Source organism: Methyloversatilis sp. (assembly GCF_030698125.1).
Classification (GTDB): domain Bacteria; phylum Pseudomonadota; class Gammaproteobacteria; order Burkholderiales; family Rhodocyclaceae; genus Methyloversatilis.
Genome location: NZ_JAUYNV010000058.1, coordinates 57,203 through 149,834 on the forward strand (window position 1 = coordinate 57,203; position 92,632 = coordinate 149,834).

Annotated in this window: 83 protein-coding genes, 1 tRNA gene and 1 pseudogene (1 of these 85 only partly in view); 66 read left to right on the top strand and 19 right to left on the bottom strand. The window is 65.9% G+C overall.

From position 1 onward, the window contains the following. Positions 1-835: the 5' portion of a LysR family transcriptional regulator gene (locus tag Q8Q80_RS19345; RefSeq protein WP_305634738.1), read on the bottom strand. The gene continues 80 nt to the left of window position 1, outside the view; only the first 835 of its 915 coding nucleotides appear in the window; it begins with the start codon at positions 833-835; the stop codon falls past the left edge of the window. Between the two features lie 134 nt (positions 836-969). On the opposite strand from Q8Q80_RS19345, the gene Q8Q80_RS19350 reads away from it, so the two are divergent. From Q8Q80_RS19350 to Q8Q80_RS19370, 5 genes are all read left to right on the top strand, one after another. Continuing rightward, positions 970-1,428, top strand: a complete 459-nt coding sequence (locus Q8Q80_RS19350; protein WP_069039085.1) for a (2Fe-2S)-binding protein — start codon at positions 970-972, stop codon at positions 1,426-1,428. A gap of 11 nt (positions 1,429-1,439) precedes the next feature. Continuing rightward, positions 1,440-3,656 carry a xanthine dehydrogenase family protein molybdopterin-binding subunit gene (locus tag Q8Q80_RS19355; RefSeq protein ID WP_305634743.1) on the top strand — a complete coding sequence of 739 codons (2,217 nt, stop codon included), beginning with the start codon at positions 1,440-1,442 and terminating at the stop codon, positions 3,654-3,656. Between the two features lie 186 nt (positions 3,657-3,842). Continuing rightward, the gene (locus Q8Q80_RS19360) at positions 3,843-4,871 is read left to right on the top strand and encodes an XdhC family protein (RefSeq protein ID WP_305634745.1); all 1,029 of its coding nucleotides are present in this window, start codon (positions 3,843-3,845) and stop codon (positions 4,869-4,871) included. A 130-nt stretch (positions 4,872-5,001) separates the two neighbouring features. Then, the gene (locus Q8Q80_RS19365) at positions 5,002-5,568 is read left to right on the top strand and encodes a nucleotidyltransferase family protein (RefSeq protein WP_305634747.1); all 567 of its coding nucleotides are present in this window, start codon (positions 5,002-5,004) and stop codon (positions 5,566-5,568) included. 96 nt (positions 5,569-5,664) lie between these two features. Beyond that, the gene (locus tag Q8Q80_RS19370) at positions 5,665-6,792 is read left to right on the top strand and encodes an HD-GYP domain-containing protein (RefSeq protein WP_305634749.1); all 1,128 of its coding nucleotides are present in this window, start codon (positions 5,665-5,667) and stop codon (positions 6,790-6,792) included. A 14-nt stretch (positions 6,793-6,806) separates the two neighbouring features. Here the strand turns inward: Q8Q80_RS19370 and Q8Q80_RS19375 are convergent, their stop codons facing one another. Continuing rightward, positions 6,807-7,217, bottom strand: coding sequence for a hypothetical protein (locus Q8Q80_RS19375; RefSeq protein ID WP_305634751.1), 411 nt, complete (start codon positions 7,215-7,217; stop codon positions 6,807-6,809). A gap of 348 nt (positions 7,218-7,565) precedes the next feature. Between Q8Q80_RS19375 and Q8Q80_RS19380 the strand changes: the two genes are divergently transcribed. Then, positions 7,566-8,693, top strand: a complete 1,128-nt coding sequence (locus Q8Q80_RS19380) for an HD-GYP domain-containing protein (protein WP_305634753.1) — start codon at positions 7,566-7,568, stop codon at positions 8,691-8,693. A gap of 239 nt (positions 8,694-8,932) precedes the next feature. Here Q8Q80_RS19380 and Q8Q80_RS19385 read toward each other — a convergent pair whose 3' ends face one another. Then, positions 8,933-9,763, bottom strand: coding sequence for a serine protease (locus tag Q8Q80_RS19385; RefSeq protein WP_305634755.1), 831 nt, complete (start codon positions 9,761-9,763; stop codon positions 8,933-8,935). Between the two features lie 132 nt (positions 9,764-9,895). Between Q8Q80_RS19385 and Q8Q80_RS19390 the strand changes: the two genes are divergently transcribed. The 14 genes from Q8Q80_RS19390 (at position 9,896) to Q8Q80_RS19455 (ending at position 23,671) form a co-directional block, all read left to right on the top strand. Continuing rightward, entirely contained in the window at positions 9,896-10,741 is an 846-nt protein-coding gene (locus Q8Q80_RS19390) for an urease accessory protein UreD (RefSeq protein ID WP_305634757.1), read from the top strand. 53 nt (positions 10,742-10,794) lie between these two features. After that, positions 10,795-11,097, top strand: coding sequence for an urease subunit gamma (locus tag Q8Q80_RS19395; protein ID WP_257079829.1), 303 nt, complete (start codon positions 10,795-10,797; stop codon positions 11,095-11,097). 9 nt (positions 11,098-11,106) lie between these two features. Further along, positions 11,107-11,385, top strand: coding sequence for a hypothetical protein (locus tag Q8Q80_RS19400; RefSeq protein WP_305634761.1), 279 nt, complete (start codon positions 11,107-11,109; stop codon positions 11,383-11,385). A 291-nt stretch (positions 11,386-11,676) separates the two neighbouring features. Next, complete coding sequence (locus Q8Q80_RS19405; RefSeq protein WP_305634763.1) at positions 11,677-12,003, top strand: urease subunit beta; 327 nt, start codon at positions 11,677-11,679, stop codon at positions 12,001-12,003. Then, positions 12,000-12,218: a hypothetical protein gene (locus Q8Q80_RS19410; protein WP_305634765.1), complete on the top strand. Its 219-nt coding sequence runs from the start codon at positions 12,000-12,002 to the stop codon at positions 12,216-12,218. The genes Q8Q80_RS19405 and Q8Q80_RS19410 overlap by 4 nt, the downstream gene beginning before the upstream one ends. 18 nt (positions 12,219-12,236) lie before the next feature. Beyond that, positions 12,237-13,949, top strand: a complete 1,713-nt coding sequence (gene ureC, locus Q8Q80_RS19415) for an urease subunit alpha (protein WP_305634767.1) — start codon at positions 12,237-12,239, stop codon at positions 13,947-13,949. 57 nt (positions 13,950-14,006) lie between these two features. Next, the gene (locus tag Q8Q80_RS19420; protein ID WP_305634768.1) at positions 14,007-14,858 is read left to right on the top strand and encodes a DUF3800 domain-containing protein; all 852 of its coding nucleotides are present in this window, start codon (positions 14,007-14,009) and stop codon (positions 14,856-14,858) included. A 134-nt stretch (positions 14,859-14,992) separates the two neighbouring features. Continuing rightward, positions 14,993-15,487: an urease accessory protein UreE gene (gene ureE / locus Q8Q80_RS19425; RefSeq protein ID WP_305634769.1), complete on the top strand. Its 495-nt coding sequence runs from the start codon at positions 14,993-14,995 to the stop codon at positions 15,485-15,487. Beyond that, positions 15,484-16,161 (top strand): urease accessory protein UreF, encoded by a 678-nt coding sequence (locus Q8Q80_RS19430; RefSeq protein ID WP_305634771.1) that lies wholly within the window; start codon positions 15,484-15,486, stop codon positions 16,159-16,161. Before ureE ends, Q8Q80_RS19430 begins: the two co-directional genes overlap by 4 nt. Before the next feature lie 211 nt (positions 16,162-16,372). Further along, positions 16,373-16,999 carry an urease accessory protein UreG gene (ureG, locus tag Q8Q80_RS19435; protein WP_305611153.1) on the top strand — a complete coding sequence of 209 codons (627 nt, stop codon included), beginning with the start codon at positions 16,373-16,375 and terminating at the stop codon, positions 16,997-16,999. A 103-nt stretch (positions 17,000-17,102) separates the two neighbouring features. Then, positions 17,103-18,530 (top strand): Trk system potassium transporter TrkA, encoded by a 1,428-nt coding sequence (gene trkA, locus Q8Q80_RS19440; protein ID WP_305634773.1) that lies wholly within the window; start codon positions 17,103-17,105, stop codon positions 18,528-18,530. Further along, the gene (locus tag Q8Q80_RS19445) at positions 18,530-19,978 is read left to right on the top strand and encodes a TrkH family potassium uptake protein (RefSeq protein ID WP_305634775.1); all 1,449 of its coding nucleotides are present in this window, start codon (positions 18,530-18,532) and stop codon (positions 19,976-19,978) included. Before trkA ends, Q8Q80_RS19445 begins: the two co-directional genes overlap by 1 nt. An 81-nt stretch (positions 19,979-20,059) precedes the next feature. Then, positions 20,060-21,136, top strand: coding sequence for a uroporphyrinogen decarboxylase (hemE, locus tag Q8Q80_RS19450; RefSeq protein ID WP_305634777.1), 1,077 nt, complete (start codon positions 20,060-20,062; stop codon positions 21,134-21,136). A gap of 351 nt (positions 21,137-21,487) precedes the next feature. Then, positions 21,488-23,671 carry a primosomal protein N' gene (locus Q8Q80_RS19455; RefSeq protein WP_305634779.1) on the top strand — a complete coding sequence of 728 codons (2,184 nt, stop codon included), beginning with the start codon at positions 21,488-21,490 and terminating at the stop codon, positions 23,669-23,671. Between the two features lie 264 nt (positions 23,672-23,935). Here Q8Q80_RS19455 and Q8Q80_RS19460 read toward each other — a convergent pair whose 3' ends face one another. The 5 genes from Q8Q80_RS19460 to Q8Q80_RS19480 all read right to left on the bottom strand — a co-directional run bounded on the left by Q8Q80_RS19460 (position 23,936) and on the right by Q8Q80_RS19480 (position 29,768). Then, complete coding sequence (locus Q8Q80_RS19460) at positions 23,936-25,978, bottom strand: site-specific recombinase (RefSeq protein WP_305634781.1); 2,043 nt, start codon at positions 25,976-25,978, stop codon at positions 23,936-23,938. A gap of 50 nt (positions 25,979-26,028) precedes the next feature. Beyond that, positions 26,029-26,751, bottom strand: a complete 723-nt coding sequence (locus Q8Q80_RS19465; protein ID WP_305634783.1) for an ABC transporter ATP-binding protein — start codon at positions 26,749-26,751, stop codon at positions 26,029-26,031. After that, positions 26,748-27,971, bottom strand: a complete 1,224-nt coding sequence (locus tag Q8Q80_RS19470) for an FtsX-like permease family protein (RefSeq protein WP_305634785.1) — start codon at positions 27,969-27,971, stop codon at positions 26,748-26,750. The genes Q8Q80_RS19465 and Q8Q80_RS19470 overlap by 4 nt, the downstream gene beginning before the upstream one ends. Positions 27,972-28,035: 64 nt before the next feature. Next, the gene (locus tag Q8Q80_RS19475) at positions 28,036-29,238 is read right to left on the bottom strand and encodes an efflux RND transporter periplasmic adaptor subunit (RefSeq protein ID WP_305634787.1); all 1,203 of its coding nucleotides are present in this window, start codon (positions 29,236-29,238) and stop codon (positions 28,036-28,038) included. 41 nt (positions 29,239-29,279) lie between these two features. Continuing rightward, complete coding sequence (locus Q8Q80_RS19480; protein WP_305634789.1) at positions 29,280-29,768, bottom strand: TlpA disulfide reductase family protein; 489 nt, start codon at positions 29,766-29,768, stop codon at positions 29,280-29,282. Between the two features lie 72 nt (positions 29,769-29,840). Between Q8Q80_RS19480 and Q8Q80_RS19485 the strand changes: the two genes are divergently transcribed. The 7 genes from Q8Q80_RS19485 (at position 29,841) to pqqE (ending at position 34,827) form a co-directional block, all read left to right on the top strand. After that, complete coding sequence (locus tag Q8Q80_RS19485; protein ID WP_305634791.1) at positions 29,841-30,524, top strand: DUF4197 domain-containing protein; 684 nt, start codon at positions 29,841-29,843, stop codon at positions 30,522-30,524. Positions 30,525-30,536: 12 nt separating this feature from the next. Next, on the top strand, positions 30,537-31,394 hold the full coding sequence (locus tag Q8Q80_RS19490; RefSeq protein WP_305634792.1) for a hypothetical protein: 858 nt from the start codon (positions 30,537-30,539) through the stop codon (positions 31,392-31,394). 123 nt (positions 31,395-31,517) lie between these two features. Next, entirely contained in the window at positions 31,518-31,592 is a 75-nt protein-coding gene (gene pqqA / locus Q8Q80_RS19495) for a pyrroloquinoline quinone precursor peptide PqqA (RefSeq protein ID WP_083224124.1), read from the top strand. Positions 31,593-31,741: 149 nt separating this feature from the next. Further along, the gene (gene pqqB, locus Q8Q80_RS19500) at positions 31,742-32,659 is read left to right on the top strand and encodes a pyrroloquinoline quinone biosynthesis protein PqqB (RefSeq protein WP_305634794.1); all 918 of its coding nucleotides are present in this window, start codon (positions 31,742-31,744) and stop codon (positions 32,657-32,659) included. Further along, on the top strand, positions 32,656-33,384 hold the full coding sequence (gene pqqC / locus Q8Q80_RS19505) for a pyrroloquinoline-quinone synthase PqqC (RefSeq protein ID WP_305634795.1): 729 nt from the start codon (positions 32,656-32,658) through the stop codon (positions 33,382-33,384). The genes pqqB and pqqC overlap by 4 nt, the downstream gene beginning before the upstream one ends. 16 nt (positions 33,385-33,400) lie before the next feature. Continuing rightward, positions 33,401-33,673 carry a pyrroloquinoline quinone biosynthesis peptide chaperone PqqD gene (gene pqqD / locus Q8Q80_RS19510; RefSeq protein WP_305634899.1) on the top strand — a complete coding sequence of 91 codons (273 nt, stop codon included), beginning with the start codon at positions 33,401-33,403 and terminating at the stop codon, positions 33,671-33,673. Beyond that, entirely contained in the window at positions 33,670-34,827 is a 1,158-nt protein-coding gene (pqqE, locus tag Q8Q80_RS19515; RefSeq protein WP_305634796.1) for a pyrroloquinoline quinone biosynthesis protein PqqE, read from the top strand. The genes pqqD and pqqE overlap by 4 nt, the downstream gene beginning before the upstream one ends. A 120-nt stretch (positions 34,828-34,947) precedes the next feature. Here pqqE and Q8Q80_RS19520 read toward each other — a convergent pair whose 3' ends face one another. The 5 genes from Q8Q80_RS19520 to Q8Q80_RS19540 all read right to left on the bottom strand — a co-directional run bounded on the left by Q8Q80_RS19520 (position 34,948) and on the right by Q8Q80_RS19540 (position 42,763). Further along, positions 34,948-35,718, bottom strand: coding sequence for a PEP-CTERM sorting domain-containing protein (locus tag Q8Q80_RS19520; RefSeq protein WP_305634797.1), 771 nt, complete (start codon positions 35,716-35,718; stop codon positions 34,948-34,950). A gap of 42 nt (positions 35,719-35,760) precedes the next feature. Then, positions 35,761-36,636, bottom strand: coding sequence for a PEP-CTERM sorting domain-containing protein (locus Q8Q80_RS19525; RefSeq protein WP_305634799.1), 876 nt, complete (start codon positions 36,634-36,636; stop codon positions 35,761-35,763). 121 nt (positions 36,637-36,757) lie between these two features. Then, a complete protein-coding gene (locus Q8Q80_RS19530; protein WP_305634801.1) occupies positions 36,758-39,358 on the bottom strand; it encodes a TonB-dependent receptor in 2,601 nt (866 codons plus the stop codon). 362 nt (positions 39,359-39,720) lie between these two features. After that, complete coding sequence (locus tag Q8Q80_RS19535) at positions 39,721-42,048, bottom strand: Tex family protein (RefSeq protein WP_305634803.1); 2,328 nt, start codon at positions 42,046-42,048, stop codon at positions 39,721-39,723. Between the two features lie 115 nt (positions 42,049-42,163). After that, positions 42,164-42,763, bottom strand: coding sequence for a CHRD domain-containing protein (locus Q8Q80_RS19540; RefSeq protein WP_305634805.1), 600 nt, complete (start codon positions 42,761-42,763; stop codon positions 42,164-42,166). Between the two features lie 210 nt (positions 42,764-42,973). Between Q8Q80_RS19540 and Q8Q80_RS19545 the strand changes: the two genes are divergently transcribed. Further along, the gene (locus tag Q8Q80_RS19545; RefSeq protein WP_305634807.1) at positions 42,974-44,980 is read left to right on the top strand and encodes a UvrD-helicase domain-containing protein; all 2,007 of its coding nucleotides are present in this window, start codon (positions 42,974-42,976) and stop codon (positions 44,978-44,980) included. 87 nt (positions 44,981-45,067) lie between these two features. Here the strand turns inward: Q8Q80_RS19545 and Q8Q80_RS19550 are convergent, their stop codons facing one another. Further along, positions 45,068-45,955 carry a cytochrome c5 family protein gene (locus Q8Q80_RS19550; protein ID WP_305634809.1) on the bottom strand — a complete coding sequence of 296 codons (888 nt, stop codon included), beginning with the start codon at positions 45,953-45,955 and terminating at the stop codon, positions 45,068-45,070. Positions 45,956-46,144: 189 nt separating this feature from the next. Between Q8Q80_RS19550 and Q8Q80_RS19555 the strand changes: the two genes are divergently transcribed. Next, positions 46,145-46,221, top strand: a tRNA-Arg gene (locus tag Q8Q80_RS19555). Between the two features lie 101 nt (positions 46,222-46,322). After that, positions 46,323-47,060, top strand: a complete 738-nt coding sequence (locus Q8Q80_RS19560) for a hypothetical protein (protein WP_305634811.1) — start codon at positions 46,323-46,325, stop codon at positions 47,058-47,060. Between the two features lie 26 nt (positions 47,061-47,086). Here the strand turns inward: Q8Q80_RS19560 and Q8Q80_RS19565 are convergent, their stop codons facing one another. Continuing rightward, a complete protein-coding gene (locus Q8Q80_RS19565) occupies positions 47,087-47,452 on the bottom strand; it encodes a hypothetical protein (RefSeq protein ID WP_305634813.1) in 366 nt (121 codons plus the stop codon). A gap of 252 nt (positions 47,453-47,704) precedes the next feature. On the opposite strand from Q8Q80_RS19565, the gene Q8Q80_RS19570 reads away from it, so the two are divergent. Continuing rightward, positions 47,705-48,850, top strand: coding sequence for a hypothetical protein (locus Q8Q80_RS19570; RefSeq protein ID WP_305634815.1), 1,146 nt, complete (start codon positions 47,705-47,707; stop codon positions 48,848-48,850). Positions 48,851-49,700: 850 nt separating this feature from the next. Here Q8Q80_RS19570 and Q8Q80_RS19575 read toward each other — a convergent pair. Together Q8Q80_RS19575 and Q8Q80_RS19580 are read right to left on the bottom strand one after the other, a co-directional pair. Then, positions 49,701-49,838 (bottom strand): annotated as a pseudogene (locus Q8Q80_RS19575) (pyridoxamine 5'-phosphate oxidase family protein); the annotation flags it as partial. Positions 49,839-50,657: 819 nt separating this feature from the next. Beyond that, entirely contained in the window at positions 50,658-51,698 is a 1,041-nt protein-coding gene (locus tag Q8Q80_RS19580) for an aromatic ring-hydroxylating dioxygenase subunit alpha (RefSeq protein WP_305634817.1), read from the bottom strand. Positions 51,699-51,935: 237 nt separating this feature from the next. On the opposite strand from Q8Q80_RS19580, the gene Q8Q80_RS19585 reads away from it, so the two are divergent. The 9 genes from Q8Q80_RS19585 to Q8Q80_RS19625 all read left to right on the top strand — a co-directional run bounded on the left by Q8Q80_RS19585 (position 51,936) and on the right by Q8Q80_RS19625 (position 59,977). Continuing rightward, a complete protein-coding gene (locus tag Q8Q80_RS19585; RefSeq protein WP_305634819.1) occupies positions 51,936-53,666 on the top strand; it encodes a sigma-54-dependent Fis family transcriptional regulator in 1,731 nt (576 codons plus the stop codon). 203 nt (positions 53,667-53,869) lie between these two features. Further along, positions 53,870-54,286 carry a 2Fe-2S iron-sulfur cluster binding domain-containing protein gene (locus Q8Q80_RS19590; RefSeq protein ID WP_305634821.1) on the top strand — a complete coding sequence of 139 codons (417 nt, stop codon included), beginning with the start codon at positions 53,870-53,872 and terminating at the stop codon, positions 54,284-54,286. Between the two features lie 9 nt (positions 54,287-54,295). Then, entirely contained in the window at positions 54,296-55,210 is a 915-nt protein-coding gene (locus Q8Q80_RS19595; protein WP_305634823.1) for an acetaldehyde dehydrogenase (acetylating), read from the top strand. Beyond that, the gene (gene dmpG, locus Q8Q80_RS19600) at positions 55,210-56,262 is read left to right on the top strand and encodes a 4-hydroxy-2-oxovalerate aldolase (protein WP_305634825.1); all 1,053 of its coding nucleotides are present in this window, start codon (positions 55,210-55,212) and stop codon (positions 56,260-56,262) included. The genes Q8Q80_RS19595 and dmpG overlap by 1 nt, the downstream gene beginning before the upstream one ends. Positions 56,263-56,319: 57 nt before the next feature. Next, on the top strand, positions 56,320-57,255 hold the full coding sequence (locus Q8Q80_RS19605) for a catechol 2,3-dioxygenase (protein WP_305634827.1): 936 nt from the start codon (positions 56,320-56,322) through the stop codon (positions 57,253-57,255). Between the two features lie 7 nt (positions 57,256-57,262). Next, a complete protein-coding gene (locus Q8Q80_RS19610) occupies positions 57,263-58,021 on the top strand; it encodes an SDR family NAD(P)-dependent oxidoreductase (RefSeq protein ID WP_305634829.1) in 759 nt (252 codons plus the stop codon). Positions 58,022-58,035: 14 nt separating this feature from the next. Further along, positions 58,036-58,476: a tautomerase family protein gene (locus Q8Q80_RS19615; RefSeq protein WP_305634831.1), complete on the top strand. Its 441-nt coding sequence runs from the start codon at positions 58,036-58,038 to the stop codon at positions 58,474-58,476. After that, positions 58,473-58,934 (top strand): heme-binding protein, encoded by a 462-nt coding sequence (locus Q8Q80_RS19620; RefSeq protein ID WP_305634833.1) that lies wholly within the window; start codon positions 58,473-58,475, stop codon positions 58,932-58,934. The genes Q8Q80_RS19615 and Q8Q80_RS19620 overlap by 4 nt, the downstream gene beginning before the upstream one ends. A 59-nt stretch (positions 58,935-58,993) precedes the next feature. Next, complete coding sequence (locus Q8Q80_RS19625; protein WP_305634835.1) at positions 58,994-59,977, top strand: PDR/VanB family oxidoreductase; 984 nt, start codon at positions 58,994-58,996, stop codon at positions 59,975-59,977. Between the two features lie 313 nt (positions 59,978-60,290). On the opposite strand, the gene Q8Q80_RS19630 is transcribed toward Q8Q80_RS19625, so the two are convergent. Further along, the gene (locus Q8Q80_RS19630) at positions 60,291-61,205 is read right to left on the bottom strand and encodes a LysR substrate-binding domain-containing protein (protein ID WP_305634837.1); all 915 of its coding nucleotides are present in this window, start codon (positions 61,203-61,205) and stop codon (positions 60,291-60,293) included. A gap of 177 nt (positions 61,206-61,382) precedes the next feature. Here Q8Q80_RS19630 and Q8Q80_RS19635 point away from each other — a divergent pair, with 177 nt between their 5' ends. The 3 genes from Q8Q80_RS19635 (at position 61,383) to Q8Q80_RS19645 (ending at position 65,841) form a co-directional block, all read left to right on the top strand. Then, on the top strand, positions 61,383-64,061 hold the full coding sequence (locus Q8Q80_RS19635) for a LuxR C-terminal-related transcriptional regulator (RefSeq protein ID WP_305634839.1): 2,679 nt from the start codon (positions 61,383-61,385) through the stop codon (positions 64,059-64,061). 224 nt (positions 64,062-64,285) lie between these two features. Continuing rightward, complete coding sequence (locus tag Q8Q80_RS19640; RefSeq protein WP_305634841.1) at positions 64,286-65,311, top strand: ATP-binding protein; 1,026 nt, start codon at positions 64,286-64,288, stop codon at positions 65,309-65,311. Next, the gene (locus Q8Q80_RS19645; RefSeq protein WP_305634843.1) at positions 65,308-65,841 is read left to right on the top strand and encodes a hypothetical protein; all 534 of its coding nucleotides are present in this window, start codon (positions 65,308-65,310) and stop codon (positions 65,839-65,841) included. Before Q8Q80_RS19640 ends, Q8Q80_RS19645 begins: the two co-directional genes overlap by 4 nt. Before the next feature lie 178 nt (positions 65,842-66,019). On the opposite strand, the gene Q8Q80_RS19650 is transcribed toward Q8Q80_RS19645, so the two are convergent. Further along, positions 66,020-67,075, bottom strand: coding sequence for a Rieske 2Fe-2S domain-containing protein (locus tag Q8Q80_RS19650; protein ID WP_305634845.1), 1,056 nt, complete (start codon positions 67,073-67,075; stop codon positions 66,020-66,022). A gap of 214 nt (positions 67,076-67,289) precedes the next feature. Between Q8Q80_RS19650 and Q8Q80_RS19655 the strand changes: the two genes are divergently transcribed. From Q8Q80_RS19655 to Q8Q80_RS19765, 23 genes are all read left to right on the top strand, one after another. Next, entirely contained in the window at positions 67,290-68,993 is a 1,704-nt protein-coding gene (locus Q8Q80_RS19655; protein WP_305634848.1) for a sigma-54-dependent Fis family transcriptional regulator, read from the top strand. Positions 68,994-69,234: 241 nt separating this feature from the next. After that, a complete protein-coding gene (locus tag Q8Q80_RS19660) occupies positions 69,235-69,483 on the top strand; it encodes a phenol hydroxylase subunit (protein ID WP_305634850.1) in 249 nt (82 codons plus the stop codon). Positions 69,484-69,534: 51 nt separating this feature from the next. Further along, positions 69,535-70,548: an aromatic/alkene monooxygenase hydroxylase subunit beta gene (locus tag Q8Q80_RS19665; protein ID WP_305634852.1), complete on the top strand. Its 1,014-nt coding sequence runs from the start codon at positions 69,535-69,537 to the stop codon at positions 70,546-70,548. Next, entirely contained in the window at positions 70,541-70,810 is a 270-nt protein-coding gene (locus Q8Q80_RS19670; RefSeq protein WP_305634854.1) for an MmoB/DmpM family protein, read from the top strand. Before Q8Q80_RS19665 ends, Q8Q80_RS19670 begins: the two co-directional genes overlap by 8 nt. Before the next feature lie 10 nt (positions 70,811-70,820). After that, positions 70,821-72,368: an aromatic/alkene/methane monooxygenase hydroxylase/oxygenase subunit alpha gene (locus Q8Q80_RS19675; protein WP_305634856.1), complete on the top strand. Its 1,548-nt coding sequence runs from the start codon at positions 70,821-70,823 to the stop codon at positions 72,366-72,368. A 10-nt stretch (positions 72,369-72,378) separates the two neighbouring features. Next, positions 72,379-72,735 carry a phenol hydroxylase subunit P4 gene (locus Q8Q80_RS19680; RefSeq protein WP_305634858.1) on the top strand — a complete coding sequence of 119 codons (357 nt, stop codon included), beginning with the start codon at positions 72,379-72,381 and terminating at the stop codon, positions 72,733-72,735. An 11-nt stretch (positions 72,736-72,746) separates the two neighbouring features. Further along, complete coding sequence (locus Q8Q80_RS19685) at positions 72,747-73,817, top strand: NADH:ubiquinone reductase (Na(+)-transporting) subunit F (protein WP_305634860.1); 1,071 nt, start codon at positions 72,747-72,749, stop codon at positions 73,815-73,817. Positions 73,818-73,874: 57 nt separating this feature from the next. Further along, positions 73,875-74,306, top strand: a complete 432-nt coding sequence (locus Q8Q80_RS19690) for an acyl-CoA thioesterase (protein WP_371132791.1) — start codon at positions 73,875-73,877, stop codon at positions 74,304-74,306. Between the two features lie 209 nt (positions 74,307-74,515). Next, positions 74,516-75,976 carry a 2-hydroxymuconic semialdehyde dehydrogenase gene (locus Q8Q80_RS19695; RefSeq protein ID WP_305634862.1) on the top strand — a complete coding sequence of 487 codons (1,461 nt, stop codon included), beginning with the start codon at positions 74,516-74,518 and terminating at the stop codon, positions 75,974-75,976. 25 nt (positions 75,977-76,001) lie between these two features. Continuing rightward, the gene (gene dmpE / locus Q8Q80_RS19700) at positions 76,002-76,799 is read left to right on the top strand and encodes a 2-oxopent-4-enoate hydratase (RefSeq protein ID WP_305634864.1); all 798 of its coding nucleotides are present in this window, start codon (positions 76,002-76,004) and stop codon (positions 76,797-76,799) included. Then, positions 76,796-77,611: a 2-oxo-3-hexenedioate decarboxylase gene (dmpH, locus tag Q8Q80_RS19705; protein ID WP_305634866.1), complete on the top strand. Its 816-nt coding sequence runs from the start codon at positions 76,796-76,798 to the stop codon at positions 77,609-77,611. Before dmpE ends, dmpH begins: the two co-directional genes overlap by 4 nt. 35 nt (positions 77,612-77,646) lie before the next feature. Further along, on the top strand, positions 77,647-77,862 hold the full coding sequence (locus tag Q8Q80_RS19710) for a 4-oxalocrotonate tautomerase family protein (RefSeq protein WP_371132792.1): 216 nt from the start codon (positions 77,647-77,649) through the stop codon (positions 77,860-77,862). Positions 77,863-78,285: 423 nt separating this feature from the next. Beyond that, a complete protein-coding gene (locus tag Q8Q80_RS19715; protein WP_305634868.1) occupies positions 78,286-79,968 on the top strand; it encodes a DUF1302 domain-containing protein in 1,683 nt (560 codons plus the stop codon). 25 nt (positions 79,969-79,993) lie between these two features. Beyond that, complete coding sequence (locus Q8Q80_RS19720) at positions 79,994-81,337, top strand: DUF1329 domain-containing protein (RefSeq protein ID WP_305634870.1); 1,344 nt, start codon at positions 79,994-79,996, stop codon at positions 81,335-81,337. A gap of 40 nt (positions 81,338-81,377) precedes the next feature. After that, complete coding sequence (locus tag Q8Q80_RS19725) at positions 81,378-82,436, top strand: YCF48-related protein (protein WP_305634872.1); 1,059 nt, start codon at positions 81,378-81,380, stop codon at positions 82,434-82,436. Next, complete coding sequence (locus tag Q8Q80_RS19730) at positions 82,433-84,868, top strand: RND family transporter (RefSeq protein ID WP_305634874.1); 2,436 nt, start codon at positions 82,433-82,435, stop codon at positions 84,866-84,868. The genes Q8Q80_RS19725 and Q8Q80_RS19730 overlap by 4 nt, the downstream gene beginning before the upstream one ends. A gap of 195 nt (positions 84,869-85,063) precedes the next feature. Beyond that, complete coding sequence (locus tag Q8Q80_RS19735; protein WP_305634876.1) at positions 85,064-85,246, top strand: hypothetical protein; 183 nt, start codon at positions 85,064-85,066, stop codon at positions 85,244-85,246. Next, positions 85,243-85,986 (top strand): NAD(P)H-dependent oxidoreductase, encoded by a 744-nt coding sequence (locus Q8Q80_RS19740; protein WP_305634878.1) that lies wholly within the window; start codon positions 85,243-85,245, stop codon positions 85,984-85,986. The genes Q8Q80_RS19735 and Q8Q80_RS19740 overlap by 4 nt, the downstream gene beginning before the upstream one ends. A gap of 79 nt (positions 85,987-86,065) precedes the next feature. After that, a complete protein-coding gene (locus tag Q8Q80_RS19745; RefSeq protein WP_305634881.1) occupies positions 86,066-88,468 on the top strand; it encodes a 3-hydroxyacyl-CoA dehydrogenase/enoyl-CoA hydratase family protein in 2,403 nt (800 codons plus the stop codon). 352 nt (positions 88,469-88,820) lie between these two features. Continuing rightward, positions 88,821-89,351 carry a chemotaxis protein CheW gene (locus tag Q8Q80_RS19750; RefSeq protein WP_305634883.1) on the top strand — a complete coding sequence of 177 codons (531 nt, stop codon included), beginning with the start codon at positions 88,821-88,823 and terminating at the stop codon, positions 89,349-89,351. Position 89,352: 1 nt separating this feature from the next. After that, on the top strand, positions 89,353-90,735 hold the full coding sequence (locus tag Q8Q80_RS19755) for a protein-glutamate O-methyltransferase CheR (protein ID WP_305634885.1): 1,383 nt from the start codon (positions 89,353-89,355) through the stop codon (positions 90,733-90,735). Between the two features lie 37 nt (positions 90,736-90,772). Further along, positions 90,773-91,411 (top strand): chemotaxis protein CheW, encoded by a 639-nt coding sequence (locus tag Q8Q80_RS19760; RefSeq protein ID WP_305634887.1) that lies wholly within the window; start codon positions 90,773-90,775, stop codon positions 91,409-91,411. Positions 91,412-91,446: 35 nt separating this feature from the next. Continuing rightward, positions 91,447-92,632: methyl-accepting chemotaxis protein (locus tag Q8Q80_RS19765; RefSeq protein WP_305634889.1), on the top strand; the 1,186-nt coding region annotated here is incomplete at its 3' end.

The following is a 92,632-nucleotide window of genomic DNA, read 5'->3' on the forward strand; positions in this document are numbered from 1 at the left end:
GAAAGGCGGACAGCGGCATTTCGAACGGTTCGAGCACGCGCACCAGGCGGCCACCGGCCAGATCGGCGGCGACCAGCGATTCGAGTGATTGCGCCAGCCCGAAGCCGCGGCAGGCGAGGTCGATTTCGGCCTCGGCGTCATTGACGATGAAGCGGCCGCCGACCTCGACTTCGAGCGTGCGGTCGTCGCGCTGGAACACCCAGCGCGCGGTACGCCCGCTCGACAGATAGCGGTAGCGCACGCACTCATGCGCGGCGAGGTCTTCGGGCGTGCGCGGCGCCGGGCGCCGGGCGAGGTAATCCGGCGCGGCGATGGTGATCATGCGTTGCGCGGCGCCGATGCGCACCGCCACCATGTCGGCTTCGATGCTTTCGCCCAGTCGCATGCCGGCATCGAAGCGCGCAGCGACGATGTCGGCCAGGCCGTCGTCGAGCGCGAATTCGAGCCCGACTTCGGGGTGGTGCACCGCGAAGCTGGCCAGATGCGGCGCGATCAGCAGGCCGTAGGCGACGCGCGGCATGTTGATGCGCACCGTGCCGGTGGCCTGGCCGCGCGACTGCGCCAGCAGTTCGAGCGCGCTGCCCAGTTCGTCCAGTCCGACGCGCACGCCGTCGTAGAACCGTTCGCCCTCTTCGGTCAGCGCGACGCGGCGCGTGGTGCGGGTGAGCAGGCGCACGCCGAGGCGTTGTTCGAGCCCGCGCACCGACTGCGAAAGCGCCGACGCCGACACGCCCAGTTCAGCCGCCGCACGCGAAAAACTGGCATGCCGTGCGACGCATTCGAAGGCCGTCAGCGCGGGCAGGATGGCAGCGTCAATCTTTAAGTCTGGCTTCATAGGTCTTGCAAGATTAACCAGTCGACCTAATAAAACAAAGCGGATACCGTGCAGTCCATTGCATACCGCTGCGTCATTCGCGTGCGTCTGCGGCGCAGCGTTGCGGCTGCTGCTGCCTTTACCGGAGGATTCCCATGGCAAAGATCAACCTGAATGGCCGCGACGTCGCGGTCGACCTGCCCGACGACACCCCGCTGCTGTGGGCGCTGCGTGACGGCCTGGACATGACCGGCACCAAGTACGGCTGCGGCATCGCCATGTGCGGCGCCTGTACGGTGCATGTCGATGGACAGCCCACGCGTTCCTGTGTCACGCCGCTGTCGGCCGTTGCAGGCAAGAAGATCACCACCATCGAAGCGGTCGGCGAAGCGAAGGTCGGGGCCGCCGTGCAGGCGGCCTGGCAGAAGCTGGACGTGGTGCAGTGCGGCTACTGCCAGTCGGGTCAGATCATGTCGGCCACCGCGCTGCTGGCGAGCAACCCCAAGCCCAGCGATGCCGACATCGACGCCGCGATGAGCGGCAACGTGTGTCGCTGCGCCACCTATGTCCGCATCCGTGCGGCCATCCACGAAGCCGCCAAGACACTGGCTTGAGGAGCGCACCCATGAACTTCAGGATAGAGAATGCATTCCAGACGACCCGTCGCGGTTTTCTGAAGGGCGGCGCCGGTCTGGCGCTGGCCATCGTCACGCCGGTCATGGCTGACACCCCTGCAGCAGGTCCCGGTCTGGCCGGCAGCACCATGGTCGACGGCGAATTCTCGCCCAGCGCCTTCATCCGCATCGGCACCGACGGCATGGTGACCATCGTGTCCAAGCACCTCGAAATGGGTCAGGGCGTCTACACCGGGCTGGCCACGCTGGTGGCCGAAGAGCTGGACGCCGACTGGTCGAAGGTGAAGGTCGAAGGCGCGCCGGCGGATGCCAAACGCTACAACAACCTGTTCTGGGGCCCGGCACAGGGCACCGGCGGCAGCACCGCGATCGCCAATTCGTTCGAACAGATGCGCCGCGCCGGGGCCACCGCGCGCGCCATGCTGGTGGCCGCTGCCGCCGAGCAGTGGAAGGTGCCGGCCAGCCAGATCAGCGTGAAGGCGGGCGTCGTGTCGCACGCGGCCAGCGGCAGGAAGGCCGGCTTCGGCGAACTGGCGGAAGCGGCCGGCCGGCAGGCGGTGCCGGCCGAAGTGAAGCTGAAGGACGCGAAGGACTTCACGCTGATCGGTCGCTCGGCACCGCGCGTCGACAGCGTATCCAAGACCACCGGCCGCGCCATCTTCACGCAGGACGTGAAGCTGCCCGGCATGCTGACCGCCGTGGTCGCCCACCCGCCGCGCTTCGGCGGCAAGGTTGCGTCGGTCGACGACAAGGCGGCGCGTGCCATCGCGGGTGTGACCGACGTGGTCACCATTCCGAATGGCGTGGCCGTGCTGGCGAAGGATTTCTGGAGCGCGAAGAAAGGCCGCGACGCGCTGAAGATCGAGTGGGACGAATCCGCCGCCTACCGTGGCAGCAGCGACGCCATCGTCGCCCGCTACCGCGAACTGGCGCAGACGCCGGGTCTGGCCGCGCGCAAGGACGGCGATGCCGAAGCGGCGCTGGGTGCGGCCGGCAAGGTGATCGAGGCGGAATTCGCCTTCCCCTTCCTGGCCCATGCATCGATGGAGCCGTTGAACTGCGTCATGAAGCTCGACGCCACCGGCTGCGAGGTATGGAACGGCGAACAGCTGCACACCGGCGACCAGTTTGCGCTGGCGAAGATGTTCGGCCTGAAGCTCGAGCAGGTGAAGCTCAACATGGTGTACGCGGGCGGCAGCTTCGGTCGGCGTGCCAATCCGCAGTCGGATTACCTGCTCGAAACCGCGCAGATCGTGCAGGCCATCAATGGCCGGGCACCGGTCAAGCTGGTGTGGACACGCGAAGACGACACGCGCGGCGGCTACTACCGGCCGATCTATCTGCACCGGGTGCGCGCCGCGCTCGACGCGAAAGGCATGCCGGTCGCCTGGCAGCAGCGCATCGTCGGCCAGTCGATCGCCGCCGGTTCGCCGTTCGAAGGCATGCTGGTCAAGGACGGCATCGACATGCTGTCGGTCGAGGGCGCGTCCACGCTGCCCTACGCCATTCCGAACCTGAATGTCGACCTGCACACCACCAACAGCGAAGTGAAGGTGCCGGTGCAGTGGTGGCGCTCGGTCGGTTCGACCCACACCGGTTTCGCGACCGAAGTGTTCATCGACGAACTGGCCGGCGTCGCCGGCAAGGACCCGGTCGCCTACCGCATGGCGCTGCTGGACAAGCATCCGCGCCATGCCGGCGTGCTGAAGCTGGCGGCCGAGAAGGCCGGCTGGAACAAGCCGCTGGCGCCATCGAAGGACGGCGCGAAGCGCGGCCGCGGTGTGGCGGTGCATGAATCGTTCGCCAGCTTCGTCGCCCAGGTGGTCGAGGTGACGGTGCAGAAGGACGGCACATTCAAGGTCGATCGCGTGGTGTGCGCGGTCGATTGCGGCATCGCGGTCAATCCGGACGTGATCGCCGCGCAGATGGAAGGTGGCATCGGCTACGCGCTGGCTGCCGCGCTGACCGGATCGATCACGCTGAAGGACGGTGTGGTCGAACAGTCGAATTTCAACGACTACCCGGTGCTGCGCATCAACGAAATGCCGAAGGTCGAGGTGCACATCGTGAAGTCGGCCGCCAAGCCCACCGGCGTCGGCGAGCCGGGTGTGCCGCCGCTGGCGCCGGCGCTGGTGAATGCATTGCATGCTGCAACCGGCAAACGTATCCGCACGCTGCCGATCGGCGAGCAGTTGCAGACGGCATAGTCGGGCATGTTGGGCATCGCTGCGCTCACCCCAACCTACGTTGCACTTCGCACGGTCCGGCACGTAGGTTGGGGTGAGCGCAGCGATGCCCAACATCACCCCGCACAGAAACGCGCAGGACTCGTAGGTTGGGGTGAGCGCAGCGATGCCCAACATCACCCTCTCCAGGAAAGGTACCGATAAACCATGGACAGTCTCGATCTCGAAGTTCTGACCCGCGCGCGCGACTGGCTGCGCACCGGTCACCGCGTCATGCTGGCCACCGTGGTGCGCACCTGGGGTTCGTCGCCGCGCCCGCCCGGCGCACTGCTGGCGCTGCGCGACGACGGCCGTGCGGTGGGTTCGGTGTCCGGCGGCTGCATCGAGGACGACCTCATCTTCCGGCTGCGGCGCGACGGTCTGCCGAGCGCGGCGCACGTCGTGAGCTACGGCGTCAGCGCCGACGAGGCGCGCCGTTTCGGTCTGCCGTGCGGCGGTACGCTGCAGCTGGTGCTCGAGCCACTGGCCGACGCGGCTGAACTCGACGATCTGCTGACCCGACTGGGCCGCGGCGAACTGCTGACGCGCCGGCTCGATCTGGCCAGCGGTCGCGCCACGCTCGGCGTCGGCCACGCCGACCAGGCGCTGCATTTCGACGGCCACACGCTGATCAGCGTGTTCGGCCCGCGTTACCGGCTGCTGCTGATCGGCGCCGGCCAGCTGTCGGCCAGTCTGGCGCGCATTGCGCAGTCGCTCGATTTCGCGGTCACCGTGTGCGATCCGCGCGAGGAATACAGCGACGAGTGGGCCGTGCCCGGCAGCACGCTGTCGCGTGACATGCCGGACGATCTGGTGATCGCGATGCAGCCGGATGCCCGCATGGCGGTGATCGCGCTGTCGCACGATCCGAAGCTGGATGACCTGGCGCTGATGGAGGCACTGAAGACGCCCGCCTTCTATGTCGCCGCCCTTGGCTCGCGTCGCAACAACGATGCGCGGCGCGAGCGACTGAAGGAATTCGACGTCAGCGACGCCCAGCTTGACCGTCTGCGCGGTCCGGCCGGTGTGTATATCGGCAGCCGTACGCCGGCCGAAATCGCGGTGTCGATCGCGGCCGAACTGGTGGCGATGAAGAACGGCGCTGCCGCCGACACATTGTTGAACGTGCGCGACGCCAAGTCCGCACTCGACATCGCCGCCGACACGTTGTCGTCGTGCGCGGCGGGTCGTTACTGAGTTCCGCTCCGATGGGCGCGCGCAGGCCCGGTATCCGGCCGCCCGTCGCGACGCTCTCCCCTCCGCTGCGCGTCTGGCTGGCTGACGCGCCGCGGTCTGGGCGTGCCCGTCGGACGCGGAACATCTGCTGATGCAGGGCATCCTGCTCGCCGCCGGCTACGGCCGGCGCTTCGACCCGAGCGGGCAGACCAGCAAGCTGCTGGCGCGTCTGTCCGATGGTCAGACCGTCGCCGCCCAGGCGGCGCGCACGCTGTGCGCGGCGCTGCCCGGCAGTCTTGCGGTGATCCGGCCCGGTCAGACCGAGCTGGCCGCGCAGCTGCGCGAGGCCGGCTGTCACATTCTCGAAAGCAGTGAAGCCGAAGCCGGCATGGGCAGCGCGCTGGCACATGCGGTTCGCGCTACGGCAACGGCCGAAGGCTGGCTGCTTGCGCTGGCTGACATGCCGTGGGTGCCCGTCGCCGCCATCCTTGCCGTGGCCAGTGCCATCGACACCCCGAACCGCATCGCCGCCGCCGCGTTCGACGGCCAACGCGGCCATCCGGTCGCCTTCGGCGCGCACTGGGCGCCACAACTGTCCGTCCTCAACGGCGACCGCGGCGCCCGCGACCTGCTGCGCGGCCCTGACCTGCGGCTGATCGACGCCGGCACCGCCGACGTGCTGCGCGACATCGACCTGCCCGCCGACCTTCCGCGCTGACAGCGGCCGCGCGTGACGACCGCATACGGTCGCCGCCGGCGCGCTCGAGCCTGCGAAGGTTCATAATCCGCGTACTCGTCTCGTCAGGTATGCGCGATGCCAAACGCCGATTCGTCCGAAGCCCCTGCCGTTGATCCCGGTACATCGCTGACCGAGCAGATGCGCTGGCTGCATGCACGGGTGCGCCATCATCATCCGCAGGTGCACCGCATCGCCATCGCGCTGTATGACAGCCGGCACGACATGCTGAAGACCTATGTCGACAGTGGCGACGTGCCGGACCGACTGGCCTTGTACGAGCGCCCCCTGGCCGACGTCCCTTCCCTGTTCGATCTGGCGCACAACCACTCCGCGCGGGTCATTCACGACATGGCGCGCTTGCCGCCTCCGCATGGCGAGCACACGTTGTGGCTGCTGTCGCATGGCTATCGCAGCAGCTATACGGTGCCGCTCTACCAGTCGGCGAAGCTGCTCGGCTTCCTGTTCTTCGATTCGCGCAGACCGGGCCTCTTCGACAGCCCCTTGCTGCATGCACTGCAGATGTACGTGCAGCTGTGCCGGCTGTCGGTGCTCAACATGTTCAACCTGTGGCAGGCGGTCGCGGGGATCGCCACGAACGCGGGCGCAAGGGCGCACCTGCGCGACATCGAAACCGGTCGTCACCTCGACCGCATGTCGAGCTACAGCCGCCTCATCGCGAAAGCCGTCGCGCCGCAGTTCGGGCGCGACGACGAATTCGTCGAACACGTGTATCTGTTTTCACCGCTGCACGACGTCGGCAAGGTGGGCGTCGCCGACAGCGTGCTGCTCAAGCCCGGGCCGCTGACGGTCGAAGAGCGTGCCGCCATGCAGGAACATGTGACGCTCGGCGCCTGGTTGATCGATTCGATGATGGAGGAGGGCGGCATCACGGCGACGCCGTATTTCGAGGTGCTGAACAACATCGTGCGCTGCCATCACGAATTCCTGGACGGCAGCGGCTACCCGCAACAGGTGGCGGGCGATGCGCTGCCGCTGGAAGCGCGCATCGTTGCGATCGCCGACATATTCGACGCGCTCACGTCGGTACGCCCCTACCGCACGCCGTGCAGCAATGACGAAGCGCTGACCGAACTGCAGCGCATGGCCGACGCCGGCCAGCTTGATCCGCATTGCGTGTCGGCACTCGCGTGCTCGCGTGGCAGCGTGACGGGCATCCAGCAGAAATTCGGCCTGACCGCCTGACGGGGGCGCCGACGCTAGTTCGGACCCGTCTCGATCCAGCCTTCGCAGGCGGGTCGATCCACGCTGCGCACCTGCATCCAGCGCTTGATCGCACCACCGCGCTCGCGCGGCCATCGCGTTTCGCGGAAATCGAGCACCGTGAACGCTTCCTTGTCGGCCTGACGGCCACGCAACGCCCTGATCTGTTCGCGGTTGTAGGCGCAGACCGATGACTGCATCTGCTGGATCGACCGGGTGAGGCTGTGACGTTGCTGCATCGTTTCGCTGCCGGTTTCCGGCTGCGGAAACAGCGGCAGCCTGACGGTGAGCACGCCGTCGATGCCCTCGAACGGCAGCTTCACGGTATCGCCGACGGCGGGGGGTGCGGCCTGGGCGGCTGTCATGCAGGCGAGTGCCGCGAGGGCTGGCAGAAGTTTCGGGGTCATCGGTCGTCGCGTCGGCTGGACAAGGTGGCGATGGTACCGAACATTCATCCGCCGCCCCAGCGCGCGCGGTGGCGCCGGCTTCGGCCCGGAACGGTGCCTGGTCGGGCAGGCGCGGTTTGCTGCCGGCAGCACCGACGTGTTGCGCGATATCAGACATCCGCTGGATCTGCGGCACGCGGATCGAGCCGCCATCGTGTCCGGCAGCGCTGCCCGTCAAAGCCGGCTCCGGGGCTGGCGTAACTTGTGCTTCAAGCGAATTGACCGCGCGCCACCCGACGCGGGGTAAAGTTTCCTCGATAGCGCACGTTATAAATGTTCATAAGTCCGCCCAGCATGATCATGTGTTCGATGACCCGACAGACTGCATCCGAAGGACTCGAAGAAGGGGTCGATTCATCGTTGTCTGACGAGATGATGTGGCTGCACGAACACGTGCTGCAACGCCATTCGACGGTGCATCGCATCGCGGTCGCGCTGTACGACAGTCGGCATGACCTGCTGAAGACCTATGTCAACAGCAGCGATGTGCCGAATCCGCTGTCGCTCTACCAGCAGCCGCTCGATGAGATGCCATCGCTGTCTGATCTGGCGCAGCGCCACGCGAGCCGCGTCATCAGCGATCTGGCGCAGCTGCCCGGCCCGCACGCCGAGCACACGCGCTGGCTGATCGACCAGGGTTATCGCAGCAGCTACACGGTGCCGATGTACCAGTCCGGCGGGCTGCTCGGCTTCGTATTCTTCGATTCACGGGTACCCGGCGCGTTCGACGGCGGATTGACGGCCGACCTGCAGATTTATGTCCAGCTGTGCCGCATGTCGGTGCTCAACGTGGTCAATCTGGCACACGCCGTCCAGGCCATCGTCAAGGTGGCGCGCAGTCTGACCCATCTGCGCGACATCGAAACCGGCCGCCATCTCGACCGCATGTCGAGCTACTGCCGTCTGATCGCGCGCGGCGTGGCGAAGCATTACGGCTGTGATGACGAATACATCGAACACCTCTATCTGTTCTCCCAGCTGCACGACATCGGCAAGGTGGGCATCAGCGACAGCATCCTGCTCAAGCCCGGCCGGCTGACCGACGATGAACGCCTGAACGTTCAGGGCCACGTGGTGCTTGGCGTTCAGCTGGTGGATGAGGTGATGAAAGACGCAGGGCTGGTGGAAACGCGCTATCTGTCGATGATGCGCAACGTCGTGCATTGCCACCACGAGTTCATGGACGGCAGCGGCTATCCGCGCGGGTTGGCGGGTGATGCCTTGCCGCTGGAGGGGCGCATCGGCACGATTGCCGACATTTTCGACGCGCTGACGTCGGAACGTCCTTACAAGAGGCCGTGGAGCAATGACGAGGCGCTGGGCGAGTTGGTGCGCATGAAAGACGCCGGCAAGCTCGATCCGCACTGCGTCAGCGCGTTGGTCAATGCCCGCGACGAGGTCAGGGACATCCAGCAGAAATTCGGCCTGATCGCCTGACCGGGCGGCGACCCTGATCCGGTTCCACACGGGCCGGCTCACGCAGGTCGGGCAGCCGCCGTAACGCTCCTGCAGCCATGTATCGAATGTGACATCCCCGAATGTGCCATCCCGAATGTGACACCTCATTCGTACGGGCACCGGTCTGGCGATGACCCCTGCCCGGCCGACAAGAAAGCCGGTGTTCGCAGTCATCGCGCAGCCGGTCGGTGATGTGTGGCGTCGATGCCGACGAACGGTCAGCCGCCACCGCCCTGTGCCCGCGCAAGTTCGAGCATGTCGCGCGCCTCGACCGAATCCGGCTGCGCCATCAGCCAGCCGCGGCAGTGTCGCGCCAGCTCGTCCCAGCGCCTTTCGTGTTCGAACTGCACCGCCTGCAGGAAAGGCGCGCGCGTGGCATCCGCTTCGGCCCAGAAAGGCGTCTGATCGGGCAGGCGAGGCTTGATGCCGGCCGCCAGAACCTCGGGCACCCAGTCGGCCGGGATGGCAAAGAACATGCTCTTGTCCGGACTGAGCTTGTAGAAGGTCAGGATGCCGATGAGCCGACCCTCATGGTCGAACAGCCCGCCGCCGGAGGCGCCGGCGGCAAAGGCGGCGCTGCCGCGCAGCACGCGGCTGCCATCCATCGCATACAGCTGCTTCACCTCGCCCACGTCGTAAGCGAAGCGCCCGGCGGTGAAGCCGAGGCTGAACACCACGTCGCGCTTGCTGACCTGGCTGGACGGAATCAGCGGCGCGGCGCGCGTGCCGATCTGGTCGGATTGGAGGATGCACAGGTCGCGCCGGTAATCGGCCGCGACCAGATCGACGGTCAGTGCCTCGCCGGTCTGCACCACGACGCCGTGCGTCGCCTCGCCGAGCACATGGCAGCTGGTCGCCAGCAGACCCGGGCCGACCATGACCGCCGATCCGCTCGAGGTACCGCGCGCGCTTTTCGCGTACAGCTGGAACACCGTGCGGGCCGCGCCCGGCACGCGCTCGTACAGGGCGTCGTTCGACACCGTCGCGTCATCGGCCGGGGCCGAAGCACACAGCGCGCTGAGACAGATTGCTGCCGACAATCGCTTCATGAAGCCCCCGGAAAGTCAGGTTCGGATAACACGCTGCTTGGTGTCGCCAATCGGTCAACGGTTCCGTTGCCGCCTTCGGTACGAACAGTCGTTTACCATCATCCGATGGACGCAACGCCGATGACCGCTTCGATGGCACCTCTCTTACCGCCGCATGCCCCGGCCGGCTGGCAGGCCCGCATCGCGCTCGACTACCGCCTGTCCGGCAGCCGCAGCGTGCTCGCGCGGCGCGAACACGTCGGTCCGCTGCGCGTGCAGAAGGCGCTCTATCCCGAAGGCGACGCGGTCTGCCACACCCTGCTGCTGCATCCGCCGGGCGGCATCGCAGGCGGTGACGCGCTGCAGGCGGATATCACCGCCGCCGCCGGCGCGCATGCGCTGATCACCACACCGGGCGCGACCAAGTGGTATCGCAGCGCCGGGCCGGCTGCGCAGTCCGGTCTGTCGATGCACATCGGCGCCGGCGCCTGCGTCGAATGGCTGCCGCAGGAAGCCATCGTGTTCGACGGCGCGCGGGCGCACATCGCCAGCCGCATCGAGCTGGATGCCGGCGCGCACTTCATCGGTCTGGACCTCTACTGCCTCGGCCGCACGGCCAGCGGCGAGCGCTTTTCCCGCGGCGAACTGAAGCTCGACACCCGCATCGCGCGTGCCGGCAGGACGCTGTGGCTCGAACAGGCGCGGCTGGATGGCGATTCGCCGCTGCTGCAGTCGGCCGCCGGACTGGCCGGTGCGCCGGTGTTCGGTACGCTGCTGTGCGCAGGTTTCGACGCCGATGACGCCTTGCTGGCCGCCTGCCGCGCGCTGCCCTGTGCCCGGGGCGACGGCGGCGTCACCCGCTTGCCCGGTCTGCTGGTGGCGCGTTACCGCGGGGCCTGCAGCCAGTCGGCCCGGGCATGGTTCGTGCATCTGTGGTCGCTGGTGCGACCGGCAATGACCGGGCGGGCGGCACAGCCGCCGCGGATCTGGGCGACCTGATGGTCGATGGACAAGCAGTTCGACACCCCTGAAAGCGGAAGAAAAGAACAACGATGGAACTGACGCCACGCGAAAAAGACAAGCTGCTCATCTTCACCGCGGCCCTGCTCGCCGAACGCCGGCGTGCGCGCGGTCTGAAGCTGAACTACCCGGAAGCGGTGGCGTTGATCACCGCCGCCATCATGGAAGGCGCGCGCGACGGTCGCAGCGTGGCCGAACTGATGAGCTTCGGCACCACCCTGCTCGGCCGTGACGACGTCATGGAAGGTGTGCCGGAAATGATTCCGGACATACAGGTGGAAGCCACCTTCCCCGACGGCACCAAGCTGGTAACCGTCCACCAACCCATACAGTGAGGCGATTCGGTGAGCGATGAGGAAGTCGAGCTGGCCCGTCGTCTTGCGCGCTTCAAGCTCAGCGTGCGGCGCACGCTCGGCGTGTCGGTCAATCTCGACGCGCTGCGGGTCGACCTCGATTACCGCACCCGGACCCTGTCCGAGATCGAAGAATTGACCGACGACGAAGAATTGCTGGTGAACCTGCTGCTGGTGCGTGATCTGCTGTCGAAGAAGCAGGACAGCGCAGAGGGCGAAGCAGGCACCAAGCCCGTGCGTGATTACCGTTTTGGTGCGCGCTCGGGGTGAGGCGACGGATGCGCAAGCCTTGCGTCGCCGGGTGTCGCGGCCGGCACGCCGTCGTTGTTGGGCATCGCTGCGCTCACCCCAACCTACGAAACCCGTCGCGTAAGGCGAGAACCCGTAGGTTGGGGTGAGCGCAGCGATGCCCAACATCCCACCCGGAAATCCGGAATGAAGCCAAACGTGAAACGACAGAAGATTCTCGCCAGCATCCGCAGGTTGGGGTGAGCGCAGCGATGCCCAACATCCCCACCTGCACAACCGCACGACAGATATGAAGCCAGTCAGGAACAACACATGATTCCCGGACAGATGCAGGTCGCCGACGGCGACATCGAACTCAACGCCGGCCGCGCGATGATCACGCTCGACGTGCGCAACACCGGCGACCGGCCGGTACAGGTCGGTTCGCACTACCACTTTGCCGAAACCAACGACGGGCTCGATTTCGACCGGGCCGCGGCGCGTGGTTTCCGGCTGGACATCGCAGCCGGTACCGCGGTGCGTTTCGAACCTGGCCAGCTGCGCACCGTGCAGCTGGTCGCACTGGCCGGCGACCGCCGGGTTTTCGGATTTCAGGGCCGCGTTCAGGGCCCGCTTGACCCCCTTGGAGACAGGACATGACCAGAACGACAGTGGCGCTTGTGGCGCTGTGGAGCAATGCAGCCTCGGCAGACATGGGTGACCACCACGGTAGTCTTGTGGCAAACCTGATGCATCTGGTCAGCCAGCCCGACCATGTCGCGATGATCGCCGCCGCGGCCATCCTCGGCGGCGTGGGTGCAGTGGTGATGCGCCGGCGTGCCCGCGCAGCGCGCCGCATGTTCGGCAAGCAGTGAGCCGGTGATCGCGTTCCGATGAGCACACGGATCAGCCGGCAGGCCTATGCGGAAATGTTCGGCCCGACCACCGGCGACCGCGTCCGGCTGGCCGACACCGGACTGTGGATCGAGGTCGAACGCGACTACACGATCTACGGCGAAGAGGTGAAGTTCGGCGGCGGCAAGGTGATCCGCGACGGCATGGGCCAGAGCCAGCGCCTGAGCGCCGACGTGATGGATACCGTCATCACCAACGCGCTGATCGTCGACCACTGGGGCATCGTCAAGGCCGACATCGGCCTGAAGAACGGCTTCATCGCCGCCATCGGCAAGGCCGGCAATCCGGACATCCAGCCCGGTGTCGGCATCGTCATCGGCCCGGGCACCGAAATCATCGCCGGCGAAGGCATGATCGTCACCGCTGGCGGCATCGACAGCCACATCCACTTCATCTGCCCGCAGCAGATCGAGGAGGCGCTGATGTCCGGCGTCACGACGATGCTGGGCGGCGGCACCGGACCGGCCACCGGCACCTATGCCACCACGTGCACGCCCGGTCCGTGGCACATCCACTCGATGCTGGCCGCGGCCGAAGCGTTTCCGATGAACCTCGGCTTTCTCGGCAAGGGCAATGCCTCGTTGCCCGGCCCGCTGCGCGAACAGGTTGAAGCGGGCGTGATCGGACTGAAGCTGCACGAGGACTGGGGCACCACGCCGGCCGCCATCGACAATTGCCTGTCGGTGGCCGAAGACATGGATGTGCAGGTCGCCATCCATACCGACACGCTGAACGAATCCGGCTTCGTCGAAACCACCATCGCCGCGTTCAAGGACCGCACCATCCACACCTTCCACACCGAAGGCGCGGGCGGTGGTCACGCGCCGGACATCCTGCGCGCGGCGTCGATGCCGAACGTGCTGCCGTCATCGACCAACCCGACGATGCCCTATACGGTCAACACCATCGACGAGCATCTCGATATGCTGATGGTGTGCCACCACCTCGACGCCGCCATCGCCGAAGACGTGGCCTTCGCCGAAAGCCGCATCCGGCGCGAAACGATCGCCGCCGAAGACATCCTGCATGACCTCGGCGCCTTCTCGATGATGTCGTCCGACTCGCAGGCCATGGGCCGGGTCGGCGAAGTGATCATCCGTACCTGGCAGACCGCGCACAAGATGAAGCTGCAGCGCGGCACCTTGAGCGATGCGTCCGGCACGTCGCCAGCGGCCGACAATTTCCGCGTGCGTCGCTACATCGCGAAGTACACGATCAACCCGGCCATCACGCACGGCATCGGCCACATCGTCGGCTCGATCGAAACCGGCAAGCTGGCCGATCTGGTGCTGTGGAAGCCGGCCTTCTTCGGCGTCAAGCCCAGTCTGATCCTGAAGGGCGGCATGATTGCCGCGGCCGCGATGGGCGACCCGAACGCCTCGATCCCCACGCCGCAGCCGGTGCACTACCGGCCGATGTTCGGCAGCTTCGGGGGCGGCCTGCGCACCTCGCTCACCTTCGTGTCGCAGGCGGCGCTGCACAACCCGCGCGTGGCCGCACTGGGTCTCGCCAAACGGCTCGAACCGGTGCGCAACACGCGTACGATCCGCAAGTCCGACATGGTGCTCAACAGCTGGCAGCCGCAGATCGACGTCGATCCGGAAACCTACGCCGTGCGCGCCGACGGCGAACTGCTGGTGTGCGAGCCGGCCGAGGTGCTGCCGATGGCGCAGCGCTATTTCCTGTTCTGAATGCCGCCTGCAAGCTCGTCGCGCTAACATCTGCGGCCATCAAACGAAGGAGGCCGCATGACAAACAATGGAGGGCATCCGCAGTTTGGTCTATTCGACGTTGAGGAAAGTGAGCCGTCGGCTGAGGCAGCTACAGGGAAGTTCAGCAACTACGTCGTGTACGTCGACGAAAGTGGCGATCACGGCATGCAGACCCTGGATCCCAACTACCCCCTGTTCGTACTGGCTTTTTGCGTTTTTCATAAACGTCATTACGCTGAATGGGTTGCACCAGCGCTGCAGAAGTTCAAATTCCACCACTTCGGGCACGATCTGGTCGTGCTGCATGAAACCGAAATCCGCAAGGAGACCGGGGCATTCCGTTTTGCCAACCGCCATAACAAGCAACGGTTTCTCGATGAACTGACGGACATCATCGATCAGAGCAACTTCATCCTGATCAGCTGTGTGATTGACAAGATGCAACTGCGCAGTCGCGGCGGTGTGCCCGAGAACCCCTACCACCTGGCGCTGGGCTTCTGCCTGGAGACGCTTTACGAGTTGATGCAGGAGAAAAAGCAAGACGGAGCCAAGACCCACGTGGTCGTTGAGTGCCGGGGCAAGAAGGAGGATGGAGAACTGGAGCTTGAGTTCCGTCGCATCTGCGACGGCGCCAATCGGCCGGGAATCGCGCTTCCATTCGACATCGTGTTCGCCAACAAGCAAGTGAATTCGTCCGGTCTGCAACTGGCAGATCTGGTAGCCAGGCCCATTGGTCTAAGCGTATTGCGACCGGGACAAGCCAACCGCGCCTTTGAGGCATTGCGACGCAAATTCTTCTGTAGCGGCGGGCGGAGCAAAGTGGGGGAAGGTTTCGAGAACTGGGGCCTGAAGATTTATCCGTCCCCAGAAAGCGAAAAGCCCCGGTGAACTCACCGAGGCCAGACGCCGACCGGGTTCTCCCAGTCCATTTCCGCAAATTCTAAGCCAATCTGTACAGGCGTGCAATAAACAGATGATGAACACGCGATGAATAGCGTTATACCAATACTACCTTCTGCTACATGCTGCTGATCGAATCCTTCGCGCCGGCCGACGCCGTGCCGGCCGGAACACTGACGCTTTCTTTCGAGCTGCGCGCCAAATGCCGGCTGCGCACGCACCTCGATTCGGGCGAAGAGGTCGGCCTGTTCCTGCCGCGCGGCACGATACTGCGCAGCGGCGACCGGCTGGCTGGCAACGATGGCCGCGTCGTGCAGGTCGTTGCGGCCGCCGAAACGGTGACCGAGGCGCGCAGCGCCGATGCGCTGCTCGTCGCGCGGGCGGCCTATCACCTCGGCAATCGCCATGTAGCGGTCGAAGTGCAGTCCGGCCTGCTGCGGCTGGCCGCCGACCATGTGCTGGCGCAGATGCTGGCAGGTCTGGGGCTGGAGGTGACCGAAGCCCGCGCGCCCTTCGAACCGGAGGCCGGCGCCTATGGCGGCCAGCCGGCGCACCACACGCACGCCCATGCCGAGGAAACCGGCGCGAAACTGCATCTGTTTGGTGGCGCTGCGTGACACCCCTGGCGCTTGTCCGCCTGCTGCATCTGGCCAGCCCGACGCTGCCGGTCGGTGCGTTCAGCTATTCGCAGGGGCTGGAGTGGCAGGTGGATGGCGGCGCCATCCGCACCGAAGCGGATGCCGGCGAATGGATACGGGCCGTGCTCGACGCCGGTGTCGCGCGCTTTGAACTGCCTTTGCTGGCGACGCTGATGCGCGCCTGGTCAGCGGCCGATCACAGCGCGCTCGCGGCGCTCAACGACGACTATCTGGCCAGCCGCGAGGCGGCCGAACTGCGCGCCGAAACGGTGCAGATGGGCTATTCGTGCACGCAGTTGCTCAAGGCGCTCGACGCCTGCCGCGGCGTCGCCGATGCGCTTGCGGACATCCACGAGCCGGCGTTTCCCACCGCCTGGTCCGGCGCCGCAGCGGCGCTCGATGTTCCGGTCGCACCGGCGCTGACCGCCTGGACCTGGGCCTGGGCGGAAAATCAGGTGATGGCGGCGATCAAGGCGGTGCCGCTCGGCCAGACCGCCGGCCAGCGCCTGCTGATGATGCTGGGCGAGGCCATCCCGTCGCGCGTCGACGCCGCCATCAACCTGCCGCGTGCCGACTGGAGCAACTTCGCGCCCGGTCTGGCCATCGCCAGTTGCCGACACGAAACGCAGTATTCGCGGTTGTTCAGATCATGACGGCGGCACTTGATCCGTTGTCTCGTTCGGGCGCCGATCCGGTGCGACGAGAGGTGACCAACCCGGGGCCTGTCGGTTGCTTGCAGACGGATCGCGGGCAGGGCCCGCTCCTGCGAGAACCTTGTGCGGTGCTGCCCTTCGGAGCGGGCCCTGCCCGCGATCCGTGCGTCAATTACGTGCGCAGAATGATTTCAGCCTGAAAGGACACCTCATGACTTCACCCACTCCCCGCCCGCCGCTGCGCGTGGGCATCGGCGGCCCGGTCGGTTCGGGCAAGACGGCGCTGACGCTCGCGCTGTGCCTTGCGCTGCGCAGCCGCTACAACATCGCGGCGGTGACCAACGACATCTACACCGAAGAAGACGCCCAGTTTCTGGTGCGCAACCAGGCGCTGCCGCCGGAACGCATCATCGGTGTGGAAACCGGCGGCTGCCCGCACACCGCGATCCGCGAGGACGCGTCGATCAACCTGGAAGCCGTTGCGCGGCTCAATGCGCGCTTTTCCGGGCTGGACGTGATCCTGATCGAATCCGGCGGCGACAATCTTGCGGCGACCTTCAGCCCGGAACTGTCCGACCTTACGCTGTACGTGATCGACGTGGCAGCTGGCGACAAGATTCCGCGCAAGGGCGGGCCGGGCATCTGCAAGTCCGACCTGCTCATCATCAACAAGATCGATCTCGCGCCCATGGTCGGCGCGTCGCTGGAGGTGATGGAGCGCGACGCGAAAAAGATGCGCGGCGAGCGACCGTTCGTGTTCTCGAACATGAAAACCGGCCACAACCTCGACTTCATCATCGCCTTCATCGAGCGCGAAGGCATGCTGGGCGGCGTCTGAATTCCGAGTGAAACCTGAGTGAAAGCCGGCTGAACACCGCGCTGCTGCACCGCAGCAGCCGTGTTGCCGCTACACTCGCGCAACTTTTTCGCAAGGCGGGCGCGTGAAGATCATCATCCTGGGCGCGGGTCAGGTCGGCTCGTCAGTGGCCGAAAATCTGGTGTCGGAATCGAACGACATCACTGTTGTCGATACCGACGCCGATCGTCTGCAGGCATTGCAGGACAGGCTGGACCTGCGCGTGGTGTTCGGCAACGGCGCCAGTCCGCTGGTGATGCGCCAGGCCGGCGCCGAAGATGCCGACCTGCTGATCGCGGTCACCGCGTCCGACCAGACCAATCTGTGCGCCTGTCGCATCGCGCAGACGCTGTTCAATCTGCCCACCCGCATCGCCCGGCTGCGCTCGATCGATTACGCCGACTATCCGCAGCTGCTGGACGACGACAACTTTGCGGTCGATTTCTCGATCTGTCCGGAACAGGAAGTCACCGACTACCTGAAGCGGCTGATCGCTTTTCCGGAAGCGCTGCAGGTGCTCGAATTCGGCAAGGGCCGGGTGACGATGGTGGCGGTGCGCGCGGTCGGCGGCGGGCCGCTGGTCGGCGGGCCGGTGAAGGCGCTGCGTCAGCACCTGCCGGGCATCGACGCCCGCATCGCGGCCATCTACCGGCGCAACAACGCCATCATTCCCGACGGCAATACGGTGATCGAACCGGGTGACGAGGTGTTCTGTCTGGCGGCCAGCGAACACATCCGCGCGGTCACCGCCGAACTGCGCCGGCTCGACAAGCCGATGCGCCGCATCATGATCGCCGGCGGCGGCAACATCGGCTTCCGGCTCGCCACATCGCTCGAAAAGGATTACGAGCTCAAGCTGATCGAACACTCGAGGGTGCGCGCGGAGTTCCTGTCCACCCATCTGCCGAAGACGCTGGTACTGGCCGGCGACACCACCGACGAGGTGTTGCTGGAAGCCGAGAACATCGACGACATGGACCTGTATCTCGCGCTCACCAACGACGACGAGAACAACATCATGTCCAGCCTGATGGCCAAGCGCATGGGTGCGCGTCGCGTCGTCGCGCTGATCAACCGCAAGGCCTACGTCGACCTGGTGCAGGCGGGCGCGATCGACATCGCCATTTCGCCGGCCCAGGTGTCGATCGGTTCGCTGCTCGCCCACGTACGCCGCGGTGACGTGGTTGCGGTGCACAGCCTGCGCCGCGGTGCCGCCGAGGCGCTCGAACTGGTGGTCCATGGCGACCGCAAGACGTCGAAGGTGATCGGCCGGCCGATTGAGGAAATCGGTCTGCCCGAAGGCGCCCTGATCGCCGCCATCGTGCGCCGCACGGATCGGCCGGTCACGATAGGCGTGTCCGATCAGGCGGTGCAGCAAACGCACGACGTGGTGATCATTCCGCACCACGACACGGTGATCGAACCGGAAGACCACGTGATCGTGTTCTGCTCCAGCCAGAAGCTGGTGTCGCGCGTCGAGCGGCTGTTCCAGGTCGGCTTCGGGTTTCTCTGATGCTGTCGGTCATCAATGTACTGGGCCGCCTGCTGATCGTGTTCAGCGCGGCCTACCTCGTGCCGATCGCCTGCGCACTGATCTACGACGACGGCTCGGCCATGCCTTTCGTCGACGGCATGGCGATCAGTGCGGTCAGCGGACTGCTGCTTTATCTGGGCACGCGCGGGCGCTACGCCGAACTCAAGCCGCGCGACGGCTTCATGCTGGTCAGTTCGGCCTGGCTGTGCATGGCGGTCATCGCCACGGTGCCCTTCATGCTCACACTTGAATCGTTGAGCTTCACCGATGCGCTGTTCGAGGCGATGTCGTCGCTGACCACGACCGGCGCCACCACGCTGGTCGGGCTCGACACGCTGCCGCCGGCACTGAACCTGTGGCGCCACCTGCTGCAGTGGCTGGGCGGCATGGGCATCATCGTGTTTGCGGTCGCCATCCTGCCGCTGCTCGGTGTCGGGGGCATGCAGCTGTACAAGGCTGAAATGCCCGGTCCGATGAAGGAAAACAAGCTGACAGCCCGCATCACCGATACGGCCAAGGCCCTGTATTCGATGTACATCGGCCTGACTATCCTGTGCATCCTTTCACTGAAGCTGGCTGGCATGGACTGGATAGACGCCATCTGCCACGGGTTTTCCGCGCTCGGGCTGGGTGGGTTTTCGACCCGTGACGCGAGCATCGGCGCCTTCGACTCGGTCGTCATCGAAGGGGTGCTGATCCTGTTCATGATCTTTGCGAGCATGAACTTCGCGACCCACTTCGTCGCCTTCCAGCGCCGCTCGGTCGGGCCCTACCTGCGCGATGCCGAAGCCAAATCCATCCTGCTCGTGCTGGGTAGCAGTTTTGTCGGCCTTACGCTCTACATCCATTTTCAGGACGTGCACGAAGATTTTCTGCTGACCGCGCGCCATGTGGCCTTCAACCTGGTGTCGATCGCGACCAGCAGCGGTTACGCCAGTACCGATTACGGCACCTGGCCGCTGTTTGCGCCGCTGTGGATGCTGTTTCTCGGCGCAATCACGGCAAGTTCGGGTTCGACCGGCGGCGGCATCAAGATGATGCGCACGCTGGTACTGATGGGCCAGAGCCGGCGCGAAATGGTGCGCCTCATCCACCCTGCGGCGGTGTATCCGCTGCGTGTCGGCCGCACCCCGGTGCCGGATCGCGTGGCGCAAGCGGTGCTGGGTTTCATCTTCGTGTACTTCATGAGCATCGTGCTCGTGACCTTCGTGTTGCTGCTGTCCGGCGGCGATTTCCTGACCGCCTTCACGGCCGCGTTTTCATGCATCAACAACATCGGCCCCGGCCTGCAGGAAGTCGGCCCGGCCACCAATTTTTCGTCACTGACCGACTTCCAGACCTGGGTGTGCAGCTTCGCCATGCTGCTGGGGCGTCTCGAAGTTTTTTCGCTGCTCATCCTCTTCACGCCGGGCTTCTGGCGCAAGTAGTGCCGCCTCGCCGAGGGGCGGCCGCATCGGCTATCCTTGCGGCCTGCGAAAACCGCTCGTACCAACCCTCCGGGACTCACCATGGCCGCTCCCCGCAACGACGCCTTCCTGCGCGCACTGCTGCGCCAGCCGACCGATCACACGCCGATCTGGCTGATGCGCCAGGCCGGCCGCTACCTGCCTGAGTACTGCGCGACGCGCCGTCGCGCCGGCAGCTTCCTGCAGCTGTGCAAGTCGCCGGCCATGGCCTGCGAAGTCACGCTGCAGCCGCTGGAACGTTTCCCGCTCGACGCCGCCATCCTGTTTTCCGACATCCTGACCGTGCCCGATGCGATGGGGCTGGGCCTGTACTTTGCCGAAGGCGAAGGCCCGAAGTTCGAACGTCCGGTGCGCTCGGAAGCCGCCATCCATGCACTGCGGGCGCCCGATCCGCACGCCGAATTGCGCTATGTCGTCGATGCGGTCAGCGAAATCCGCCGCGCGCTCGACAATTCGGTACCGCTGATCGGCTTCTCGGGCAGCCCGTGGACACTGGCCAGCTATATGGTCGAAGGCGGTGCATCGGATGACTACCGTCACCTGAAGACGCTGATGCTGGACCGCCCCGATCTGCTGCACCACCTGCTGGACGTCACCGCGCAGGCGGTCACCGACTACCTGAATGCGCAGATCGAAGCCGGCGCGCAGGCGGTCATGATTTTCGATTCATGGGGCGGTGCCCTGTCGGCGCACGGCTATCTCGAATTTTCGCTGGCCTACATGCAGCGCATCATTGCCGGCCTGAAGCGCGAGCACGACGGCGAGCGCGTGCCGGTCATCATGTTCACCAAGGGCGGCGGGCAGTGGCTGGAAGCGCAGGCCGAAGCCGGCGCCGATGCACTCGGGCTGGACTGGACGACCGACATCGGTCTGGCGCGCCAGCGCGTCGGTCACAAGGTCGCGCTGCAGGGCAATTTCGATCCGACCGCGCTGTTCGCGCATCCGGCGTCGATCGCCCGGGAAGCCGAGCGCATTCTCGACAGTTACGGTCCGCACCCGGGTCATGTGTTCAATCTCGGCCACGGCATTTCGCAACACACGCCCCCGGAGCACGTTTCCGCGCTGGTGGAAGCCGTACACCGCCACAGCCGGTCGATTCGCGCCGCTGCAGGCGTATGAACCGCGTCCTGCGGCGCTTTGCGCAAGGTGTACAAAAGTGCCGCAGGGGTTGACTTATGCACAGTCGGCCGCTCAGGGCGCCGGCACGCCACAGACGGACAAGCCGGTTTTTCCTTGATGGCCAAGTGATTGGTTTTAATGGATAAGTTTTTTTCTTGACGCCTGTTCAAAAATTTGGTGGAAAAAGCGTCCGGTCAAGTCACTGATTGCAACGAAGTTTCCCACAAAGTTATCCACAGCCTTTTCACGCCTCAAACCCGTGTCGCCTGAGTGGCTTGCGGCCCGGATCGATCAGTCTTCTTGAACGATATGCCGCAAGTGACTGAATCCATTGATAGCGCCCGACAGGCCTTGGATAGCGCGTCACTGCGACCACCCGGTAGCTTGTTGCGGGTGGCGCTGGCGCGGCCGATTCCGACGCTGTTCGACTATGACGCGTCGGCTTTCCCCGAGGTCGAACCGGGCTGCCGTGTCCGGGTACCGTTCGGCCGCAGTGAAGTCTGGGGCATCGCCTGGGGCTGGTGCGCCAGCGCCGACCTCGACCCGGCGCGCATCAAGTCGCTGCTCGCCGTCGACACCCGGAGCGTGCCGTTGCCGGCCAGCTGGCGCGCACTGGTCGATTTCGTCGCCCACTATTATCAGCAGCCGATCGGCGAAGTCGCCGCGATGGCCGCGCCGCCGGCGATCAGTGCCACGCGCGCGCAGAGAGCGGTGCGCCGGTTGCGCGCCACCGACGCCGGCCGCTCCGAGCTCGACGCCCTGTCGGCGCGCGACGTCGGTCGCAAACTCATCACTGCGCTGATCGACGCCGGGTCGCTGAACGAGGGCGAATTGCGCGCGCTGTCGGCGCGCGCCGGTACGGTGATGCAAACGCTGCTTGAACGCGGCCTGATCGAAATCGCGCTGGCCGATGCGCCAGCCGAAACGGGACATGCGCTCGGCACCGACCAGGCCAGCGCGCTGGCGGCGCTGCTGGAGCGCCCCGGTTACGCGGTCAGCCTGCTGCACGGCGTGACCGGCAGCGGCAAGACCGAAGTCTATCTGCGGCTGATCGAAACGCAGATCGCCGCCGGACGGCAAAGCCTGCTGCTGGTGCCGGAAATCGCGTTGACACCGCAGTTGCAGGCGCGTGTCGCGGCGCGCTTTCCGCGCGCCTGCCTGCACGTGATGCACAGTGAAATGAGCGACGGCGCGCGCGCGATGGCCTGGGCGGCCGCGCAGTCCGGCGAGGCGGACATCGTGCTCGGTACGCGGCTGGCGGTGTTCGTGCCGCTGCCGCGCCTGGGTTGCATCGTGCTCGACGAGGAGCACGACGCGTCGTTCCGGCAGACCGAAGGCGTGCGCTATTCGGCGCGCGACGTCGCGATCTGGCGCGCGCGCGCGGAAGATGTGCCGATCGTGCTGGGCAGCGCGACGCCGTCGCTGGAATCGTTGCGCCACGCCATCGAGGGCCGCTACCGCTGGCTGCGTCTCACCACGCGCGCCGGCGACGCCAGTCTGCCGACGGTCAAACTGATCGATACGCGCGTGCAGCGCGCCGAAGAAGGCCTCAGCGCACCCCTGCTCAAGGCCATCGAACAGCGGCTGGAACGGGGTGAACAGAGTCTGCTGTTCATCAACCGACGCGGTTACGCGCCGGTGCTGAGCTGTCCGGCGTGCGGCTGGGCGGCGAGCTGCACCCAGTGTTCCGCCCATCTGGTGCTGCATGCGGTGGATCGTCGGCTCCGCTGTCACCACTGTGGCGCCGAAGGCCCGGTGCCGCGCGCCTGTCCGACCTGCGGCAATCAGGACATCCAGGGCTACGGCCGCGGCACCCAGCGCCTCGAAGAAACGCTGGCCAGCCGCTTCCCGGCGGCGCGCCTGCTGCGCATCGACCGCGACAACGTGCGCGGGCGCGAACACTGGCAGCAGCAGCTCGATTTGATCCGCTCGGGCGCGGTCGATCTGGTGGTCGGCACGCAACTGCTCGCCAAGGGCCACGATTTTCCGGGCATCACGCTGGTTGGCGTGGTCGGCGCCGACGCGTCGCTGCACGCCGCCGACTTCCGCGCGCAGGAGCGGCTGTTCGCCCAGCTGATGCAGGTCGGCGGCCGTGCCGGCCGGGCCGGTACCGCCGGCGAAGTTCTGATCCAGACGGCGCAGCCCGATCACCCGTTGTTCGCCGCGCTGCGCGCGCACGACTTCGACGGCTTCGCGCGCAGCCAGCTGGCCGAACGCGCCCAGCTGGGTCTGCCGCCGCACGGCTTCCAGATCATGCTGAGCGCCGACGCGCCCGAGCTGGCACTGGCCACCGAATTTCTCGCCGCCGCCCGCCGCGCCGCGCTGGCGCTCGACGTCGAAGGCGTGCGGGTGTACGACGTGGTGCCGATGCGCATGGTGCGTCGGGCCGGGCGCGAGCGCGCCCAGTTGGTGGTCGAAGCGCGCAGCCGCCCGCCGCTGCGTGCGCTGCTCATTCCGTGGCTCGACAACCTGTACCGCCTGCGCCTCGCACGCGGCCTGCGCTGGCACATCGACGTCGACCCGCTGGAGGTGTAGCGATCACCGTGCGCATCGCAGACGGGGTCCGCTCCTGCGAAAAACGTCGCCGGCGCTTTGAACGTTTGATGGTTTTCGCAGGAGCCTGCCCTGCAGGCGATCCGCACCCCGAATACGCGACTGGGCACGATCAACGCGTGTATCGCGGACGGGGCCCGCTCCTACAAGCGACGTCGCCAGTCGTGAAGCCGTCGCGGTGCTCGCCGAAACCCCCGCGCCGCGCCCGCTGGCGATCCCCACCCCGAATACGCGGCGGGGGCACGATCAACGTCCGGGTTCGCTGAGCTGTTCGGCCTCGGCGGGCGGGTCCTTCGGCGGCCAGAAGAAGTCGCGCGGGCGGGTCAGGAAGCGCCGGGCGAGCTTCACTGACAGTCCGCGCGTGTGTTCCGGCTGGATGCCGCGCGAGCGCAGGGCCACCCGCATCGCGAGGCTGAAGCTCACGGTCAGGTTGGTCAGGCCGATCAGCACGACACCGAGCGCGCCGATGGCGATGGCGTGCCAGTCCACATCGAAGCTCAACGCTTCGAGACCGTAGGCGAGATTGGCCGACGCGAACGCGACGTGGCGGATGTCCAGCGGCAGTCCGAGCAGGGTGCCGATGACCGGCGTGCTGCCGAGCATGCAGCCGAACAGGAAGTTGCCGGCCAGCGCGCCCAGGTTGAGTTCGATATAGCGTGCGAAGCGTGCCAGCCGGGCTTCGCCGAGCACGGCGCGCAGCCATTTCACGCGCATCAGGCGCTCCGGTACGCGGTGGTACAGCGACTGGTTGTCGTAGTAGCCGGAAATCAGGCCGCTGAGGAACAGGAACACACCGGCGATCGCCGCGTGCAGGATGGCGAGACTCTGCCAGGGGTGCAGGTCGTGCAGCAGGTGGGCGCCCTTGACCGGGTCGACCGGATGCCAGTCGATGAACTGGCCCGCCGTCATGGCGATGGACAGCGCCATGATGAAGCCGATGCTGACGTTGCCGGCAATCGATATCCACTGCGTACGGCTGACCTGTGCCGCCAGTTCGACCAGCACGCCCAGGCGCGCGTCGCGGCTCTGCTTGCCGTCGAGCGCGGCGGCAAGCGTGGCGGCCGTCATCGCCGGCTGTTTGGTGGCGATGGTCAGGTGCAGGATATGGATCAGCACGAAGCCCAGACCGTAGTCGAGGCTGTAGGCAACGGCTTCCCATACCGGCGGCAGCCCGAGTCTGGAAATCAGGATCTTGATCAGCGCCATGGTGCCGATGATCACGCCGGCGCCGGCTGCGGCGCGGAACATGGCGACGAACTCGCTGCGCGTGCCCGTTACATAGTGTTCGCCCGAACGGCTGGCCTGCTCGGTCACCCGGCGTGCCAGCAACTGCGTGGTGCCGGTGAACAGGTCACGCAGGCTGTTGCGGCGATTTTCCTGCTGCACCAGCCGCAGGAAGAAATCGATCGCGCGGGCACGCAAGGCGGGTCGGTCATCGGCCTTGTCGGGCAGCGCCAGCGTGCGCAGCAGGCGCAGGCGGTCGGCGATCTGTTCGATGCGGGCCAGCAGGAACACGAGATTCACGCCCACGCCGGCTTCGCGCGAACGCCGCCGGATCGTGTCGATATAGCTGCTGCACTGATCAAGCAGCACTTCGAAGTGGCCGTCGTAAGGTTGAGGCGTTTCGCTCCCGGCATGCAGCCGGATCAGTTCGCGCACTTCGTCGCTCTGCGCAAGGAAAGGCGACTCGTGCCGCGCCAGCGCCGGCATGTAGCGCAGCAGCGCCGGTTCCATGCCCAGTGCAGCCAGCCGGTGCGACGCCATGCGCATGGCTTCAAACAGTTCGTGCCGGCAGTGCCGGCGCGCCGCAGCGAAGGTCTCGCCGTCCAGATCCAGCCGCTCGAACAGCGTTTCCCAGTCTTCGCGCGGAATGGCCATCATCCATTCGCCGTCGTCGGCGGCGTCGAACACTTCGCTGAACAGGTCACGCAGGAAGTCGTCATTGATCGCCGGTGGCAGCATGCGGCCGAGCACACGGCTGACGAGGCCGCTGAAAAAGCCCTGGTTGGCCAGCACGCCGGATTCGGAATACAGCGTGCGGTGCATGCGCGATACCAGCACCGTCTTCAGGTAGTGCGACAACGCGCCGGCGAGGTCCGGGCGGCTGGCGAGCAGGCGCAACAGGCCGTGAAAACGCGATTCGGCCGCAGCCAGGCCTTCGCGGCCGTGCGGGCGGAGCAGCGCCACCAGACTGGTCAGCCGGTCTCCACTGCTGTCGTCCGGGCGGCGCGCAGCGTCTTCAAGCAGGGCCAGCAGGGCCGACGGATAAGCGTTGTTGGCAGAGGTCATGCGAAATCCATGCGGAAACAGTCGGATCGAAACAACCCCGCCGCGCGGGGTCAGGCTGGTTCTGCAACAGACGTCGAAGCCGCGAGGCGGCCATCGACCAGTTCGATGCGACGGTCGCAGCGGGCGGCCAGTCGCGGGTCGTGCGTCACGATGAGGCAGGCGCTGCCCCGCTCGCGGTTGAATTCACGCAACAGCGCGAAGATATCATCCGCGGTGTGCGTGTCGAGATTGCCGGTCGGTTCGTCGGCCAGAATCAGGCGCGGTGACAGCGACAGCGCGCGGGCGATCGCCACCCGCTGCTGCTGACCGCCCGACAGCTGACCGGCCTTCTTGTATTCATGGCTTGACAGCCCCACCCGCGCCAGCAGGTCGTGCGCCACCGCCTCGTCCTCAGCGGTCGCCACGCCGTGCGCGATGATGGCCGGCATCATGACGTTTTCGAGTGCCGTGAAGGCCGGCAACAGATGATGGAACTGGAATACGAAGCCGATGTGACGGCCGCGCAGCACCGTCAGCGCCTGTTCGTTCAACCCTGTTGTCGACTGTCCGGCGACCGAAAGTTCGCCGGCAGTGGGCGGCTCCAGCAGGCCGATCAGGTTCAGCAGTGTGCTTTTGCCCGAGCCGCTGGGGCCGATCAGCGCACAGAATTCGCCTTCGGCAAGATCGGCATCGATGCCGTGCAGCACTTCGGTTTCCACCGGCGTGCCGACGCCGTAGGACTTGCGCAGGCCGCGCATCGAAATGATGGCGGGTTTGCCGGCCGCATCAGTCATGCACGGATCGCCTGGACAGGGTCCATCTTGGCGGCGCGGCGCGCCGGAATCAGCGCCGCCAGCACACCGACCGCCAGCGCGATGCCGGCCGCCGACAGCGCGATGCCGGTGTCGAGCTGAGGCTCGAAGATGGGCGCGCCGTCGCCGGTGCGGTAGATGGTCGAAAAGATCTGCAGCAGCGCCCAGGCCAGTCCCACGCCCGACAGTGCACCGACGAAACCGACCAGCGCGCCCTGCAGCAGGAACACGCCCATGATGCGGTTCGAACTGGTGCCCATGGCGCGCAGGATGCCGATCTCCTTCTGCTTCTGCACCACGCTCACCACCAGCACGCTGGAAATGCCGAGCGCGACGATGATGATGACGAAGCTGCGGATCAGGTTGTTCGACACCGACTGGTTGCGCAGCGCCGCCAGCAGCTGCGAATTGGTCGTCATCCAGCTGTCCACCGTCATGCCGCTGCCCGCCTGCAGCCGCGCCGCCACCTCGCTGGCATCGAAGATGTCGGTCACCGTGATGTCGATGTTCGATACGCCGCCCGGCAGATCGAGCAGCGACTGCGCGAGCTTCATCGTCGTGAACACCCAGCGTCGGTTCAGGTCCTTGTTGCCGATGTCGAACAGGCCGGTGACCTGCAGCAGTTCGTCGCGCCCGCCAGCGGCGCGCAGGAACACCTTGTCGCCGACCGTCACGCCGAGGTCCTTCGCCAGTTCGGTGCCGATGATGGCATTCGTGCCCTCGACCTGGAACTTGCCGCGCACCATATAGGTGTCCATCTTGACGATGCGCCGGTAGCGGTCGGGTTCGACGCCAAGCAGTGCGACCGACTTGCTGGCGCGCCCGCGCAGTGCGAACGCCGGGCCGCTGACCACGGGTGATACAGCCACCACGCCGGGCTGATCCTCGGCCAGTTTCACGATGGCTTCCCACTGGTCAATCGAACGCAGCCGCTGGGCACGCGGCTCGATCACCGCGGTGCTTGCGGGATCGCTGCGGGCGCGCAGATTCACCTCTTCCAGCGGCCGTACGACCACATGCGCCTGACTGCCCAGCACGCGGTCGATGATCGTGGATTGCAGCTGGGCGATCAGTTGCGACAGAAAGACGATGACCGCCACGCCGCCGGTCACGCCGAGCAGGATCAGTGCGGTCTGCATGCGCCCTTCGCGAAGGAAGCGCAGCGCAACCAGGAATTCGAATGGCAGGCGCGGGCGGGCCATCGTCAGATGCAGGATGCAGGATCAAAGATGCAAGTCAGACCGGCGAGGCTTTCGCTTGAATCTTTCATCTTGAAACTTTCCTCTGTTTGACCCGGATGCGGTCGCCGTCGAGGGCGCCGCCGGCGGGCAGGATGGCGACGTCGCCTTCGGCCAGGCCTTCGGTGATTTCGATCCGGCCGACGCCGCGCAGGCCGGTCTTCACCGGCACCTTCACCGCCTCGTCCGCGCGCGCCAGCAGCACCCAGGGTTCGGGCGTTTCGACGTCGCGCACCGCTTCGAGCGGCAGCGACAGCGCCGACTCGCTGCGACCGATCACCACCTCGACCGACACCGTCATGTCCGGCTTCAGGAAGGCCGGTGGTTCGGGCACGCGCAGGCGCACTTCGACCGTGCCGCGCTGGGCATCGATGGCCGGCGCGATGTAATAGACCACGGCTTCGAAGGCCTGTCCCGGGAAGGCGTCCGCCACCGCCTGCGCGCGCGCGTCGAGCTGCAGATGGCGCAGGTTCTTTTCGTCCAGCGTGGCGTAGATGCGGGTTTCGCCGGATTGCGCCAGCGTCAGCAGCGCGCGCCCGGCCTGGGCCACGTCGCCCGGCTCGGCGTCGCGCGCGACGACCAGCGCGTCGACCGGCGCCCGCAGCGTCAGCAGGTCGCGCCGCGCCTGGGCCGACGCCAGCGCGGCCTGCGACTGGGCCAGCCGCGCCTGCGCGCCCTGCCGCTCGGCGCCGCGCGGCAGGCTGGCGTCACGCTGTGCCTGCACGGTGCGCAGCTGCGCGCGCGCGTTGTCGAGCTGGCGCGCCGCCTCGTCGAGTTTCGACGGCGAGAAGAACTGCTGCGCCACCAGCGTCTGCGCGCGCTGGTACTCGGCGTCGGCCACCTTAAGGTTGGCTTCGGCCTGACGCACGGCCTGTTCGGCCACCGGCAACGTGACGGCGTCGTTCTGGCGCAGGCGCGCCTGCGACTCCTGGATCTGGGTGCGCGCCTGCTCGACCGCCGCCTCGGCATCGGCGGCGCGCAGCATGACCAGTGCGTCGCCCGCCTTCACCTGTGCGCCTTCGCGCACCGCGACGGCGTCGATGATGGCGGTGACCTGGGTGCCCAGTTCGATGCGCGCTGGCGTCGCGATGCGGCCGGTGGCCACGACGCTCTGGGTCAGCGGCGCGCGTGTGACGGCTGCGGTATCCACCGCGATGCCGCGTGGCCAGAACAGCCATGCAACGAGCACTGCAGCGGCCAGCAGCAGCGCGATCAGATAGCGGGATTTCATCGGGAAGAAGACGTCAGGGGCGGAGGTTCAGGGTCGGAGGTTCAGGACGGTGCGTCGAGCAGGTTTTCGATCAGCGCATCGAGCGCCGCATGATCGGGAATGCCGATGATCTTCCTGACCACCTGGCCCTGCCGGTCGATCAGGTACGTGGTCGGCGTGGCATTGACGCCGCCAAAACCGCGCGCCACCTCGCCGACCGGGTCGAAGCCTACGCGAAACGGCAGCGCCTCGCGACGGGTGAAGGCCTGCACGTGGCTGGGCGCGTCATAGCTCATCGCCACGGCAACCACGTCGAGGCCGCGTGCCTGGTAGCGGTGATGCGTGTCGGCCAGCGCCGGCATGCCGCGGATGCACGGCGCACACGAGGTCGACCAGAAGTTGACCAGCCTGACCTGGCCCTGCGGCTGCGAAAAATCGACCCGGCCGCCGTCCAGCAGCGCGACCGGCACGGCCGGCGCCTGATCCGGAAAGCCCTGGCCGCGCAGCAGCCAGACCAGACCGAGCAGCACCGCCAGCACTATCGGTGACATCCATTTGCGGGACATAATCGTTGAGGTGTTCCGGTGACTCAGTTCGTTCGTTCAATCAGAAGGATTTCGACCATGCGTGCGATTGTCGGTTTTGTGGCCTGTCTTGTCATGTGCACCCAGGTGTGGGCCCTGTCGCTGTCCGACCTCACCGACAAGGACGCCGGCGGCGGCCTCAAGGAGGCGCTGACCCAGGGTGCGGCCAAGGCGGTCGACATGCTGGGCAGGCAGGATGGTTTCCTGAAGAACAAGGCGGTGAAGATTCCGCTGCCGGATGGCCTGCAGCAGGCCGAAAAGCTGATGCGCACCTTCGGCATGAAGAAGCAGGCCGACGAACTGATCACCGCGATGAACCGTGCCGCCGAGGCTGCCGTGCCCGAGGCCAAGCAACTGCTGGTCGGCGCGGTCAAGGACATGAGTGTCGACGACGCCAAAAAGATCCTGACCGGCGGCGAAACCTCCGGCACCGAGTATTTCAAGGGCAAGACATCGGTCCAGCTGAAGGAACGTTTTCTGCCCATCGTGCAGCAGGCGATGGACAAGGTGGGCCTCGCCAAGAGTTACGAAAAATTCGCGTCCAAGGGCGCAAAGTATGGCGTGATCAGCAAGGAAGACGCCGATCTCGACAACTACGTGACCGAAAAGGCGCTCGACGGCCTGTTCAAGATGGTGGCCGAAGAAGAGAAGGCGATCCGCAAGAACCCGGTCGGCGCCGCCGGCAGTCTGGCCAAGAAGGTGTTCGGCGCGCTCGGCCGGTAAGGGCGGTCGCGGGTGTCGCGCTTCATTCACCTCCTGCTGTGTCTGGCGCTGTGCGCGCCGATTGTGTCCTGGGCGCAGGTGAAGCTCGACATCATTCCGCTGAAGCATCGCACGACCGATCAGGTGCTGCCGGCGCTGCAGCCGCTGGTCGGCGAAGATGCGGCACTTTCGGGGGCCAACAACCGCATCTTCATTCGCGCCGACGCCGCCACGCGGCTGGCCGTGAAGCAGGCGATCGAGGCGATCGACACGCCGCTGCGCAGCCTGATGATTTCGGTGCGGCACGACAACGACGATTCGATCCGGCGCGAGGGCGCCGCCGTGTCGGGCGAGGTGCGCGCCGGCGGCGTGTCGGTCGGTACGGCTGACCAAGGCGAAGACGGCACGGTCATCGAAGGTCGCAGCGGCGACAGCCGGGTCGCGACGCGTGTCTGGTCGACCCGCGGCAATTCGGCCGACCGGCTGTCGCAGCGGGTGCAGGTGGTCGAGGGCGGCTCGGCCTTCATCCAGGTCGGCAGCTCGATTCCGGTGCCGTTCACGCAGATCATCGCCGGTCCGCGGGGTGGCGCCATTTCGCAGGGTACCGAGTACCGCGACATCGGCAGCGGCTTCTACGCCATGCCGCGCGTCAATGGCGATCAGGTGACGCTGGACATTTCGCCGCAGAAGGAATCGCTGTCCGAAACGCAGTATGGCGAAATCCGTACCGCGCGGCTGGTCAGCACGGTGCGCGGCCGGCTGGGCGAATGGATGGAACTGGGCGGCAGCGGCTACAGCGAACAGATCGGCGAGCGCGGCATCACCCGCTACGGCACGCGCGACGTGCAGTCGCAGCGCCGGCTGTGGGTGAAGGTCGATGTCGTGCGGTGACCTTCATGAATTTCCTGAGCCGCGCTTAATTCCGCTGGCGATGCGGTGCGCAGCAGGGCGGTCGATACTGCAAGGGCGCTGCAACACAGCGCGCTTATTTCAAACGACCATCAGGAGACAGACATGAACTGGCAAACCCCCAAGGCCACCGACCTGCGTTTCGGCTTCGAAATCACGATGTACATCGCCAACCGCTAAGGTGGCGAGGACCCGGCGAGTGGTAGCTCCCGGGTCTCTGCAGCACCGGTCTGCGTCACGCGACCGGCCGGACGAATACCGTGACGCGCCCTGAACGGGCGCGTTGCATTTGAATCAGAGTATCCGCACACGGATACCGGAGGAGGGGCATGCGACTGCACGTACTGGGGTCCGGCGCGGGCGGCGGCTTCCCGCAGTGGAACTGCAACTGTCACAACTGCGACGGCCTGCGCAAGGGCACGATACGCGCCACCGCGCGCACCCAGTCGTCGATCACCGTGACCGGCGACAACGAGAACTGGGTGCTGTTCAACGCGTCGCCCGACATCCTGACCCAGTTCCAGCAGTTCCCCGAACTGCAGCCGGCGCGCGCCCTGCGCGACACGGCGGTCCGCGCCATCGTGCTGATCGACGGCCAGATCGATCACACGACCGGCCTGTACATGCTGCGCGAACACCGTCAGCCGCACGAAATCTGGTGCACGCCGCCGGTGCAGGAAGACCTGACGCAGGGCAATCCGCTGTTCCGCCTGCTCGGGCACTACAGCGGCGTGAATTGGCACCCGTTGCCGATCGACGAATCGATCTTCGAAATCGACGGCGCGCCCGGCCTGCGTTTCCGCGCGCATTCGCTGCTCAGCAACGCGCCGCCGTATTCGCCGCGTCGCGACCGGCCGGTGCCGGGCGACAACATCGGCGTCACCATCGAGGACACGCGCTCGGGCGGTCGCATCTACTACGCTCCCGGCCTGGTCGAAATCACGCCCGAGGTGTGGGCGGCCATGCAGGCGGCCGACGTCGTGCTGGTCGACGGCACCTGCTGGAGCGACGACGAAATGATCGCCCTGGGCGCGTCGAAGAAGTACGCGCGCGACATGGGGCACCTGCCGCAGACGGGCGAGAACGGCATGATGGTCTGGCTCGACAAGCTGCCGAAAGCCACGCGCAAGATACTGATTCACATCAACAACACCAACCCGATCCTGAACGAGGACAGTGCGCAGCGGCGCGAACTCGAATCACGCGGCATCGAGGTGGCTTACGACGGAATGGACATCACGGTATGAGCACGCAACAAGCCTGGAATCACGCCGAGTTCGAAGCGCAGCTGCGCGACAAGGGTAGCGCGTATCACATCTTCCACCCGTTCAACGTCATGCTGAATACCGGCAAGGCGACGCCGGAGCAGATCCGCGGCTGGGTGGCCAATCGCTTCTATTACCAGATCGCGATTCCGGTGAAGGACGCGGCCATCCTGTCGAATACGCCTGACCGCGAAATCCGCCGCCAGTGGATACAGCGCGTCCTCGATCACGACGGCTACGAAATCACCGGTCCCGACGGCACTGTGGTGCGCGACGAGGGCGGCATCGAAGCGTGGATCAGGCTGGGCGAAGCGACCGGTCTCACGCGCGACGAAATCGTCGATCTGCGCCACGTGGTGCCGGGCGTGCGATTTGCGGTGGACGCCTACATCAACTTCGCGCGCCAGCGGCCGTGGCAGGAAGCGGTGTGCTCGTCGCTGACCGAACTGTTCGCGCCCAAGATCCACAAGGAGCGCCTCGCCAACTGGCCCGAGCACTATCCGTGGATCGAATCGTCCGGCCTGCAGTACTTCCGCAACCGTGTGACGCAGGCGCGGCGCGACGTGGAACAGGGGCTGGCGGTGACGCTGAACTACTTCGACACGCCGGCGTTGCAGACGCGCGCGCTTGAAATCCTGCAGTTCAAGCTCGACGTGCTGTGGACCATGAACGACGCGATGGCCAACGCCTACGGCGTCAGCAAGTAACCCGGTGAGCGAAGCGATGGCGATCACGACCGCAACCGTACCGAAGGTGGGCCGCAACTTCCGTATCCAGTGGGAACCGGCGCAGGACGCCTACGTGCTGCTGTATCCGGAAGGCATGGTGAAGCTGAACCAGAGCGCCGGCGAAATCCTGAAGCGTTGCGATGGCGCGGCCAATGTCGCCGCCATCGTCGCCGACCTCGAAACGACCTTCAACGCGCAGGGGCTGGAAGCCGACGTGCTCGCCTTCATCGAACTGGCTGACCAGCAGAAATGGGTGGAGCTGACATGACCGACCTTTCCGAAGCCGTGGCGGTGCAGGACACCGCGAAGATCGGCCCGCCGCTGTGGCTGCTGGCCGAACTGACCTATCGCTGCCCGCTGCACTGCGTGTATTGCTACAACCCGGTTGATTTCGCCAAGACCGAAGACGAACTGACGACCGAACAGTGGTTCAAGGTGCTGCGCGAAGCCCGTGAGCTCGGGTCGGTGCAGTGCGGCTTCTCCGGTGGCGAACCGATGCTGCGCGATGACCTCGAAGTCATCGTCGCCGAGGCGCACCGCCTGGGCTACTACACCAACCTGCTGACATCGGGCGTCGGGCTGAACGAAAAGCGCATCGGCGCGCTGAAGGAAGCCGGGCTGGACCACATCCAGCTGTCGTTCCAGGACTCGACGCGCGAAATGAACGACTTCCTCTCTTCTACGCGCACGTTCGACCTGAAGCGCCGCGCGGCCGACATGATCAAGGCGCACGGCTATCCGATGGTCATGAACTGCACCATCCACCGGCACAACATCGACCACATCGAAGCCATCCTGCAGCTGGCGTCCGACATCGACGCCGAGTACGTCGAACTGGCCAACACGCAGTACTACGGCTGGGCGCAGGTGAATCGCGACCAGTTGCTGCCGTCGCGCGAACAGCTCGAGCGCGCCGAGCGCATCACCAACGAGTGGCGCGCCACGCACGGCAACAAGATGAAGTTGTTTTTCGTCGTGCCCGACTATTACGAAAAGCGGCCGAAGAAGTGCATGAATGGCTGGGGCAACATCTTCCTGACCATCACGCCGGACGGCAAGGCGCTGCCCTGCCACACCGCGCGCATGCTGCCCGGGTTGGAGTTTCCGGACGTGCGCACCTCGTCCATCCGCGAAATCTGGTACGAATCCGAAGGCTTCAACCGCTACCGCGGCACCGGCTGGATGAAGGAGCCCTGTTCCAGCTGTCCGGAAAAGGAAAACGATTACGGCGGCTGCCGCTGTCAGGCCTACATGATCGCCAACGACCCTGCCGCGGCCGACCCGGTGTGCGACAAGTCGCCCCTGCACAACCGCATCACCGAAGTCGTCGACCGTGCCCAGATCGCCGGCAACGCGGCACAGGTCAAGCCCTTGATCTACCGCGGCCCGAAGGAATCGCTGCAGCTCGACCGGCCGTTCTGACGTCGGCCGAACACACCGGCTGAAGCACAGGCAAAAAAACGGCCCCCTGTCGGACAGTGCAGGGGGCCGTTTCAATTCCAGCCGGCGGCGCTTGCGCACCGCCTTCCGTTGCAGCTTCGATTACGCCTTCGTGCGACGGCGGGCAGCCAGACCGATCAGGCCCAGACCAGCCAGCAGCATGGCGTAGGTTTCCGGTTCCGGGATCGCGGCGATCGGCGCGAAACCTTCGAAGGTCGCGGTGCGCAGCGGCGGCGACAGACCATCCACGCTCGGCGCCTGACGGATGGTGACCGCGTCGATCAGGTAGGTGAATTCCGTCGCATTGGTCTTCAGCACGTACCAGCCGGTCGTCGGATTGCCTTCTTCGACCGAAATGTCGGTGCGGAAGTCGACCACGTTGTCGTCGAAAACATCCACTGGATTGGTCGGGCGGGTGCGCACGCCATTCGAGGTGTGGGCTGTCGATTGCAGGCGGAAATCGTCGTCCGTTGCCGCATACCATCCAACCGACACGTAGTAGTTGGCGTAGCCGCTACGCAGGATGTCGTTGATTTCGACGTCGTATTCCACATCCCCGATTTCGATTTCGCCGACGACCAGTTCGAAGCGCGACGCGAACAGCAGTGTGTTGTCGCTGGTGCTGCGATAGACGAAGTCGTAGAAGGTCCCGATGTCGGTGCCGTCATAGAGCACCGAGCTGATGCGGCGGGCGGCTTGGGTGTAGCCGGCGCTTTCTGGTGTCCAGTCGAAGCCGAGGAACAGCGGGTCAACCGCGGCGTTGTTGATGCCGACGATCCGCAGATCGCCGCTTTCCGGCAGGGCGACGAAGGCGTGCGCTGCGTGGGCGCCCAGGCCCAGCATCAGCGATAGTGCGATGGTTTTGATTTTCATGATTTTGTCCTCTTTGACAAGTAGTGTGGAAAACTCTGGCTATCAGGCGCTCATGCGACGACGTGCGATCGTGCCGATCATGCCCAGGCCGGCCAGCAGCATTGCGTAGGTGGATGGCTCCGGAATTGGAGCAGTGTTGGTCGGGACAAAGCCGGCAGTGAATGCCTTGACGATCGGCTGGCCCTCTTCGCCCGCCTGGAAGTAGCCGATCGCGTTGTCGGCGACGGTGTAGTAGGTGGCGTTGGTCTTGATGAGATACAGGCCGCTGTATGGATTGTCTTCGGACAAGTTGATGTCCGACTGGAAGCTGATCGCATCCGGGTCGTACACGTCTGTCGACCCAAGACCTTGATCGCTGCGTGCAGCGCTGTATAGCCGCAGATCGAAATCTGACATGTACATCCAAGCTGCCGCCGCGTCGAAAACGGTTCCGTTCTCCTCAAATCCGTAGCGGAAGACGTTGTTCAGTTCAGCATTTTGCTGTTGACCCGGAAGACCGAGAATCACACGAGTGCCAAATACCAGCTTATTGTCCCGCGAATCTCGATAAACGAAATCATACATATCGCCGATTGCTTGGCCCGCGAGCTGGACATCTTCCGTTAGCCGATAATCAAGTAGCGTAAGCACTCCACTACCGGTAACTGGTCTCGGAATCGGACCTGATGTCGCAATTGAGTTGTAGCTGATACTGGAAGCAACTAGCGGAATTAATACGTCTCCGATTTCGGTGGTGACGGTAAATGAAGACGTGATTGTTCTGTCAGTGGCCTCAAGAAAATAGCGGTCAGTGTTCTGGTTGTTGGCGCCGCTAAGGCGGAATGGAAACACCTTGTTGAGCTCGGAAAAATCACCTGCTGCCGCGCCCAGACTGGCGCCCATCAATATTGTCGCTGCAGCGACGTGCGCTAATTTCATGATGCGATCTCCTTGTTGAAGTGATGCAGGGTGAAGCGATTATTCGGAGGACACGTAACTGCCCTGCTGTGTCTCTTGTTGTAATCGATCATTGTCTGATCGATGCAAAACGATCCGGTGTTCATGACCCGAATGCGTAGTTGAGGCCGAACCACACGGCGCGCGGCGCTCCGGGGCCGACAAAAAGCGAATGCGTCCAGTCGAAGGAGTTGTAATTGAATCCTGAGGAATCCCTTGCGCCGAACGATCCGGAGGTAAATGGATTGACAGCGAGGTCAGCGGCGGTGGTGTATCGGCGGTCGAAAATGTTGTCGACCTTGCAGAACAGGGAAATATTTTTGTCTACCCGGTAATTCGCATTGAAATTGAACACAGCGAAGCCGGAAGTCCTGCCCTTGCCGACATAGCGTTTTCCAAGACCGGGGATTTGCGCGTTTCCAGTCAGGTCCGTGCCGCCTGGTTCCGATTCGTTGTTTTCGTTGCCGCGTGCAAACACAAAGGATTGCGCCACCATCGAAAATCCAAATGTGAAATTGCTGGTGACATCCATATTCCAGCCGAGGCGGAACGAATGCTTCGGAAGCCCCGGAATGACGTCACCTGGATTGATTTCGAAGTCGTTTACCCGCCCCTGGGTACGATCCGCGGAGCTGTTCGATTGATTGACGATGGTGGCGCTGGATTCGAAGGTGGCATTCAGGCGGCTGTAGCCGGCACGCAGCGAATGGCGACCGAATTTGCCTTTCAGATTGAGTTCGAAACCGTCGCGCTCGGTCTTGCCGAAGGTGTCGAACACGCCGCGGTTGCGCTGGCCGAGCGACACGAACAGGATGTCGTCGGTCAGTTCGGTCCGGTAAGCCGTGGCGCTCCACGACAACTGTCCGTTCAGGCTGGTACCTCTGAGACCGAGCTCCGTCGTCAGCGACCTGACCTGTGGCAGGAAAGGGTCGGAGGTCAGCGAGGTGGGAATGGTGCAGCCGAGATTCTTGCCGTCATTCAGCCCGTTCGGATCTTCGAGCGTCTTGTCGCGTGCGCAACCCAATTCGATGACCGATGGCACGCGCGAACCGCGGCTTACGTTGCCATAGACGTTCAGGTCCTGCGCCGGCAGCCAGGACACGCCGAACGATGGATTCAGACTGCGGTAGCCGTAATCACCTGTAGAGCAGAGAAATCGGGTGCCAATCGCAGACAAGGTTCCGCAGACTTCTGCGCGATTGTTGAAGAAATTCGAGGTGAATTGGTAAAGCGGAATTGGTTTGTCCGACTGCAGTTCATTCTTGACACGCGAGTAACTGAGCCGTGCGCCATAGGTGATGAACAGGTTGGGCGCCGCTGTCCAGGTGTCACTGAAGAACAGCGCCGCGGTCCGGCTCGACCCGGTCAGATTGTTTCGGACGATGTCCTGACTCAGCGCGAGCAGACCCAGATCCACCTCGCGTGAAGGGTCGAGGAACACGGTGCGTTCGGAATCGATGAAGCCGAGCCGCTGGCTCTGCCGGAAGTCGACGTCGCTCCAGTCGAAGGAAGTGCCGACGACGATCTGATGTGTTTCACTGATCTGCGTGAATTGCAGGGCGACGCCTTCCGAGCGCTGATCCGAGCGGCTGAAATTGAACAGTCCGTTCGGTGCCAACCCGGCACACCCCGGATAGGTCGGTCCGATGTTCTGATCCAGCGCGCCATTCGGTGAACCGAAACCGTCCGGGCAACTGACGCCCAGCCGGTTCGCGCTGGCGCCCTGGTCGAAGTCGTCCCACACGTCGCCACCCGTGCCCTTCTGCTTCAGGTCACGGCGATACATCTGCAGCGCGACGCTCGATGACTCGCTGATGTCGAAACGGACGCGACCGGTCAGATGATTCAGGTCGTTGATGTTCTCGTCCGGTGACGTGAACACCGAATTCGGACTTTCACGCCACTGTTCTTCCGGGATCAGGCCGTTGCCGACCAGGGTGTTTTCGGCCTTCAGCAGGCTGAGCGTGGCTTCCGTCGACGTGCCGCGGATGTCGATACGGCCGAAGTACTGGCGCACGCTGGTCGGCGAGTTGGTTCGCCAACCATCTTCATCGAACTTGTTGAGCGCGAAGAATCCGGCCAGCGGGCCCGAGTTGCCACCCGCGGCGAGCTGGTACTGACGTCGGCCAAACGCACCACCGAGCGCGGAAAACTCCACCTTCGGACTGGTAAAGCCCGATTTCGTATTGACCGAGATCGCACCGCCCAGCGTGTTGTGACCGAACATCGGATTGGACCCGGGCAGGAGGTCCATGCGCAGGATCGCGATGTTGGGGATCAGGTCCCAGTTAACGACGTCGCCGAACGCCTCGTTGATGCGCACGCCGTCGAGATAGACCGACAGGCCCTGCGGCGTGCCGATCAGCGGCGAAGCCGCAAAGCCGCGGAAATTCAGGTCCTGCTGGAACGGATTTCCGGCGTAGTCATTGACGTTGATCGACTGGAACTGCAGGTTCATCGCTTCCGTCAGCGACACCGCGCCCGACTGCTGCAACTCGTCGCCGGTGAGGCTCTGGACGTTCGACGTCGTTTGCTGCTCGTCGAGCACCACCCCCGGCAGCGGCGTGATCACGCGCGGTGCGCGGATTTCGACCGTCGGCAGTTCCTTGACCGGCTCTTCCTGCGCACAGACGACGGCACTCGCGCTCAGCAGGGCGAGCGCGGCCGGGGTCAGGCGAAATGTCAGGGGATGCGAGGGTTTCATCGGGAAACGTGTAGGACGGCTCCCTACACGATCGATAGCTGTTTATTTCCCTCGCTTCTACCGACTGTTCCGACGTGACCACAGGGAAGATGTCCCGATATTTTCATATCGGGAAAATATCCCTTTTAATTATTGCGCTATGTAAAAATCAGTGATTGCGCTAAGTAAAACGCAATGGAATAAGTGGCTTGGCTGATCGCGTTGATGGGCTGCAAACCCCGGTGAGACCTCGCGCTTCGCAACGATCGGGCAGGCGGAAATGTGCAGATGGGCGGGTGCGTTTATTCTTCAATGCACCACACCGCAATCCGGGTCCGAAAGGGATGTTGCCTGTCGTCGACGGGCACTGCTCCCGCGCCGGGTCAGCGCTTGCTGGCCTTCGCGAAAGCGGCCGCCAGTGCATTGTTGGCCGCCGGGGCATCCTGCCCGCGCTCGCTGCGTCGTGCGTCGGCCTGCCGGGCCGGCGGACGCGCGTCCTTCGTGGCCGGCTTGCGCGCCACCTCGTCGCCCAGGCGCATGGTCAGCGCGATGCGCTTGCGCGCGAGGTCGACCTCGACCACCTTCACCTTGACGATGTCGCCGGCCTTCACCACCTCGGCCGGGTCCTTCACGTAGCGGTTGGCGATGGCCGACACGTGCACCAGGCCGTCCTGATGCACGCCGATGTCGACGAAGGCACCGAAGTTGGTCACGTTGGTCACCACGCCTTCGAGCAGCATGCCGGGTTCGAGGTCCTTCAGCTGTTCGATGCCGTCGCGGAAGGTCGCCGCGCGGAATTCCGGACGCGGATCGCGGCCGGGCTTTTCCAGCTCGCGCAGGATGTCCTGCACCGTGGGCAGGCCGAAGCGTTCGTCGGCGTACTTCTGCGCCGACAGCGCCTTGACGGTCTCCGCATCGCCGATCAGTTCGCGCGCCTTCTTCTTCACGTCGGCCAGGATGCGCTCGACCACCGGATAGGCTTCCGGGTGCACCGCCGAGGCGTCGAGCGGGTTGTCGCCGTTCATGATGCGCAGGAAGCCGGCGCACTGCTCGAAGGTCTTGTCGCCGAGCCGCGGCACCGACAGCAGTGCCTTGCGCGACGGGAACGCACCGTTGGCGTCGCGATGCGCCACGATGTTCTGCGCCAATGTGGCGTTCAGTCCCGATATGCGCGCCAGCAGCGGCACGGATGCGGTATTCACATCGACGCCGACCGCATTCACGCAGTCTTCGACCACGGCGTCGAGCGAACGGGCGAGCCGGGTCTGACTGACATCGTGCTGGTACTGGCCGACGCCGATCGCCTTCGGGTCGATCTTCACCAGTTCGGCCAGCGGATCCTGCAGCCGGCGGGCGATCGACACGGCGCCGCGCAGGCTCACGTCCAGCCCCGGAAACTCTTTCGCGGCCAGTTCGGACGCCGAATACACCGACGCGCCCGCTTCCGACACGACGATCTTCGTCATTGCGAGTTCGGACTTCAACTTCATCAGGTCGGCCGCCAGCTTGTCGGTTTCCCGGCTCGCCGTGCCATTGCCGATGGCGATCAACTGCACGCCGTGCTTCGCGGCGAGGCCGGACAGCACGTGCAGCGAGCCGTCCCAGTCGCGGCGTGGCTCGTGCGGGTAGATGGTCGCGGTATCGACCAGCTTGCCGGTGGCGTCCACCACCGCCACCTTCACGCCGGTGCGGATGCCGGGGTCCAGCCCCATCGTCACACGCGGTCCGGCCGGCGCGGCGAGCAGCAGGTCCTTCAGGTTCTTGGCGAACACGCGGATCGCTTCCAGTTCGGCGCGCGCGCGCAACTCGTTCATCAGATCGAGCTCGACATGCACAGACAGCTTCACGTTCCAGGTCCAGCGGGCCGTTTCGACCAGCCAGCGGTCGGCCGCGCGACCGTTGTCGCGGATGCCGGCATGCACCATCACGCGCCGCTCGCACGGGTTCGGCTCGGCGCTGCGCGCGCCGTCTTCCGGGTCGGTATCGAGCGCCAGCTTCACCCGCAGCACGTCTTCGTTGCGGCCGCGGAACAGCGCCAGCGCGCGGTGCGACGGAATGTCGGCCAGTTTTTCGCGGTAGGCGAAGTAGTCGCGGAACTTGGCCGCTTCGGCGTCGGTGTCCTTGCCGTCGGCCACCGCCGCGACCACCACGCCGTGTTCGGCCACGTGGCTGCGCAGCGCGCCGACCAGTTCGGCGCTTTCGGCGAAGCGTTCCATCAGGATCTGGCGCGCGCCGTCGAGCACCGCCTTGGTGTCGGCGAAACCTGCTTCGACGTTCAGGTAAGCCGCGGCTTCGGCCTCCGGCGTCAGCGTCGGATCGGCCAGCAGCGCGTCGGCCAGCGGTTCGATGCCCGCTTCGCGCGCGATCTGCGCCTTGGTGCGGCGCTTCTGCTTGTATGGCAGGTAGAGGTCTTCCAGCCGCTGCTTGGTGTCGGCGTTCTCGACCTCGCCGCGCAGCGCCGGGGTGAGCTTGCCCTGTTCGTCGATGCTGGCGATCACGGCGGCGCGCCGCTCTTCCAGTTCGCGCATGTATACAAGGCGTTCTTCGAGCAGGCGCAACTGCGTGTCGTCCAGCCCGCCGGTCACTTCCTTGCGGTAGCGCGAAATGAAGGGCACGGAGGCGCCTTCGTCCAGCAGGGCGACGGCGGCATTGACCTGTTGCGGGCGCGCGCCCAGTTCGGCGGCGAGGCGTTGTTCGATCGGAGGGAGCATGGGCGACGGGCAGGGGCAGCGTGGAAGGCGCGAACCCTACCCAAGCGCGCCCTGCGCCGCAAGCGTTGAACCTCCTGCCACAACGGGGCGACTCTTGTTCACCCCGTCCGTCGTATCAGCTTGCAGCGCGGTGAGCGCGCCGTGCCGCCCAGCCGATCAGGCCCAGTCCGCCCAGCAGCATTGCCCAGGTTTCGGGTTCCGGAACCGGCGCGAGGAAGCCACGGATTTCGCCGCCCGGGAATTCCGAACTGTGCAGGTTCAGGTAGGCCTTGCCGTCGTTGAGGCCGGCCAGCAGCACGCTGTAGGCGCTGTCTGCTGTGCCGCCGTTCGCGGTGATGAAGGCGGGGTTGTAGCTCGTTGCCAGCTTCATGTCGAAGGTTTCCATGTAGCTGCCGGACGTCACGCCAGCCGGAAACCCCGGAAACGTGGGCGTCGGGGTCGCAACGCCTGCGGTGCCTTCGCTGGCGAGCGCCGTACAGCAATGGATGTGCGCCACGGTCAGCGTGCCGAGCAATCCGCTGAAGCTGGCGTCGATGGTCATCGTCCGCAGATCGAGATCCAGTGTCAGCGTAACGCGGCCGGCTCCCGGCGACTCGTTGGGGGGCGCCTCGGCCGGGCCGCTGAGCGTGGCGAAGTATTCGACCTCCTGGGCAAAGGCTGGCGATGCAAGGCTGGTGGCGGCAAGCAGCACGGCAACAACGCGAATCCTGTTCATGGGTCTGACCTCCGGAAGGGGTGAAACGACAGAAGACGGTCTGAACGGACCCAGGGGCCGACAGGCCACAATGACTCCGATCCTTACTGGATAGTGCAAAAAGCTTACGTGCGACAGCAGTATCTGGATGCAGTCCTGCACCCGGAGGGCGGGATAACCGGGATAACATCGGCTTGCCCTGTATCCAGCGTCACCCGACGCGATCTCCCCATGCTGTCCGACATGAACGCACCGCAACGCGAGGCGGTGAAATACCTCGACGGTCCGTTGCTGGTGCTCGCCGGCGCCGGCTCCGGCAAGACGCGCGTCATCACGCGCAAGATCGGCTATCTGGTGAATGAATGCGGCATCGAGCCGCGCCACATCGCGGCCATCACCTTCACCAACAAGGCGGCAAAGGAAATGCAGGAGCGCGCGTCGCATCTGCTCGACGGCCGCGCCGCCCGGCAACTCAACATATCGACCTTCCATGCGCTGGGCGTCAAGCTGCTGCGCATCGAAGCGAAGGCGGCCGGACTGAAGCCGACGTTTTCCATCCTGGACGCGTCCGACGCGCTGTCGGTCGTGCAGGACATATCGAAGGAATCCGACAAGGCGCGCCTGCGTGCGCTGGTGTCGCGCATGTCCGGCTGGAAGAACGCGCTGCTGACCCCCGCGGCCGTTGCGCCGCTCGTCACCAACGAAGCCGAAGCGATCACGCTGCGCGTCTATGAAGAGTATGAACGCACGCTGCGCGCGTATCAGGCGGTCGATTTCGACGACCTGATCGGTCTGCCCGCGCGCCTGCTCGAAACTGACCCCGACCTGCTGGCGCGCTGGCAGTCGCGGCTGCGCTACCTGCTGATCGACGAATACCAGGACACCAACCGCTGCCAGTACCAGATCGTGAAGCTGCTGGCCGGCAGCCGTGGCGCATTCACCGCGGTCGGCGACGACGATCAGGCCATCTACGCCTGGCGCGGCGCCGACGTGGAAAACCTGCGCACGCTGCAGACCGATTACCCGAAGCTCAAGGTGATCAAGCTGGAACAGAACTACCGTTCGATGCAGCGCATCCTCGCCGCGGCGAACACGCTCATTTCCAGCAACCAGAAGCTGTTCGAGAAGAAGCTGTGGTCCGACATGGGGCGTGGCGACCCGATCACGCTGATGGTGGCGCGCGACGCCGAGCACGAAGCCGAATGCATCGCCATGCGCATCGCCGCGCACAAGTTCGAACACCGCGGCAAGTTCGGTGACTACGCGGTGCTGTACCGCGGCAACCATCAGGCGCGCGTGATCGAAACCGCGCTGCGCGAACAGAAGATTCCGTATCTGGTCAGCGGCGGCCAGTCCTTCTTCGATCGCGCCGAGATCAAGGACGTGATGGCCTATCTGCGGCTGGTCGCCAACAGCGACGACGACCCGGCCTTCATCCGTGCGGTGACCACGCCGCGCCGCGGCATCGGTGGCACCAGTCTCGAAACGCTCGGCACCTATGCCGGCGAGCGTCACATCAGCCTGTTCGCCGCGCTGTTCGAAACCGGCGCCGAACATGCGCTGCCGGCGCGCGCACTCACGCCGCTGCGCGAATTCGGCGACTTCATCAACCGGCTCGAATGGCGCGCCCGCACCGAAGCACCGCGCCTGTTGCTCGAAGACCTGCTGCGCGGCATCGGCTACGAAACCTGGCTGTTCGAACAGTTCGAACCGAAGGAGGCGGAAACGCGCTGGAACAACGTGCGTGACTTCGTCGACTGGATGGGGCGCAAGGGCGAGGAAGACGGCAAGACGCTGCTCGAACTGACGCAGACCGTCGCGCTGATCACGATGCTCGACAAGCGGGACGACGACGAGGCGCGCGACGCGGTGCAGCTGTCCACGCTGCATGCTTCGAAGGGACTTGAATACCCGCACGTGTTCCTGGTCGGGCTGGAGGAGGGCATCCTGCCGCACCGCGAATCGATCGAAGAAGGACGCATCGAGGAAGAGCGCCGGCTGATGTATGTCGGCATCACGCGGGCACGGCGCACGCTGACGCTGAGCTATTGCGAGCGGCGGCGCAGCGGGCGCGAATCGCGCGACTGCGAGCCGTCGCGCTTCATCGCCGAAATGGGCGAGGACGTGCAGCGCCCGAACACCGACGCCGCGCCCAAAGCCGAACAGCGCGCCGCCAACGTGGCGCGGCTGGAATCGCTGAAGGCTTTGCTGGGCGGCACGCCGACGCCCAAAGCATAGGTGGGTGCGAGTGCACGGCGCGCCGGCACCCTGCGGACATAAAAAAGCCCGCCGGGTCGCGGCGGGCTTTTCCGGAAGCGGGTCGGCTTATTTGACGGCGGCCACCATCACTTCGACGGCTGCCTTGACCTCGGCATCCTTCAGCGTCACGTTGCCACCCTTGGCCGGCATCGCGCCCTTGCCCTTGATCGCGTTGGCCACCATCGAATCAAGTCCGGTCGCGAGGCGCGCCGACCACTGGCCCTTGTCGCCGAACTTCGGCGCACCGGCCACGCCCATCGCGTGGCAGGCGGCGCAGGCCTTGTTGTACACCGCCTGGCCGTCGATGCCGGCGGCGGCCGGAGCAGCGGCGGGCGCTGCTGCAGCAACCGGTGCGTCGTCATAGGCTGCGGCAGCGATCGCCGGTACTTCCATCGGCATCGGGGCGGGCGCTGCAGCAGCGGGTTCAGGCGCCGGTGCGGCGGCGGCCGGCGCCGCATCTTCCATCGCGGGCTCAGCAAACTTTCCGCCCGACTCGTTCGCCATGTAGGCCACCGCGCGGGTGATTTCAGCTTCGGTCAGCGCGGCGTTGCCGCCCTTGGCCGGCATCGCGCCCTTGCCATTCACCGCCGAATGCACCAGCGCTTCCAGGCCGGTCGCGATGCGGCTGGCCCAGCCGGCGCTGTCGCCCAGCTTCGGCGCGCCAGCGGCGCCGGCGTCATGACAGGCCGCACAGGCTGCCTTGTACACCTGCACACCGGTCTTCGGACCTGCTGCGGCTGAATCCGCTTCACCGAGTTCGACCCGCGCGACCGGCTGGATACCTGCGACGATGATTTCGGGGTTGGCCGTGTCAAGACCCTTGTAGCCCGACAGCACGAACTGGGCGACCAGCACTGCAACGCCCACAAACACCACAAACGACAGTACAACGACCGCCGCCAGCTGCTGCGGCGTCTTGATGAAAGACTCGTGTTCCTCGTGCGCGTCCGACATGGTGTGCGTTCCTTTGAAGACCTTGTGACAGGTGAAAACAAAACGCGCCATTATAGCGGCAGCGAGCGGCTTTCGCCTCACCTGCAACAGCACGCCATGGACGCCTCCGGGCAAAGCCGTTATCCTTCGCATCGTTCTGATCGTGTTTCCCGGTCAGTCCCCGGGGCTCTCCGCCCTCGATACACCCTAGCGCCCGTAGCTCAGCTGGATAGAGTACTGCCCTCCGAAGGCAGGGGTCGTGCGTTCGAATCGCGCCGGGCGCGCCAGACACTGAACGGGTCGGTCTTCACAGTCCGGCCCGTTTTCATTTTCTGCTTCGCCAGTTCCATGGCGAGCAATTCCCGCTGCTCCCGAACGGCCCGCGTCTTTGCTCGGGCCGCTGCGCGCCTGCTCCAAGATGGGCTTCCGGTATCGCCACCCGGCGATCGATAATCCGCAGTCTGCCGGTTCATCGCTCAAGTCCGTGAAGTCACTTCTTTTTATTGCCGTTTCCTGGGTCATCTGCGCCTGCGCGCTGGCCGAAACCCATCTGGGCATCCGGCCGCTCGATTCGCTGGGCGAGGTACGGGCGCGTTTCCCGGATTCGCAGCTCGTACGCATGGCGCCAGACTGGGCCGACGAGTCGCAGGTGCTGTTTTCGTTCACCGGCGGCGTGCTTCAGGGCCAGCTCCTCGTGCTGTTCATCGACGGACGCCCGGACTACCGGCGTGAGATCGCGGATGGGTTCGCCGATGATCTCGATGCGCTGAAGTTGCTCGCGGCCGAGGGCGACGACCAGGCGCTGCGCGTGAAATGGGTGAGATGGGTGCCGACCACGCCGCTCCGGGTGCAGGACGTGGTCGCGAAATACGGCCGGTGGGACGCGGGCGGAGTGTCGGACGACGGCTTCAGACTCTACCGGAGCTGGGACGCGCGGGGCATCACGGCGCTGCTGTCGGAAGACGAGCAGTCGGTGCTGATGATGGACTTCGTGTTTTCCGAAGAGGAGCAGCGCGACGCCTTCATTCGGCGTTACGGTCAGTTGCCGGCGTGGCTCAGGCCCGGAGCCGGGGGAGGGGCCACGGCCGCGCCGGGTGCGACGCCCCGGGTCACACCCGCACCGTGACGCCCACCGGGGCACCGGGCGGCCTTTCAGCCGTCGCTGCGCGCCACCTTTACCTGATACTCGTCGAGCGTGATGACGCCTTCCTTTTCGGTGTGCGCTATCGCGTGCCGTCGAAATCGTTGCGATCGGTGGTGACGATGATGGGGTTTTCCATCGCAGCGTCCTGCATCACGCCGGCGGCAAAGCCGGTCATGGCGGGCTTTGACCGACCTTGCGCCGTGCATCTCGTTCAGTTCGATGAGCACTTTGACGCGATCGGCGTCGGCGTCAGCGCCCTTCCAGATCAGCTCCGACAGCGCCGTCACCGGCTTCGCTGACGCGAGCGTTTCGATGAAGTCTCGCTTCGCGGTAACGCGCACCTTTCCCATGCTGAACATCAAGGTGTCGATCAATTCACGCCGGCTGCAGGCAGGCTGAGGAATATGGCAACAACATTCGCATGGTCGCGTAAAGTCTTTGGCTACGCTCGTCCGGCGGAAACAACCCCGGCGCCGTTGACCACGAACTGACGGTGAGTGTCGTGACCGCGGGTCTAGCCGAGACCTCGTTCATTTGCGATTTGTCGCGGCGCAATCCACCGCCTGGATCGCGTCGTTTTTCCAGACACCCTGACGCCTCGCGACAGAGGCAGGACGAAGGCCTTCATGAAATCAACGCTGTTCGCATCAGTCCTTTCACTGGCGATCGCCACGCCAGTCAGCGTCGGTGCTGCCGACCCTGCACCGGGCGAATTTGTCTTCAGCGGCGATGCGCGGCTGGGCTACTTCGGTCGAGAGCGCGAAGACCGCAACGGCAGCCGCAGCGACGAAAGTGACTGGCGTATCCGGGTTCGCCCGGGTGTCCTCTGGCAGGTCACCACGGAACTGAGTGCCAAGGCCCGCTTCGCGGGGCGGTACTCGACCGACGACAGCAACGACAACCATTACGAATTTTTCACCGCGATCCCGCAGAGCGACGGCCTGGGCTTCGGCGATTCGACCATCGACGAGCTCTACCTGCGTTACAAGCCCGGCAACTGGGACGTGAAGGTCGGTCGCATGCAGACCAGCTTCGAACTGGAGGGCATCGCGAAGAAATCCCTCAGCCGCAACGATTCGCCCAACACCGACATTACCTGGACAGACGGCATTCACGCCCGCTACGTCGACGCCGCAGGCTGGAACTACCACGCCATCATCCAGCGCAGCGAGGACGACGGCCCCACCACCGTGCGGCGCAGTCCGCTGGCGTTCACGGAGCCGTCCAGCCACGCCACTTACTACTTCGGCATGGAGCGGAAGGACCCGAAAGGTCGCTTCCTGCAGCTCGGATGGGATATCACCTACATACCCAGCGCGCTGCGCACGGACGGCACCGCCGCCGGCCGCATCGACGATTATCTGGGCATCGCCGGACGCATGGCGCTGCAGTGGCCGCTCGCCGGGGGGATGCGCTTCGTGTGGGCCGGTGAAGCCGGCTTCGCGCCCAATACATCGACCGAAGCGGCGCTGCGCCTGTCCGGCTCCGGACGTGCGAGCGGGCTGGCGTTCCAGACCTCGGTCAATCTCGTGGATTTCGCGCCCGGCCATGGTGTCGGGCTCGTCTATGGTCAGGTGGGCGGAGGCTGGCTGCTGTCACCCGACTTCGGCAACAACCAGGAACTGCTGGAACTGCGCTACCAGTGGAAACTGTCCGCCACGCAGTCGATCGAGACACGGGTCCGCCAACGACGCGATCTGGAGCAGCGAACCGATGCTGCGCGGAAGCGTGTCGACGACGATGTCTATGTCCGGTTCACGCAGCGCTTCTGATACTGCCGGCGAGCTCAACTGAATCACGTCGGGCGCGCGAATTTTCACGATGGGCCGGATCATCGCAGTCCGGTCCTTTTTGCTTCTCAGACCCTTGAACTGTCGCCATTCACCGCGCTTGCATACGCTGATGGCACGGTTCGGGCGTCGAGCGACGCGAAGTTCGCTGCCGTTCTGATCGACCGGACGAAACCGATCTGAGAATGAAAGCGTGGCTTGGCGCATTGTCGCTGCTGTCAATCCTCGGGCTGCCGGGCGTGGCGCAGGCGGCGCGCCCGTTTGTCACGGATGACGCCCGACTCACGGTATTGCGAAGTCGGACGCTGCGTCGGGCACTGCGGACTACGTGTTCCAGTTCAAGGCGCTGCTGCGTCCGCTCGCGCCCAATGATTGGGGCGTGGGCCTCGCCGTCGGAACCGTCCGGCACCCGGCGGTCAATCCGGGTCCGAATCAGTTCGGCAATCACTATGCGCATGTACCGCTGTCGATGTCCTTCGACGACGACCGCGTCGTGCTGCATGCCAACGTCGGATGGCTGCACGACCGGCGTTCTGACCGTGACGGCGCGACCTGGGGCGTCGGGGCCGGGATTTACCTGGCGGAACGCTGGCTGGACATCGTGGAGGTATTTGGCGACGACCGTCAGCACCCGTTCTGGCAGCTTGGGGCCCGTTGTTCGGTGGTACCGGGGCAGGTGCAGGTGGGTGCGACGATGGGTGAGCAACTGTCCGGTCAGTCGCTGGATGTCTTTCGGCCTCAGGCTGACGCCCGATCGCTTCTTTTGAAGCGGCGGCCGGTCGACGCATCGGCACGCCACCGCGCACTCGCCTGCTCAGCCGTCGCCGCGAGCCTGGTCGACGATATTGCCCATCGAGTGGAACATGCCGTTGCCACCGTATCCGGGGAGCACCAGCGTGCGCTCATCGACCACCTTGACGAAGCCGGTCGGTTCACCCTTGTACGACACCGTAGGGTTGCCGTCCGGGTCATTTCCTTCCTGGCCCTCGGGGTGTCAATCGCTACACTCGTTGCCCACTTGGTAATAGGTTGAGCCGGACCGCTGGATCTGCCTCTCTGCGAAACCGTGAAGGGGCCGAACGACGCCCGGCTTCCAGGCTGTTGGCGCCTCGCCCTGCGGGAACATGTGATCGTCATTTGTTCAAGGTTTCGAGCGTGGAGACCTTCCTGAGCGTTGCGCTGTTTGTTGGGCTCATCTTTTCCCTGATGTTCGCTGTCAGTTGTGTGGGCACGACGTTCTTGCGGGCGTTGATCCGGTCTTTGATCGCAGCGCTGTTCTACCCCGTTATTGTTCCGATCGTCATCGGATCGGCGGTGATCGCGACGCTTCCTGTCTGGCTGGATAAATTTGCGGCCCACTGCGCGCCCATGTGTTCGTGCCGATCCGAACCGATGGCGGGTGCGCGTCGTCCCTGCCGGGGTTGCGGGGCGCGGCCGTGTTTGCAGATCTGCCGGGGGGATGCAGGTTCTGTTGGGCATCGCTGCGCTCACCCCAACCTACGATGCAGCCGCACGATGAGCGCGGCGGATGATTGCGCCATTCTTCCGATGCGCGCGTGCCCCGCCATCGGTTCGGGCGGACGAAGGCGCTGGCCCCATCGCGGCTTCCGCCGCGCCAGATGCGCTCACACCTCAGTAGGTTGGGGTGAGCGCAGCGATGCCCAACATCCCCCGGTACGGCAGCACCGATCGCTCACGCCGCACCTGCGCGGCGTGAGGCCGGACGGCTTGCCGCCGGCCGCCTCCGCTGCACTGGACCGCGCGACGGCCTGTCGTGGTCTGCGGCGCGTCAGCCTCTGCGCTGTGCGCCCTCGGTTTCGATCAGCTGGCTGAGCACGCGCCGTGCGCGTACCGGCGCCGGGTCGCTGGACAGCAGCACCGGTTTCAGCGACCACAGATCCGTGGTGCCCATTTCTTCCTGCGCTGCCTCGATGATGGGCTTGTCCTCGGTGCTGAAGGCGGCGACCGTGCCGTCGAGTTTCATCCGGTTCAGCTCGGCATCCTCGACCAGCCAGTTGCGGCGGGTGGCGAAAAAGTAGTGGGTCGAGGCTTCGCTTTCCGGGGTCATCAGGTGGTGGTCCCAGGACAGCAGGCCGTCGGCCGGGTCCTTGCTGCCCTGTACTGCCCCCACGGTCAGCAGCATGGTGCCGGGCGCGGTCCACACCACTTCGACGTGGTGTTCCGCGCCAGCGCCCGGCGTCGGCAGGAAGGGCGAGAAGAAGCCCATCGGCGGGTCCTGGTGCCATTCCCAGCGCACGCTCACGTGCTTGCCGTCCTCGATCACCTTGGGAATCTGCGGACTGAGCTTGCCGGCGGTGTTCAGCAGCGGGCCGTGCACATGGTCGACATGGCTCAGGTCCATGACGTTGTCGACGAGGATTTCGTAGTTGGCCTTCATGTGCAGGTAGGCCCAGCCCTTGGAATTCGCGTGACCTTCGTCCAGCAGCGAATAGTCCGGAACATCAGCCGGGTCGGCCTTGCTTGCGTCGCCCGGCCACACCCAGATGAAGCCGTGGCGTTCGACCGCCGGAAAGGCCTGCACGACCGCTGCGCGCGGGATGTGGCCGTCGCCGTGCGGGCTTTCGACGCACTTGCCGGTGCAGTCGAAGCGCAGGCCGTGGTAGGGACAGACCACGTCGTCGCCGACCCGCTTGCCCATGTGCAGCGGCACGAAACGGTGCGGGCAGCGGTCGCGCAGCGCCACCGGCGTGCCGTCGCCGCGCCGGTACAGCAGCATGGACAGCCCCAGTATCTTGCGGTTGAACAGCGCTTCGCCGCCGACTTCGGTCGATAGTGCGGCGACGTACCAGGCGTTGTGCAGGTATGCCATTTTCTTTCCTCCGTGCGGGCCGGTGGCCCTTTGTTGTTAAAAGGTGGCACTACCGTCGCAAACGCCATGCCAGGCAGCAGGTTGTACGCAGGTGGCGGAAATAAAAGGAATGTTCATAGGGCGGCTGCGCGGAAGGCGTGGCGAAAGCCTGAAATCATGCGTATCGATCCGGCGCAGCGACAGATGAATGCATGTTTTCATGCATGATCTACCGCTCATCGATTCCGGGAGTACTGCATGCGTCCGACCTCTGCGGGCGTCGCTGACGCCGACAAGCGCCTGACCGAGCGGCTGCGTTTCGCGCCGGACACCGGCCACATCATGTTGTTCGACCAGCGCATGCTGCTGATGCACGGCTTTTCGATGGCCGAACTGCGGCGCGAACTGGTCGAGCGGCTCGGTTCGGACATGGCGCGCGGCGTGTTCACCCGGCTCGGCTACCAGCAGGGCCTGGCCGATCACCGCCGCATCCGCGACGCCTTCGGCGACGACGTCGCCACCGCGGTGTCGCTCGGGCCGCGCCTGCGCGACATGGAAGGCTATGTGCGCAACACGCCGCTCGAAGTGCGCTTCAACCAGGAAGCCGGCGAGTTCTTCGGCGACTTCACCTGGACCAGTTCGTGGGAGGCCGAAGCCCACCTGCAGCAGTTCGGCATCAGCGGCTCGCCGGCCTGCTGGATGAATGTGGGCTATGCCACCGCCTTCGCCACCAGCGCCTTCGGCCAGCCGCTGCTGGTGCGCGAGGTCGAGTGCGTGGCGATGGGGCACGCGCGCTGCCGGGCGGTCATCCGGCCGGTCGCCGAATGGCCGCAGGCCGAAACCGACCTGCACTTCATGCAGGTGGAGGATTTCGTCGATCCGCCGATGCAGCGACGCACCGCCGACGAGGCAGGGGAGGGCGAGGTCGGCTTCGAGGCGGTGTCGCCGCTGGAGCACGAACTGGTGGGGGCGTCCACCGCCTTCAATTCCGTGGTCTATCTGCTCAAGCGGGTCGGCCAGACCGATGCCACCGTGCTCTTCCTCGGCGAGAGCGGCGTCGGCAAGGAACGCTTCTCCCGCGCGTTGCACCAGATCGGCCCGCGCGCCGACGGCCCCTTCGTGTCGCTGAACTGCGCCGCCATTCCGCATGATCTGGTCGAGGCGGAACTGTTCGGTGTGGACCGCGGCGCCTTCACCGGTGCTTCGGTGTCGCGGCCCGGCCGCTTCGAGCGCGCGCACGGCGGCACGCTCTTCCTCGACGAGATCGGCAGCCTGCCGCTGCACGCGCAGGGCAAGCTGCTGCGCGCGCTGCAGGAGCGCGAGGTCGAGCGGGTCGGCGGCAGCCAGGTGCGCAAGGTCGATGTGCGCATCGTCGCCGCCACCAACGAGGACCTGCGCCGCGCGGTGGCCGAGGGGCGCTTTCGCGCCGACCTGTTCTTCCGGCTCAACGTGTTCCCGATCCGCATTCCGCCGCTGCGCGACCGCCGCGAGGACATTCCGCTGATGCTGGGCGTGTTCGTGGAGCGCTTCGGCCGGCGCTTCGGCAAACGCATCCGCGGCATCACGCGCAATGCGCTGGACGCGCTCTGGCATTACGACTGGCCGGGCAATGTGCGCGAACTGGAAAACATGGTGGAGCGCGCGGTCATCCTGGCCGACGCGGACGGCGCGCTCGACGTGCACCACCTCTTTTCCGGCGGCGAGGTGACCGACTGGCAGTCCTTCAGCGTGCTGCCCAGCGGCGACGTGGTGGCGCGCGGCGACGGCACGGCGGCGCAGTCCGCGCCCGACGCCGATGCGACCGGCGCCGCAGCCCAGCTGCTCGCCCAGGGCCGCTCGCTGGTCGAGATCGAGGAGGCGGTCATCCGTGCCGCGCTGGACCGCCACGGCGGCAAGCTGTCGGCGGCCGCGCGCGAACTCGGGCTGGGGCGCGGACAGATGCAGTACCGCGTCGCCCGCATGCGGCGCCGCAGCAACCCGCCTGCCTGAGCGCCTGCCCGGCGCCGCGATCCACTGCCGGCGCAGGCTCGCGATTGCCCATACCCCTGAGGTATCGCCTACCCGATCAAATGGTATTGGATCGTATCGTTTTGCCCATGTAAGTTTTTGCCCACGACCTCCCGGTCCGCACGCCTGCCCTGCCAAGAGGGTCGCGCCAGGACCGCGAAGAAGGGATGCGATGCGGAGGCGGCATGGAGCCACAGGTTCAGCGCGTGTCAGGCAGCGAAGTCCCGTCTGGCGCGACGCACTACGCGGTGGAAATCGAAGGGCTGGGCCACGCCTTTACCTGTCGTGCCGGTGACTCGTTGCTGGCGGCCATGGTGGCGCGCGGTCTGCGCGGCATACCGGTTGGCTGCCGGGGCGGCGGCTGCGGGGTATGCAAGGTGGAAGTGTTCGACGGGCGCTACGCGGCGCTGAAGATGAGCGTCGACCACGTGTCGGCCGAAGACCAGGCGCAGCACCGCGTGCTGGCCTGCCGCATCGTGCCGCACAGCGATCTGCAGGTGCGGGTGATCGGACAGATGGCGAATACCGTGCGGCGGCTGATCGACGGCGCGTCGCAGGCGGAACGGAGCGGAGGCCGGAACGGCCTCCCGAACCAGAGCTAGGAGGCAGCAGTGGCGAAGATCAGATGTGCGCTGATCGGGTCGGGCAATATCGGCACCGACCTGATCTACAAGCTCAAGCGCAGCGAAGTGCTGGAACCGGTGTGGATGGTGGGCATAGACCCGGCGTCCGAAGGGCTGGCGCGGGCGAGCGAACTGGGGCTGAAGACCACCGCCGCCGGCGTGGACGGCCTGCTGCCCCACGTGATCGAGGACGGCGTGCAGATCGCGTTCGACGCCACCAGCGCCTATGTGCATGCGGAGAACAGCCGCAAGCTGAACGCGCTGGGCGTCATGATGATAGATCTCACCCCGGCCGCCATCGGCCCGCTGTGCGTGCCGCCGGTCAATCTGCGCGCGCACATGGATCGCGTCGAGATGAACGTGAACATGATCTCCTGCGCCGGCCAGGCGACGATACCCATCGTGCATGCGGTGTCGCGCATCCAGTCGGTCGAGTACGCGGAAATCATCGCCAGCCTGTCGTCGCGCTCGGTCGGCCCGGGCACCCGCGCCAACCTCGACGAATTCACCTACACCACGTCGGACGCGATCTGTCGCGTCGGCGGGGCGCGCCGCGGCAAGGCGCTGGCCATCATCAACCCGGCCGACCCGCCGATGATCATGCGCAACACCATCTACTGCCTGACCGACGAGGCGCCGGACGAGGCGCGCATCACCGAATCCATCCTGGCCATGATCCGCGAGGTGCAGTCCTATGTGCCGGGCTACCGGCTGGTGAACGGGCCGGTGTTCCACGAGCGCAAGGTGTCGGTGTTCATGGAGGTCGCCGGTCTCGGCGACTACCTGCCGCGCTACGCCGGCAACCTCGACATCATGACCGCCGCGGCCACCCGCACCGCCGAAATGTTCGCCCAGGAACTGCTGGCCGGCCGCATCGAGCTCAAACCCCTGGAGACCGCGTGATGAGCGCCGACCAAAGCCTGAAGGGACGCAAGGTCGTCCTCCATGACATGTGCCTGCGCGACGGCATGCACGCCAAGCGCGAACAGATCGGCGTCGAGCAGATGGTGCGCGTCGCCAGCGCGCTGGACGCCGCCGGCGTGCCGCTGATCCAGGTCACCCACGGCGCCGGCCTCGGCGGCAACTCGCTGCAGCACGGCTTCGCGCTGCACAGCAACGAGGACTATCTGCGCGCGGTGTGCCCGCGCATGAAGCAGGCGAAGGTTTCGGTGCTGCTCATTCCCGGCCTGGGCACCATGCGCGAACTGCAGTCCGCCCACGACTGCGGCGCGCGCAGCGTCACCATCGCCACCCACTGCACCGAAGCGGACACCGCGCCGCAGCACATCGCCTTCGCCCGCAAGCTGGGCATGGACACCGTCGGCTTCCTGATGATGGCCCACCTGAACACGCCGGAAGGTCTGGCGCAGCAGGGCAAGCAGATGGAAAGCTACGGCGCGCAGACCCTCTACATCACCGACTCCGCCGGCTACATGCTGCCGGCCGACGTGCGCGCCCGGGTTGCCGCGCTGCGCGCGGTGCTGGATCCGGACACCGGAATCGGCTTCCACGGCCACCACAACCTGGGCATGGGCATCGCCAACTCGATCGCCGCGATCGAAGAAGGCGCGAGCCGCATCGACGGCTCGGTGGCCGGCCTCGGCGCCGGCGCCGGCAACACGCCGCTGGAGGTGTTCGCCGCGGTGTGCGAGCGCATGGGCATCGAAACCGGCGTCGATCTGTTCAGGCTGATGGACGTGGCCGAAGACATCATCGTGCCGATGATGGACCACATGGTGCGCGTCGACCGCGAGTCGCTGACGCTGGGCTTTGCCGGCGTGTATTCCACCTTCCTGCTGCATGCGAAGCGCGCCGCCGGACGCTACGGCGTGCCGGCGCGCGACATCCTGGTCGAACTGGGCCGGCGCAAGATGATAGGCGGGCAGGAGGACATGATCGAGGACACGGCCATGACGCTGGCCAAGGAAAGAGGTCTGCTGCAGGGCGTCGCCTGACGCCCTGGCGGAAGACCACGGACGCGACCCCCACACATATACAAAAGGAGGAGAGGAATGTCGCTGAGATCGGTGTTGAGGCTGGGAGAGGTGGCCATCCGCGTGCTGGACATGAAGGCGTCGAAGCAGCATTACGGCGACCGCATGGGCCTGCACGAAGTGATGACCGACGCGCAAGGTCGCGTCTACTACAAGGCCTGGGACGAGCACGATCACCACTGCATCGTGCTGCGCGAAGCCGATGCGCCGGGCATGGACTATCTGGCCTTCAAGGTGTTCGACGACCACACCCTGACGGGTCTGGAGCCGAAGATCCGTGCCTTCGGACTTGAAGTGAGCCACATCGAGGCGGGCGTCTATCCGAAGAGCGGGCGCCGTCTGCAATTCACGCTGCCCAGCGGCCACGTGATGCAGCTCTACGCGCACAAGGAACAGACGGGCAACACGCTGGGCACGCTCAATCCGGGCGTGCTGCCGGACGAGGGCGTCATCCGCGGTTTCCGCATCAACCGTCTCGACCATGCGCTGCTCGGCGGCGTAAACATCGACGAGACGGCACGGCTGTTCACCGAGGTGTTCGGCTTCGACCTCAGCGAAAAGCTGATCGACGCCGAAAGCAAGCAGTCGCTGGCGCTCTTCCTCAGCTGCTCGACCAAGCCGCACGACGTTGCCCTCGTGCTGCAGCCCACGGCCGGACGCTTCCACCACGTGTCCTTCCTGCTGGAGTCCACCCATGACGTGATCCATGCGGCCGACCTGATCGGCAAGTACCGCATTCCGGTCGACGTCGGCCCGAACCGCCACGGCATCACCCGCGGCGCGACCATCTACTTCTTCGACCCGTCGGGCAACCGCAACGAAGTGTTCAGCGGTGGCTACATGCACTACCCGGACACGCCCACGCTGATCTGGGACACCTCGGAACTCGGGCACGCCACCTTCGCGCAGGACAACATCGTGCGCGAAAGCTTCCTGAACGTACTGACAGGCTGAACGCAAAATGGAACTGGAGCAGGCTGAACTGGCTGTCGTCGTCGGCGCCACCGGCGACTTCGGCAAGGCCATCATCGGACGGCTGCTGAAGGCCGGCCTCGGCGTCATCGCGGTCGCCCGCAGCGCGGCGTCGCTCGACGCGCTGTGCAGCGCGCACCCGGGCGTGCGCGCCTGCGTGGCCGACATCGGCGGCGACAGTGCGATCGCCGCGCTGGCGGCCAGCGTGGACCGGCCGGTGCGCGCGGTGGTGCACGGCCCGGGCGTGGCGGTGGCCGGCGGCATCCTGAATGCGCCGACCGCGGCGCTGGTCGATGCGGTGAACATCAAGGTGGGTGGACTGCTGCGCCTGGTGCGCGCTGTCGATGAAAGATTGATGGCCGGTTCCCGCCTGATCGCCATCGGCGGCCACTACGGCTTCGAGCCGACCGCCTACGCCGCTTCGGCCGGCATCGCCAACGCGGCCCTGGTCAATGCGGTGCGCCAGTTGAGCCTGGCCTACGGCGAACGCGGCGTCACCGCCCACCTGATCGCCCCCGGCCCGGCCGACACCGCACGCCTGCACCGGGTGGCGGCCGACCGCGCCGCGCTGCGCGGCGTCACGGTCGAGGCGGTGCTGGACGACATGCGCGCCGAATCGTCGATCCGCGCCTTCACCACGCCGGCCCAGGTCGCCTGGGCGGTGGCCACGCTGCTGGATCCGGAAGCCGACGCCATGACCGGCTCCACCCTGATGCTGGATTCCGGCCGCCGCCGCGGCCTGCCCTGAACCCGAGGACTGCCATGCCCATCGTCAATTTCCATCTGGTCGCCGGCACCAGCACGCCCGAACAGGACGAGCGCCTGCTCGGGCGCGCCTCCGCGCTGTATGCCGAAGTGCTGGCCTCGCCGATCGAGCGGGTGCGCGCCTTCATCACGCCGCACGACCCGGAACAGTTCGCGGTCGCCGGCGAACTGGCGAGCGTGAGCGGCCAGCACGCGCCCTTCTTCGATTTCATCGTGCTCGACGGTCGCCCGCTGGACCAGCGCCAGCAATTGATGCGCGGCTTCACCGATCTGCTGGTCGAGGTGCTCGGCGTGCGCCGCGAACGGGTGCGCGGCTGCTGTCGCCGCGTCGATCCGGTGGACTGGAGCATAGGCGGCGAGCCGGCCAGCGAACTGCGGCGCAGCGAAATCGCCGCGCGTGCCGAAGCGGCTGCCGCGGCCGGAGGCCATGGGGCATGAGTGCGCCCTCCTCCGGCTCGCCCGCCCTGTGCGGTCGCATCGACCTGCCCAGCCTGGACTGGCGGGCGGCGCAGCGCGCAGTCGCTGCCGCTGTCGCGCAGGCCGAGTCGCTCGGCATCCGGGTCGACGCCGCGCTGGTCGACCGCAGTGGCAACACGCTGGCCTTCCTGCGCATGCCCGGCGCCTTCCTGCACTCGGCCGACCTGGCGGTGGACAAGGCCTATACCGCGGCCAGTTTCGGCTTCCCGACAGGCGACTGGATGAAGGTGATCGGCGGCGACGAGCGGCTGAAGACAGGCCTGTCGAGCCGGCCGCGCCTGGTGGTGCTGGGCGGCGGGCTGCCGCTGTTCGACGGCGATGAATGCGTGGGTGGCATCGGCGTGTCCGGCGGCAGCGAGGCGCAGGACGAAGACTGCGCGCAGGCGGCGCTGGATGCGCTGCGCGCGCCGTCCTCCTGAATCGACCGCGCCCGCGGTCGTCCCGGCGGTGGGCGGGTCCAACGAAAGAGAATCCTGGAATGAGCACAGTCCCTTCGACGCCCTCCGCCCTTTTTCCCGTGCGGGTCGCCCGCAAGACCGTCGAGACACTCGACATCTGTACCTTCGAACTGGTCGATGTCCACGGCGGCGCGCTGCCGCCGTTTTCCGCCGGCGCCCATGTCGATGTCGAGGTGAAGTCCGGTCTGGTGCGCCAGTACTCGCTGTGCAACGACCCGGCCGAAACCCACCGCTACCTGATCGGCGTGCTGCGCGACCCGGCGTCGCGTGGCGGCTCGGTCGCGATGCATACCCTGGTCGAAGAAGGCATGCTGATCAACATCAGCGCGCCGAAGAACCACTTTGCGCTGGCTCGCGAGGCGCGGCGCAGCCTGCTGCTGGCCGGAGGCATCGGGGTGACCCCCATCCTCTGCATGGCAGAGCGCCTGTCCGCGACCGGGGCGGGTTTCGACATGCACTACTGCACCCGCTCGAAGAACGGTACCGCGTTCCTGGGGCGGATCCAGGACAGCGACTTCGCCGATCGTGTGCACTTCCATTTCGACGACGGCCCGGCGGAACGGAAAGCCGATCTGGCCGCGCTGCTCGCCGCGCCCGACGCCGGCACCCACCTCTATGTCTGCGGACCGGGCGGTTTCCTCGATGCCGTGGTGACCACCGCGAAGAAACAGGGATGGGCAGAGGGCAACATCCATTTCGAGTACTTTTCGGCCAAGCTCGATCCAAACGCCGCCGCCGGCTCGTTCGACGTGAAGATCGCGAGCAGCGGACGCATCGTCCCGGTAGCGGCCGATCAAACGGTCCTTGCCGCGCTGGCATCCGCTGGCGTCGAACTGCCGTTCTCCTGCGAACAAGGGGTGTGCGGAACATGCCTGACGCGGGTGATCGAGGGCGAGCCCGATCACCGCGATGCCTTTCTGACGGATGTCGAAAAGGCGCGCAACGACCAGTTCCTCCCCTGCTGCTCGCGCGCCAGGTCGCCCATGCTCGTGCTTGATCTCTAGGCCTATGAGCGACCGGCCGGCACGCGCGACATTCTGTTCGACGATGCGCTGCGGCGAACTGCGAGCCAACGGCGATGCCCGACAAGCACCCGTCGATCCGCGCCACCTCCGATTGAAGGACGGCGTTGGGCATCGCCTGCGGCTCACCCCAACCTACGGCCGCACGGACTCACCCCAACCGCGCAACCGCCACAACCTCGTAGGTTCGGGTGAGCCAACGGCGATGCCCGACATCCACCCGTCGACCCAGCGCCACCTCCGGCTGAAGGACGCCGCATCCCCGTAGCTTGGGGTGGGCGTACCGATTCGGGATCTAGCCGGAGGGCGGACGCTTGCTGCGTTCTTCCCGGAATTCGTGAACCGTTTCCAGGAATGCCGCCAGGATCGGAGATTCGTCGTCCGAGCGATAAAGGCAGCTCAGGTCCACCGTCGCTTGCGACGGCGGGTTCTTCAGCGGTCGATAGATGACGCCGGGTATCTTCAGGCTGGTGACCGATTCAGGCACCAGGCTGACGCCGAAACCCGACGCCACCAGTGCCACGCCGGTCACCGCGTCGCCCACCTCCTGCGACACCTGCGGCGCGAAGCCCATGTCGCGGCACAGCCCCATCACCTTGTCGACGAAGTTCGGGCGCTGGCCGGTCGGGAACAGCACCATCGGGTATTTCGCCAGCACCGACAGCGACACCGACTCCTCCCCGGCAAGTTCGTGCCCCTCGTTTACCGCCAGCAGCAGGGCTTCGGTCGCCACCAGCGTGGTCGACAGGTCGGGCAGCGGCGACACCATGCGGTTGAAGCCGACGGTCACCCGGCGCTGCCGCAGCGCCTCGATCTGTTCGCTCTTGGTCATCGTGTGCAGCACGATGTTCACGCCCGGATAGCGGGTGCGGAAGGCGAGCAGCAGCTTGGGGATGGAATCGAGAATGGCCGAGCCGAAAATGGCCACATCCAGCCGGCCCAGCTTGCCCTGGCCGGCGCGCTGCGTGCGCTCGGTCGCCTGCTCGACCAGCGAGCGGATGTTGCGCGCCTCCTGCAGCAGCACTTCGCCGGTCTGCGTCAGTTCCATGCCGCGCGGTGTGCGGTTGAACAGCCGCACACCCAGCTCTTCCTCGAGCTGCTGGATCTGCCGCGTCAGCGGCGGTTGCGATATGTTCAGCCGTGCCGCTGCGCGGCCGATGTTCTGTTCCTCGGCGACGGCGATGAAGTACTTGAGGTGTCTCAGATCCACTGTGTCCGCGGCCCGAAGCGCTGTGCGCAGGAGGCCCGGATTCTAACGCCCTCGCAGCCACCGTGACCGCCATGCCGGCAGTCGCGGACAGCCCGATGTGTGATATCAGGAGCAGAAGGCCGGCACCCCTGCCGGATGCGAGCAAGGAGGACGCGGCCGCCCGGGCCGCAACGACGGATGCCGGTTGAACTGCTCACCACCAAGTTGCGCCCGCCCGGGCTGCGACGCACGCCGCTGCGGCGCGACCGCCTCGCGCTCGCTGCGCTTCCCCGTCTGGTGCTGCTCGACGCGCCGGCCGGCTACGGCAAGACCCGGCTGGCCGCGCAGATGCATGCCGACTGGAGTGTCGACGGCGGGGCCGCCGCCTGGCTCACACTGGACGCGCTCGACAACGACGTGGTGCGCTGTGTTGCCCATCTGCTCGAAGCGTTGCGCCGGGCCACCGGTCTGGCGGCGCCAGAAGCGCTGCGCCTGCTGGCGGCCGGCGGCGAACAGGGCGAGGCGCCGTCCGCCGCCGCGCTGATGACCGCACTGCTGGCCGCCTTCGCCGCGCTCGAACGGCCCTTGCTGCTGGTGCTCGACGATCTGCACCTGATCGACGATGCCGGCGTGCTCGACCTGCTCGGTGCACTGCTGCGCACCCCGCTCGACCGCCTGCACTGGGTGATTGCCGCGCGCGGCCTGCCTGCATTGCCGGTGGCCCGGCTGCGCGCCGCAGGCGAAGTGCTCGACCTCGACGCCCGGGCGCTGTCCTTCTCTGCCGACGAAACCGCCGCCTTCATGCAGCTGGCCGGTGCGCCGGCGCTGACGCCGCCGCAGATCGCGCAGCTGCACGCGCGCACCGAAGGCTGGGCGGCCAGCCTGCAGCTGGCCGCCATCGCGCTGGGCACGGCCGGCGATGCCGACGCCTTTCTGCGGCAGTTCTCGGGGGCTGATCGCAGTGTGGCCGACTTCCTGGCCGAAGAGGTGTTCAGCCGCCAGACGCCGGACATGCAGGCCTTCCTGCTGGCGACTTCCATCCTCGAACGGTTCAACGCCGAACTGTGCGATGCGCTGCTCGGCGCGCCGGCCGGGCGTGCGCTGATCGACGAGGTCGAGCGGCTCAACCTGTTCATCTTTTCGCTCGATCGCGAGCGCCAGTGGTACCGCTATCACCGCCTGTTCGCAGACCTGCTGCGCCAGCGCCTGCAGCGCACCCAGCCGGCGGCGGTGCGCGAACTGCATCGTCGCGCCTGCGACTGGCTGGCCGCGCACGGCCAGCCGGAGGCGGCGATCGAGCATGCCTTCTCCGCCGGTGACGCGGCGCGCGCCGGCGAACTCATCGACGCGGTGAGCACGCCGCTGTTCGTCAGCGGCCGCACGGCGACACTGCGCGCACTGGCCGATCGCCTGCCGCCCGACGTGGCGGCGGCGCTGCCGCGGCTGCAGCTCGAACTGGCGTGGGAGCACACCATACGCTGGCGCTTCGCCGAGGCGCGCCGCGCGCTGGCGGCGGTCGAGGCGCATGCCGAACTGTCGGGGCCGGAAGGCCCGGCCTTGCGCGCCCGGCTGGCGCACCGCCAGTTCATGCTGCAGGTGTTCACCGACCGGCTGGAACAGGCGCTGTCGGCCGGTCACGCCTGGCTGGCCGCGCACGACGGGCGCGAGGACTTCATGAGCGGATCGGTCGCGGTGGCGCTGATGATGTGCGAACGCGAGGCGCACCGCTGCGACATGACCGAAGCGCGGGCGGCCGCCTTCAGGCGGCGCTTCTCCGAGGCCGGTGCGCTGTACGGCATGGTGTTCAACGAAACCGTGGTCGGCAGCACCCACGCGCTGCGCGGCGAACTGCGGCTGGCGCGGCAGGCGTTCGAAGCGGCCGGGCAGGCGGCGGTGCGCATCCACGGCGAAGGCTCGGCGCTGGCCGCCATGCCGGCGGCCCAGCTCGCGGCGCTGGCCTACGAGGGCAACCGGCTGACCGAGGCGCAGACGCTGCTCGAGCTGTGTGCCGCCGCGCCGGCCGAATTCGGACTGGTCGATTCGGTCATCGCGCGGCATCTGACCGCCGTCCGTCTGGCGCGGGCGCAGCGGCGGCCCGCGGCCGCGCATCAGGCGCTGGACAGCGGCCTGCGCGTGGCCGACGAGTACGGGCTGCCTCGGCTGCGTGCCCACATGCAGGCCGAGCGCGTGCGGCTGTGGCTGTTCGAGGGGCAACTGAAGGAGGCCGCGCGGCTGCTGGCCGGGGTGCCGCCGGCCACCTTGCCGCCGGCGCCGACCGCCCATGTCGGGAGTGGACAGATTGCGTTGCTGATGGCGCAGGCCCGGCTCGATTTCGAGCGCGGCGCCCGTGTCGACACGCTGTCGCTGCTGCGCCGCTGGACCGCCTGGGCGGCCGAACGCCACTGCCTGGCGAGCGCCGTGCGCCTGTCGCTGCTGCTCGCCGCGCTGGCCCGCCGCGGCGGCGACATGGCGGCGGCGCGCCGGGCGATCGGCGAGGCCGTGCGCTGGGGCAGTACGGCCGGCTTCGTGCGCAGCTTCGTCGATGAAGGCGACGACATCCGCGCCCTGCTGGCCGACATGCCTGACGGCGACGCCAGCCGCGCCGCGTTGCTGCGTGCCTTCGAGGCCGAAGACGGCGAGGCGCCGGTGGGCGTGGTCGCAGCGGCCGAAGCGGAAGACCCGCGCAGCCTGTCGGCGCGCGAACTGGACATCCTGAAACTGACCGCGGCCAATCTGCTGACGACCGAAATCGCCGCCCGTCTGGGCCTCGCCGACACCACGGTGAAGTGGTACTGGAAGCGCATCTTCGAAAAGCTGGGCGTGCGGCGCCGGCCGCTGGCGGTGCGGCTGGCGCGCCAGCGCGGGCTGATCGCCTGAGCCGGGCGTGCGGAGCTTTCCTCGTCCACGACACACTCTCGGCTTTCTTTGTGTGAGTGCGACGCCAATGCGCGCTGCTAGACTTGCGGCGGCTGAAGGGCTGCATGCCATAGGTCTGGCACGACGATGGTGCCTCGCAAGTATGGCTACCTGCTGGCGCAGCGAGAACAAGTGGCTGAGCAGGTACTGGCTTCGGCCAAACTGACTGATGGAGACGCTGGGCAATGATTGATCACATCAAACTCGACAACTTTGGGCCGCTCTCCAAGATCGATTGGCCAAAACTGGGCAGGATCAACCTGATTATTGGCGGCAACGGCAGCGGCAAAACCTTTCTGCTCAAGTCCATCTACAGCTGCATGCGCACGCTGGAAGAATACAAGCGAGGTAATGAGCAGCGCTCCGCCTCGGAGATTCTGGCCGACAAGCTGTATTGGACGTTCCAGGCCGAGAAGATCGGCGACTTGGTCAGCAAGAGTGCAGATGCCCCCTTGTCGAGCACGCTCACCATCGACAAGCGGGACTTCTCATACAGCTTCGGCAAGGACACCAGCAGACAGATTACCGGTCTGGAAAACCATGTACCCCCGCGTGAGAGCAACTCGGTCTTTCTGCCCGCCAAAGAAGTGCTGTCGCTGCACCAGATCATTCTGAAGTCGCGAGAACAAGACAAGGTCTTTGGTTTTGACGACACCTATTTTGATTTGGCAAAAGCGCTGCGCTACATACGTCCCAATGGAAAGAAGGGTGGAAAAAACTTCGACGAATTTGCCAAATCACGCGCACAGCTTGAGGACATTCTTGGGGGCGTAATCAAGTACGACGAACCTTCTGGTCGCTGGCTGTTTGTCGAGGGTCGTCACAAGTTCCCCATCGGGGTTACGGCGGAAGGCATCAAAAAGATCTCCATCCTCGACACCCTGCTGGGCAACCGCTATTTGGACACCAACTCGGTGGTGCTGATCGATGAGCCTGAGTCGGCCCTGCACCCCACTGCCATTTCGCATCTGCTGGATATCGTGGCAACGTTGGCAGATCGTGGCATCCAGTTTTTCATGGCCAGCCACTCCTACTTTGTCGTCAAGAAGCTATTTCTGATTGCGCAGGAACGCGCTTGGTCGATCCCAGTGATTTCAGCGACTGATAGCGGCTGGACTTACGACGACCTGATGAAAGGCATGCCGGACAACCCCATCATTGCGGAGTCCATTCGTCTATATCGGCAGGAAGTGGAGTTGGCGCTCAAATGACCACGCAAGCCATCATCGAATCGGGGATGACTTTTGGGCCCTTTCCGGCCGGACAGTGCTTTTATATCGAGACAAGCACGTGCTATGAGAAGATCAAAGAGGGAGTGCAGATGGCCGAATTTCTGTTGCTGCGGCAGCAGGAAAGCGGCCCGACAGTGTGGGTGATAGAAGCCAAGTCCAGCAGCCCGAGACCCGAGACGCAGCCCAACTTCGACGAGTTCATTGACGAGATTCGCAATAAGCTAACCAATGGCTTTCTCTTGGTGGTAGCAGCACGCCTTCAACGTCATCCGGACGCAAGGACTGAGCTTTCTCCAGCCTTCCGTGCGCTCAATCTGCAGGAACTGGATTTTCGATTCGTGCTTGTGATCAATGGCCATCAGAAAGCTTGGCTCGAGCCACTGAAGCGAGCATTGGATCTTGCGTTAAAACCGGTGGTCAGAACGTGGGCGCTTTCGCCAGTGTCAGTCGTTGTAATGAATCACGAGCTCGCGTTGCAGCAAGGACTTATACAGCCGGTCGCGCCATGAGGGCGCCATTGCTCAGTCGGTCAGGTGACGGGGCCAGCAGACTCATCGCCCGCTGGACGGATACCGAGACGTGCCTGAGAGCATCACGACCGGTAGGTCGTTCTGCGGGAGCGCGTCTTAGCCGCGCTGGCCCGGATTAATCCGCACATCCCGGCCGCTTCCTTGAAGCAAGCCGTACTCAGGCCACCTGTTCCGCCGCCTCCTCCTTCAGCAGCTTGTCGAGCAGCCACAGCAGCTTGCCCGGGCCGGCGTCGTGCGCGTAGTCCACGGTGCGGAAGTCCGGCTTTTCCTTGATGCGCTGGTGCTGGCCTTCGAGGATGCGCTTGTCCTCCAGGAAGGCTTCGTTGATCGCTTCGTACAGCAGCACGCCCAGGCCCGGCGCGTCGGTCGCCTTGCTGGCACCCCAGGAGTAGTAGTAATCGACCGCGTCGGCGTCGCAGGGCGTGATCGCCTGGCTGGAGAAGGTGTCCAGCATGAGCTGTCCGTTCGACGGTCCTTCGGCGGCAGCGCCGGCCGCGTTGTTGGCTGCATACACCTGGAAGTGCAGGATGAAGTTGCAGGGGAAGCTCATCTGCGACAGGAAGTACAGGTCGAACACCATGTCCGGCGGGAACAGGTGCTGCGCGAAGCGCGGCGCGGGCACGCCGCGAAGCCAGATTTCGGTGTCCATGCCGCGCGGCTTCAGCGTGTGTTTCGGCCGCGTGCTGGCATAGACCGTGGTGCCGCCGAAGGTCTGGTCGTGCACCCAGGAAATGTGGGTGAGGTCGGACAGGTTGGCCAGTTCCAGCCGGTAGTTCGTGTTCACCCGGACCTTGGAGGTGCGCAGGTTCCAGTCCGGGTGGCCGGGGCCGACCGCCTTGCAGATCAGATCGGCGTCGGCCTTGGCCGGATCGCCCATCCACACCCAGATCCAGTTGTCGCGCTCGACCACCGGGAAGGTGCGCACGCAGGCGCGCTCCGGAATCTGCGTCTGGCCCGGGATTTCGACGCAGCGGCCGTGCGGGCCGAACTTCCAGCCGTGGTACATGCAGCGCAGCGCGTCGCCCTCCTTGCGCCCGAGCGACAGCGGTGACTGGCGGTGACAGCAGCGGTCTTCCATCGCCACCACGCCGCCATCCGGCCGCCGGTACAGCACCAGCGATTCGCCGGCGATGCGGCGGGTGATCAGGGCGTCGCGGCCCTGGCTCAGTTCGTGGTCCCAACCGGCGCAGTACCAGCAGTTCTTCAGGAACATCGGGGTCTCCTCGTGTCGTTGTCGGCCAAGCCGCAGGGTGCGGCTTGTTCGAACGGTGAGGCCGCGGCGTGCCGGACGCACCCTCCCGGCGGGAGGGCGGCATACCGTCACGGTATGCGGTGGCGCGGCGCCGGGTATTGGACAGCCGCTTGCGGCACACGCTAAGGTGAGCCGCGAGGAGCAGGACGCGCCACGACGCCCGCGAGGAGCACGCATGCACGATGACAACGAGCCGGATCTGCTGGACCGCTTTGCGCTGCGCAACCACCTGCGCTTCTGCACCGATGAAGGACGGATCTGGCTGCAGGAAAACCGCATGCTGCTGCTGCATGCGCGGGCGCTCGGCGCGCTGCGCCGCGAACTGCTGAATTCGCTGGGGCAGGAGCGCGCGCGTGCGCTGCTGGTGCGCATGGGCTTCGTGTCCGGTCAACAGGACGCCGAACTGGCCAAGCGCCTGGTCGGCGACGGCGCGCTCGAGGACGTGTTCCTGCTCGGCCCGCAACTGCACCGGCTGGAAGGGCTGGTGCGGGCGAGCACGCTGCACTCGGAACTGGACCTCAAGCGCGGCCACTTCCACGGCACCTTCCGCTGGGACAATTCATGGGAGGCGGAAGCCCAGCTGCAGGACTTCGGCCTCGGCGACGAGCCCGCCTGCTGGACCATGATCGGCTACGCCTCCGGCTACGTCACCCAGTTCATGAACCGCTTCGTGGTGTTCCGCGAAACCCAGTGCGTGAGCCGCGGAGACCCCTGCTGCGTGATCGAGGGCAAGGTGGCGGACGAGTGGGAAGGCGAGGGCGCCGAGGCGCACATCCGCTACTTCGAGCCGGAGAACATCGTCGGCGAACTGATGGCGCTGCAGGAGCAGGTGTCGCAGCTGCGCGCCTCGCTCGGCGAGCGGCGCGGCAGCGGCAAGCTGATCGGCGTGTCGCAGGGCTTTCGCGCCGCCTTCGACCTGGTGCGGCAGGCGGCGGACAATCCGATCACCGTGCTGCTGCTCGGCGAGACCGGCGTCGGCAAGGAAATGTTCGCGCGCTGGCTGCACGACAACGGCCCGCGCCAGTTGAAGCCCTTCGTCGCGGTCAATTGCGCGGCGCTGCCGATCGACCTGATCGAGTCCGAACTGTTCGGCGTCGAGCGCGGCGCCTTCACCGGCGCGCAGCAGTCGCGGCCCGGCCGCTTCGAGCGCGCCCACGGCGGCACGCTCTTCCTCGACGAGATCGGCGACATTTCGCCGGCGGCGCAGGCCAAACTGCTGCGCGTGCTGCAGACCGGCGAGATCGAGCGCCTGGGCGACCACCGCACGCGCACCGTGGACGTGCGGCTGGTCGCGGCGACCAATGTCGAGCTGCGCCGCGCGGTGAAGGAGGGGCGCTTCCGCGCCGACCTCTACTACCGGCTGAACGCCTATCCGGTTGTCATTCCGCCGCTGCGCCAGCGGCTGGCCGACATTCCGCTGCTGGTCGAGCGGTTCATCGAGAAGTACGCCGCCCTCTACCAGAAGCGGCTGGCCGGGCTGACCGACCGCGCCGTGCAGAGCCTGCAGGCCTACGACTGGCCGGGCAATATCCGCGAACTGGAAAACATGATCGAGCGCGGCGTGCTGCTGGTGCCGCAGGGCGGCTTCATCGAGGTGAATCACCTGTTCGCCGGCATCGAGCCGGCGGACGAGACGGGCGAGGCCATCGACGCTTCCGGCAGCCTGTGTGCGCCGGGCAGCGACGCTGGAGACCCTGTCGATGCCGACGCGCTCGACCGGTTGCTGGTGCCCGGCTTCGACCTGGCGCAGCACGAGCGGGCGTTGATGCGCGCGGCGCTCAACCGGACGCGCGGCAATGTGTCCGAGGCCGCCCGCCTGCTCGGCGTCACGCGGCGGCAGATCGCCTACCGGCTGAAGGACCTCGACGCCGGGCTGTGAACCCGGTTTTACGCTGCGGCGCAGCGTAAAACCGGCGTTGACAATTCTGTACGCCGCCCTTTCCGCGCTTGACGTTTCTGGCAGGCCCGAACCCGCCCGCGCGCACCGCCGTTTCCCCTGTTTCCTTGTCCTTCAAAGGCTTGCCTGTTCTGGCACGCCGGCTGCATTGATTACGGGGCAGCACCGATCCGGCTCACCGACAAGGCCGGACGCACATCCGACAGGACGAGGAGGAATCGCAATGCAGCAAACGCTGGCGGACGACAGCCCGCAGGACGTGCTGGCGCGCAAGTTCGTGCGCGTCACCCATCGCCGGCCGGACGGGCTGGTCGAATTCGAGTTCGCCATCGGCGAGCGCGAGCTGTTCGTCGAAATGATGCTGCCCGACCGGGCTTTCGACGAGTTCTGCGGCATTCACTCGGTCACCCGCATCGACGACGGGCAGGAGGATATCGCCCTGTCCGCCGCCCTGCCCACATTCCCCAGCTGAAACCCGCGCCGGCCCGCGCCGCGGGCTTGCGCCGAACCCCGGAGAAGCTTCATGCACATCGACCTGCGCACGGTGGCGATCACGCCACTGCGAAATACCTTCGACCACATCGCGCGCCGCATCGGCGCCGACAAGGCGGTCAGCCGCTACCAGGAAGGCACGCTGGACATCCAGCCCAGCGCCAACCTGCAGTACCGCCCGACCTGGGACCCGACGCACCAGTTGTACGACCCGGCGCGCACGGCGCTGGTGATGCAGGACTGGTACGCCTTCAAGGACCCGCGCCAGTTCTACTACGGCACCTGGACGCTGTCGCGCGCCCGCATGCAGGAAGCGGCCGAGGCCGGTTTCGACTTCGTCGAGACGCGCGGCCTGGCCGACCTGATGCCGGATGAAGTGCGTCGGCGTGCGCTCGACGTGCTGGTGCCGCTGCGCCACGTGGCCTACGGCGCCAACCTGAACAACGTCGGCATGTGCGCCTACGGCTACGGCGCCGCGGTCACCCAGCCCTGCATGTACCACGGCATGGACCATCTGGGCATCGCCCAGTACCTCACCCGCATCGGCCTGTGGCTGGCCGGTCCGGCCGAACTGGAGGACGGTCGCAGCCACTGGCTGGGCGACGGCCGCTGGCAGCCGCTGCGCCGCCAGGTCGAGAACAGCCTGGTGGTGAAGGACTGGTTCGAACTGTTCGTCGCGCAGAACCTGGTGCAGGACGGCCTGCTGTATCCGCTGGTGTATGCGCACTTCGTCGACCGCCGGCTCAACGCCGAGGGCGGCTCGGCGGTGTCCATGGTGTGCGCCTTCATGAACGAGTGGTTCGCCGAATCCACGCGCTGGGTGGATGCCACGATCAAGACCGCCGCCGCCGAATCGCCGGCCAATGCCGCGCTGATCGCCGGCTGGCTCGCGCACTGGCGCGGCCGCGTGCGCGAGGCGCTGCTGCCGGTGGCCGAACTGGCGTTCGACCAGTGCGGCGAGCAGCTGCTGGACACGGTGACCGAAGCCTTCGATGCGCGGGTCGCGAAGCTGGGCATCGCGGTGAAGGAGGCCGGCCATGTCTAGGGTGTTCATCGCGCTGCAGGCCAACGAGGACAGCCGCTGCATCGTCGAGGCCATCGTCGACGACAACCCGGAAGCCATCGTCAACCGCCAGCCGGCCATGGTGAAGATCGACGTGCCCGGGCGGCTGGTGATTCGCCGCGCATCGATCGAGGAACGGCTGGGCCGCCACTTCGACCTGCAGGAAGTGCACATCCACCTGATATCGCTGTCCGGTCACGTCGACGAGACCGAAGATGAAATGACGCTGAGCTGGGACCGCTGAGGAGAACGCCATGGACATGAACGTGAAGAAGAAGCTGGGCCTGAAGGAAAAGTACGCGCTGATGACCCGCGGCCTGGGCTGGGAAACGACCTACGAATCGATGGACGCGGTGTTCCCGCAGACCCGCTACGAAGGCATCCGGATCCATGACTGGGACAAGTGGGAAGACCCGTTCCGCCTGACGATGGACGCCTACTGGAAGTACCAGGCGGAGAAGGAGCGCAAGCTCTACGCCATCGTCGACGCCTACGCGCAGAACAACGGCCACCTCGGCGTGACCGACGCGCGCTACATCAATGCGCTGAAGATCTTCCTGTCGGCGGTGCCGTCGCTGGAGTACAACGCGCACCGCGGCTTTGCCCGGCTGGGCCGCGAACTGCCGGGCGTCGGTCCGCAGATCGCCTGCCAGATGCAGGCCATCGACGAAATCCGCCACGCGCAGACGCAGATCCACTCGCTGTCGAACTACAACCGCTTCTACAACGGCTTCCACGACTGGAAGCACATGAATGACCGGCTCTGGTACCTGTCGGTGCCGAAGTCCTTCTTCGAGGACGCCTGCACCTGCGGCCCCTTCGAATTCATCATCGCCATCGGTTTCTCGTTCGAGTACGTGCTCACCAACCTGGTGTTCGTGCCCTTCATTTCCGGTGCCGCCTACAACGGCGACATGGGCGCGATGACTTTCGGTTTCTCGGCGCAGTCCGACGAGGCGCGCCACATGACGCTGGGGCTGGAGGTGATCAAGTTCATGCTGGAGCAGGACCCGGCCAACCTGCCCATCATCCAGGCCTGGATAGACAAGTGGGTGTGGCGCGGCGTGCGCCTGCTGTCCATCGTCGCCATGCTGATGGACTACATGTTGCCCAAGCGCATCATGAGCTGGAAGGAAGCGTGGGAGGTGTATTTCGAGGAGAACGGCATGGCGCTGTTCAAGGACCTCGCACGCTACGGCATCAAGGTGCCGGACTGCGTGGAACTGATAAAGAAGGAGAAGGACCACCTGTCGCACCAGGCGTGGAATGCCTTCTACACCGCCGGCAAGATCACCAACTTCCACACCTGGCTGCCGACCGAAGAGGAAATGGACTGGCTGTCGTCCAAGTACCCGGACACCTTCGACCGCCTGTATCGCCCGCGCTTCGAGCACTACCGCGAGCTGGAGAAGCAGGGCAAGCGCTTCTACAACACCACGCTGCCCATGCTGTGCCAGGTGTGCCAGATCCCGATGATGTTCACCGAAGCCGACGACCCGACGCAGATCTCGTATCGCCAGGTCACGCACCAGGGCGACAAGTACCACTTCTGTTCCGACCACTGTCAGCACATCTTCGAGCGCGAGCCCGACAAGTATGTCGAAGCCTGGCTGCCGGCGCACCAGATCTGGCAGGGCAACTGCTTCGCCGAAGGCGCCGATCCCACCGCGCCGGACTTCGATCCGCTGAAGTCGGTGCTCGATTACTGGCACCTGGCTTACGGGCGCGACAACCTCGATTTCGAGGGCTCGGAAGACCAGAAGAACTTTGCCGCCTGGCGCGCCCAGGCCACCCGGAACTGAGGAGACCGCCATGCCCGTCGTTGCCATCGCCCCCTTCGTCGGCGTGCCGAAAGACACGGTCGACAGATTCCACGGTAACCAGCTGCTCTATGTCGGCTGGGACAAGCACCTGATGTTCTACGCGCCGGTCTGCCTGTGCCTGCCGCCGTCCATGACCTTCGGCGACCTGGTGCGCGGCTCGCTGAGCGAGGCGTGGTCGGTGCACCCGCAGTGGTCGTCCATCGACTGGTCGGCCGCGCGCTGGCTGCGTTCCGGCGAACCTTTCGAGCCGGATTTCGAGCGCTCGCTGGCCGACAACGGCATCGGCCACAAGGAGGTGCTGCGGCTGCAGACGCCGGGGCTCGAAGCCCTGCCGGGCGCGGTCTGAACGGAGCGGCGATGACTTACCAGCTCACGATAGAGCCGCTCGGCCAGACCATCGAGGTCGAGGACGGCCAGACCATGCTGGATGCCAGCCTGCGCGCCGGCATCTACCTGCCGCACGCCTGCTGCCACGGCCTGTGCGCCACCTGCAAGGTGCAGGTGGTGGACGGCGAGGTCGATCACGGCGAGGCGTCCAGCTTCGCGCTGATGGATTTCGAGCGCGAGGAGCGCAAGACCCTGGCCTGCTGCGCGCGGCTGGAAAGCGATGTCACCATCGAAGCCGATGTCGAGGAGGACGCCGACGCCGAATCGATTCCGGTGCGTGACTTCGGCGGCGTGGTGAGCCGCATCGTGGCGCTGACGCCGACGATCAGGGGGGTGTTCATCCGGCTCGACCGGCCCATGCACTTCCAGGCCGGCCAGTACATCAACCTGGAGATTGGCGCCGAGCCCGGCATGACACGCGCGTTCTCGCTGGCCTCGCCGCCGTCGCAGGCGAAGGCTCAGTTGCAGAACATCGAACTGAACATCCGCATCGTGCCCGGCGGCCGCGGCACTACCTGGGTGCATGAATCGTTGAAGGCGGGCGACCGGGTGAAACTGTCCGGGCCCTACGGCCGCTTCTTCGTGCGCCACTCGGCCGCGCTGCCTTCGCTGTTCCTGGCCGGCGGCTCCGGTCTGTCCAGCCCGCGGTCCATGATCCTCGACCTGCTGGAACGCGGCGACCCTCAGCCGATCACGCTGGTGTATGGCGCGCGCAGCCGCGACGAGCTGTACTACCACGATGAATTCCTGCAGCTCGCGGCGCGCCATCCGCAGTTCCGCTATGTGCCGGCGCTGTCGGACGAGCCAGGGGACAGCGCGTGGAGCGGTTTCCGCGGATTCGTGCACGAGGCCGCGCAAGCCGCCTTCGACAACGACTTCCGCGGCCACAAGGCCTATCTGTGCGGGCCGCCGCGCATGATCGACGCCTGCATCTCCACGCTGATGCGGGGGCGGCTGTTCGAGAAGGACATCTACTGCGAAAAGTTCGTGTCCGCCGCCGACGTCCAGCAGGTGCGCAGCCCGCTGTTCCGCAACATCTGATCGCCGTCGGGCGGGCGGCGCCCGTCCCGTCCGCGGGCCTCCTCTGAAGGGCATCCGATGAAACAGGTACACCTCACCGTCATGCCGGTGCGCTGGGGCGATCTCGACGCCTATGGCCATGTGAACAACACGCTCTACTTCCGCTACATGGAACAGGCCCGCGTCGAGTGGCTGGAGGCGCTCGGGCTCTGCCTCAGTCCGGGCGGCACGCAGCCGACCGCGCCTGCGCTGCCGGTGGTCGCCCGCATCGAATGCGATTTCCTGGCGCCGGTGAGCGCGCCGGCGCAGGTCGCGGTCAGCGTGTCGCTCGGCCGCCCCGGCCGCAGCAGCCTTGAAACCGCGCACGAAATCCGCCTGCATCCGGACGGCCCGGTATGCGCCCGCGCACGCGTCGTGCTGGTATGGACCGACGCTGCCAGCGGTCGCCCGGTGCCGCTGCCGGACGCGGTGAGGGCGCAGTGCGACGCCGCCGGAGCCCCCTCCGCATAAGGATTTCCCGCGCTCTTCCGACGCGAAGCCGGCGGCTGCGAAGGCCGTTTTCTGCCTGCCTTTCTCAATACTCAAGAGGTATTGAAATCGAATCAAAAGGTATTGGACGGTATAGAGAAGTGGCTCATAGACTGTAATTCAACCTGACAGATCCGGTGCAGACGGCGCCCGCGGGCGCCTCCGATCGGACCTACACCAACGGAGCATGCATGCGCGTCATCGATCATTTCATCGACGGTGAATACACGTCGAGTCTCAGCGGCACGCAGTTCGACAAGCGCTCGCCGGTCGACAACAGTCTGGTGGCCCGGATCAGCGAAGGCGGTCAGCCCGAGGTCGATGCGGCGGTGAGCGCCGCCCGGCGGGCGCTGAAGGGCGAATGGGGCCGGCTTACGCTGGACCAGCGGGTCGAGCTGCTGTACGGCGTAGCCAACGAAATCAGCCGCCGCTTCGACGACTTCGTCGCCGCCGAAATGGCCGACACCGGTCAGCCGCACCACGTGATGACTCACGCCTTCATTCCGCGCGGCGCGGCCAACTTCAAGGTGTTCGCCGACGTGATCAAGAACGTGGCGAACGAATCCTTCCAGACGCCGACGCCGGATGGCCGCGGCGCGCTGAACTACACGCTGCGCGTGCCCAAGGGCGTGATCGGCGTGGTGTGTCCGTGGAACGCGCCCTTCCTGCTGATGACCTGGAAGGTCGGCCCGGCGCTGGCCTGCGGCAACACGGTGGTGGTGAAGCCGTCGGAAGAGACGCCGCTGACCGCCGCGCTGCTGGGCGAGGTGATGAACACGGTGGGGGTGCCGCGCGGTGTCTACAACGTGGTGCACGGCTTCGGGCCGGATTCGGCCGGCGCCTTCCTGACCGCCCATCCGGGCGTCAATGCGATCACCTTCACCGGTGAGACGCGTACCGGCGAGGTGATCATGCAGGCGGCGGCGAAGGGCATGCGCGACGTGTCCTTCGAGCTGGGCGGCAAGAATGCCGCCATCGTGTTCGCCGACGCCGATTTCGATGCCGCGGTCGACGGCGTGTTCCGCTCCTGCTTCCTGAATTCCGGCCAGGTCTGCCTGGGCACCGAGCGCGTCTATGTCGAGCGCCCGCTGTTCGAACGCTTCGTGCAGGCGCTGAAGGTGCGCGCCGAGTCGGTCAGGTACGGCCGGCCGGAAGACCACGCCACCACCTACGGCCCGCTGATCAGCCAGGAACACCGCCGCAAGGTGCTCGGCTACTACCAGCGTGCGGTCGAGGAAGGGGCGCAGCTCGTCACCGGCGGTGGCGTGCCTGACCTGTCGGCCGATCTGGCCGAAGGGGCCTGGGTGCAGCCGACCATCTGGACCGGCCTGCCGGAAACCGCCGTCGTCGTGCGCGAGGAAATCTTCGGCCCCTGCTGCCACATCCGCCCCTTCGACAGCGAGCCGGAAGTGACCGCGCTGGCCAATGACAACGAGTACGGCCTGTCCACCACGATCTGGACGCAGGACCTCGCGCGCGCGCACCGCATGGCGGCGGCGATCGAGGTCGGCATCACCTGGGTGAACGCGTGGTTCCTGCGCGACCTGCGCACCGCTTTCGGCGGTTCAAAGCAGTCGGGCATCGGCCGCGAAGGCGGCGTGCATTCGCTGGAGTTCTACACCGAGCTGCGCAACGTCTGCGTCAAGCTCTGACCTTCTCATCGCCCACTCGAACATCATGGACGCACACAAGATACAGGCCTACGGCGACGAACTCTACCAGGCGCTGGTCGAGCGCCGCACCGTGCCGCCGCTGCTCGAACGCGAGCCGGACATCACGCTGGACGACGCCTACCGCATACAGCTGCGCATGGTGCAGCGCCGGCTCGACGCGGGCGAAACCATCGTCGGCAAGAAGATAGGCGTGACCAGCAAACCGGTGCAGGACTTCCTCGGCGTGTACCAGCCGGACTTCGGCCAGCTCACCTCCGGCATGGAGTATCGCGAAGGCGAGCCGATAGACCTCGGCCGGCTGATACAGCCCAAGGCCGAAGCCGAACTGGCCTTCGTGCTCAAGCACGACCTGAAGGGGCCGGGCATCACCGCGATGGACGTGATCCACGCCACCGACTACGTCGCGCCCTGTTTCGAAATCGTCGATTCGCGCATCACCGACTGGAAGATCCGCATCCAGGACACGGTGGCCGACAACGCCTCCTGCGGCGTGTTCGTGCTCGGCGAAGCGCGCGGAGACCCGCGCCGGCTCGACATCACGATGGCCGGCATGGTGCTGGAGAAAAACGGCGAGCTGTTCTCGACCGGCGTCGGCGCGGCGGTGCAGGGTTCGCCCGCCAACGCGGTGGCCTGGCTGGCCAACACGCTGGGGCGGCTGGGCATTCCGTTTTGCGCCGGCGAAATCATCCTGTCCGGTTCGCAGTCGGCGCTGGTGCCGGTGACCGGTGGCGATGAACTGGTGTGCACGGTCGGCGGGCTGGGCAGCTGCCGGGTGAAGTTTTCCGGAAGGAGCGCGGTATGAGTACCGAACTGACCCCCGCATTGACCCTGTCCCGCGAGGACATCGTTCGCCTGAGCGAACGCATCGAGGGCGCGCAGACCGGGGCCCACGCCATCCCCAAGCTCACCGACGAATACCCGGCGATGACGGTGGCCGACGGCTATGCGGTACAGGCCGAACTGCGCCGCCGCCGGCTGGCACGCGGCAACCGGCTGATCGGCTGGAAGGTCGGGCTGACGTCGAAGGCCAAGATGCTGCAGATGGGCGTGGACGTGCCCAGCATCGGCTTCCTGACCAGCGACATGGCGCGGCCGGAGAACTCGGCCATTTCCACCGGCGACATGGTGCATCCGCGGGTCGAGTGCGAAGTGGCCTTCGTCACCCGCGCGCCGCTGGCCGGCCCCGGCTGCACCCGCGAACAGGTGCTGGCGGCGACCGACTACGTGCTGCCGGCGGTCGAGGTGATCGACTCGCGCTTTTCCGGCTTCAAGTTCGACCTGTCCAGCGTGATCGCCGACAACGGCTCGGCGGCCCGCTTCGTCGGCGGCGGCCGGGCGCGGCTGCCGCAGGACATCGACCTGCGCACACTGGGCGTGGTGCTGGAGAAGAACGGCGAAATCGTCGCCGCCGGCGCCTCGGCGGCGGTGCTTGGCCACCCGGCGGAAGCGGTGGCCATGCTGGTGAACATCCTGGCCGAACAGGGCGAAACGTTGCCCGCCGGCAGCTTCGTCATGAGCGGAGGCATCACCGAAGCGATTCCAGTCAAGGCGGGCGACTGCGTGATCGCGCGCTTCCAGGAACTGGGCGACGTATCGATGCGCTTCGTGGCCTGAGCTGCGGCGCCGGAAAAGACGACAAGGACAAGAGCATGCCCATAATAGAAATGCACCTGATGACCGGACGCAGCGTGGAACAGAAACGTGCGGTCGCCGCCGCCATCACCGAAGCGGTGTGCACCACACTCGGCGTGAAGGCGGAAACAGTCCGCATCCTGGTTACCGAACACGGCAGCGAGGACTTTTCGGTGGCCGGCATGACGGCCGGTCTGCGCACCGAGCGACAGCAGGAATCCGAAGGCATCTGAGCCCTGATCGCGTCCGAATCGGCATCGGCCCGGTGGCGGATACCGTCGGGGTTGTCGCTGTGCGCGGCTTCCCAAGCCAATGAATTGAAAGTGTTTTGATCGGCATTTCGATCGCGCGGCGGAAGGTTCTTCGCTGCGCATGTACATACTTTTTTGGTATTAAAACAGCTGTCAAAAAGTATTGGACGGCATGGCTAACCAATCTTATTGTCAGTTCAGGCGACGCGAAAAGAATCGCCCGAGCGGAGGAAGCGCCTCGTTGTCGAGGTGTTCCGACGCACCCCGGCAGGCGCCGGCGAGGGGGTTGCTGCACACATCGCGTGCTGCACCGTTCGCCGACCGTTCAGACGGGACAGTCCGCCGACTGAAGCGCCGCATCAAAGAGGCGAGTCGGAATCGGCCCCATAAAAAGGAGGAGAGGGAATGTTCGAACGCACATCGGGCGCAGGTCGCTGCCCCGCCCCCAGGCATGCGCTGCTGCTCGCCGTCGCGACCGCATTTTCGGCGCCGGCCGCATACGGTTTCGAAATCGGCAACAGCAATCCGGATCTGAAGATCCGCTGGGACAACACCTTCAAGTACAGCGCTGGCTGGCGGGTCGAGAACCGCTCGTCGGCACTGGTCGACGACGTGGCGACCGGTTCGGCCAATATTGATCTCGATGACGGCGACCGCAATTTCGACCGCGGCCTGATTTCGAACCGGATCGACGTGCTGAGCGAACTCGACCTGTCCTACAAGCAGCAGTTCGGCGCCCGCGTCAGTGCTGCCGCCTGGTATGACAGCGTCTATAACCGCTCGAACGACCACGACAGCCCGTTGCGCGCCAACCAGACTTCGGTGCCGTTCGACGAATTCACCGACGCCACCGAGAAGATCCACGGCCGCAAGGCGGAACTGCTCGACGCCTTCATCTGGGCCAAGAACGACAGCGGTGCCGTGCGTCTGGGCCGCCACTCGGTGCTGTACGGCGAAACCCTGTTCTTCGGCGCCAACGGCATTGCCGGCGCCCAGCAGCCGGTCGATGTGGTGAAGCTGCTGTCGGTGCCCGGCTCGCAGTTCAAGGAAATCATCCTGCCGGTGAACCAGATTTCGGCGCAGTACCAGATCAAGAGCAATTTGTCGGTCGGTGCTTACTACCAGTTCGAATGGCGCAAGTCGCGCATCCCCTCCTCCGGCAGCTATTTCTCGACCGTCGATGTGCTGGGCATGGGTTCGGAGAACTTCCTGTTCGGCCCGGTCGGTCTGGCCCCGTCGGTGGCGCGGCTGGACGACCTCAGTGCCAAGGATTCCGGCCAGGGCGGCGTGCAGTTGCGCTGGCGCCCGGAAGGCATGGACACCGAGTTCGGTCTCTACGCCGCCCGCTACCATGACAAGCTGCCGCAGGCCTATCTGCGCCCGCTCGGCGCGCTGGGCGTGCCGGGTGCACCGGCCAACTTCCAGCACGTGTACCCGGAAGGCATCAAGACCTACGGTGCGAGTTTCAGTACCGAAGTGGCCGATTTCAACCTGTCCGGCGAAGTGTCCTTCCGCCGCAATGCACCGCTGGTCAGTGCGCCGGAAATCGACTTGAGCCCGACCGGAAGCGCCGGCATCAACGGCGATGCCCTGTATGCAGTAGGCAAGACCGCACACGCCAACCTGTCGGCCATCTTCTCCTTCAACCGGACAGCATTCTGGGACAGTGCCCTGCTGCTGGCCGAAGTGGCGTGGAACCGCGTGACCAGCGTCACCCGCAACCGCTCCGCGCTCGACCCGAACTCGTCGCGCGACGCCTGGGGCATGCGCTTCATCCTCGAACCGAACTGGTTCCAGGTCGCGCCCGGTCTCGACCTGTCGATGCCGATCGGCGTCGGCTACAACCCGAAGGGCAATTCCGGCGCGGTCGCGCAGTTCAACGGCGGCGTGGAAAAGGGCGGGGACTTCAGCGTCGGCCTGAACGCGGTGTACCAGCAGGTGTGGAAGGCCGGCATCCGCTACACCCACTACTTCGGTTCGGAAGGCCCGGCGGTGGTGCTGCGGCCTGACCTCACGCCCGACCTGACCTTCAAGCAGAGCCTGGCGGACCGCGACTTCGTGTCGGTGACGCTGCAGCGCTCGTTCTGAGAAAAAAAGACGGAGGACCACACACATGAAAATGATGAATGCACTGTCGGCAGCGCTGCTGTCACTGGCGACCGCATCAACCGCCCTGGCGGCCGTTTCGGCCGAAGAGGCGGCGCGCCTGAAGACCGATCTCACGCCGCTGGGCGCCGAGAAGGCCGGCAACAAGGACGGCACGATCCCGGCCTGGACCGGCGGCTACAACAAGGCGCCGGCCGGCTACAAGCAGGGCCAGCCGCGCATCGACCCCTTCGCTGACGAGAAACCGCTGTTCACCATCACCGCGGCGAACATGGCGCAGTACGCGGACAAGCTGGACGAAGGTCAGGTCTATCTGCTGAAGAAGTATCCGGAGTACAGGATCAACGTCTACAAGACCCACCGCACCGCCGCGGCGCCGGAGTGGGTATATGACGAAACCTTCAAGAACGCCACCCGCACCAAGCTCGAAGGCTTTGCCATCAAGAACGCCTTCGGCGGCCCGCCGTTCCCGATTCCGAAGAGTGGCGCCGAAGTGGTGTGGAACCACAACCTGCGGGTGCATCCGGCCGGCATCGTGTGGCCGATGCACAGCTACGTGGTCGATGCCAGCGGCACCGCTGCGCTCGCCACCGGCGCCGTCAATGAAATCCGCGTGCCGTACTACGACAAGTCGGAGTCGGTCGACTCGCTGCAGAAGGGCTACTACTTCGGCGTGCTGCAGTCGGTGAGCGCGCCGTCGGTGCGTGCCGGCGAACTGCTCATGTTCCGCGACAGCCTGGACAACACCCGCTCCTCCTGGCAGTACCTGGTCGGTCAGCGTCGCGTGCGCCGCGCGCCCAACCTGTGCTGCGACACGCCCAACTTCGTGAACTCCGGGGTCGACTTCTTCGACCAGCCCTTCATCTTCTTCGGCCCGATGGACCGCTATGACTGGAAGATCGTGGGCAAGAAGGAAATGTTCATCCCCTACAACGCCAACCGCGTCGTGCTCACGCCGCACAAGGACCTGCTCGGCAAGCACTACACCAACCCGGACTACGTGCGCTGGGAGCTGCACCGCGTGTGGGAGATCGAGGGCACCGTGCGCGAAGGCCAGCGCGACGTGCGGGCGCGTCGCAAGCTGTACGCCGACGAGGACAGCTGGACCATCGTGATCGGCAACACCTGGGACGCCCAGGGCCGGCTGTGGCACACCGGCGTCGGCTATCCCACCCTGATGCCGGACCACCCCAGCATCAACCTGCGCCACTGGATCACCATGGACTTCATCAAGGGCTCCCACACCATCACGCTGAACACGGACGAGAAAACGCCGATCCAGATCGCCGAGCCGCCGCCGTCGCCCAACCTGCTGACGCCGGAAGGCATGGTGGTGCGCGGCGTCCGCTGACGCTGCGCACATCCGATCAACCGTTCAGGAGACAGCTCAGGTGGCAAACCGACTTGGCGCCATGTGCGCACTTCCGATCGCCATGGGGCTGGCGTTCGCCGCGATCGGCTCGCCCGCGGTCGACCTCGATCCGCTGGATCCGCTGGTGCAGCCGGCGGCGCAATCGGCCGCCGCCGTCTCCGCCTTCCTGATGGCGGTGACGCGGGCCGGTGACCGCCTGGTGGCGGTCGGCGAGGCCGGCGTCATTGTGTACTCGGACGACGATGGCCGCAGCTGGTCGCAGGCCCGGGTGCCGGTGAGCGTATCCATCACCAGCGTGCAGTTCGCCTCGCCCACCCACGGCTGGGCGGTCGGCCACAGCGGCGTCGTGCTGGCGAGCAGCGACGGCGGGCAGAACTGGACGCTGCAGCTGGACGGCAACCGCATCGCCGCGCTGCCGGCGTCCGGCGGCGAAGTGAGCGCCGAGGCACCGCCGGCCAATCCGGGCGACCCGCTGCTCGACGTGTATTTCAGCGACGCGCAGCACGGCCACGCGGTCGGCGCCTTCGGGCTCGTGCTGCGCACCGACGACAGCGGCAAGACCTGGGTGCGCTGCAACGGCGTGCTGCCCAATCCGGAAGGCCGCCACCTGTACGCCATCCGCCCGTCCGGCGACGCGCTGTACGTGGTCGGCGAGAGCGGTTCCATCTTCGTGTCACGCGACGGCGGTGTGTCCTTCGCCCGCGTGAATTCGCCCTACGAGGGCAGCTTCTTCGGCCTGGCCATACCCGGGCCCGGTGAGCTGGTGGTGTTCGGCCTGCGCGGCAACGTCTTCCACAGCGCCGACGGCGGCGCGCACTGGAGCCGGGTCGACGCCGGCACCGGCGCGTCCTGGACCGGTGCCTCCGTGCTCGGCAGCAGCGGCGTGCTGATGGTGAGTCAATCAGGTGAAGTCGCGGTCAGCCGCGACAGCGGGCGCAGCTTCCAGGTGCTCGACCAGCGGCTGCCGTCGCTGTCCGGCGTCACCGCCACCGCTGACGGCCGTGCGCTGGCCACCGGCGTGCTGGGCGTGAAGGCATTCGACCTTCCGGCGACCATTGAACGGGGCACGGGCTCATGAAGCGCGATATTCATCGCGCGGGCAGTTCGGCCGCCGACGAGGTGTCCCGCTTCGACGCCCGCGCTGGTTCGTCGCTCGAACGCCTCATCTTCAACAACCGGCGCTGGGTCATCCTGCTGTGCGCGGTGCTCACCGCCTTCCTCGGCTGGCAGGCCACCACGCTGCAGCTGGCCGCCAGCTTCGAGCGCATGCTGCCCTCGGGCCATCCCTACATCGAAAACCTGCGCGCCTACAGCAAGCAGCTCGCCGGTTCCGGCAACGTACTGCGCATCGTGGTGGCCACCGAGCGCGACAGCATCTTCTATCCGGAATACATGGAAACGCTGCGCAAGATCAATGACGAGGTCTATCTGTACCCGGGCGTCGACCGCTCCTTCGTCAAGTCGATCTGGATGTCGGCGGTGCGCTGGGTGGGCGTGACCGAAGAGGGGCTGGAAGGCGGCGAGGTGATGCCGCCGGGCTTCGACGGCTCGCCGGACATGTTGGTGCAGTTGCGCAAGAACATCGAACGCTCCGGCCAGATCGGCCAGATCGTGGCCGCCGACTACAAGTCCACGGTGATCCAGATACCGCTGCTCGACGTCGATTTCGACTCCGGCAAGCCGCTCGACTACCTGGACATGAACCGCCGGCTGGAAGATCTGCGCGCCCGCCACGCACGCGAGGACATCCGCATCTACATCACCGGCTTCGCCAAGGTGAGCGGCGACCTGATGGTCGGCATGCAGCAGATCATCGGCTTCTTCGCGATGGCGCTGGCCATCTGCAGCGCGGTGCTGTTCTGGTACACCCGCTGCGTGCGCAGCACCGCGCTGGTGGTGGTGTGCTCGGTGGTGGCGGTGGTGTGGCTGCTCGGTCTGCTGCCGCTGCTCGGCTTCGACCTGAACCCGTATTCCATACTGGTGCCCTTCCTCGTGTTCGCCATCGGCATGAGCCACGGCGCGCAGAAGATGAACGGCATCATGCAGGACATCGGCCGCGGCGCGCCCAAGCTGGCGGCCGCGCGGCTCACCTTCCGCCGCCTCTTCCTGGCCGGCCTGACCGCGCTGCTGGCCGATGCGGTGGGCTTCGCGGTGCTCATGGTGATCGACATCCCGGTCATCCAGGACCTGGCGCTGGCCGCCAGCCTGGGTGTCGGCGTGCTCATCTTCACCAACCTGGTGCTGTTGCCCATCCTGCTGTCCTATGCCGGCGTCAGCGCGAGGGCTGCCGTGCGCAGCCTGCGTGCCGAAGGGGTGACGGACGAATCGGGCCGGGCGGCGAAGCATCCGTTCTGGGCATTCCTCGACCTGTTCACCGAACGCCGCTACGCGACCATCGCGGTGGCGGCGGCCGCGCTGCTGGGGCTGGCCGGGCTGGCGGTGAGCTTCGACCTCAAGGTGGGCGATCTCGAAGCCGGCGCGCCGGAACTGCGGCCGGATTCGCGCTACAACCTCGACAACGCCTATGTGGTCAGCCGCTACGCCGCGAGCAGCGACGTCTATACGGTGCTCATCCCGACGCCCAGGGGCCGCTGTTCGGAATACGCCACGCTGCTGCGCGTGAATGCGCTGGAAAGCCAGCTGCGCGCGCTGCCCGGCGTCGAATCCACGCTGTCCTTCGTCGGTACCGCGAAGAACGGTCTGGTCGGCTTCGCCGAAGGCAATCCGAAGTGGTACGAACTGTCGCGCGACCAGGCCAGCATCAATTCGGTGGCGCAGTACGCGCCGCGCGAAACGCTGGACGCGCAGTGCAGCTTCCTCACCATCCAGACCTTCCTGAAGGACCACAAGGCGGACACGCTGCAGTCGGTGTCGGCGGTGGTCGAAGCCTTCGGCCGCAAATACGACAGCGAGGCGGCGCGCTTCCTGCCCGCCGCCGGCAACGCCGGCATCGAGGCGGCGACCAATGACGTGGTGCGCCAGGCCAACCGCCAGATGCTGGCGCTGGTGTATGCGGCGGTGGTGGTGCTGTGCTTCATCACCTTCCGCTCGTGGCGCGCGGTGCTGTGCGCGGTGCTGCCGCTGCTGCTCACCTCGGTGTTGTGCGAGGCGCTGATGGTGTGGCTGGACATCGGCGTCAAGGTGGCGACGCTGCCGGTGGTGGCGCTGGGCGTGGGCATCGGCGTCGATTACGCGCTGTACGTGCTCACCGTGACGCTGGCCGGCCTGCGTGCGGGCGACACGCTGTCCGGCGCCTATTACCGCTCGCTGCTGTTTACCGGCAAGGTGGTGGTGCTGACCGGCGTCACGCTGGGCATCGCGGTCGCCACCTGGGCCTTTTCGCCGATCCGCTTCCAGGCCGACATGGGCATCCTGCTGGCCTTCATGTTCCTCTGGAACATGCTGGGCGCCCTCATCCTGCTGCCGGCGCTGGGCCACTTCCTGCTGAAGGTGCAGAAGACCAAGCCGATGGACACCGTGGCTGCGATTTCGCACGCGAAGGCCGCTTGAGCCGCCAACCCTATTCGAACAGCTCCTCCACTTCTCCGAAGCTGACCCGGCGACGGACATGGTGGTGTTGCGCCGGACGGGGAAATCCGTCCTCCACCCGGCGCTTTTTTATTCCGGACGATGGTCCCGTCCGACCGCGGTCGGCGGGTACGGACTCCGCGCGATGTGTCGCACACCGACGATGGAAAGAAACAGATGAACGCCAATGACTATCCAGCGCGCAAGGAACCGGCCCTCGACCAAGCACCGATGCGGCAGTCGAGCGAGGACGGTTCGCGCCATCGCGTCGCGGAGATCCACGAAGGCGCCAACGAGATCGACAAGCGGGGGATCGCGCGTCCCCTGTTCGGCCTGGACATCACGGGCGCAATGCGATGAAGGTGCTGATCGTCCACGCTCACCCCGAGCCAAAATCCTTTTCGTCGGCGATGTGCGCGACCGCCGCCGATGCGCTGCGCAGCGGCGGCCATGAACTTGTGGTGTCCGACCTTTATGCGCAACACTTCAATCCGCTCGCCAGCGCTGTGGATTTCAGCGAACGCCGCGACGCAAACTACCTCAACTACGCCCTGGAACAACGCCATGCGAACGGGGCGGGTTCTGTAGCGCCGGACATTCGCGCCGAGATGGACAAGGTGCTTGCCTGCGATCTGTTGATCCTGAACTTCCCGATCTACTGGTTCTCGCTGCCGGCAATCCTGAAGGGTTGGATTGACCGCGTTTTCACCTCGGGCGTGTTCTACGGCGGGAAGCGCGTCTATGACCGGGGCGGCATGCGTGGGCGGCGCGCATTGGTCGCCGCTACCCTCGGTGGGCGGGAACATATGTTCGGTCGGGGTGCAATGCACGGCGAACTGAACGGCATGCTGAAACCCCTGCTTCAGGGGACGCTCGGATATGTCGGATTTGACGTACTGACACCGTTCTACGCCTACCACGTGCCGTATCTCGATGCCACGGAGCGCACAGAGATTCTGGTTCGGTGGCGGGAAACGCTGGCACATCTGGATTCGCGCCAGGTTCTGTCGATGCCCTCGCTCGAACACTTCGACGATCAGTTCAGACCTTTGACCAAGACGGAACTGGAGTTTCAACCTGTCGGAGATATCGACGGGTGAGCGCAGGCGATGTTGTCGGCCGGTTTCGGCTGTGACCTGCGGGCCGGAATCGTTTCTTGCTGCGCGGGCCGCAGGTTTCATGGAGAGTGATGTGACGCGTTTTGTCGTACGCAAGGTAGCGATTCTCGGTGCCGGGGTCATGGGGGCGCAGATCGCCGCGCACTTCGCAAACGCGGGGGTTCCTGTTCTGTTGTTCGATCTTGCGAGTGCAACGAAAGATCGACACGCGGTGGCCACGGCCGCGATCGAGCGCCTGCTGCGGATCGAACCGGCTCCTCTGGTCGATGCGGGTTGCGCCCGGTTGATCGAGGCCGCCAACTACGAGGATGACGCTCATCGACTGGCGGACTGTGATCTCGTGATCGAGGCAGTGGTCGAGCGGATGGAGATCAAACGCAAGGTCTATGTGCAGCTGGCGCCCTACCTCGGTGCGCATGCCGTATTTGCCAGCAATACATCCGGAATTGCAATCCACACGCTGGCGCAGGCCATGCCGGAGGTCGTGAGGAAGCGCTTCTGCGGCATCCACTTTTTCAACCCGCCGCGTTACATGCCGCTGGTCGAACTGATTCCGGGGCCACAGACGGATGTTCGCGTCCTCGATGCGCTGGAAACATTCCTCACGTCCGTGCTGGGGAAGAGCGTGATTCGGGCACGGGATACGCCCAACTTCATCGCCAACCGGATTGGCTTCTTTTCGCTTCTTGCGACCCTGTTCCATGCGCAACGGCTCGGACTTGGCTTCGACGAAGTTGACGCACTGACCGGATCGGCGCTTGGACGACCCCGCAGTGCCACCTGCAGGCTGATGGACTTGATCGGTCTCGACACGGTGGCCAACGTGATCCGCACCATGCAGGACACGCTGAGCGACGACCCTTGGCATCGTCACTACACCGTGCCCGGGTGGCTGTCAGGGCTGGTGGCTGCGCGGGCATTGGGGCTGAAGACGCGCGGAGGAATCTTCCGCAAGGAAGACGGTGCGCACCAGGTTTTCGATCCTGCATGCTGCGAATATCGAAGCGCCGCAGGCCTGATTGCCCGCGAGGTTGCGGATGTCCTCCGGGTCGGCGATGAACCCGAGCGGATGCGCAGGCTGCGCATCTCTACGCATCCTCAGGCACAGCTGCTCTGGTCGGTCCAGCGCGACCTGTTTCACTACTGCGCGCATCACCTCGAGGGCATTGCCCATGCTGCACGGGACGTGGATCTCGCGCTTCGGTGGGGATACGGATGGAAGACCGGGCCATTCGAGCAATGGCAGGCAGCGGGCTGGCAAGAAACCGCCAGAGCCATCGAGGACGACATCGAAGGCGGCGTTTCGATGTGCTCCTCGCCCCTGCCCGATTGGGTGTTCATCGACGAAAACAGCGCACGCCGAGGTGTGCATCATGGGTCGCTCTCGTTCTCGGCTTCCGCAATGGTCGGCGTTGCGCGGCAACCGCTGCCGGTACATCGGCGGCAACTGTTTCCGGAACGCCTGTCGGGCGAACAGCCCGCCGTGAAACGCAGCCTGTTTGAAACCGACGACGTGTCGCTGTGGCTGCCGGAGCAGGCCCCGGACTTGCCGGTACTGTCCTTCAAGACAAAGATGGGCGCCATTGGGCCGGGTGCGATCGACGGGGCTCTCGAAGCGCTTGCCCGGGCGGAACATTCGTACGACGGGCTCGTGATCTGGCATGAAGACGGGCCATTCAGCGTCGGGGCAAATCTTGAATTCATCCATGCCCTGGTGCAGCGCGGGGATCTGCCGGCGATCGAGGACTTCCTCGTGCGCTTTCAGACCATGACAACGAGAATGTCCCAGGCGCATGTTCCCGTGGTCGCCGCGGTCGGCGGCATGGCCTTGGGCGGGGGATGCGAGGTCATGATGCACTGCGCTGGCGTCGCGATCGCGCTCGAAACGACGATTGGCCTGGTCGAGAGCAAGGTCGGGTTGATTCCGGGTGGGGGCGGCTGCAAGGCCTTTGCGATCCGCGCAGCGCGGCTGGCGTCGCAGGCCGGCGTGGAAGACGTCATCCCCTTCCTGCGTCGCCCCTTCGAAATGCTCGCCGCCGGGCAAACAGCGCGCAATGCGTTAGAGGCCCGACGTTTCGGTTTCGCCCGCGATGCCGATCGCGTCGTATTCAACCCTCGCGAGGTACTTTACGTTGCGCTTGAAAGTGCCCGTGCTCTGGCGCGAATCGGCTATCGACCCTCGCCCGCGCCAGCCGTGGCGGTGGCTGGACGCGCCGGCATCGACCGGCTGGCGGAAATGCTGACGATGCGGCGGCAGGCGGATGGGGCGAGCGCTCACGACGAGCGCGTCGGCAGAGCCTTGATCCATGCCTTGTGCGGGGGCGACGTGCCCTATGGCTTCATCGCCGACGAGCAGACCCTGCTGGCGGCGGAACGACGTGCATTCATGGATCTCGTGGCAAGGCCCGAGACGCAGATGCGCATCCGCCACACGCTGGACACCGGCAAGCCCTTGCGCAACTGATGCATCTTGCTGTGTCGCACCGGGTTGTTCGGCCAGGGGCAAGCACTGCGGATCGGCCGGCGGGGCGCCGCCTTGTTGGGCATCGCTGCGCTCACCCCAACCTACGGGGTGGCGCATCGTAGGTTGGGGTGAGCGCAGCGATGCCCAACATCCCCCGGTACAGCCGCACCGATCGCTCTCGCCGCCCCGGCGCGGCGGGGATCTGTCCGCCCCGGGCCACCCCGGACCAGCGCCACACATCGGGGCGCCACCGGGCGACTTCGTACGATTGCCGACCGCGCACGCCCATCCATTGGTAACAGGTAGGGAATCAAGCGGGCGCAACTGTTATCCTTTTTCAATAGCGCGGCGCTTGAGGCAAGCCCGTCCGCGCCTGCGGATTCGTTCGAACGGCGCGCCCACGCTTCATTTCCTGGAGGATGGTATGGCGGAATACGCTGTCCTTTACTTCGACGAACTGCGCGTCGCGCTCCCGCTGGCCTATGTCGAGCGCGTGCTGCGAGCGGTTCATATCACCCCCCTTCCGGATGCGCCGGACATCGTTCTCGGTGTCGTCAACGTTCATGGGCGCATCATCCCGGCGATCGACATGCGCCAACGCTTCCGCCTGCCGGAGCGCGACATCGCGCTGACCGACCGCCTCGTCATCGCGCACACCGGCCAGCGGGCGGTCGCCCTGGTGGCCGACGGCGTGAGCGGCGTCATCGAGTCGGCCGAACCGGAAATCGTCGGCGGCGACAGCATCCTGCCCGGCCTGGAATACGTCGACGGCGTCATCCGGCTCGCCGACGGCCTCGTGCTCATCCACAACCTGGCCCGCTTCCTGTCGCTCGACGAGGCGGACGCGCTCGACCGGGCGATGGCGACGGGCGGAGCGCCCTAGGATGCAGCCGACGCTTCCGCCAGCACTCCTCGCCGCGGTCGGCGAACTGCTCGCCGCGCGACTGGGCCTGAATTTTCCGGCGGAGCGCCGCGGCGATCTCGAACGCGGGCTGGCCGCGGCAGCCCCCGCGCTGGGCCTGCCCGACGCTGCTGCCTGCGCGCACCGGCTGCTGTCGGCGCCGCTGACCTGTCACGAAATTGAAATACTTGCCGGCTGCCTCACCGTCGGCGAAACCTATTTCTTCCGCGAACAGCACACCTTCGAAGCGCTCGAACAACATGTACTGCCGCCCCTGCTGCGCGAGCGCGACGGCAGCGACAAGCGCCTGCGCATCTGGAGCGCCGGCTGCTGCACCGGCGAGGAACCGTACTCGGTCGCCATGCTGCTCGACCGCCTGCTGCCCGACGCCGATGCGTGGAACAGCACGCTGCTGGCGACCGACATCAATCCGGCCTTCCTGCGCAAGGCGGCCGAGGGGGTGTACGGCGCATGGTCCTTCCGCGCCACGCCCGACTGGATCCGCGACCGCCACTTCAAGCCCGCCGGGCGGGGCTGCTACCGGCTCGAAGAACGGATCCGCCGGCGCGTGATGTTTTCCTGCCTCAACCTGGCCGACGATGTCTACCCCTCGCTGACCGGCAACACCAACGCGATGGACATCGTTTTCTGCCGCAATGTGCTGATGTACTTCACGCCGGCGCAGGCGGCACGGGTCGTCGACAAGCTGCAGCGCTCGCTGGTCGAGGGCGGCTGGCTCATCGTCAGTCCGGCCGAAACGTCGAGCGTGCTGTTCGCCGGCTTCACCACGGTCGAATTCCCGGGCGCAATCTTTTACCGCCGGCCGGTCGGCGCGCAAGCGCCGCGCCGGGTGAGCCACGTCGTCCAGCGACCTGAGGCGGATTTCGTGCCGCCATGGCTGGCGCCCGCTGAATCTGCGCCGGCCGCCGTCCCCGACCCGCTTCCGCCGCGGCGCGAACGACTGATCCGCGCCGCGCGCGACTGCGCCAACGATGGCCGGCTCGACGAGGCGGGCGAGTGGTGCCGGCAGGCGATCGCCTTCGACAAGCTCGATCCCGCCCTCCACTACCTGCTGTCGGTCATCGAGCAGGAGCGGGGCCGGGGCGACGACGCGGTACGGTCGCTCACGCGGGCGCTCTACCTCGCTCCGGATTTCGTGCTCGCCCACTACGCGCTGGGCAACCTGCGCCAGTCGCAGGGGCGCCGGCGCGAGGCGCAGCGGCATTTCGACAACGCCCTGCAGCTGCTGCAAAACCACCCGACGGACGAAATCCTGCCCGAGTCGGACGGCCTGAGCGCGGGCCGGCTGGCGCAAATCATCGTATCGATGCAGGCGGGCATGCCGCGCATCGCCGACCGCGCATGAGCGCGACACGTGGCCACCGCGCAGAAAGGAAACCCGCATGAACACCGGCAACACCGCCCCGCCCGCCGATGCGACACCCGGCCCGATCGACTGGCATCGCGTCAAGGCGCGCATGGACGCGGCGCGCAGCGCGATCGACCGCGCCACCGATCCCGATGCCTGCGAAATCCGCCGCGTGCTGAAGGCGCGCGCCGACGCGCTGGCCCACGACCCGGTTTCCACGGCCGATGTCGAGCGCATCGAAGTGGTGGAATTCATCCTCGCGCAGGAACATTACGCGGTCGAATCGCGGCATGTACGCGACGTGTATCCGCTGGAACAGCTCACCCCGCTGCCCTGCACGCCGCGCTTCGTGCTCGGCATCGTGAACCTGCGCGGGGAAATCCTGTCGGTCATCGACATCAAGAAGTTCTTCGACCTGCCCGAAAAGGGACTGACCGATCTGAACAAGGTGATCGTCATCGAGTCGGTGAATATGCGTTTCGGTATTCTTGCTGACGCCATCGTCGGGGTACATTCGATTCCCGTTCCGGATATCCAGCCATCGCTGCCGACGCTCACCGGCATCCGCGCCGAATATCTGCGGGGCGTAACCCCCGGCCACCTGGTGGTGCTCGATGCCGAAGCGCTGCTGACGGGCCAGGGCATCGTCGTGCAGGAACACGTATCCGGATAACAAGCGCCGTCGGCCCGACCGCAAGGAGAGCACGCATGACATGGTTTCTTGACCTGAGCACCCGCATCAAGCTGTTTCTCGGCTTCGGCCTGATGATCGTGTTGCTGGCGGCCGTCATCGCCACGGCGCACCGCGGCATTTCGTCGATCCAGGCGTCGCAGCGCAGCCTCTACCAGACCGATTTCGTCAATGCGGTCGATCTGCTGGACCTGCGCTTGAACCAGAACGGCATGCGGGCGGCGCTGCTGAGCATGATGGAGACCACGGTGGCCGGCGATCGCGAGGCCTGGCACCAGGACGTCAAGCAACGCACCACCGCCCTCGGCGACACGACCGAGCGGCTGATCGAGCGCAACCGCGACAACCCCCGCCTGCTCCAGCGTCTCGAAGAATTCGAGGCGCTTTGGCAGGCCTTCGTGAAAACCCGCGACGGCGAAGTCATTCCGCTGATTTACGCCGCAAAGAAGGACGAGGCGTGGGTGATCGCCTCGGGCGTCCAGGAAGAACGCTACCGCACGATGCGCGCGCTGACCCAGAAGCTGGGCGACGAAGCCGTGGCCCACGCCGACACCGCCGTCGTCGAATCCGAGCAGCGCAGCGAACAGGCGATCGGGCTGTTCGTGACCATCGGCATCGTCGCGGTGGCGCTGGGGGTGGCGCTGGTGTTGCTGCTCGACCGCGCCATCGCCGTGCCGCTGCGCGCGGTGTCGGGCCTGGCCCGCAAGATGGCGGACGGTGACCTGACGGTCGACGTGCCGGTCGGCGGTCGAGCCGACGAGGTAGGCGATCTGCTGCGCGCCTTCGGCGAAATGGTGACCAAGGTCCGGCAGACGACGCGCGACCTGCACGAGGGGGTCGGCGTGCTGGCGTCCTCGGCCAGTGAAATCCTCGCCACGACGAGCCAGGTGGCATCGGGCGCGGTCGAGACGGCCAGCGCGGTCAGCGAAACCACCGCCACCGTGGAAGAGGTCAAGCAGACCGCGCAGATGGCCAGCCAGAAGGCCCGCTACGTCTCCGACAGCGCGCAGAAGGTCGCCCAGGTGTCGCAGACCGGCCGCCAGGCCGTCGAAGATTCGATCGCCGGCATGCACCGCATCCAGGAACAGATGGAATCGATCGCCGAGAGCATCGTCCGGCTGTCGGAACAGAGCCAGGCCATCGGCGAAATCATCGCCACCGTCAACGACCTCGCCGAGCAGTCCAACGTGCTCGCCGTCAACG

Bases quoted from the DNA above. Each gene is read 5' to 3' on its own strand.
- Q8Q80_RS19680 (WP_305634858.1), top strand. From the start codon at position 72,379: ATGCCCGTCGTTGCCATCGCCCCCTTCGTCGGCGTGCCGAAAGACACG.
- Q8Q80_RS19695 (WP_305634862.1), top strand. From the start codon at position 74,516: ATGCGCGTCATCGATCATTTCATCGACGGTGAATACACGTCGAGTCTC.
- Q8Q80_RS19605 (WP_305634827.1), top strand. From the start codon at position 56,320: ATGTCGCTGAGATCGGTGTTGAGGCTGGGAGAGGTGGCCATCCGCGTG.
- Q8Q80_RS19520 (WP_305634797.1), bottom strand. From the start codon at position 35,718: ATGAAAATCAAAACCATCGCACTATCGCTGATGCTGGGCCTGGGCGCC.
- Q8Q80_RS19380 (WP_305634753.1), top strand. From the start codon at position 7,566: ATGACCCGACAGACTGCATCCGAAGGACTCGAAGAAGGGGTCGATTCA.
- Q8Q80_RS19585 (WP_305634819.1), top strand. From the start codon at position 51,936: ATGCGTCCGACCTCTGCGGGCGTCGCTGACGCCGACAAGCGCCTGACC.
- Q8Q80_RS19475 (WP_305634787.1), bottom strand. From the start codon at position 29,238: ATGAAATCCCGCTATCTGATCGCGCTGCTGCTGGCCGCTGCAGTGCTC.
- Q8Q80_RS19740 (WP_305634878.1), top strand. From the start codon at position 85,243: ATGAAGGTGCTGATCGTCCACGCTCACCCCGAGCCAAAATCCTTTTCG.
- Q8Q80_RS19710 (WP_371132792.1), top strand. From the start codon at position 77,647: ATGCCCATAATAGAAATGCACCTGATGACCGGACGCAGCGTGGAACAG.
- Q8Q80_RS19530 (WP_305634801.1), bottom strand. From the start codon at position 39,358: ATGAAACCCTCGCATCCCCTGACATTTCGCCTGACCCCGGCCGCGCTC.
- Q8Q80_RS19660 (WP_305634850.1), top strand. From the start codon at position 69,235: ATGCAGCAAACGCTGGCGGACGACAGCCCGCAGGACGTGCTGGCGCGC.
- Q8Q80_RS19650 (WP_305634845.1), bottom strand. From the start codon at position 67,075: ATGTTCCTGAAGAACTGCTGGTACTGCGCCGGTTGGGACCACGAACTG.
- ureC (WP_305634767.1), top strand. From the start codon at position 12,237: ATGAGCACACGGATCAGCCGGCAGGCCTATGCGGAAATGTTCGGCCCG.
- Q8Q80_RS19615 (WP_305634831.1), top strand. From the start codon at position 58,036: ATGCCCATCGTCAATTTCCATCTGGTCGCCGGCACCAGCACGCCCGAA.
- Q8Q80_RS19470 (WP_305634785.1), bottom strand. From the start codon at position 27,971: ATGGCCCGCCCGCGCCTGCCATTCGAATTCCTGGTTGCGCTGCGCTTC.
- Q8Q80_RS19745 (WP_305634881.1), top strand. From the start codon at position 86,066: ATGGAGAGTGATGTGACGCGTTTTGTCGTACGCAAGGTAGCGATTCTC.
- pqqD (WP_305634899.1), top strand. From the start codon at position 33,401: ATGGCGATCACGACCGCAACCGTACCGAAGGTGGGCCGCAACTTCCGT.
- dmpH (WP_305634866.1), top strand. From the start codon at position 76,796: ATGAGTACCGAACTGACCCCCGCATTGACCCTGTCCCGCGAGGACATC.
- Q8Q80_RS19485 (WP_305634791.1), top strand. From the start codon at position 29,841: ATGCGTGCGATTGTCGGTTTTGTGGCCTGTCTTGTCATGTGCACCCAG.
- Q8Q80_RS19570 (WP_305634815.1), top strand. From the start codon at position 47,705: ATGAAATCAACGCTGTTCGCATCAGTCCTTTCACTGGCGATCGCCACG.
- Q8Q80_RS19540 (WP_305634805.1), bottom strand. From the start codon at position 42,763: ATGAACAGGATTCGCGTTGTTGCCGTGCTGCTTGCCGCCACCAGCCTT.
- Q8Q80_RS19535 (WP_305634803.1), bottom strand. From the start codon at position 42,048: ATGCTCCCTCCGATCGAACAACGCCTCGCCGCCGAACTGGGCGCGCGC.
- Q8Q80_RS19720 (WP_305634870.1), top strand. From the start codon at position 79,994: ATGAAAATGATGAATGCACTGTCGGCAGCGCTGCTGTCACTGGCGACC.
- Q8Q80_RS19760 (WP_305634887.1), top strand. From the start codon at position 90,773: ATGAACACCGGCAACACCGCCCCGCCCGCCGATGCGACACCCGGCCCG.
- Q8Q80_RS19395 (WP_257079829.1), top strand. From the start codon at position 10,795: ATGGAACTGACGCCACGCGAAAAAGACAAGCTGCTCATCTTCACCGCG.
- Q8Q80_RS19730 (WP_305634874.1), top strand. From the start codon at position 82,433: ATGAAGCGCGATATTCATCGCGCGGGCAGTTCGGCCGCCGACGAGGTG.
- pqqE (WP_305634796.1), top strand. From the start codon at position 33,670: ATGACCGACCTTTCCGAAGCCGTGGCGGTGCAGGACACCGCGAAGATC.
- dmpG (WP_305634825.1), top strand. From the start codon at position 55,210: ATGAGCGCCGACCAAAGCCTGAAGGGACGCAAGGTCGTCCTCCATGAC.
- Q8Q80_RS19405 (WP_305634763.1), top strand. From the start codon at position 11,677: ATGATTCCCGGACAGATGCAGGTCGCCGACGGCGACATCGAACTCAAC.
- Q8Q80_RS19670 (WP_305634854.1), top strand. From the start codon at position 70,541: ATGTCTAGGGTGTTCATCGCGCTGCAGGCCAACGAGGACAGCCGCTGC.
- Q8Q80_RS19635 (WP_305634839.1), top strand. From the start codon at position 61,383: ATGCCGGTTGAACTGCTCACCACCAAGTTGCGCCCGCCCGGGCTGCGA.
- Q8Q80_RS19545 (WP_305634807.1), top strand. From the start codon at position 42,974: ATGCTGTCCGACATGAACGCACCGCAACGCGAGGCGGTGAAATACCTC.
- Q8Q80_RS19640 (WP_305634841.1), top strand. From the start codon at position 64,286: ATGATTGATCACATCAAACTCGACAACTTTGGGCCGCTCTCCAAGATC.
- pqqB (WP_305634794.1), top strand. From the start codon at position 31,742: ATGCGACTGCACGTACTGGGGTCCGGCGCGGGCGGCGGCTTCCCGCAG.
- dmpE (WP_305634864.1), top strand. From the start codon at position 76,002: ATGGACGCACACAAGATACAGGCCTACGGCGACGAACTCTACCAGGCG.
- Q8Q80_RS19550 (WP_305634809.1), bottom strand. From the start codon at position 45,955: ATGTCGGACGCGCACGAGGAACACGAGTCTTTCATCAAGACGCCGCAG.
- Q8Q80_RS19620 (WP_305634833.1), top strand. From the start codon at position 58,473: ATGAGTGCGCCCTCCTCCGGCTCGCCCGCCCTGTGCGGTCGCATCGAC.
- Q8Q80_RS19355 (WP_305634743.1), top strand. From the start codon at position 1,440: ATGAACTTCAGGATAGAGAATGCATTCCAGACGACCCGTCGCGGTTTT.
- Q8Q80_RS19735 (WP_305634876.1), top strand. From the start codon at position 85,064: ATGAACGCCAATGACTATCCAGCGCGCAAGGAACCGGCCCTCGACCAA.
- Q8Q80_RS19465 (WP_305634783.1), bottom strand. From the start codon at position 26,751: ATGACTGATGCGGCCGGCAAACCCGCCATCATTTCGATGCGCGGCCTG.
- Q8Q80_RS19350 (WP_069039085.1), top strand. From the start codon at position 970: ATGGCAAAGATCAACCTGAATGGCCGCGACGTCGCGGTCGACCTGCCC.
- Q8Q80_RS19665 (WP_305634852.1), top strand. From the start codon at position 69,535: ATGCACATCGACCTGCGCACGGTGGCGATCACGCCACTGCGAAATACC.
- ureG (WP_305611153.1), top strand. From the start codon at position 16,373: ATGACTTCACCCACTCCCCGCCCGCCGCTGCGCGTGGGCATCGGCGGC.
- Q8Q80_RS19675 (WP_305634856.1), top strand. From the start codon at position 70,821: ATGGACATGAACGTGAAGAAGAAGCTGGGCCTGAAGGAAAAGTACGCG.
- Q8Q80_RS19370 (WP_305634749.1), top strand. From the start codon at position 5,665: ATGCCAAACGCCGATTCGTCCGAAGCCCCTGCCGTTGATCCCGGTACA.
- Q8Q80_RS19690 (WP_371132791.1), top strand. From the start codon at position 73,875: ATGAAACAGGTACACCTCACCGTCATGCCGGTGCGCTGGGGCGATCTC.
- Q8Q80_RS19445 (WP_305634775.1), top strand. From the start codon at position 18,530: ATGCTGTCGGTCATCAATGTACTGGGCCGCCTGCTGATCGTGTTCAGC.
- Q8Q80_RS19685 (WP_305634860.1), top strand. From the start codon at position 72,747: ATGACTTACCAGCTCACGATAGAGCCGCTCGGCCAGACCATCGAGGTC.
- Q8Q80_RS19655 (WP_305634848.1), top strand. From the start codon at position 67,290: ATGCACGATGACAACGAGCCGGATCTGCTGGACCGCTTTGCGCTGCGC.
- Q8Q80_RS19410 (WP_305634765.1), top strand. From the start codon at position 12,000: ATGACCAGAACGACAGTGGCGCTTGTGGCGCTGTGGAGCAATGCAGCC.
- Q8Q80_RS19525 (WP_305634799.1), bottom strand. From the start codon at position 36,636: ATGAAATTAGCGCACGTCGCTGCAGCGACAATATTGATGGGCGCCAGT.
- Q8Q80_RS19580 (WP_305634817.1), bottom strand. From the start codon at position 51,698: ATGGCATACCTGCACAACGCCTGGTACGTCGCCGCACTATCGACCGAA.
- Q8Q80_RS19645 (WP_305634843.1), top strand. From the start codon at position 65,308: ATGACCACGCAAGCCATCATCGAATCGGGGATGACTTTTGGGCCCTTT.
- Q8Q80_RS19375 (WP_305634751.1), bottom strand. From the start codon at position 7,217: ATGACCCCGAAACTTCTGCCAGCCCTCGCGGCACTCGCCTGCATGACA.
- Q8Q80_RS19590 (WP_305634821.1), top strand. From the start codon at position 53,870: ATGGAGCCACAGGTTCAGCGCGTGTCAGGCAGCGAAGTCCCGTCTGGC.
- Q8Q80_RS19755 (WP_305634885.1), top strand. From the start codon at position 89,353: ATGCAGCCGACGCTTCCGCCAGCACTCCTCGCCGCGGTCGGCGAACTG.
- Q8Q80_RS19625 (WP_305634835.1), top strand. From the start codon at position 58,994: ATGAGCACAGTCCCTTCGACGCCCTCCGCCCTTTTTCCCGTGCGGGTC.
- Q8Q80_RS19420 (WP_305634768.1), top strand. From the start codon at position 14,007: ATGACAAACAATGGAGGGCATCCGCAGTTTGGTCTATTCGACGTTGAG.
- ureE (WP_305634769.1), top strand. From the start codon at position 14,993: ATGCTGCTGATCGAATCCTTCGCGCCGGCCGACGCCGTGCCGGCCGGA.
- hemE (WP_305634777.1), top strand. From the start codon at position 20,060: ATGGCCGCTCCCCGCAACGACGCCTTCCTGCGCGCACTGCTGCGCCAG.
- pqqC (WP_305634795.1), top strand. From the start codon at position 32,656: ATGAGCACGCAACAAGCCTGGAATCACGCCGAGTTCGAAGCGCAGCTG.
- Q8Q80_RS19460 (WP_305634781.1), bottom strand. From the start codon at position 25,978: ATGACCTCTGCCAACAACGCTTATCCGTCGGCCCTGCTGGCCCTGCTT.
- Q8Q80_RS19715 (WP_305634868.1), top strand. From the start codon at position 78,286: ATGTTCGAACGCACATCGGGCGCAGGTCGCTGCCCCGCCCCCAGGCAT.
- Q8Q80_RS19365 (WP_305634747.1), top strand. From the start codon at position 5,002: ATGCAGGGCATCCTGCTCGCCGCCGGCTACGGCCGGCGCTTCGACCCG.
- Q8Q80_RS19360 (WP_305634745.1), top strand. From the start codon at position 3,843: ATGGACAGTCTCGATCTCGAAGTTCTGACCCGCGCGCGCGACTGGCTG.
- Q8Q80_RS19385 (WP_305634755.1), bottom strand. From the start codon at position 9,763: ATGAAGCGATTGTCGGCAGCAATCTGTCTCAGCGCGCTGTGTGCTTCG.
- Q8Q80_RS19610 (WP_305634829.1), top strand. From the start codon at position 57,263: ATGGAACTGGAGCAGGCTGAACTGGCTGTCGTCGTCGGCGCCACCGGC.
- Q8Q80_RS19480 (WP_305634789.1), bottom strand. From the start codon at position 29,768: ATGTCACCGATAGTGCTGGCGGTGCTGCTCGGTCTGGTCTGGCTGCTG.
- Q8Q80_RS19390 (WP_305634757.1), top strand. From the start codon at position 9,896: ATGGCACCTCTCTTACCGCCGCATGCCCCGGCCGGCTGGCAGGCCCGC.